Genomic DNA, 115,343 nt, shown 5'->3' on the forward strand with positions numbered 1-115,343 from the left:
TGTAGACATTCAGAAAATCGTACGTGATACTATCAGAGAGATTGGATATGACAGATCAGATTATGGTTTTGATGCCAATACCTGCGGTGTTATCGTAGCGTTAGACGAGCAGTCTTCTGATATCGCTATGGGTGTTAACAAAGCCCTTGAAGCGAAGGAAAAGACCATGTCCGAGGACGAGCTGGAAGCAATCGGTGCAGGTGATCAGGGTATGATGTTTGGTTATGCAAGCAATGAGACAGAAGAGTATCTGCCTTATCCTATTTCTTTAGCACATAAGCTTACCAGACAGTTGACAAAAGTACGTAAAGACGGAACTCTTTCTTATTTAAGACCCGACGGAAAATCTCAGGTAACCGTAGAATATAATGAAGCCGGCAAACCAGTGCATTTAAATGCGGTAGTTCTTTCTACTCAGCACGGTGCGGAAGTTACGCAGGAACAGATTCATGCAGATATCAAGAAATATGTATTTGATGAAGTTCTTCCAGCAGAACTGGTAGATGAGAATACAAAGTTCTTTATTAATCCCACCGGCAGATTTGTAATCGGCGGACCCAATGGTGACAGCGGTTTAACAGGCCGCAAGATCATTGTAGACACTTATGGCGGATATGCTCGTCACGGCGGTGGTGCTTTCTCTGGTAAGGATTGCACAAAGGTAGACCGTTCAGCTGCTTATGCAGCACGTTATGTAGCAAAGAATATCGTAGCTGCAGGTCTGGCTGAAAAATGTGAGATTCAGTTATCCTATGCAATCGGTGTGGCACAGCCTACCTCCATTATGGTTGATACTTTCGGAACAAGTTCCTTAAGTGCCGATGAGTTCGTTGAAATCATTCGTGAGAACTTTGATCTTCGTCCCGCAGGAATTATTAAGATGCTTGACTTAAGACGTCCTATCTACAAGCAGACTGCAGCTTACGGACATTTTGGAAGAAATGATCTTGATCTGCCTTGGGAGAAGACAGATAAAGCAGAGATATTAAGCAGCTATAAGAAATAAGGTTTTATTAAGTTGATATAAGTTGTACAATCAGAAGGTTTTCCATTTATGGCGAGCCTTCTTTTTTTATAAAATATTTAGAAAACTCATAGTTATTTTCAGTGTAGAAGCCGGAGGCTTATGGTATAATAACCTATAGAAGCATGGAAGATTCTGTGAATACAATTATGATTGAATCACCTGCTTTTTGCACAAGAAGAATAGGAGGTTCCTGAATTGAAATTAAAGAGCAGGCTGTTTACGGCCTTTCTTATTATAACTACGATACCTCTTTTGCTGGTTTGCTTGTCCATTAGTATTATAATCGGATATCAGAACAATGAGATTAAACAGGTCTATGATGTGAAAACAGATTCTATCACAGCCATATCAAACCCCGTACAGCTCTTAAGCAGACTTACAAAAGGTGTATACAATGAAATTGTTTTAATGGCAGCTAAGAATCCGGATAAATTTGAAGACAATGAATATGTGAACTATCTGGAGAAGGAACTTACCGGAAAGTATTCCTATCTTGTTATACGTAAGGAGGATACCTTTCTATACAGCGGAAATACAACAAAATTCGAAAAAATACAAAACAGTATTCCGAAATTTGGTAAGTATACCGGAACAGTGGAAGGCGGACTTTATGTGGACGGGCAATATCCTTTTCTCTTAAAGCAGCAGGATTTCCACTTTAGTGACGGTACCGAAGGAAGCGTCATAATCATTACGGAGCTGGATACTTTGATTCCTCAGATTAAGGCTTCCGCCATACAGCTTCTCCTTTCACTTATTTCAATTATAATATTAACAGCATCAGTGTTGATAATATGGATTTACCGAAGTGTTATAATACCAATTAATACACTTCATGCTGCAACCAATGCCATGAAGGAAGGCAATCTGGATTATTCCATCGAAGGTGATCCGGAGGATGAAATCGGAAGGCTCTGTGTGGACTTCGAGGAGATGAGAATACGTCTCAAAGAGCTGATAGATGTAAGGCTTCGTTATGAGCAGGAAATGAAAGAATTAATCAGTAATATTTCTCACGATCTGAGGACGCCTATAACTGCAATCAAAGGTTATGCGGAAGGGATTATGGACGGAGTTGCAGATACGAAGGAGAAGCAGGAGAAATATCTTAAGACAATTTACACAAAGGCTAACGATTTATCTGCCCTGGTAGATGAACTGTCTTTTTACTCTAAAATTGACTGTAATACCATGCCGTATACCTTCTCCTGTCTTAACCTTGGCGATTATTTTGAGGACTGCTTCGGTGAGATTAACCTGGATCTGGAGGTTAAGAATATAGAAGTGGAATATCATAATGATACGGATAAAGACACCAAGGTTAATGTAGATGCAGAGCAGCTGAAACGTGTGGTTAATAATATCGTTGGAAATTCCGTAAAATATATGAATCGAAAAAATGGACGTATCATGATACGAATTATGGAGGGCGGCAGTTTTAACCGACCGGAGGATGTGGTAATCTGCATCGAAGATAATGGTGTGGGGATTCCAAAGAAAGACCTTCCTTATGTATTTGAGCGGTTCTACAGGGCAGATGCCTCCAGAAATTCCACCAAAGGCGGAACCGGATTGGGACTTGCCATTGCCAAGAAAATCATAGAAGATCATATGGGGACTATATGGGCGGAAAGTGATGAAGAAAAAGGTACCGCCATATTTTTCTCCTTAAAGAAATGCAAGGAATGTCCAGAACAGGAACAGTCTATCAACGAAGGTTAACATTTAATTATATAAAATAAAGAATTTGGAATGGAGGATACTATGAGCAGAATATTAATTGTAGAAGATGAAATGGCAATTGCAGAGCTGGAGAAGGATTATCTGGAGCTCAGCGGTTTTGAGGTGGATATAGAAAACACAGGTGATCAGGGACTTGAAAGAGCACTGAATGAAGATTTTGATCTGATAATTCTGGATCTGATGCTTCCGGGACTTGATGGTTTTGAGATCTGTAAGTCTATCCGAAGTGCAAAAAATATACCTATCTTTATGGTATCAGCGAAAAAAGAGGATATCGATAAGATCAGGGGCTTAGGAATGGGCGCTGATGACTATATCACAAAACCCTTTAGTCCCAGCGAGCTGGTAGCCAGAGTAAAGGCGCACCTGGCACGTTATGAAAGACTAATCGGTGAAAGTGTCAGAGAAAATGAGATTATTGAAATCAGGGGAATTAAGATTGACAAGACGGCCAGACGAGTATACGTTAATAGTGAAGAGAAGAATTTTACCACAAAAGAGTTCGACCTTTTAACCTTTTTAGCGGAGAACCCCAATCGCGTATATACGAAAGAAGAGCTATTCCAGGAAATCTGGGATATGGACTCCATTGGTGATATTGCTACAGTTACGGTGCATATCAAGAAAATCAGAGAAAAGATTGAATTTAACACCTCAAAGCCACAGTATATTGAGACGATATGGGGTGTGGGTTACCGTTTTAAAGTGTAATTAGAACCGAAAATGGTATAAAAAATGAGCAATGGGACCGGCAGGTTTTAAACAGGTCCAAAGCCAAGCCACATTGAATTCCTCCAGTGTTAGGGGAATCTACACGATGTGTCTTTCAGAAAAAAGAATATATGTATCAGGAAGAGGGAGCGAGTATGGAGACCAGGATTGCTTTAGTTGGTATTATTGTAGAGAATCTTGAAAAGGTAGAGGAGGTAAATCATATTCTTCATGAATATGGGAAATTTATTGTGGGCAGAATGGGACTGCCGATTAAAGAACATGGTGTAAATATTATCAGCATTGTAGTAGAATCAGACAGCAATACGATTAATTCTCTGTCCGGCAAGCTCGGCATGTTGGAAGGAATCAGCGCTAAGACAGTATATTCAAAAACGGGAACCAATTAATAAAAGGCTTGGTACGACAGGCAGATTGAGGATGCATAGGTTATCCTCTTAGAATTAAAGTATGCCAGAGTGGGAATTTGAGTTAGTGTGGAAGAAGCTTAATATGAGATGCTGACACCAATAGATACTTCTGTATTATTTATCTATGGGAGTAGCTTTTACAAGTCTGAGGCAGGAGGGAATTCAATATGTATGATATCTTAAAAACAAGACGAAGCATCCGAAAGTTTACGGAAAAGAACTTGGAGGAAGCAGTATTAGAGGAAATATTAAAAGGGGCCTTAATGGCACCCTCTTCCCGAAGTATTAGGCCTTGGGAACTTGTAGTGGTAAGAGACAAGGATACCTTAAGTTCCCTAAGCCGCTGCAGAGGTGCGCAGTCAGCGCTTATCGGAGGAGCGGATACAGCTGTGGTGGTAACAGCTGATACTACACTTTCGGACGTATGGGTTGAGGATACCTCGATTCTGGCAGCTATCCTGCAGCTTGAAGCTCATGCAAAGGGGCTTGGTTCCTGTTGGGTACAAATAAGAAATCGCAGTAAAGAGGAAGGTGTTACGGCGGAGGACTATATAAAAGAGTTGCTTAAGATACCAGAAGGTTATGGAGTGGAGTGCATTATTGCACTTGGATACCCAGCGGAAGCAAGAGCTCCTCACGAGGAGGAAAAACTCCCTATGACTAAGATTAGAAGAGAGCAATTCTAGAGAATACTTTCTAAGCATAGGAATTATTCTCTAGAAACTTTATGAAATAAAGTTTGATTCCAATATATAAAACGGGTATAGGGAGACTTATGGTATCCATATACCCGTTAAGTCTTAGAGATTAGGATCAGATCTTTTCACAGCCTGCGGCATGTCCTAACCAGAGGGTATTCATTGGTGAATCAAATTCCGGGTCGTCTATAAAATCTTTTGAGATGTTGTTGATGTTAGTGATTCTGTTCATTGTACCTCTCTTTCAGCACTTTGGTTGTTATTGTGATATTATTTATTCTATCTTTATCATGGTTCTATGGACAATGGATAAAACATTTAAAATTATTTATTCTTATTTTGATGGTGTTCTTAACAGAGCCTTTACTTGCGTGACATACCGTGTTATAATGATAACCACAAATTTTTAAAAATGTTTGGTTAACGATTAGGAGGACACTATGCATATCACGATAACGGGAAATCTTGGAAGCGGAAAATCCACAATCTGCAAGATATTGGAGGACAAGTTCGGTTTTGAGATTTATTCCACAGGGAAGGTTCAAAGAGAACTGGCGAGACAGATGAACATGACGACCCTAGAGATGAACCAGTTAATGTGCAGTGACCATAAGTATGACAATATGATAGATGATGCAACTGCTGCAATATCCAGAGAGAACCCGGATAAGAACATTATTTTCGATTCCAGGCTGGCCTGGCACTTTGTGGGAAAATCTTTTAAGGTATTTCTGGCGGTAGATTTAAATATAGCGGCAGAGAGAGTTATGCATGATAATAGAGGGAAGGAAGAACAGTACGCTACTTTAGAGGAAGCAAAAGAGAAACTGTTTGAGAGAGCCCAGACAGAGAATCTGCGCTATAAAGACATTTATAATCTGGAATATTTTAATTATTCAAATTATAATCTGGTTATAGAGAGTACCTATTCTTCACCGGAGCTTATTGCTTCTGTAATAATGAAGGAAGCGAAAAATTATTATGCACTGATGGCAGATAACAACGGACAATGTGTTAATACTACAAGAATTCTGCTTTCACCTAAATCTCTTTATAAGGATAAGGTAACCAAGGAAGATTTAACCTCTTTGAAGGATAAGATCGCTGAATTTTCTAAATTAAAGGAAGTACCGGATATTAAAGTTAACGCAAGGAAAGAAAAAGGAGAGTATACATTACTTTCAAATGAAGATACTGTAAAAGCTGCCTTAGAAGCAGGTTTACCCTTTTTAATTACGGAGTTGGAATGTAATTAAAACCATTCTTTTGCAATTGATGCAATAATAACCTAACATACAAATTTAATTTCGGCAGATAATAAAACAAAGAATTCTTTGTTATATTATCTGCTTTTTTGTGTCTTAAATTATATCCTTACGGTCAAGGAAAGAAGGGAGGTTCTTATGGAAATTCTAAACAACAGCAAGGTGAAAATGTCCATTATAATCATACTTACAGTGTTTGGTGTTTATGTTGGACTTGAGTATGTGCTGCCTCTCTTTGCACCATTTATTCTGGCTTACCTGATAGCATCAGGACTTTTGCCCTTGGTAAAATTTTTAAACCGTAAAACCAGACTTCCTAAACTTCTTGGAGGCATTCTTTCCTTAAGCCTGTTTGGTGCACTTGCCGGTATGGGACTGTTCTATCTGTGTGATATATTAATTAAGCAGTTTGTTGCATTGCTTAAGAATTTTCCCATCTACTTAGCTATACTTTCCGGATATCTGGACGAGTTTTGCAGAGGATGTGATAAGTTTTTTGGAATCAAATTAGGGACTGTTCAGAACTTTATATATACTAATTTTGATGGAGTGCTACTGATTATAAAAAATAAAATCATGCCTGTCATAACTACCAGAAGCATTAATCTTCTTATTGGGATAGCAGGTTTTGTAGGAATTCTATTAATTATGATTGTGAGTATCCTGCTTTTAATCAAAGATGAGGATAAATATAAAAGCGGGATTAGAAATTCGGCTTATTACAATGAAATTCACCTGGTTACTTCAAAACTTTCTGGTATGGGAGTTGCATACCTAAAGACCCAGGGAATCATGATGATATTAATTTCCATCGTAAGTACTGCGGCTATGCTGCTCATTAGAAATAAATATGCACTGCTTGTAGGAATAGGAATAGGTGTAGTGGATGCTTTCCCGATCCTGGGCAGCGGGTTGGTTCTGATACCCTGGGCTGTTATCAGCTTATTTCAGCAGGATTTTTTAACTGCGGCAGTGCTGCTGACGGCTTATGTAAGTTGTCAGATCCTGAGGCAGACAGTGGAGCCTAAATTGCTGGGAAACAGTATTGGGATTAAACCTATATACACTATGATGGCCATGTATGCAGGACTCAAAATATTTGGCATTCCGGGCTTTATTCTTGGACCTGTAGGTTTGGTAATAATCATTACGGTAGTGAAGGAAGCACAGAACCGATTAAGTTAAAAAAGAAGTTGACAAAGGCTGTGAGGTGGCATAAAATCATAATACAAAGCAATGAAGAGGAATAGTATATAGCTGTTATCCTCCCAGAGAGAGAATAGATTGGTGTGAGATTCTCAGGATAACTTTATAGAACCTACCTTGGAGCACTGTATGAAAATACAGCGTAGAACCGGCGTTAGCGGTGTTAAAGTGAACTGTTTACAGTTAATTAGGGTGGTACCGCCGAGGTCTTTCGGTCCCTTGTGGAGGAAGGACTTTTTTTTATTGCTTTTTTGCAGAATAAAGATGTCTCCTCCTTATAAACGTCAGTTTATAAACAATTGTTCTGAAAGGAGAAATCGCTATGGCGAAAGAAAAGAAACTGGTAGAAGCAATAACCTCCATGGAAGAGGATTTTGCCCAGTGGTACACAGATGTTGTAAAGAAAGCAGAATTAATCGATTATTCCAGTGTAAGAGGATGTATGATTTTAAGACCCGGCGGCTATGCCATCTGGGAGAACATTCAGAAGGAACTGGACAGAAGATTTAAGGAAACAGGGGTAGAGAATGTTTATATGCCTATGTTCATACCCGAGAGTCTGCTGCAGAAAGAGAAGGATCATGTAGAGGGATTTGCCCCGGAGGTTGCCTGGGTTACACATGGAGGACTGGAACCTTTACAGGAAAGAATGTGCGTAAGACCTACTTCCGAGACACTGTTCTGTGATCATTACTCCAATATTATTCAGTCTTACAGGGATCTGCCAAAGGTATATAACCAGTGGTGTTCCGTTGTACGTTGGGAGAAAACCACAAGACCTTTCCTGCGTTCAGTAGAATTCCTGTGGCAGGAGGGACATACGGCTCATGCTACAGCAGAGGAAGCAGAGGAGAGGACCATACAGATGCTAAATCTCTATGCAGATTTCTGTGAAGAGGTTCTTGCCATTCCCATGGTCAGAGGAAAGAAAACAGATAAAGAGAAATTCGCAGGTGCAAAGGATACCTATACCATTGAAGCTTTAATGCATGATGGCAAGGCGCTTCAATCAGGAACCAGCCATAACTTCGGAGATGGATTTGCACATGCTTTTGATATTCAATATACCGACAAAGACAACAAGCTTCAGTATGTGCATCAGACCTCCTGGGGTATGACCACCAGACTGATTGGCGCGGTAATCATGGTTCATGGAGATAACAGCGGACTTGTTCTTCCGCCAAGGGTTGCACCTGTACAGGTAATGATTGTTCCCATTGCCCAGCATAAAGAGGGTGTACTCGAAAAAGCAGCTGAACTGAAAGAACGTCTTGGTGCTTTCCGCGTAAAGGTTGATGACACAGATAAGAGTCCCGGCTGGAAATTCAGTGAGCAGGAGATGAGAGGAATCCCTGTTCGTATTGAAATCGGACCGAAGGATATTGAAGAAAATCAGGCTGTAATCGTACGCCGTGATACCAGAGAAAAAATCGTTGTAACTCTTGATAACCTTGAGAATGAGGTTGAGAAGGTACTTGATGTAATCCAGAAAGAAATGCTTGAAAGAGCCAGAGAACACAGAGATGCACACACCTATCAGGCAACTGAGTTCGAAGACTTTAAAGAGGCAGTAGCCACAAAACCCGGTTTCATAAAGGCAATGTGGTGCGGAGATAAAGCTTGTGAGGATACAATTAAAGAAGAGACAGGTGCTACTTCCAGATGTATGCCTTTTAAACAGGAAGAAATAGCTGATACCTGTGTATGCTGCGGCAAGAAAGCAAAGTCACTGGTGTACTGGGGAAAAGCATATTAATAACTTTAAAGAAGGAGGCCAGGTTTATCCTGCCTCCTTCTTAATGGAACAGTCAAAACCTGAGGGGGTTGGCCTTTTCTGTTCCTTTATACAATCGAAAGTTTATAACGGTTTTATATCTTTCTTAAATTACACAAATTCTACACAAAATTATATGTTATAAAAATCATTCACTTAAAATAGCTGTAAACCGTTACGTCCTTTCGTTATTGCTGATCCTATTCTATTCCAAATACACGAATGCGGTCTTCCAAAGGAGTAAAAGCTTTTTCACCGGGTGCTGCTGTTGGTTTACCAAAAGGCATCTGAGCAATCAGCTTATAAGACTCCGGCACATTCCAGGTTTTTTTAACCTCTGCTTCTATTAGCTCACTGTAGTGCTGAAGAGAAGCACCGAGACCTTCATTTTCCAGGGCGGTCCACACGATTAATTGAAGCATTCCGCTTGATTGTTGTGCCCATACCGGGAAGTTATCTTTATAAAGAGAATACTCCTTCTGCAGATATTCAACGATACCATTGTCATCAAAGAATAAGACGGTACCATGGCCTGCCTTAAAGGATGCAATTTTTTCTTCGGTAGGTGCAAAGCTGTCTGCAGGAACTACCTTTCTTAATGCTTCCAATGCAATATCCCAAAGTTTATCATGTTCCTTACCAAATAATAATACAACCTTGCCGCTTTGTGAATTAAAGGCAGAGGGTGAATGCTTTACTGCATGCTCTACAAGTTCTTTTATTGTAGTGTCTGAAACAGGTGACTCTTTGCTAAAGGCGTATATGGTTCTTCTGTCTGCAATTGCTTCGTTAAAATTCTTCATGGTGGATCCTCCTGAAAACATAATATTTTTTTGATGTTCTTAATATACCCTGTATGTGCTTGCATTAGACGTATTCTGAATTGTTTTTCAGAAATAAGGGCTTTCATGTTAGTACTAGTTGATAGTACTAGTTAGTACGATTGTACGATTGCTGTAAATAGAGATGTACCTATGGTACACGTGTAAGTTTATTTAAGAGCTCACTCAGGTATCGCTTTTCTTCTTCTGTAAGTGCCTGAAATATTGCATTGATACTATCTAAGTGCCGGGGTAATAAATCCTCCATTAAGGCTTTCCCCTTTTCTGTTATCCGGATAAGTTTAACTCTCTTATCCTGTAGATCCGTACATTGCTGTACAAGTCCATCCTTGGCCAGATTGTCAATGACAACCGTCATATTGCCGCCGGTAGCAAGTATCTTTTCAATGATATCGCTGATCCTCAGATCACCGAGATGGAACAGAACTTCCAGAACTTCAAACTGAGAGGCTGTGAGTCCACTGCTCTTAATTACTGTAAGCTCCTGCTTGTGGATTGACTGACTGCATCTGCTTAATGCCCTCAGAGTGTGTATATTCAAATCTGTTTGTGAATTAATTTGTAATTTGTTTTCCATGGCTATAATATACTACTAACTAGTAATAATGTCAATAGGATAAAATTAAATTTTTTAAAATATAATTAAACAATATATTAACTAATCCTTATATAGTCTGAACCCTGCTTTTCCGTATTTTTTTAAGTAATAAGGCCAGGCTGTAAGGAAATATAACTGAATACCACGTTCTTAACGCCAAACAGCACATAATAGTTGATAAATCAAGTTAACCTGATTAAACTTAAGATGATAATTAAAATTAAAGGGGAGAGAATATGTCGAATCATTACAGGATTGCGGTATGCGACGATGAAATTTATTATCAGGAAGAACTTTGCAATCTATTGAAGGCTTATGAAAATGAAAGTGGAAATAAACTTGAATTAAGCAGATTCAGCAGGGGAGAGGATTTACTGAAAGATTATGAAAAGGCAGTTTACCATATTCTGATACTGGATGTGGAGATGGATGGCCTTTCCGGTCTTGAAACGGCTGCAAGCATAAGGAAAGCAGATGAGAATGTAATCATTATCTTTGCCACAAGTTTTGAAAATTATGCCTTGGGTGCATTTGAAGTCAATGCGCTGAATTATCTTGTGAAACCAGTGGATTATATAAAACTTAAGAAAGTCCTGGGTGTAGCTACGGCTTCCATAGATTTTATGAGAGATAAAATCAGTGCCAGAAAAAGATATCTGGAAGTAAAAATAAAGAACAACGAAGTCCATATAGAAATAGCCAAAATAAAATATATTGAAAAGAAACGCAATACCAGTATTATACACACTACAGATAATGAGTATGCCTGCTACGAGACGTTATCCCAAATATATGAGAGACTGGATGTTAATAGATTCTTTTATGTGCATCAGGGGTATATCGTTAATTTTGACAGGATTCTGGAGGTCGGCAAGAATATGGTAGTATTGGCAGACTATATGGAGGTGCCGGTCAGCAGAAAATATTATAAGGAGCTGAAGGAACGTTTTATGTCCCAAATATATGACAAATTAAACCAACAGGCAATTTAATAATTTGGTAGCAGAATTCGAATAGTAAATACCGAAGCATCAAAGCTGTAATGCATTTCTCCTCTGTGGGAATCGCAGATTTCGGTTATATTTTTAAGTCCTATTCCATGAAATTCTTTCTCCGCCTTGGAAGTAATCAGGTATCCGTTCTTTTCCCGGGGCTTATTAAGGTACGGGTTCTCACACTGTATTGCAAGGTAGGTATTAATCTGGGAAATGGATAAAGTAATGTATTTATTTGATATTTCATCCGTTTCCAGAGCCTCTATTGCATTATCCAGTATATTTCCTAATATAATTGTTATCTGGATGTCTGATAATCTGTATATTTTCTCAAAGGCAGCGGTATAGCTAAAGGGGATACCTTTTCTTTCGCATTCTGCTTTTTTGGATTGGAGTATGGCAGAAACCGTCGTGTTATTTGTGATGACCAGATCGCCAGCGGATTGAATCTGTGAAGTTATATGGTTAAGATAATTCAGAGCATTAGCATAATCCTTCTGTTCAAGACGTCCGGAAATAACACCCAGATGATTCTTAAAATCGTGTCTGAGTGATGACAGCTGCTTGGACTTTTCTGAGAGCTCATCATAATAATTCTGTGTAATCTCATACTTTTGCTGTTGTATCTGACGCCTTGCGGCATCCTGAAGAAAATCAATAATTTTCTCATAGATGGAAAGTATCATTATGATCATAAGGGTATTGATTAAAAAAATGATCATAATAATATTCTCCATGGTTTTCTTAGAGGCATCCAGGGTGTAGAGGAAGATAATAAAACAGCCCAAGACGAATATAATTAAGACCATGATAAAATATATACTTCTCTTGTAAGGGTTATTTATGGTTTGTCCTTTCAGCCGCCGTCTGTTTAAATAAAAACTAGAGATTATATAAATAACTGCATTTAATAAAATTCCCTTAAGGTATATATAGAACTGATTGCTCAACAGGGAAGTAGAGTTAGGTATGAAATCAATTAAATAGGACAGCAGGAAATATAAGGCTGCCAAAGTCCCATAATAAAACAGGAAAAATCTTAGGACATAAGCCAAACTGCTTCGCAAGGTGACTTTGTATAAAAAGAGTACATACAAATAATAACTTAATAAGAGCAGTAGGGTAAAAAAAATGACATTTTGTACCGCTGCGCCTAATATGATCTGAATTGGAATTAAATAAAACAGTCTCTTACCATGATGCTTGTCAGAATATTTATGTATTAATATATGATTGCTGAATATGTCCAAGATTAAAAAAGGAAGTAGGTTATTGACCAAGTCTATTATAAAGGTAAGTGTAAAGTCTCTCATCTTATTCCTCCCAGTAAAAGTATTGTTATTTAACCAAATAGCACGTCCAATCTACCAAATAGCACATCTATATTGTATATTTCTCCAAATAATGATAAATTCCTTACAAAGGAGGTCAGATAATATGGATAACACAAATCAAGCTTTAAACTCTATTAGCAATATGGAAGAATTAACCCAGGCAGAACTTGAGGAAGTAGATGGCGGATTATCAATATTTAATGATATTATAACAAAACTTTATGACAAATTCATAGGAATTGTAAAGCCATAATTAAAAAAGTATCCATCTGTTAAAAATCCTTTGTACAAATGAAAAAAAGCAGGTTCCATAGTATTCATAAAAGTAGAATAATATTTTAAGCCATAGCTGAATGAGGTATAAAAATGGTTGACAAATACTACTGTGTCAAACAACATGACATAACCGATTGCGGAGCAGCTTGTCTTGCAACTATCTCAAGACAATATGGATTTAAGACCTCCATATCAAAGATAAGAGAAGTTGCAGGAACAGACAGGCATGGAACCAATGCTTACGGCATGATAAAGGCAGCCGAACAACTAGGCTTTACGGCAAAAGGTGTAAAAGGAGACAGAAAATCATTTTTTTCTGAATATCCGCTACCTTGTATTGCACACGTGGTTGTTGATGGAGCTTTGCTCCACTATGTAGTAATACATAAAATCACTGCCAAACAAATAATTATAGCAGATCCAGGGAAAGGAATCATAAAGCTATCTCCCGACGAATTCCTCGGAGAAATACCGTTAGAGGGGAATGGGACAGGAAGTTCCTCCGCCTGCAGGTGGACAGGAATTCTTATCCTATTGGTACCGGGGGCCGCCTTTGAAAAAGGCGATGAGACGAAGGGGTTGTCTGAACGGTTCTTTTCTCTGCTTCTACCACAGAAACAATTACTGTTGCAGGTATTTACAGCCTCCCTGTTTATAACTGCAATTGGTATACTTGTTTCTTTTTATTTTAAGTTACTGATTGATGAAGTGCTTCCGCTGGGGTTGTTAAAAACACTTCATAGGCTGTCCTTAGGTGTAATCCTCCTGAACTTTTTTAAAGTAATTTTATCCGCTCTGCGATCCCATATGATGATGTATCTGAGTCAGAAACTGGACATAGCATTGCTGCTTGGTTATTACAGGCATGTGCTCAAATTGCCGATGAATTTTTTTGATAACAGAAAAGTTGGAGAGATTATCTCACGTTTTAACGACGCCTCAAAAGTCAGGGAAGCCATATCAGGGGCAGCACTGACCATAATGATAGACACGCTGATGGCAATAACCGGCGGTATTATTTTATTCCTGCAAAATGCCCAAATGTTTGGTGTAACTGCAGTTGTTGTAGTCTTATACTTCTTTATAGTATGGAGTTTTAATAAATGGTATAAGAAATTAAACCAGACCCAGATGGAAGACAGTGCACAGCTGACCTCCTACATGGTCGAATCCTTAAACGGTATACAGACAGTAAAAGCTTACAATGCTGAGAGTAAACTTGATCTTGAGACAGAGAGAAGATTTACAAAACTCCTTAAAAGTGTATTTAAACTCAGCTGGGTGAGTAATCTCCAAGGCTCCCTGGTAAGCTTTACCGAATTAACAGGCGGCATTGTCATTCTGTGGGTTGGGGCTTATAATGTAATAAAAGGAAATATCTCCCCCGGACAGTTAATTACTTATAACTTTCTGCTGGCATATTTCCTTGAACCGGTGAAGAACCTGATTAACCTTCAGCCGCAAATGCAGATGGCGGTCGTTGCAGCACAACGATTAGGTGAGGTACTTGACTTGGAATTTGAAAAAGGTGATATGGAAAATAACAAAAGGAATCTCCGGGACCTTAAGGGAGATATACAATTTAAGGATATTACCTTTCGATACGGAACCAGAAAACCGGTTCTGGAAGGAGTTAACATACATATAAAACAGGGTGAGAAGATAGCGCTGGTTGGCGGAAGCGGATCCGGTAAAACAACCCTTTCAAAATTACTATTAAATCTTTATAGCCCTGAGTCTGGAGAAATATTGATTAACGGTAATAATATAAAAGATATTCAGCTGGAAGCTCTACGTAATCGTATTGCTTATATACCTCAGGAAACTTTTCTTTTCAGTGGTAGTATAATGGATAATCTGATGCTGGGATTAGGAGGTATAACACCAGAAGAGGTTATGGAAGCAGCGAAAAAGGCACAGGCACATGATTTTATCAGTGAACTTCCTTTTCAGTATAATACAAGACTGGAGGAGAATGGCTCCAACCTTTCCGGCGGACAGAGGCAGAGGTTAGCGATTGCCAGGGCTATACTAAGAAAGCCGGATATCCTGATTCTGGACGAAGCTACCAGTAATCTGGATTCCATAACCGAATGGGCTATAGAAAATACCATTGAGGAATACAGTAAGGGTATGACGACAATTATTATTGCACATAGGTTAAGTACGATTAGAAGATGTGACCGTATTTATGTAATGGAGAAAGGAAAGATTATAGAATATGGAAATCATCAGACATTAATTGACAGAGAAGGACAATATGCAGTATTATGGAGACAGCAGGCCGGTTAGTGGCTGATATCTTAATATAGAATTATACATTATGCCTTTTTTGCTTAAAAGCTACACATTTGTGTAGCTTTAAGCTAGAAAAGGCATAAAACCTGTTACAACTTCTATATATACGGGGTAAAATATGTTATACTCTAATAACAGACATACAATTAAGTAGAAAGAGATGAATCAGAATGAGCAATAGAGACGAACAGAAATTTATACCTGCTTTTACCCCCACGGATACTTCTCTGGATAAGGCATGGATATTGGTGTTGGCGGGGAAAAGAATGCTGGTTAAGAAGACAGGGGAAAAAGTATCTATACCTGAAAAGATAGATTTAGATAAGCTTATCACCGAATATGAAGAAGCTGAATATCTTGGAAAATACGATAGTCATGAATGTTATTTTCTTGGTCTTACGGAAATGCCGGAGGATAATGGCGATCTGATATCCATTGATCTGATGGAATTAACAGAACGCTCGGGTGATCCTGAATTATTTATCCTGGCAGGAACCGCTAATCATATTTTACACTGGAACAGGATAAATCAATATTGTGGACGTTGTGGTAATAAGATGGTTAAGAAGGAAGGGGAGCGAGCCAGAACCTGCCCAATTTGCAAAAATATTGTTTACCCGAGAATATCACCCGCAGTTATTACTGCAATCTTTAAAGGGGATCAGATATTGCTGGCACATAACCGCAATTTTAGAGAAGGCAGATACAGTCTGATTGCAGGTTATGTTGAACCTGGCGAAACTCTTGAACAGACCGTAGAGCGGGAGATACAGGAAGAAGTGGGCATTAAGGTCAAAGATGTAAGGTATTTAAAAAGCCAGCCCTGGCCTTTTCCGGATGCTCTTATGACTGCTTTTACTGCGGAATATGAAAGCGGGGATATTACGGTGGATAATGAAGAAATTACCGATGCAGGCTGGTATAACGCTGATAATTTACCGGATATACCCTCTATGGATAGTGTAGCAGGTAAACTGATACGCTGGTATAGAGATCAACATAAGTAGTAAGTGTTTTATTGCTATAATTCTATATTATAAGGAGTGATGATATGGGATTTGTTGAAATGTTACACAAAATAAGAAATTGGAAGTATTTCCATTTAGTAACCGCTGGTGTATATATAGTATTTGGGTTGTTAAATCTGTGGTATGGTGGAGCTGTAAGATATATAATATCATTCAGTTTTTTTCTTGTAGCGGTTTTCTTCTTAATAAAAAAGCCTAACCATAAGTAGCACATATTATAGGAACACCAGCTAAAATTAAATATTCAGAAAGAGGTAAACATGAAGAAGACAGGTAATTATCTCACCATTACCTTCCCCTTTTTGCTGGCACTGGCCTTGCAAATTTTAGGTGCCTTTTGGGGAGTGATTATATATGGTGTTGTGATGGGAATTCAGATGTCAGCACAGGGTACGCTGGATATAAACAATATACAGGATATTGCCAATGGTGCGCTAAATCCCCAAATACTTTTGGGAATATCGGCAGCCATAGGAATTGTTGACATCGTCGTTTTTAGTATCTGGCTTAAGAAACAGAAGAAATCAGGGGATATTCTGGTCAAGGCTGATAAGCTCGATACAAAAGGAATCGTTCTGATTCTTATATTGGGTGTATGTATACAGATTTCCCTGTCTATTATACTTACAGTGATATCAAACCTCAGACCCGATTGGTTTGATGGCTACGGTGAATTAATAGATAGCCTTGGGATGGGGAATACCTTTATTTCCTTTCTTTATGTAGGGTTGGTAGCACCAATTGCGGAAGAGCTTATCTTCAGAGGAGTCACCTTTAATAAAGCAAGAAAATATATGCCCTTCCTGGCTGCAAACTTTGCTCAGGCGCTGCTGTTTGGCATATATCATATGAATCTGATACAAGGCTTATATGCTTTTGCAATGGGACTTAGTTTTGGACTGATTCGCCGGGCTTACTCACTGATCGGCGCAATTTTACTTCATATGACTGTTAATATTGCCGGTATGACGTTGGATTATATATTACCGGAGCAAATACTGAATAATCATATTGCAGTAAGTATCCTGTTTCTTCTTACCGGAGCAGCAGTAACTGCAATTCTTTTATATGCGGGTAAGCAGGTAAAAAACATCCAGGAGGAAGAGCCGGTATATCATATAATGGATTCCTATGATGATAATTAAACCTTAAAAAAAATTTGTTATCCTTCCTGACATCGGCTATAATAAAGAGAGAATGTCAGGAAGGATTTTTTTATGAAGATACAGCTGCCAAAAGATGTGGATTATATTATAAAGGAATTGCAGAAGAATGGTTATGAAGCCTATGCAGTAGGTGGATGTGTGAGGGATGTTATACTTGCCAGGGAGCCGGAGGACTGGGATATAACCACCTCTGCAAGCCCCATACAGGTCAAGGGGATTTTTAAGCGGACAATTGATACGGGTATCATACATGGAACGGTTACCGTTATGCTTGATAAGAACGGTTATGAGGTTACAACTTACCGTATCGACGGAGAATATGAAGATAACAGACATCCCAGGGAGGTTACTTATACACCTTATCTCTCAGAAGATCTTATGAGAAGGGATTTTACCATAAACGCCATGGCCTATAACGAAAACAGCGGCCTTGTCGATATATTTGATGGATTAAAAGACTTAGAGGAAAAGCGGATTCGCTGTGTAGGCAGTGCCGAGATGCGCTTTGATGAGGATGCCTTAAGAATACTCAGGGCAGTTCGCTTCTCTGCACAGCTAGGTTTTGAAATAGAGAGAGGAACTCTTAACGCTGCTAAGATAAAGGCAGAAAACCTTAAAAATATCAGTGCTGAACGCATAAGGACTGAGCTGAATAAATTACTGGCATCACCTAATCCGGACAGGCTCTTGATTGCCTGGGAACTGGGAATTACAGCAATAATTCTGCCGGAATTCAATACTCTTATGACAAAACCCCATAAGAAGCAGAAGGAATCTTATGGAGTCTTTTCCTTGCAAAGCATAAGGTACCTTAGAGAACAGGTACTGCCATTTGTCAAAGGAAAAGAGAAAGAGGCAAGTATTCTTTCCTGGGCCTTGCTGTTACAGGGACTTAAGCCGGAAGAGGGCAGGGAAGTACTTAGAAGACTTAAATTTGACAATGAAACCATTGACTATGTATACCGACTGTTAACCTGGTGTGATTATGAGTTCCTGCTTACACCCTGGGAAATGCGAAAGGCAGTAAATGCTATTGGCAAAGACTTAATGGACATGCTGTTCTCTGTTAAGGAAGCTTGTATTCTTACGGAAAAGGGTAGTATTTCCGGTGGGAAAGGGGAAGACTTAGAGAAAGCCAGAGAATTATATCATGAAATCCTTCGTAAAAAAGAATGTGTTGAACTAAAGGAATTGATGATTAATGGGAAGGATCTTATAGAACTTGGATTTAAACCAGGTAAAGCCATGGGACAGGTGCTCGGGGAATTATTGGTATCTGTTCTGAAGGAACCGGAGCTAAATACAAAAGAAAAATTAAGCCTGATGGCTCAAGAAATACATTTAAGAGAAGCGTAGAGTTATCAGAAGCTTTCAAACCTTCTTAGTAGTACGCATGGGGTTCATAAAGCTGATAAAAATATAACTCCTTCTTATTAATAACTCATAACAGAATAGTTTAAAGTTAAAGCTTTGGCTTCTCTTAAAATCGTTGAAGCAAAAGTAACAGGCCCTATAAAATATTCTTAGAATCCTTAGGATTCCTGTCATGAAAACCTGCGTTATATCATAGGATTAAAAGAGACACCTATGAAGCGGTGCAATAGTTTGAGTCAGGAGGCTTTCCTATGGAGGATAGAAATCTGGAAGTATTTAGACAATATAATATAAAGATTTATAACACATACAGAATCAGGGGGGCATTTATAGCAGAGACGGATAAGGGACTCAAGCTGTTGAAAAGCTTGGAAAGTTCTAAAAACAGGGTGGAATTTGAGTATACCCTGCTGGAGTATTTAAACGACTACCCTTATGTGGATTTATATATGCGCAATAATGCTGGTGAGATAATAACAGAGGACGGTGCAGGGAGCAAGTATATCTTAAAGAACTGGTTTCCTGGAGATGAATGTAATCTTAGGAATGAATCAGACATTGCAAATGGTGCCGCCAACTTAGCACTGCTCCATGGACTGCTCAGAGAAGTTCCTCTGAATGAGGAACAGATTGCAAAGAATACCGGACCGGACCTCCTGGAGCTATTTGATAAAAGAAACCGGGAGTTAAAGCGTGTCAGAAGTTATATCAGAGAAAAGAAAAAGAAAAATGAATTTGAAGTATGTTATATCAATTGTTATGATGAATTTTATGAACAGGCACAGGAAGCCACAAGGCTCCTTGTAGACAGCAATTACAGTAAGTTAATGGAGGAAGCGAAGGAACACCGTTATGTCTGCCATGGCAATTACACCTATCATAATGTTATCATGGTAAATACAGCACAGTATTCATCAGGTCTAAAACCCTCCCCTCGCAGAGATTTGATATCGGCTGCGGGGATCAAGAACAGGGCACGGGCAGAGATGGCCACGACTAACTTTGATAAATCCTGTATTGGGGTACAATGTACGGATTTGTATTTTTATATTCGCAAATGTCTTGAGAAAAATGACTGGGATATTGATATCGGAAGTATGATATTAAATACCTATACAGATATACTACCCCTTGACAGAGATGAGAGAAAGCTTCTATACATACTTCTCCTCTATCCTGAAAAGTTCTGGAAGATTACAAACTTTTATTATAATGGTAAAAAATCCTGGGTACCCCAGAGAAACATCCAGAAACTGATAGGAACCTGGGAACAGTTAGAAGGCAGAAAAAGATTTCTAGATTGCCTCCATGGTACCCTGAACTAAAGCACTAAGGCAAAACCGCGTGTAAGCCTTGAGTTTTGCTTTTCTATGTTTTATAATAAACGCAGAAGGACAAAAGTCCGCCAAACAGTATAGAGCCTAATTGAGAATCTGCGCTGCAGACGTACTGAAACATTCAGTACCTATTCAGTACATCCAATCCGTTAAATGATACTGAACGGGATATTGCAACAGTAGGAACTATATGAGAAGTATAAGTTTTTATAATAAGCCAAAGTTTTTTTAATTACCGCTTTCAAACATAAAAATGCTAAATAACAGCCTTTTTATCCCTGGAAGCGGTAAAACTAAATTATGCTTATTTTAATAAAATAGAAGCTTGACATATAAAGAGAAAGCAGACTGCCAAAGTCAGTGAGGAAATACATTGGAAGAGAAAAGGACATTGAAGCGAAAACAAAGAAATAATACCTTTTTATACCTGTTAATAGGAGGGTTTCTTCTCATATTAATCATAAGCCTGTCCTCTTTGCTGCCCAAAAGCCCTGTGGAAAGCAAAAACAATGGGAAGGATGGAAATACAGTACAGCAGACGGAGGATAAAAAGGTCGTAATTCCCGCCATTATAACCAGTAAAGATGTTAACAGTGGGAAATATACCTTAAGAGGCATTGGCGATGGACAAGACATCAACCTGATATTTACAGAGAGTTCCCTGAGTCTTGATAAATATGGTAAAAATGTTACGGCAGAGAAGTTGAAAGTCGGAGAAATGGTTGAGGCAACCTATCATAAGGAGACTACCGAAATCGTGAGCCTTCAGATCTGGGATAAGGCATGGAGATATCAGGGGATTTCCAACTGGGGATTAGATGGGGAAGAGGGAAGCATACGTATTGCAGACAAATACTATCAATATGCAGATTATCTGCTGATTACCAGAGGCGGAGAGGAACTGACCTTAGAGGAGCTTGACACTACCGATGAATTGCTGGCAGTGGGATATGAAAAAAAGATTTATTCTATTATCGTGACAAAAGGTCATGGAACCCTTAAATTTACTGATTATGAAGACTTTATTGGCGGTACGGCTTATATTGGAAAACGGGCGGTTCTGGCGGTAGAAGAAGACATGATTGTAACGGTAAGAGAAGGGGACTATGAGGTTACACTGGAAAAAGGAAGATTGACCGGTACCAAAACCGTACAGGTTCTGCCTGAGGAGGAGGTTGAGGTCAATATGGGAGAATTCAAGCTGCCACCTGTTCAGACAGCTATGGTGACTCTTCATGTATCTCCGGAAGGCGCAGATCTTTATGTAGACGGTAAAGAAGTCTCCTATACAGAAGCCATTGAATTAGAATATGGAAAACACAGCATAAAGGCAACCTTAGGAGGATATAAAGAATATAGCGGTATCATAGATGTACAGGAGGAAGAAAAGGAACTCTATATCAAGCTTGCGGCTGCCGACAATAAGAATGAAGAGAGTACAGCAGGCGAAGAGGAAGACGGTTCCAGCTCAGGCGGAGACAGCAGTGGTACAGATTCAGGGAATAACGGAACCGATACGGATACTGACAATACAAATAACAACAATAACACCAATAATTCCGGAAATACAGGCGGAACCACCAAGAAGTATGTATATATCCAAGCACCGGAAGGGGCGTCAGTATATGTAAATGGGGAGTTCAAAGGAATAGCTCCTGTAAGTTATCCGAAAACTACAGGACTGCAGTATATCACCCTTATTCAGTCGGGTTATAATACGAAGACCTATACGGTGGAAGTAAAAGATGATGACGAAGATGTTAAACTTAATTTTCCTGCAATGGAAGCATCCAATTAGAAGAAGTTAAAATTGATATGTACAGAGCGTTTCAAAACTAAAATTATAGTTTTGGAGCGCTTTTCCTTTTAAAGCACCACATTTAGGATTTACTGTTCATTATCAGTAATATATCTCACTTTTTGGCATAAAATACTGTAAGTAGATTCTATGAGGAGGCTTAGAGTAAAAGATTATTATTTTTTATTCCAATGCCTATATGGAGGGTAATGTGAAAGCAAGCAAACATCTCACTGCTGTCAGAAGATGTCTTGGCAGCAGAAGGTACCTATCCGGTCTGTTCATATTTATCATAGCGGGAGTTTCCCTGCTGTTTTCAGGCTGCAGTACACAGGATACAGGTGGTAAGAAGATTAAAGATCTTGAATTTACAGTGGTAGAGGATGCCGATGTACCGGAACCTTTAATGAAGATGATTAACGAAAAGAAAAAGGAGCCTTTCAGGTTATCCTATTCGGATGTGGAAAATCTGTACATAGTAGTGGGGTATGGTGAACAGCCTACCGGCGGCTACAGTATTACTGTAAACGAAGTGTATTTAACAGAGGATGCAATCGTTGTAGACACCAATCTGGTAGGACCGGGTGAAAATGAGCAGGTTACCAATGCACTTACATATCCATATGTAGTAATAAAGACAGAATTTGTTGATAAGACACCAAAATATAAATAATACGAAGAATAAAGGACTGTAACAAGCTGTATGAAATATGTCAGGCATGTACCCGCCATATAAAGCAAGCTTTCGTACAGTCTTTTCTTTATGTCCTTCACCCATAAAAACGAAATCAACTGGCGGTTGCATACAAAAAAGCAGTTTATGAAATATTTTTCTCCGGAAATCACACTACAACTATAGTATAAGTTGCATAAATAATTCTAAAAATAAATTTGCAATACATGCATTTTTTTGGAAAAAATGGGTATACTAGTTCGCATAAGTAAAAAAATGACAAGATATAGTGACTTTTAAAAGTATATTTTATTACTTTTTATATAAACAAGTAGGTAAAAAGTACTGAATTGTCAGAAAATTATTTGACATTTACCAGAAAATTTGGTATACTAAGATAGTTATGTGTTTACTTATGTTCCGAGTTATTGGTTTGTATAAAAACCCTTAATATAAAATGGCATACCCATAAGGAGGCTGTAATGATGATGAAACAAGCAGATGTAAGCAAAGTTCGCAGAGAAGTTATCAGTCACATAGGAAGCAGAGTCAGGATAAAAGCTAACAGGGGAAGAAATAAGATTGACATAACAGAAGGCATAATAACTGAAACTTATCCAAGCATTTTTCTGGTGAAGATTGAAGATGGATCAGCTGAAACTTTTAAAACATTATCTTTTAGCTATGCAGATGTATTAACGAAAGATGTACAGATGATGTTGTGCTAACTTGATATAGACAAGCTGGGAGGATGTTCCGGAGGTCATAGGACCCGGGACACCCTCCCTTTTTTTATTGGCTCTTTGTCAATAGTTGGGGTGGGATTCGTATGAATCCCGCTCCTTTCTTACGTTTAGAGCTGTTTCGATAGTTCATTCTACTGTATGCTGTTTTGGGCATGCAAAATAAGCCTCCATATCCCGACCATTTTTCCTATGATGTACAATGAAGTATCCGAGTACGGAACCGGTTAAAGTTTCGGATTCCATAAGAACTTCGTTTTAATACTTTAATCTTATTGTTAAATCCTTCTGTGACACCGTTTGTAATGCCATATTTGAAGGCATTTAAGATTTCTTTTCTCCAAGACTGGAACGTTTTTGCACATTTCTCGAATTCTTTAATACCGCATCCTCTTGCATTAGATATCCAATCATCGAATTCCTGCTGTTGCTTACGATAGGACTCCAGCTGGCTGATGTCATAAAACCATTCTTTCATCATGTGCGCCAACCGTAGGTCATCACTATACTGGAGCATCAGATCACAGGCTTGTTTGTTCTCGTCTTTCAGCTTTCTATAGCGGGTCAAAATCAGCTTCCGGCTTCGTTTATAGTATTTTCGAAGAGAAGTCGGCATGGATTTTTGGAGCCGTTTACGAACATTTTCGATAGCCCATGTGACCTGACGAATGAAATGATACTTGTCCACTATAATCTTTGCATTTGGAAAGAAGGTCCTGGCCAGCTCCACATAGGGAAGCCACATGTCACAGACAAAGAACTTTACTTTCAGCCTTTCCTTTCTTGTAATGTTTCTCCAGTAATCAGCCAGATGGCTCTGAGTGCGGTCTGGAAGAATATCCAGAATCCGGTGTTTTTTAGGATCAACGAGGATACACTGATATTTCCCAGTAGAGGCATTGCCTTTAAATTCATCAATAGAAACAGCCTCAGGAAGTTTATCTGGGGGTGCATAATGGATGGTATCCAAAAGTCTGCAGATTGTAGGGACGGAAACCCCGGTAAGGATTGAAACCTGCTTGAGAGAAAAAGTCTGCCGAAGGAGAGATATAACATAAAAAGCCAGTCTCCTTGTTCTGCGGTGATAGGTAGGAAGAAAAGAATAGTGTTCCAAAAATCGTTTTCCGCAGGAGGTACATAAATAACGTCGTTTTCTTAGAACCAGAATGACGGTTTTACCTTGGAAAGGAGTGTCATTAATTTCCTGGATTCGATAGTCATGAACTCTTTTTGTTTTACAGCCACAACAAGGACAGGTCTGCTCAGAAGGTTTAGTTTCAATGAAAACCTTTAAAAAAGAATCTGCCTGAATCACTTTTTTTACAAAAACATCTTTCAAGTCTAAGAATGCCTTGCTATAATTAGGGTACATCTATAAGAGGTCACCTCCGTTAACATTAAACTTTGGTCGGGATAATGCGTTTGGGAGGCTTCTTATAGATGTATTTTATTACAACTAAAAGAATGTTGGAAGTGTGCTTTTCAAGCACGCCCCAACATTCAGTATAGAACCTTTTTATTTTTTGACACAGTACCAATTCTTTATTCATAAATATTACTTCTTACGAATATTATATGGTATAAGACAAGGAGGGATATTTTTGTGGAACTGATAAAGAAAAATGTTCATATGAATAAATTAAAATGTCAAACCAGCCTTCAGCTTACCCTGGATGATGACTTTAATGTGCCGGATGTTAAGCCTGACATTTATAAAATTATTAAAGAACAGGGCACAGTAAAAATCAATGATGTTAAGATGTCAAATGGTAAGCTCATGGTTAACGGCTCACTGCATTTTAATGTCCTTTATCTCAGTGACGAAAACGCAAGACCCTTACATAATATGGCAGGAGAAGTTGCTTTTGACGAATTGATTCACTTAGAAGATGCCTGCGCCGGCGACGATGCAGTGGTTCACTGGGAACTGGAGGATATGACCACCGGGTTAATCAATTCCAGAAAACTAAGTGTTAAAGCCATTGTATGCCTGACAGTGCTGGTGGAAGATCTTTATGATGAAGCAACAGCAGTAGGAATCGAGAGTGACGGAGATATCCAGTTCAGGAACAAGAGTATTACCGTCACGGATATTGCCGTGGATAAGAGGGATACCTACAGGGTAAAAGACCAGATACATTTACCTTCTAATAAAGGGAATATATCAGAGATACTCTATAGCGAAGTTGAACTTCGTAACGTAGAGGTGAGATTACTGGAGGATAAGTTTACAGTAAAAGGGGAATTGATTGTTTTTATTATTTACGCAGGTGAAAGTGAAGACAATCCTGTTGAATATTATGAAACAGAAATACCTTTCTCTACCACTGTGGATTGCAACGGTTGTTCGGAGGATATGATAGATAATATTACCTTCACCATTTCAGGCATTAATTTGGAAGTAGTACCCGATGCTGACGGAGAAGAAAGAATCGTTGACGTAGAAGTCGTAATTGATATGGCTATCAAAATGTATGAGGAAGAGGAACTGGAGCTCTTAAGCGATGTTTACTCTCCTTATAAGGATCTGGTTCCGGTAATGAAGGAAGCCCATTATGAAAGTCTTCTGGTCAAAAATAACAGTAAAGTAAGAGTCAATGACAGAATCCGGTTAGCTCCCGGTCAACCGGAGATTCTGCAGATCTGTCATGCTTCCGGAGATATAAAGGTAGATGATATCGAAGTTACGGACAGCGGTCTTTTAGTAGGCGGCGTCATCGATATTCAGGTTCTGTATATCTGCCCGGATGATACCAAACCGCTGAATTCTATTAAAGGAGTCATCCCGTTTAACCAGACAGTGGAAGCCAGAGGAGTTGATACAGAAAGTATTTACCGCATAAAACCTTCCCTGGAGCAGTTAAGTGTTATGGTGCTTGACGGGGAGGAGATGGAGGTTAAGGCAGGGATAGGACTGAGTACCATTGTATTCAATGCTCTTACAGAGCCCATCATAGCGGATGTGCAGGAATATGATCTGGACTATGAAAAGCTGAAAGGTATGCCCAGTATGGTAGGCTATATTGTAAAGAATGAGGATACCTTGTGGAGTATTGCCAAGAAATATTACAGCACGGTGGATAAACTCAAAGAACTGAATGATTTAGAGGATGAGTATATAAAACCCGGCGATAAGCTGTTAATTACAAAGAGAGTAGATAAAATCCTGTAGTTTTCCTCTGTTCCCGGAAGCACTGTCAGGATCCGGGAAGTCGAAGAAAGAGCAGTAAGCTGTTAGTGATTTTAATTGCATTAGAATAAAAAAGTGTTCCATGGCTTTCCTGTAAAGGATAAAAGCCATGGAACTAGTTTGGTTTGCCTGTATGAGCAGGCTTATGTATGCAGGTAAGGTTACTTTGCAGATTCGGTGGAGGATGTTTTCCACTCATCCAGCTTCTTTAGAGTGGCATCCAGGGTTTTCTTACAGATTTCAGGAAGCTCACCGCCCCAGGCTTTGGTTGCCTGTTCATAACCTGTCTTCACAGCGTTTATCATACTTTCTGCTTTTGCCGGGTCACTGCCCGCCAGGGCTTTTGCAAAAGATACTAAACGATCAGAGGTTTGTTCAACCCCCCAATAACCATCTTCTGCGATGTCAGCTTTTGCCTGATTGGAGGTTGCTTCGTCTACGGTATATTCTCCGCTTCTTAAGAAATTCCACATAGCATCCGAATCAAAAGCTTTTCCCTGGGAGAGCATCATCTTCTCAACCAGGCTTCTTAATTGTGCTGTTCTTTTCTCTGCTTCTGCTTTAAGGGATTCTACCACAGCGGTATCGCTTTTAGCAGTGGTGTTTTCAGTAATCTCTGAGGATTTTTCATATACTGCAGCAGGTGCTGAGCTGCTTTTTTGTGACGTACCGGAAGTCTTTCCGGTGGTTTTTGCCGTCGGCGCATAAGCAGCCGCTGTAATTCCATTTACATTCATCTTCATACCTCCATGTATGGGCAATGCCAATAAGTCTACATTGACCATATCGGAGAAAGAGGGCTAAAACTTAAGACCTGGCTGGTAAAGACCGGTTAAATATACCTGTTTATAGGATTTCCCGGCTTTTAACTGATAAAAAGCCTTTTCCGCTTTTTCTCTGCTGTCGAATAACCCAAACACCGTAGGTCCGCTGCCACTCATCATAGATGCGATAGCTCCAAAGGCTGTAAGCTCATCCTTGATCTGACCGATTACAGGATATTCCTTAATGGTAACGGATTCCAGTACATTGCCAAAGTGACTGACGGCAGCTTTAAGATCCTTTCTTCTTATAGCGGTAAGGATAGCATCGATGTTCGGATGAGAGGTATCCTCCGCCAGCTTAAGGTGTTCATAAACATGTTTTGTCGATACATTGATTCCCGGTTTGACAATCAGTACCTGACAGGAAGGAAAAGGAGAGACAGGAGTCAATATTTCACCGATGCCCTCGGAAAGAGCTGTTCCGCGTAAGAGGCAATAAGGAACATCTGCGCCTAACTGCAAGCCTAACTTTGACAGCTCCTCCTTTGACAGATTCAAATGAAACAGGCGGTTTAATCCGTAAAGAACAGCAGCGGCGTCACTGCTTCCTCCAGCCAGACCTGCTGCTACAGGGATTTTCTTATCTAATATAATATGAACACCCTGGGTAATACCATAATTTTTTTTGATTAAAGCAGCGGCTTTGTATACCAGGTTGTTTTCATCTGTTGGCAGGTAAGGAAGATTCGTCTTAACGGTTATGGAGGTATTGTTGGTCCGTAATATGGATACTTTGTCATACAGGCCGATGGTCTGCATGATCATGCGAACTTCATGATAACCGTCCTCCCTTTTTCGCACCACATCCAGGCCAAGATTTATTTTTGCATATGCTTTCAGCTTGATGGAATTCATGGATACTCCTCTGTAAGTTAATGTCTTTATTATAATCTTAGAGAAAGCGTTATGCAAGTTTTACTCTAATCAGACAAATAATCTTTTATTATTTCAAAAAGCTTGAACTTCACCCGGATATCTGCTTTTTTTGAAGAAAAGACGGCATCGTATTCGTCTTCTGTCAATACATGCTTTAATTGTTCTTTGGATTCTTTGGGTACCACGCTGTAGGTGGCATCCACAAAACAGAGAGGCGGAAACATGATACACCACCAGTTCTGTCCTTTTGCCTCACCGATTTCAACACGCAGAGCCTCGTACTGCCCTGGTGGCAGAGTAAGATCTCCATAAATCTTAATAGGAAAGTAACCGGTTTCTAAAGAGGCTGTAACCGTATACTGATATCCATTCTCCTGTATGATATCTTCTGACAGAGCCTCCAGCTCCGCAAGGTTCTCTTCAATAACAAGCCTTGCCTCATTAACATCCGTCAGGCTGGACAGCTTGGGTCTTAAGGCTTCTGTCAGGGCAGATTTGACTTTCAGCTTAAGAGCCTGGTCTTGTGTGGAATCGCTGTTGGCTATCACATGGAAACGAATAATCTGGGAAGCAATATCCTTTTGCATGGCAGCTTTGCTCTCATAAGAATCTGCATGTATAACTTTGATGGAATATATGAGACAGAGTAAGCAAAGCGATAGGCAGGCGCTTAATTTAAGGAGCAGCTTTCGGTCAATGGATTGGAATTTCTTATGTAAGGATCCTCTATTTTCTGAAGTTTTTTTCCGATGCAGAAATTGATAAATATGGATTTTTATTTTTAACAATATTCCGAACCTCCCTTTAAATAGTTTGAATTATTTTTAGTATGTACGTATAATCCAAATTTAAACAAAAGAGGTAAAAAGAATAAAATCCTTGCGATTTGTAAAAAGAAAGAGTAAAATAAAAAAAGCTATATGTATAGAATAGAAATATCAGGCGCAAAGTTTAGCCTGGTAATATTTGCACATACAGCGGTAAAAATTCAAAGAAAACAACAATCATAAAATAGAATTTTAAGGATAAGATATAGACATATAGGCATCGAAAGCAAACATCAGGATATTAAAGGAAGGATATCAGTATGAGTAAAAAAACAGTTGCAGTCTTGTTTGGCGGGCAGTCTACTGAGCATGAAGTTTCTTGCGTTTCCGCTACTACCGTAATTAAACATATCAATGCGGATTTATACCGTATTCTCATTATAGGAATTACCAAAGAGGGAAAATGGCTCAAAGTAAACAATGCGGACGAAATTACTTCAGGCACCTGGCTTAAAAATACAGAAGCCGCAGTTCTGTTACCAGATGCTTCACTTAAGTCCGTGTTAATCTTAAACGGTGACAAGGCAGAAAAGATAAAAGTGGATGTGGTATTTCCTGTTCTTCACGGATTATGCGGAGAAGATGGTACCATTCAGGGACTCTTAGAACTGGCTAAGATACCTTATGTTGGGTGCGGAGTTTTAGCTTCGTCCGTTTCCATGGATAAATTATATACAAAGATCATTGTAGATACGCTGGGTATCAGACAGGCAAAATATGTGGCTGTTACAAGGAAAGACCTAAGCAGCATGGAGGATACCGTTAAGAGAATTGAAGCAGTGATACCTTATCCTGTTTTCATAAAGCCCTCTAACTCAGGTTCTTCCAGAGGTATCTCCAAGGCAGAATCCAGAGAAGAACTGATGTCAGGATTAAAGCTTGCAGCAGAGCATGACAGAAAGATCCTGGTAGAGGAGACCATCAATGGACGTGAAATTGAATGTGCCGTACTTGGAGGCAATGAATCCAGGGCTTCCGGTGTAGGTGAAATCGTAGCAGCAGCACAGTTCTACGATTATGATGCCAAATACAACAATGCAGAATCTAAGACAATTATCTCTCCTGAACTGCCCGCGGGCGCAGCTGATACAATTCGGGACTATGCTATTAAGATTTTTAAAGCAGTGGACGGACATGGTTTATCCAGAGTGGATTTCTTCGTCGATAGAATTACCGGAGAAGTAATCTTTAATGAGATCAATACCATGCCAGGTTTTACATCCATCAGCATGTATCCCATGCTATGGGAGGCTAAAGGAATCGGAAAGCCCCAGTTGATAGAAAAATTATTGCAGCTTGCCTTTGCCAGAGCAGCAGAAGCAGGAGGAGAGAGCGATGTCTTGTAATGCACCTATCGGTGTTTTTGATTCCGGAATCGGGGGATTAACGGTAGCCAGGGAAATCATGAGACAGATACCAGGAGAAACGATAATCTACTTTGGAGATACTGCCAGGGTTCCATACGGAAGTAAATCACAAAAGACTATTATTACTTACTCAAGACAAATCATAAAGTTCCTACAGACCAAAGACGTAAAGGCTATTGTTATCGCCTGTAACACCGCCAGTGCACTTGCACTTGAGGTGGTTGCCAGAGAGGTCTCAATACCTGTAATCGGAGTGGTAAAGCCTGGTGCGAAGGTGGCTTCTGAAGCCACAAAGAATGGAAATATCGGCGTAATTGGTACAGAAGGTACCATCAACAGCGGAATATATAACACATATATAAAAGAATTGAACCCGGATGTAAGGGTATATGGAAAGGCTTGTCCTCTCTTTGTTCCTCTGGTGGAAGAAGGCTGGCTTACAGACCCTTTAACCGTGGAGGTGGCCAAAAGATATATCAGCAGTCTCCTCGGACTGAATATAGACACTTTGGTATTAGGGTGTACTCACTATCCGCTTATACGTAACATAATCGGATCTATCGTAGGAAATGACGTTACATTGGTTAATCCTGCTTATGAAACCGCCATAGAGTTGAAACAGGTACTGCTGCAGGCGGGAATAGAGAACAACGGACCTGCCTGTGAGCATAAATTCTATGTAAGTGACGGCGCGGATAAATTCAAAAGGTTTGCCAATACCATACTTCCCTGTGATGTAGTTGAAACGGAAGATGTGAATATTGAAAGCTTTGCGGATGCTCTGACAACATATTTATAGCCTGAAAGCAAGGCGTGATAGGGAGGATTGCATGAAGAAAGATGTATTGGTTTCCATATCCGGACTTCAATACGAGGTAGACAGGGACGAGCCCATTGAAGTAATATCCGTGGGTCAGTACTATAACAAAAACGATAAACATTACATCTGTTATGATGAAGTGATAGAGGGCACCGATGGAGTGACCAGCTGTACGGTTAAGGTAGGAAACGAGCAGATCGATATTATAAAAAGAGGTGCCAGTAACGTTCATATGATATTTGAAGTAGGCAGGAAGAATACCACTTTCTACAACACTCCTTATGGCGATCTGCAAATAGGAATTCATACCGGCAGGATACAGGTGGCAGAGGAAGCGGACAAATTAACGTTAGAGATAAATTATGGACTGGATATAAACTATTCCTTTATCGGTGACTGTCAGATACAGATGAAGATAACCTCAAGAAAATAAACAGAGTACTTGTTCCTCATGCCAGTGCAGGTATTAAGGAAAGGCATTCATGACGGAACAGGTTCATAGTCACATGAAAAGTATACCTTGAATTGTGAGCTAAGGCCCAGTAAAAGTGGTAATGAACAAGAAACGAAAAACAGCCGTTATACCTTACTATAAAGGTATTCGGCTGTTTGATTTTAAGCTTTATTATTCTTTGTGATTTTGCCTTTGATTCTTGCGAAAAGTTTTTGCTTTTCTGGTTTTACATCAAGATTTGCACGTAAGCCTTTTACATCCATAATGTAAATACCGTTCATTACGGCTTTTACTTCTTTTTTAACAGGGATAAGATCAAAGATCTTATCGTCGCACATTAAATTCATAATCTTTGGTCCAATTTTTGCTTTTACAATGGGGACCTTAGAACGGCGCAGATATTTCGGTGTCTGATCGATTACTATCTTTGGCAGATCGGCCTCCGTTAACTTCATTCGCTTTTTATCTATTACTAAAATAGAAACTGACTGTGCGCCGGCTTTCATCTGAGCCTGACTTTCCTCAGATCTTTTCTGAAGCTTTCTTCCATAAATGGACAGACCGATAAGAGCACCAAGAACAACAACCAGAACTACTATCAATACAATAATACCGGGACTCAACTTTCTACCTCCTTCCCCAGAATTTGCAATGGATTTATTTTATCATTAATTTTTCAAAAGTTCAAGTAATTAAACTGTTTGACCGGCATTTTTCTGAAGCATGTCACGGATAATATTCTGAACATGGGAACCCAGGAATTTACGCTCTTCTTTGCTTAAGGAACCTGGCTCTACGGGTTTTCCGTATTCTATGATAACTTTTGCTCTTCTTATCCAGGGAAGATGATTTTCAAAAATATTGTCCGTATTGGATATTGCGACGGGAATGATGGGACAGCCTGATTTTTCTGCAATTTTTAAGCTGCCTTCCTTAAAGGGGAGCATTTCATCGCCATGATTTCTGGTTCCTTCGGGAGAGATAAATACGGAATAGCCATTTTTAACCAGCTCTACGCCTGTTAGGATCATTTTTAGCCCTTCCCTTAGGTCATCCCTGTCTAAGAAGAGACAGTTAAGATATTTCATCCAGATTTTGAGGATTGGCACTTTCCCGATTTCTTTTTTGGCAACATAACCGGTGAGAGTTGGCACCGTTGCATAACCCAGTACAATATCAAAATAACTGCGGTGGTTGGATACATATAATACAGCCTGGTCTTTTGGCACATTTTCCAGACCCCTTATCTCATACTTTGTACCGCTGATAAAAAGAATCACACGAAATGCCCAGGATACGATGCGCTGGGAGGATTCCACTTTCTTTCTGGGATTGATCTTGCCGAGGATGATTTCATACAGAAATAAAAGCAGGCTGACGGTAAAAAATATAAGTAAGAATAATAAAACGAATAAGGTTCTCATAACCCCTCCTGTTATAATTTCATTACTGGTATTATAACATATTTTTTATTTTTATGCGCATCTTTTATGAGAACTTACAAAATCCTTAAGTATTATTAAAAATCCTGCTATTTCTTGTACTCTGGAAATAATGTGATATAATGAAAACGTACGGGGAATTTTGAGTTTACAACAGATTCCCTGCCAGAGCAACCTGTTCACGAGCACTATTATGATTCGGGTTCAGGACTAACAGTTTATCTAACAGTTTATACAGACAAAATAAGTGCACCAGGATAATAGAGTGAAAAGAAAAGCACTTTCCTTCCTGCCGATGTTTCTGCCTTGAACATATCGGTGTGGGAGGGAAATGTGTTTCATAATGTTTGGATTATCCAGAAAGAAGGAATAATGGGAAAAGAGAACCTTACCCTGCTTACTGACTTTTATGAGCTGACCATGATGCAGGGGTACTACAAGAACGGAGCCAACGAAACAGTTATATTTGATGTATTCTACCGAAACAATCCCTCCGGCAGCGGATATGCAGTTTGTGCCGGACTGGAGCAGGTTATTGATTATATTAATAACATCTGTTTTACCGACGAAGATATCGTATATTTAAGAAGCCTTAATATGTTTGGGGAGGATTTCCTGGAGTATCTGAGAGGTTTTCGTTTTACCGGAGATATCTATGCTGTTGAAGAAGGTACCGTAGTATTCCCAATGGAACCTTTGCTTAAGATAATTGCACCAATAATGGAGGCTCAATTAATTGAGACTGCCATACTAAACATTGTAAACCATCAAAGCCTTATAGCTACCAAGGCTTCCAGGGTCTGTTATGCTGCCAAGGGTGAACCCGTGATGGAATTCGGCTTAAGAAGAGCCCAGGGACCTGATGCGGGAGTCTATGGAGCAAGAGCCGCAGTAATCGGCGGATGTGTCGGCACCAGTAATGTACTGACGGCCAGGATGTTCGATGTGCCTGCTCTTGGAACCCATGCCCATAGCTGGATTATGAGCTTTGAGGATGAAATATCTGCTTTTCGTGAATATGCCAAGCTTTATCCGCAGAACACAACACTTCTGGTAGATACCTATGATACCTTGAGATCAGGAATGCCAAATGCCATACAGGTCTTTAAGGAATTAAGGGAAGCCGGTATTATGCCTGAGAAGTACGGCATCCGCTTAGACAGCGGTGACTTAGCTTATCTGTCCAAAAAGGCCAGAAAGATGTTAAATGAGGAAGGCTTTCAGGATGCTGTTATTGTTGCCTCCAGTGATTTGGATGAATACCTGATTGATTCCCTTAAGACCCAGGGAGCTGCCATTAATTCCTGGGGTGTAGGTACTAACCTGATTACCTCAAAGGATTGTCCTGCTTTCGGCGGTGTGTATAAACTTGCTGCCATTAAGAAGGGGGATAAATTTATACCAAAGATTAAATTGTCGGAAAATCAATGGAAGATAACAAATCCCGGCAATAAAACCATATATCGAGTTTATGACAAAGAAAACGGTAAGATCAAAGCAGATTTAATTGCCATGGCTGATGAAGTTTACAAAGAAGAATATCCATTAAAGCTTTTTGATCCAATGGCTACCTGGAAAAAGACATATCTAAAAGGTGGCAGTTATACTTTAAGAGAGCTGCTGGTACCGGTATTTAAAGATGGAAAATGTGTATATGAATCACCAAGTGTTATGGACATCAGGGCTTACTGCCAGAAGGAGCTTAATACTCTATGGGACGAGACCAGAAGACTAATTAATCCTCATGAAGTTTACATCGATTTATCCAATGATTTATACCAGTTAAAGCATTCGCTTTTAGACAGTATCAATATAACAGGCAATAATTAAGGAGTCTAAATCTCCTTTAGGAAGTACAGTACGGAGAGAGTATGCAAAACAGAAGGAAAAAAGCCAGAAGAATGAAATTAATAAGAAGAATTTTACTTGTGGGACTGCCAATGGTTGTAGTTGGCAGCATGGGTTATTTTTCCTTAAAACAATTATTAGGTGCCAGTGAATCCACTGCCTCCAGCCAGTTTTATAACAACCCGTCCTATCAGGAGGAGGCTTCTGAGGACGAAGATCATAATAACAGTGTACCAGGGGAGGAAGCATCCGTGGATACAGGCGATTTTGAAGAGGAAATCACAAACAACGATAATGTAACACTGGATACGACACCAGAGAGTATAACGGTTATAGTAAATAAGGAGCTCAGGTTACCGTCTGATTATATTCCCTCAGATCTTTCAGTACCTGATGTGGACTTTTCCATAACCTATTATGACGAGAAGAAGCTTATGAGGAAAGAGGCCGGAGAGGCTTTAAAGAAGCTCTTTGACGGCGCAGAGGACAAGGGTTATATCCTTTGCGGGGTATCTGCCTACCGCTCTTATGACAGGCAATACCAGATCTTTACCAATAACGTTAAGACCCAGGGGATGGATCATACCACCAAATACTCTGCCATACCAGGTTACAGTGAGCACCAGACCGGACTTGCAATAGATATTTCAACCAAGTCTGTAAACTACAGACTGGATGCCTCCTTTGGAGAGACTCCGGAATATGAATGGCTAAAGGCAAATGCCCATCTTTATGGCTTTATCATACGTTATCCCGATGATAAGACTGCCATGACCGGTTATTCCTTTGAACCCTGGCATATACGTTATGTGGGAAAAGCTTTGGCGAAATACCTTTACGAGAAAAATATGTGTCTGGAGGAGTATTACAAATTTACGCCAAGTGAAGATTACAGTCAGGCTATAAGTTATGATAATTTGGAGGAATACGGTATTAACCCGGATGATGTGAAGGTTCCTACCAGAATCCCTACCAAGAAGCCGACACCGACTCCTACTCAGACACCGACACCAACAGAGGAGCCCACAGATACACCGGAACCGACACCAACACCTACCAAGAAGCCGGCGAAACCAACAAAGGAACCGACCCAGACGCCGGAACCGACGGAGGAAGTGACGGTAACACCGGAGATTACGCCCACTGATACTGTAACGGTGACACCTACGGGAGAAGTAATAACACCTACCCAGGAACCCGGCACAGAGGATGGAACAGAAATAATACCCTGATTTTACATAGAAAAGGGATGAAATGAAGTATATTAATAGAATAGGACTGTTTCCTGCTGTGACAAACAGGAAACAGTCCTGTTTGTATTTGCTGCTATAGGGAGAACAGTTAGAGAGTATAACGGCCACCCTTTCTTTACTTAGGGTAGGTGCTGATAAAAAAGGAATTGACAATTAAAAACTTTTATACTATCATTATAAATTAGATAAATTATATAAATACTCAAAAACTGTGACGGAGAGAGTAGAAGTCAGGCAAACGTTAAAGCGAGCCGGGGAGAGTGTAAGCCCGGTACCAGTAGCGGATTTTCGAAAATCACTCCCAAGTTGCAAGCTGAAGACCTTTCAGGTTCGTAAGCTGAGCCGGTATCTGCCGTTATACAGATAGCATATCATGTTCCTTTTCTGGAAATGCTTTAAGAGGAAACGTATGTAAATAGGTGGTATAATGAAGCCCAAATGCTCTCATCCTGTTTATGGATGAGGGCTTTTTATATAGCAGGAAATAATATCCTGGTTAACGGATACGATTTCCTGATGCATATAAGATTTGCGGGCGGTTTCAAAGGAAATCTTCATGAGTGTAAAATGATAGGTTATATGTCTGTTATACAGGCGTTAGATAAGTAAGGAGGATATCACATGTATGATAAGGTGTCTACGAATCTGAACTTTGTAGAGCGTGAAAAAGAAGTACTGAAATTCTGGAAAAATGAAAAAGTATTTGAAAAGACCATTGAAGAAAGAAAAAACGGAAAGCCCTATACCTTTTATGACGGACCGCCCACTGCCAATGGAAAACCCCACATCGGCCACGTGCTGACCAGGGTTATTAAGGATATCATACCCAGATACCGTACCATGAAAGGCTACAATGTACTAAGGAAAGCCGGCTGGGATACCCATGGTCTTCCAGTGGAGTTAGAGGTTGAGAAGAAACTGGGTCTTGACGGGAAAGAGCAGATAGAAGAATATGGTCTGGATCCCTTTATTCACGAATGCAAGGAAAGTGTATGGAAATACAAAGGAATGTGGGAGGATTTCTCTGAGACCGTTGGTTACTGGGTTGACATGGAGGAGCCCTATGTTACCTATGACAATAATTTTATTGAGTCTGAATGGTGGGCATTAAAACAGATCTGGGAGAAAGGCCTGTTATACAAAGGCTTTAAAATCGTACCTTACTGCCCAAGATGTGGAACTCCTCTCTCCAGTAACGAAGTGGCAATGGGTTACAAAGATGTAAAAGAGAAATCCGCTATCGCTAAGTTCAAGGTGAAAGGAACAGAAAATGAATATATCCTTGCCTGGACCACCACCCCCTGGACCCTGCCCTCAAACGTTGCGCTCTGCGTAAATCCTGTTGAGACTTACGTAAAAGCCGCAGTTCAGATAAACGCCAAAGGTGATATTATCAAAGAGGACAGTGAAGATAAGACTTCTGTAAGAACAGAGAAATATATCCTTGCGGAAGCCCTGCTTTCTGTAATTGACGGAAAATATACCATTGAAGAAACCTATGTAGGAACAGACCTTGAATATAAAGAGTATGAACCTTTATTCGATTATGTGGAGCCGGATAAGAAAGCCTATTTCGTTACCTGTGATACTTATGTTACTTTATCAGACGGTACCGGTGTCGTTCATATCGCACCTGCTTTCGGTGAAGACGATGCCAATGTAGGTCGCAGATATGATCTGCCTTTTGTACAGTTAGTTGACGGTAAAGGTGAGATGAAACCTGAGGTTACAGACTTTGCAGGGGTTTTCTGCAAAAATGCAGATGAGGGAATCATCAAACTCTTAGCCTCTAAAAACCTTTTATTCAAGACTTTAAAATTTGAGCACAGCTACCCTCACTGCTGGCGTTGTGATACACCTCTTATCTATTATGCAAGAGATTCCTGGTTTATCAAGATGACGGAGGTAAAAGATCAGTTAGTAGCCAATAACAACACAATAAACTGGATGCCTGAGAGTATCGGACAGGGAAGATTCGGCGATTGGATCAAGAATGTTCAGGACTGGGGAATCAGCCGTGACCGTTATTGGGGTACACCTCTTAATATCTGGGAGTGCGAAGACGGACACCGTCATGCTATCGGAAGTATTGAAGAGCTGAAATCCATGTCAGATAACTGCCCGGATAATATCGAGCTTCACAGACCATTTATTGATGCCGTAACCATTAAGTGTCCGGAGTGCGGAAAAGAAATGAAACGTGTGAAACCCGTTATCGACTGCTGGTTCGATTCAGGTGCCATGCCTTTTGCCCAATGGCATTATCCTTTTGAGAATAAGGAGATGTTTGATAAGAACTTCCCCGCAGACTTTATCAGTGAGGCGGTGGATCAGACCAGAGGCTGGTTCTATTCCCTCCTTGCCATTTCAACACTTATATTTGAAAAATCTCCTTATAAGAATGTAATTGTTTTAGGACATGTACAGGATGAGAACGGTCAGAAGATGTCTAAGTCCAAGGGAAATGCAGTGGATCCTTTTGATACGCTTTCAGAACATGGAGCAGATGCAGTACGCTGGTATTTCTATATCAACAGTGCCTTATGGCTGCCTAACCGTTTCCATAGCAGTGCGGTTACGGAGGGGCAGAGAAAATTCATGGGAACCTTCTGGAATACCTATGCTTTCTTTGTTCTGTATGCTAATATCGATGAATTTGATGCAACGAAATATACCCTGGATTACGATAAGCTCTCTGTTATGGACAAATGGCTCTTATCCAAATTAAACACTTTGGTTAAGACCGTTGACAATCATCTGGAGAACTACCGTATAACAGAGGCGGCAAGACTCTTAGACAGTTTCGTGGATGAGATGAGCAACTGGTATGTAAGAAGAAGCAGAGAACGCTTCTGGGCTAAGGGAATGGAGCAGGATAAGATCAATGCTTACATGACGCTGTATACCACACTGGTTACTCTGGCGAAGGTATCTGCTCCTTTCATTCCCTATATGACAGAAGATATCTACCGCAACCTGGTAGTTAAGCTTGACGAATCTGCACCAGAGAGCATTCACCTTTGTGAATTCCCGGGCTTTGTGGAGGAGTATATAGACAAAGACCTTGAAAAGAACATGGAAGCAGTTCTTGATATTGTAGTTCTTGGTCGTGCCTGCCGTAACACTGCAAATATCAAAAACAGACAGCCCATTGGTACCATGTATGTAAAAGCTGACTATACGCTTACACCTTTCTATCTGGAAATCATAGAAGAAGAGTTAAATGTAAAACAGGTCGTATTTACCGGGGATGTTAGGAACTTCACTTCCTATAGCTTTAAACCTCAGCTAAAGACTTTAGGACCGAAATTCGGTAAGCAGATTGGTGCAATCAGAACCCTGCTGTCTGGATTGAATGGCAATGCAGCAATGGATGAACTAAATGCTACCGGAAAACTTAAGATTACCTTGGAAGGTGCAGAGGCAGTACTTGAGAAAGAAGATCTTCTCATTGAGGCAGCACAGACCGAAGGATTTGTATCGGATTCCGATAAAGGGATAACAGTAGTGCTGGAAACAAGCCTTTCACCTGAACTTATTGAGGAAGGTTTCGTAAGGGAAATCATCAGTAAGATCCAGACTATGAGAAAAGATGCCGGTTTTGAAGTGATGGATCACATTGAAGTATACCAGGAAGGGAATGACGTTATTAAGGGAATCTTCGAAAGAAATATCGAAGAAATCAAAGCGGAAGTCCTTGCAAAAGAAATTATTCTGGGTGAAGTAAAAGGCTTTACCAAAGAATGGAGTATCAACGGAGAGAATGTGGTGCTTGGAGTTGTCAAAAAGTAAACATTTCAACCATTGAGATAATGCATCCGGAAAAATAAATCAATACATTAGAAAAGGACGGCTGGAAATAATCGATTCCAGCCATCCTTTTCTTACTTTGCGTATGCTTTACTCATATGTCTCATTTGTTGTTTCAGTTTCAGCAGAAGCGCTTTCTTTGTGCTCTTCAGCCATTCTCAGGAAGCCCTGATAATCCTTATTGAACATTTTCATAAGTTCATCAGAATATCCTGCAATCACAGAAAGTTTCTCCGCTAAGGTCTGTATAACGGAGGTTGCTTCGTCTTCTTTCTTAAAATTAATGGTTGCAGGTGTCTTGCTATTCTTAAAATACATAACCACCTGATAGGATTTGCCTGTGGTGATAAAATAATACTTATGTTTGGTTACTTTTAAGTGGGCCCAAATCATATCCTTTGTAGAGGAAAGAGTCAGAGCCGTATTATTTTTACCAAGTACATATTCAGGTGTAATAAGGCCTGCGTATGCATATGACTTTTCATCACTCTTATAGAGATATGTACCTTTTACAATGGATTGCTCCAGCGCATGTTCTATGGATTCTGCATCTCCCATTTTATTGAGTGACTTATAGAATTTAGAGGATTTGTAATTATTCTTAACCAGTATATTACGAATCAATATTCCAAGTGATACCAGGAACAAGATTGTGATTCCACCAAAGATCATTTGATCGTTCGTGCGGCCACTATCTGTTATTGTAATACAGATTTCAGGAACATAATCTTTTACAAAAGAAGCCTCTTCACCAAAAGATTCACTTATGGTATTGATAAGCTCATCATAAGCATCCTTATGATAGTCATCGGTGTCACTGAAATCAGCATTCTCAAGGCCCTCAAGCAAAGCTACCGTATTAACGGAACTTAATTCTTCATCGGTCATATCCAGGTACTCTTTTGGGAGCAGTGCAAGGATATAGCCGTCATCATAAGCGATCATACCATACACCTGATCCAGCTTCTCTTCACCGGTCTTAACACCATTTACAGTGTTATAGGTGTAAATTGCATAATCCAGAAAATAAATATCTGCATCCTTTAATTGAATGTATGCTTTTTTATCTTCATATAACTTCTGTATACTTTCAACGTTTGTTCCGGTTTCCAGAGTGGTAAATAAGGTACTGATCTTATCCTTAAAGCTGAAAAACCCGAAGGCAAATATAGCAATACAAGCTATAATAATTACAAGGGTATTTACCCCACTTTTTTTAATGACCTTCTTTAGATAATTTTCTTCCATGGTTAACCCATCCTTCCTTTTATTCTGACTAAAGCTGACTATACGCCCCTCCAGTATAACACATATATTCCTATTAAGTCCCGTGTTTTTTCTAGTAAAATATTACTACCCATTGAGCAGGCGGTTTCCGCAGATAAGAAAAAATGTGTTTTGTGTTAGATATGAAACAATCAAATAAAGCAATTTAAGTATTTAAGAAAATAATATGGTTACAATACATACAGATTAATTTATTGGAAATTTCTATAAAAGTTTTCCCTTGTGTACATGGTAATGCATAATATATAATGTGAATATCTAATCCGGCTGAACTTACATTTATTCTTATGGAACTCCTTCTTTGTGGGAGATTGACAATTGGTCAAAATATGTAATTTCAGCTGAACTTATATATTCACGAGTTGATACAATACGAAGGAGAAAGGGTCCATTCCCGGTTTCACCAGTAAAACAGGTGTAACAGATAGGAGGCAATATGCAGGAATTTGATAAAAAAGAGTTTCAGAAAAATGTGGAGGAATATATCGGTGTTTTCTTCCGAAAGCCCATTAAAGATGCCACCAGGCAGCAGATTTATCAGGGTGTTGCCTATACTGTCAAGAATATGATAATAGATGACTGGCTGGAAGCGCACAAGGCTTATGAGGAGCAGGATTTAAAGACTGTTTATTATCTTTCCATGGAATTCCTGGTGGGAAGAGCATTGGGAAATATGATAACAAATTTGAAAGCGGATTCTGTCATCCGAGAGGCGCTTGAGGAGATGGAGTGTGACCTGGAGACCATTGAAGAGGAAGAGCCTGATGCTGCTCTTGGAAATGGTGGTCTTGGAAGACTGGCAGCTTGTTTTTTGGACTCTTTATCCACACTTGGTTATCCCGCTTATGGCTGCGGTATTCGTTATAAATACGGAATGTTTGAGCAAAAGATAGAAAATGGCTATCAGGTAGAAGTACCGGATAACTGGCTTAAGAATGGTAACCCCTTTGAAATAAAGAGAAGTGAATATGCTACTACGGTAAAGTTCGGTGGTTATGTCAGGATGATACGGGATGAGTACGGAAATGATCGATTTATCCAGGAGAATTACCAGTCTGTAAGAGCTATTCCTTATGATATGCCCATACTGGGGTATGGAAATCATGTGGTGAATACGCTGCGTATCTGGGATGCAGAGGCCATTGATACCTTTAATCTGGATTCCTTTGATAAAGGAGACTACCAAAAGGCAGTAGAGCAGCAGAATCTGGCAAGAACCATATGTGAAGTCCTCTACCCCAATGACAATCACATTGCCGGAAAGGAACTGCGTCTGAAACAGCAGTATTTCTTTGTATCAGCCAGCATCCAGAGAGCAGTCAGCAAGTATATGGAAAGACATGAGAATATCAGAGAGCTTTCTGAAAAGGTAACCTTTCAGCTGAATGATACCCACCCTACGGTTACTGTAGCGGAACTCATGAGAATCCTTTTGGATGATTATTACTTGAGCTGGGAGGAGGCCTGGGATATTACCACCAGGACCTGTGCCTATACCAATCATACCATTATGTCAGAGGCTTTGGAGAAATGGCCTATTGAGCTGTTTAAGAGACTGCTTCCAAGAATCTATCAGATAGTAGAGGAGATTAATCGCAGATTCCTGCTGGTAGTGCTGGAGAAATACCCTTCAGAAGCTAAGAAGATTGAAAAAATGGCCATTTTATACGATGGCCAGGTAAGAATGGCAAATCTTGCAATAGTAGGAAGCTTTTCTGTTAACGGAGTTGCTAAGCTTCATACGGAGATTCTTAAGAATCAGGAATTGAAGGATTTTTATGAACTCTATCCCTGGAAATTCAATAACAAAACCAATGGAATTACCCAGAGAAGATTCCTGCTTCACGGAAATCCACTACTGGCTTCCTGGGTAACCGGTAAAATTGGCGATGGCTGGATTACTGATCTGGCGCAAATGGATAAACTTACGGCACTGGCGGCAGACCCCCTATGCCAGAAAGAGTTCATGGAGATAAAACACCGCAACAAGATAAGGCTGGCGGCTTATATAAAAGAGCATAACGGTATAACCGTAAATCCTGATTCCATCTTTGATGTACAGGTGAAAAGGCTTCACGAATACAAGAGACAGCTCCTTAATATCCTTCATGTCATGTACCTTTATAATAAGCTTAAGGAGAATCCTGATATGGAATTCTACCCAAGAACCTTTATCTTTGGTGCAAAGGCATCGGCAGGGTATGAAAGAGCAAAAGCTATCATAAAGCTTATTAATAATGTTGCTGAAGTAATTAACAAAGACGAAACAATCGAAGATAAGATAAAAGTCGTATTTCTCGAGAACTATCGTGTGTCCAATGCAGAGATAATTTTTTCGGCAGCAGATGTTTCAGAGCAGATATCAACTGCCAGCAAGGAAGCTTCCGGTACTGGCAATATGAAGTTTATGTTAAATGGTGCGCTGACTCTTGGGACCCTTGATGGTGCAAATGTGGAGATCGTAGAGGAAGTAGGCGAAGAGAATGTATTTCTCTTCGGGCTTCATTCCGGTGAGGTTATTGAATATGAGCAGCACGGCGGCTATAACCCAAGAGAAGTATATAATACTGACAGGGAATTAAAGAGAACGGTGGATCAGCTGGTAGACGGCACCTACAGTGAAACGGATAAGGCTTTATTTTCTTCTTTGTATGAATCACTTCTGGCAGGTAAAGGCGGAGAACCGGCAGACAGATACTTTATCCTAAAGGATTTCAGATCATACGAAGAAGCCCAGCAGAAAGTGGAGGAAGCATACAGAAACAGAGAAGGCTGGGCAAAGGCGGCTATCTTAAATACTGCAAAAAGCGGTAAATTCTCTTCTGACCGAACCATAGAAGAATATGTTAGAGATATATGGCACCTTACAAAGGTAAGGAAATAAAACTTTCAGTTAAATTATGTTATAACTGCATTTTAGAGCATGAATAAAATAATCATTTCTGGTGAAAATATATCTAGAGGTGATGATAATGAAAAAACATAGCTTAGCTGAATTTCTAAAGAGCAAAAGCTTTTATGTGTTATTGGGTATCGGTGCATTAGCTATCATTGCTATAACCGTAGTCACTCTGAATCAGCCTTCAAGCAACAAGGAAGAGAAGTATCTTGCTGATTTGAATGAGCCTAACGAAGTAGCTGATAATGATGTTAAACCTACAGAAACCCCTAACACAACCCCTTCGGACTCTACCAAAAACGAGACTGGTAGTACGAACGACGGGAAAGATGTAGCAGCAGTTCCTACAGAACCCGGCGGAAACGATGGTTATTTAGAGAATGACCCCGTTGACGACCCTAACTATGCGAATGCCGTAGCAGAAAAAAATGAAACGGATAAAGCAAATCAGACCGCAGATGCCAAAAAAGATACTGAGAAGGAAGCAGCTGTAACGGAAGAGACCAAACAGGTTATGACTCTGGAGACCTTATACTTTGATGTGGAAAAAGGTCTGTCATGGCCCATTAACGGGGATGTGCTGTTAAAATACAGCCCCGACCAAGTAATTTATTTTAAGACCTTAGAGCAATTCCGTACGAATCCTGCACTTATTATCGATGCCAAAATAGGCGCAGAGGTAAACAGTGCAGCTACTGGAATTATCACTTCGATCAAGAAGGTTGATGAAACTGGTGTTACCGTAACGGTTAATATCGGCAGCGGTTACAGTCTGATATACGGACAGATGGAAAAAGACAGTCTGAAATTTAAGGTTGGCGATGTGGTAAACAAGGGTGATGTACTTGGTACAGTTGCAAAGCCTACCATGTATTACTCTGTTGAAGGAAGTAACCTCTATTTCATGGTGGAAAAGGATAACGATACCGTGGATCCCCTCACTTTATTAAAGAAATAACAATTCCAACTTAAGATAACGTATAAAAAGGCTGTTCTTTCAAGGGAGTTCAGCCTTTTTTCCTGCCATCAGGAAATGAACGGGACAGGAACCAATAGCGCTCTTTGGAATATAATGATATTATAAAAAATAGCTGATGGCAGGTTACAGCTGACAGGATAATTTGAATCAGTGCTGAAAATTTGCTGATTAGAAAAATCTGGTGCTTTTCTGAATAAAGGAAAAAGAGGTATACATATCTAAAAAATTCGCAGCTGAAACTTCTTACACTTTATTTGACCTCATTGAAAAGCACTATATTTTTGGCTGCTTGACATAGATATGCAAAAAGGTGGGCGAGCGAAAGAAATTTTGCCGCCCATTTTTTGAATTGCTTGATTTTTACTAACCTTGAGTATACAATTAAAAATAGATTTTATACGGCAGGGACGACCATGAGCGAAATGAAAATTCTAAGTAAAATAAATAAAGTGATCCATATTTATACCGGAACAGTGAAAAGAATAGCAAGAAACATACACTATCTTGTGGTTGGACAAGGTTTAATCATGGGTTTTGCATACTTTCTACTGTTTCCCTTTGTCAGTAAGATATTTGGCTTAGCTCTTAAACTAACCGGCTATAGTTATATCACAGCAGGCAATATTGGAAAATTTCTTATGCACCCCATTACCATAGGTACAAATTTGGTACTGTTTTTTGTAATCGGACTCTTTCTGACCTTTGATATAATCTTTCTTATCATATTCTTTTCCGCCACGGAAAGAGAGCAGAAGCTTAATCCCGTTATGGTAGTAAAGCTTACCATATACCGTTGGTTTTATTGTCTTAAAATAGGAAAAGGTACAGTTATCTTAACCTCCTGGATACTGTCTGTGTTAAGCTGCGTACCATTTATCCTGTTTTCCATGTGGCGGTTTCGAATATTTCAGTATTATATTGAAGAAGCACCGGAAAGATTTCTTATTGTCGGTTTTGGAATTGCAGTCGTGGTTTTGCTGATTTATCTTTATTTTTGGGGACCATACTATTTTCATAGCCTATTGGCAAAAAAGAACGGACTTCTTACTGTGACCAGAAAAGATGTATCGTATAGAGAAAGAAGGAAAGCATTACTTTATATTATTGGCTGGAATATTCTGCTGACTGGTTTTCTTTTTATCATCTATGCCTTTACCATGCTGATTACAACTCTGCTGGTATCAGGGTTTGCCGATAAGGTACAGGCAACAGCTACTTTTATAGAAGTATATGACAGCATGAGTGTATACCTGGCCCTCATTATGTTCGTTATCAGTATAACGGTTAATATGGCACTTACAACCTATCTTTATCATCGCCACAGAAAGTTAAAAATCAACGGCCAGGCAGAAGCAGAGGAATTTTTTAAGCCAGCCTATCCATATAAAAAAATCGTATATTTTCTGCTTGTAACATTGTTTTGTATTAATTTCTATTATTTTTACCAGGTTGTCCGTAATGGTTCAGCGCTGGACTACATGAATCTTGAAGCTATACAGGTAACTTCCCACAGAGGTTATTCTCATTCTGTTCCGGAAAATACCCTGATTGCCATTGATAAAGCTATAGAAGAGCAGGCTGATTATGTTGAGGTGGATGTCAGAGTTACCGAAGACGGAGAGCTGGTGCTAATGCATGATGCCAGCTTAAAACGAACCACCGGGTTGAATAAATATGTATGGAACACCACTTATGAGGAAATCAGCCAGCTGGATGCAGGAAGCTGGTTTTCCAGTGATTTTGCAGGTACCACTGTTCCTACTGTGCGGGAGCTTTTCGAATTAAGCAAAGGTAAGGTATTGTTAAATCTGGATTTAAAATACCGCAATGATAAGGAAGAGCTTGCAGAAAAAGTAGTAGAATTAATCAAAGAGTATGATATGCAGCTGCAATGTATTATTACCTCCACCAGTCTTCGCTGTCTGAAGCAGGTTAAGGAGGCAGAGGGAGAAATCAGAACCGGATATATTACCTATGGACTTTATCCGAGCCTGTATAATAATACCGCAGTGGACTTCTTTAGTATGAAAGCAAATCTTGTTACAAAAAATATTGTAAATGAAGCACATAAAAGAGGTAAGAAGATTCATGTCTGGACGGTGAATTCCAGAAAAGAAATAGAACGGCTGCAAAGACTTGGAGTGGATAATATCATTACGGATAACCCTTCCTATGCAAAACAGATTCTTCACAATGATGAATCGGATAAGTTTCTGGCAACACTTTTAAAGATAATAAAAGATTAGTTTTATGCCATACTTACTATTGACTGTTAGTGGATAACATAATATGATAGGACTAGTAGTATTCCTATGATCAGATGCACGAAAAGAAAGCACAGCAGGCTGTTATTCTAATTGAATTCGGGGCACAGGGTAACCTGTTTTTTCTGGAAACACAGAGAAAGGCTTTGAAAATTAAGGATAGGAATCAGGATAAGAACGGGCTTAGGAGGACATTGTATGAGCGAAGAAACAAAGGCACTTGCAGGTAAGCTTTTTAATGAGGTGTGGGCTTTGATGGATAAAGAGGCAAGATCGGAAGACGAGAATTATCTCATGGTGCATACAGCACATGCTTCTCTCTATCACTGGATACAGGCTGGAACTCCTCACAACGTCTATGTGGGTGAATGGCAGCTGTCCAGAGTATATGCACTTCTTGGCAATTTTGATTCTTGTATCTATCACGGGAAGAGAGCGTTGCAGCTTTGTGAGCGCAATAACTTTCAGGGCTTTGCTTTAGCATATGCCTATGAGGCTTTAACCAGGGCATATCTTGTGAAAGGAAATAAAAGTGAATGTACGAAGTATCTGGAGCTGGCCTTACGAGAGACCGATAAAGTGCAGGAAAAAGAGAGCAAGGAGCTGCTGACGAAAGATTTAGATGAGCTGCAGCATAAGATCATGATACAATTCATGAACTAGAAATTGCATTTGAAGGTTCACTGCCAGATCGCTCAGTAATTGAGTTTTGGTATGTTATAAAGATGAGAATATTAAATATACAGGGTATGCACCAGCTTGTTTCAACAGGAGAAGAGCCGGCAGCAGCCCTTTTTGTATATTCTTAAGGAGTATAAAGATAAAGCAACAGGGCAGCTGGGGAGGTTTTAATTGGTTTATGAATTAATGGTATCTCCATATAATCTCCATAAGCTTTATTTAGAATAGAGGAAGAATGTTCATGTAGGATATAGAACAGGAGGAAGAACATGGAGAGTACGACAATTCACGGAGTACTTATGGTAGAAGGTCTGAAAGAGGAAGACGGTGCCAAACGTATTGAAAAATCTCTTAAGAAACATAAGGGAGTCATACAAGCCAAGGCATTATTAGACAGCTCCAATGTCTATCTTACTTATAAGGTGGAAGAAGTATCCCTTGAGGAACTAGCCGGTGTAGTAGAAGCGCTGGGTTTTCAGGTTATGAACAAGCCAGCGGGAAAAAGGGCGGTTCAGACGACGCAGGCAGGCAACAGCAGTAGTGGTGACAGCAACCGGGTAACGGTAGTGCTTGCCATTGAAGGCATGTCCTGCGGTGCCTGCGAAATGAAAATCGAAGACAGACTGAACGAATTAGAGGGAATAGAAAAAGCTAAAGTTAGCTATAAAAATGCCAATGCCCTGATTACCTATCAGCCAAAAAAAATTAGTCAGAAAACCATTGAAGCAGAAATTGAGAAGTTGGATTATCATATCGGCACAAAAGAAAACAAGAAGGCAAGGGAGGATAAAACCAGCATAAGCCAGCTGTTGGGTATTGGTATCATTCTTCTTGCAGTCTTCATGCTTCAAAAAAATACAGGCTTATTTCAGCTGGTACCTCAGATAAATCAGAATATGGGATATGGTCTGCTATTCTTAATCGGTATCATAACTTCTCTCCATTGCGTTGCTATGTGCGGAGGTATTAACCTGTCCCAATGTGTGAATTATGGCGGAGGAGAAAGCTCTGGAACCGGCCTGACGAAATTTAAGCCGGGTATTTTATATAACGGGGGAAGGGTAGTATCCTATACTCTCATTGGAGGTATTGTAGGTGCTTTAGGTTCTGTCATAAGCCTGTCCGGCTCTGCCAGAGGATTAGTTGCAGTAGTTGCCGGAGTCTTTATGGTAATAATGGGACTAAATATGCTAAATATCTTTCCTGCCTTGAAAAAAATTGTTCCCAGGATGCCAAAGGTATTCCGCAGAAAATTAGCGGTTTCCGGTAAAAGCAGAGGGCCGTTTTATATCGGACTCTTGAATGGTCTAATGCCCTGCGGTCCTTTACAGTCCATGCAGCTGTATGCTCTGGGTACGGGAAGTTTTTTTGGAGGAGCCTTATCCATGTTCTTATTCAGCCTGGGAACGGTACCTCTGATGTTTGGCTTTGGTGCCGTTGCAGGTATCTTAAACAGTAAATACACAAAGAAAATGATGAAGGTCAGCGCGGCTCTGGTAATGGCATTAGGAGTTATTATGTTAAACAGGGGGCTGAGCTTATCAGGAATCGATCTGGTCCGTGCATCCGGCACACAGGAGGCAGGTAACACAGCAAAGGTAGAGGCAGAGGTGCAGTCCGTCACGACCAAATTACAGCCAGGTGGTTACGAACCCATTGTAGTGCAGAAAGGTATTCCTGTTAAATGGACCATACAGGCAGAAAAAAAGGATATTAACGGTTGTAATGAGACGATTATCATACCTGCCTATAACATAGAAGTGACCCTTACAGAAGGAGATAACCTGGTAGAGTTTACCCCGGATAAGAGTGGGACAGTAGCTTATTCCTGCTGGATGGGAATGATTCGTTCAAGCATAAGAGTAGTTGATGACATAAAAGATAAGACAGCTGTTACAGCGGCAGATGATACTGCCGGCCAGGATACAGCTTCAGGAGACAGTGACAATGGAGCGGGAGGCAGCAGTGGTTCAACAAGCAGCGGGCTAATCGGGAATAACACCTCCGGAGCCTTAAGCGGCTGTTGTCAGGCACCGCCGGAGGGCTTTGAAGATGGAAAGATTCCTACGGATGATATCGCCGTTGCCAAGGTTGAAGATAATAAACAGGAAGTAACGGTAACAGTAGATAATAACGGCTACTCCCCGGCAGTAGTTGTATTACAAAGAGGCGTAGAAGCCAAGATAAAGTTTGACGGAAAAGAGCTGAACGGCTGTAATTATCTGGTGGTATTTCCTGAATATCAGGGACAGCTGGATCTCACACAGCAGACGGAGACCCCCTGGCTAACCATTACAGAGGATTTTACCTTCCAATGCAGTATGAGTATGCTTCATGGTTACGTGAAGGTGGTAGATGATATAAATAACATAAACCTGGATGAAATCAGAAATGAAATTGATAACTACACACCCAGCGATTCTTCTCTTGGCGGCTGCTGCGGCCCAACGGAGTAACTACGTTTTGAAGCCATTTACATTACACGGATACTGCGTTGCCGTATACAGGCATAGCATACCTGATACTGAGACCGCAAATCCCCATTCCTCCGCCTTTGCCTCAGCGTAAATATCAGGCACTGTTATTAATCAATATCTATGCAATACAGTACTAATCGTTATCCAGGCGAATTCTAATGAAGAGAGGCTAAAAACATCTAGTTCTTTTATGCTCATATAAAACTAAGAATAATGTGGCAGTCTCATAATTCATAAAAGTAAGGAATACACAAAATAAGCGAATATATATACACAAAAAACCGGAAAACTCCTGAAATAAGTGCAGAGTTTTCCGGTTTTTTATTATTGCAAGGCAGTATAAAAGTAGTTATTATAGAATACTTAAAAAATGAAACCCAAAATATATTATTAAATAAAGTACCTACTATCAAATATAAAGCCGCTAGTAAAACACTATTAAATAAAATATTACTATTAAATATAAAGCTACTAAGTAAAATATCATTAAGTAAAGCTATTATATAAAATACATAAAAATACCTAAAATACCATTATAAAGCTACTATTCAACTAACTACTAAAAAAATAATTAAAGATCAAATGTCTTATTAATTCAGGCGAAGAGCGTAAAGCAGAAAGAATGAATGCGCCTATGGAAAGGTATTAGAAGTCCTTTTCTCTGAAATTTTTGTGCTATATTATCAAACAGATTGTCTGAGCGAAGCGAGTTATCTGTTTGATAATATGCCAAGCACAAAAAATTCAGAGAATTAGGACTTCTTATACCTTGGAATTGAAGCATGAGTTCTTACTGCTTTACGCTCTTCGCCGTCATATTGCCAAAACCCTAACCTAACCTCATTTCCACCCCTTTAACTCCTCATCAGTAGACAGCACATAATGCAGTCCCCCCACATGCTGTTGAACCCCTTTGCTGTAATCAATCCCACTGCTACCATAATCATAAGCAAGGGCAACTCTGCTTTTTTCCATTTTGGGATTGGCATGTGGTATCGCCGATAACAAGGACTTGGTATAAGGATGAATCGGATTTGAGAAAATCTCCTCTTTTGTACCGGTTTCCACCATATGACCTAAATGCAATACCCCGATACGGTCTGAGATATACTTAACCATGGATAGGTCATGAGCAATAAACAGATAAGCAGTACCGGTCTGCTGCTGTATATCCTTCATCAGGTTGATTACCTGTGCCTGAATAGAAACATCCAAAGCACTGATGGCTTCGTCTGCTATAATCAGATCCGGATTCATAATCAAGGCTCTGGCAATACCAATACGCTGTCTCTGCCCCCCGGAGAACTGATGGGGGTAACGGTTGGCATGTTCTCTGGACAGACCCACCATATCAAGAATGTGATAAACCTTTTCTTTTCTTTCTTCCAGAGAATGATACATGCGATGAATATCCAACCCCTGGGCTATAATATCAATTACTTTTTTGCGAGGGTTCAGGCAGGCCATAGGGTCTTGAAAAATCATTTGCATCTTCGTTCTTAAGTGTGTGGTTTCTTTGGCAGAGAGTTTACCGGAAATATTCACTCCATTAAACAATACTTCACCTGCCGTTGGTTCATAAAGGCGAATAATGGAGCGCCCGATAGTGGATTTTCCGCTTCCGGACTCACCTACCAGTCCATAGGTCTCACCGGGATTGAGAACAAAGGAAACACCATCCACAGCCTTTACGGTAAATTTGCGGTTGATCCTGAAATGTTGCTTTAGGTCTTTAACGACCAGTAAAGGTTCGGACATTCTAATTCGCCTCCTTTCGCATAGAGTCTATTCTCTGGCGTAATTCCTGAGGCATCTCTAGTTTGGGTGCCTTCTCATGGAGCAGCCAGGTTGAAGCATAATGTGTGTCGCTGACACGAAACATGGGAGGTTCTTTCCTGAAATCAATGTTAAGGGCATAGATATTTCTTGGGGCAAAGGAATCACCTTCAATCTTGTGAAGCAGGTTGGGAGGGCTTCCTGGTATGGTATAGAGCTTGTCGTCCTCACAGTCAAGATCCGGCATGGCAGACAACAGACCCCAGGTATAAGGGTGACGTGGATCATAAAAGATTTCATCCACGGTACCTTTCTCTACGATTTTACCGGCATACATGACAGCTACATAATCAGCCACCTTTGCTACTACACCTAAGTCGTGGGTAATATAAATAACAGAAATACCAGTCTTTTTCTGAATGTCCTTAATCAGTTCCAGTATCTTGGACTGAATGGTGACATCCAGAGCAGTAGTAGGTTCATCACAGATCAGTAATTCAGGATCACAGGAGAGAGCTATGGCAATTACAACTCTTTGGCGCATACCGCCGGAAAGCTGATGGGGATAATTCTTCATGCGCTTTTCGGGATTTGTGATGCCTACCAGTTCCAGGAGGGAGACCGCCTTTTTATAAGCTTCTTTTTTAGATGTCTTATAATGGTATATCATTCCTTCCATAATCTGTGCACCAATGGTCATGGTGGGATTTAACGAAGTCATGGGGTCCTGAAACACCATGGAGATACGTTTGCCGTTGATACGTCTGCGCATTTCTTTTTTGGAGAATTTTAGCAAATCTTCCTGTACTGCTTCTTTCGCCCTATAGTATTTGAATTCGATGCTTCCGCTATCAATCCGTCCGTTGTTGCTTAAAATACCCATAATTGCTTTTACAGTAACGGATTTACCACTGCCGCTTTCACCAACAATGGCGAGAGTCTCCCCTTTATACAGGGAGAGTTTCATGCCCCTGATAACATTGACTTCACCGGCAGAAGTTTTAAAGGTAATAGATAGATCCTTAATGGACAGGACCTTTTCTCTTTTTTCGTTTTCCATCTCCTTACACCTCCTTCATCTTCGGATCAAAGGCATCTCTCAAACCGTCTGCCATAAGATTAAAGCTTAACATAATGATTCCAAGAACGATTACCGGGAAGACAATCATGTAGGGATGAGTGGTAAAGGATTTAAAGGCATCACTGATAAGCGTTCCAAGGGAGGCCAAAGGCTGTGGCACACCAAGTCCTATAAATGCCAGGAAAGCTTCTGTAAATATGGCATTGGGAATGGAGAACATGGACATAACAATCAGCTGACCAAAGATATTGGGGAGTATTTCCTTAAAGATAATAAAGAAATCTCTGGCTCCCAGAGTCTTGGAGGCTAAGATAAATTCCTGTTCCTTGAGCTTTAACACCTGAGCTCTTGCTATCTTACTCATACCAATCCAGCCTGTAATGGCAAGTGCCAGAGTTATTGTTAACAGGCCTGGTCTGAATACCAGAATCAGCAGGGTTACGATTACAAGGGTAGGGATACCGTTAAGTATCTCTGAAAAACGCTGCAGGAACATATCCACCTTACCGCCAAAGTATCCGGAGATAAGACCATATACCATACCAAAGCACATGTCCACTAACACGGCTACCAAAGCAATATAAAGGGAGATTCGTGTCCCCACCCAGGTTCTTGTAAAAATATCGCGGCCAAGCACATCAGTTCCAAACCAGTAATAGACCTTTTCAAGTCCGGTAACGGTGGCACCATCTGCTGCTATGTATTTGTTCTGTTTTACAGTACCGGCAGAAGTATGCATATTCTCAGAGCCGTCCAGTATACCGATTTTCTCAAGCCCCTGTATTCTGGGTGCCAGATTCTGATGGGTGATATTCTGGTCGGAGTAGGTGCGTCCGCTGATAACCGGTCCGGTAACAGCCATTAAAATTACGAATAAGATTCCGATAAGGCCTGCTACGGCTCCTTTGTTCTTCACAAATCGGTTTAAAATATCCTGCCAATAGGACTGGCTGGCGTAGGTTTCGTCTACTCTTGAGATTTTCTCGCTGCCAAAGAGTTCGAAATCATCGGGTAAAAATTCTGTATCTATTTTGGTATTATTCATTGCTACCTCCCTTAGCCAGTCTGATTCTGGGATCAATTATTCCATAGAGAATATCCACTACAAGCATTATGCCAATATACATTAAACTATAGATAAAGGTAAGTGCCACAACGACATTGTAGTCATTGGATTGTATGGCGGATACAAGAAGGCTTCCGATACCTGGAATTGAAAAAAGCTTTTCTATAACCAAGCTTCCGGTCATAAGACCCACTACCAGAGGGGCTAATACTGTTATGATAGGAATGAGTCCGTTTCGAAGGGCATGTTTAAAGATCAGTCTGAAACTGTTAATACCCTTGCTCTCAGCTAACAGCATATAATCAGAACCAAGGACCTCCAGCATTTCGGTTCTGGTGAATCTGGCAACGGTGGCAATGGTAAACATGCAAAGGGAAATCGTTGGCAGTACGGAGGATTTAAACGGCATTTCCGCCTGATACAAAAGAGGGAACCATTTTAAACGAAAGCCCAGGCTGTATATTAAAGCCATTGCAAATACGTAAGAAGGAAGACTTACACCAAGTACAGAGATAACCGTAGTAATGGTATCAAAGATGGTGTTGTGTTTTATGGCAGCAATTAGGCCGAGCACCAAACCCACAGCCGTACCGATAAGTATTGCCTGACCGCCCAGTCTTAAGGAAATGGGAAGTCTGGTCTCTAGAAGGGAGGTTATGGGGGTGTTTTTTGAAATAGTATAGGATACTCCGAAATCGCCGGAAAGCATTGCTTTGATATAATTTATAAAGCGAACCAGCATCGGCTTATCCAGACCGTATTTTTTATTTAGCATTGTCTTTTGTGCGGCATTTAATTTCTCGTCATTAAAAGGTGAACCGGGCATAAATTCGAGCATTAAGAACAATATCAGTAATATAACCAATAAAGTAACAACGGATATGGCAACCCTTTTTATTATATATTTTTTCACGATACCTACTCTCCTTAGCATATAGAATGCATAAATGACGCTGCCACGGGTGATATAACACACCTGACAGCGCCATATAAATATATGGAGTTCAATTAGTAATTCAAAGTAGTCCGATTTACCATACTGCTTCCTGCATTTTCAAGAAATGCAATTACAGCTTATAGAACAGTCCTTATTTCTTGGTGGTGTTTTTGAAAACACGGTTAATGCCTACGGAGTGGAACTCAATACCTTCAACACCACTCTTATATAATACGGCATCACCTTTCTGATAGATAGGGAAGATTACGGCATCATCCATAACAATGCCTTCGGCTTTTTTAAGTGCTTCCCATCTTGCAGTGGGGTCTAAGGCAAGCTCGCCTTTCTTGGCAGAATCAATAATGGAATCGTATTCGGTATTGGACCAGAAACCATAGTTGTTCGGGCTTCCGGTAATCCACATGTCAAGGTAGGTCATAGGATCGGAATAGTCAGGACCCCAGCGTGTAAGGCCAAGCTCAAAATCACCGGACTGCATTCTTTCCACACGGTTTTTCTTAGGCATTGTCTCGATGGTAACAGTGATACCGGGTAAAGTCGTCTGAATTTCCTGCTGGATAAACTGTGCTACATTTTGTGCGGATTCCGTATCTTCAACTACCATGGAATATTTGTATTCACTTACACCAAGTTCCGCTTTTGCAGCTTCCCAGTATTCCAGAGCTTTTACTTTGTCTGTTGTAGGGTAGGTGCCGGCGGTTTCGCGGAAATCCTTGCCGTCAGGACCTGTAGCAAGAAGGGTTGGAACAGCGAAATCAGCTACAATGGAACCATCCTTTAAGATGTTGTTCACAATTGCTGCTTTGTCATAGGCTAAAGATAATGCCTTACGAAGATTTAGGTTCTCAAGTCCTGCAACCTTCTGGTTGGGAGAGATATACCATAAATATCCGGCCATAATGCTGTGGAATTCAGGGTCAGCCTGGAACTGTTCCACCTGTTCACCGGAAAGTGTCACAACGTCCAGGTCACCGTTCTGATAGGATAATACAGCTGTTTGGGAATCTTTGATAACCTGATACTGGATTCCGTCTAAGGATACTTTGTCGGCATCCCAGTAATCAGGGTTCTTAACTAAGGTAATTGTTGTCGCAGCAGGCTCATAAGCGGTAAGCTTAAAGGCACCGTTGCTTAATATCGTATCAGGAGAAGTGGCATAGCTGTCACCTGCCTGCGTAAAAAATTCTTCGTTAACAGGTAAGAAGGAAGGGAAAGCAAGTAAAGATTCGAAGAAAGGAACCGGGACATCCAGCTGAACCTCCAGGGTCTTATCATCTTTTGCGGTCACACCCAGCTCTTCAATACCCTTTTCTCCTGCGATAATAGCAGAAGCATTTTTGATATTTGCAATTTCAGCAATGAAAGAATATTCACTTGCTACGGTAGGATCTACCAGTCTTCTCCAGGAGAATACAAAGTCTTTGGCAGTAACGGGTGTACCGTTGGACCATTTCGCATCTTTTAAGGTGAAGGTATATGTAAGGCCATCATCGCTTTTCTGTACGCCTTCTGCAATGGCCAGCACCGGAAGTCCGGAAGCATCAATGGTGTAGAGCCCCTCTGTCACATCCGCCAATACTTCAAAGGATGTACCGTCTGTTGCAATCTGGGGATCCAGGGAAGCAACCTCTACATCAAATTGTACATTTAATACATTACCGCCGGCAGCTGTATCTGTGCCGGTCTCGCCTGTTCCCTCTGTTGCAGCAGGCGTGTCTGTTGCGGCACTGTCTGATCCCGTATTGGTATTCTTGCCGCCGCAGGCAGCTAAGGATAATACCAGAATAACGGAGAAGAGTAATGCCATTAATCTTTTTGCTTTTTTCACAAATGTTCCTCCTTTTATGAGAGACAAAAAAAGCCGCAAAAAGGAAGAATCCCTTTGCGACTTCATCGTCTCATCGTTATTATAGAACTAATTATATTACAAGAAGTATATTTGTCAACAACTTTGTAAAAAGTGGTAAATTGTATATATGTACTTAAAAAAGTACGATTAATGTCTGATACAATAAAAAACAATTATTAGCAGTAAATAGGCTTATTTGCTAAAATTGTTTTTAAGTATACATACATAATGAATATTTATAATGAGTAACAGGAAATAAATTTATTTTAATATTCAGAAAAACATCCCATTTATTTTGTTAGAAAGCTCATTTAATACGAGACATTTCTTGTCTTATTTGAATGTGCTTCCTTAAATAAGACAAATATTATAGTTCAAAAGACAGAGATAATAGTAGTTACATATTCCAGGTAGAAAAAGGCTGTAAGATTTACATACCACACGTATACGAACTCTTCTGAGGAGATAGTATATATTAACAGGAAAAAATATCTATCTGCCATCTTATTCGGTATCAGAGAATTCGGTCTGTGGGTAAGATAATCCTACAGCTTTTTTATTAACCATATAGGTTGAGGGGTATACTTATTCCACATTTAGAAGGTCTGCCTGTATGGTGCTGATTTATTGGAAATCAGCCAGTATCTTTCCGTTTAAATCGGCTACATACCATTTTATGCTGATTACTTTTCCACGCCATCCATAATCAGGATCATTGTAATCAGTGCACTCAACAGGAATCAGCAAATATTTGCCTAAGGCAGTGATTCCGGCAGAGTAGTCAAACTTGCTGTCGGGAGTATAAGCTATTTTGATGAAATCAGTTACCAGATTCTTATTATTTGTTCCTGATGTAAAACGAGATAACGTTATATATTTCTTTTCATCCAGTTTTATCCGGTAGCTATATTTGTTTACAATTGTGACAGTACCAGGATAATTAATGTTAGAGGATGTTAATTTGTTCGTGTTTACGTTATAAGTGTAATACACAGAATAATTACCCAGCTCATCAAAATAGATCTTATCAGTGCTATAGGTCAGAAAATCGGTAGTCATATTATCATGGATAATACTGGTGGTCTTTTCTGTATTGCTATATTTTACAAGGGTTCCGTACCAGAAGTTGCCGCTGCCCTGGTAGGTTCCAAACTGGTAATAGAGGTTTCCTTTAATTGATATAATGTCAGAGATAATAGGGGATTGATCGCTAACCTGCTCCGCTTTAAGGGAAGAGAGTACCGTGGGTTTGGTATTGCCGCTTTTTAAGGACAACAGCTGAATCTTTGATGTTGCCTCTTTGTATTGTCCAAAATAAAGGGTTGTGCCTATGCTTTTTATAAAGTCAAAACTGCTGTTACCGGTGTATAGCAGGACAGACTTCTTATCGGCATGTGATTTCATATAAAGCAGTTTTTTGGTATCTTTTTCTACAAGGTAGTAAATACCCTTCTTATCTGCATACAATACGGTCCCCTTGCTTACAGTCTGCTGGTTCTCCCCCTTTACAGAGATGGAATAGGTAGTATATTCTATACTGTCTGTCTCATTGCTGGTATAGTAAAGAACATTATTATAAACTACCATGGAACGGAAACCGTTGTCGGAGGAGACGATTTTGTTCTTATCTCCGGTAACAGGATTGAAACGATAGATATCGTAGCTGTAGCTGTCTTTGGAGTCTTGCAGGGTTTGGATATAGTAGATATAACCATTGTCCTCCAGCATGGTAAGATAACTATAAACGATACCAGTTGTTCCGGGTTCCGCCTGTACAGTACCGGTGTTAAACACTGCTGTCAATAGCAGCAGGGAAAGCATAAAGCATATTATTCTTCTGAGCTTCATTGATTTCATAGACTTATCTCTTTTCTTTACATTTTTGGTTGGCTTGCCGCTACAGCTCTTGGAATTAGGATTAGATAATCGGATACATTCCCAATGAACCAAGCAGATGCTTTCAGTTATAAGTTTCTTCTGTCTAAATTATACTCCTTACATGCTACTTATACAACAAGAGGAGATGTAAACATTAAGCTTCTTTTTAGAGACGAATGAGAGTAGCGGTATAAAAAGACGTAGAGAATGATAACAGGGAGGATTCAAAGAATCCTCCCTGTTATCATCTGTTGTCAGTAACTATTATTTTACGTCGTTAACGGATCTCTTTACATAGGTGGTATGAAGTACTTCATGAGCCTTATGGCTGCCGGGTTTACCAAAATACTCTGCATAAAGCTGCTTGATTGCAGGGTTTGTATGAGACTTGCGATAAGGCATGGAGCTGTCCAGGTCATATAATACCTTGGCACGAAGTGCTCTGATATCATTAAAGTTACGGATATTAGCCGGTACCTGAGGCATTCCGCCGCCGTTTACACAACCACCGGGGCATCCCATAATCTCTATGAAGTGATATTCTGCTTCGCCGTTCTTTACTTTTGTAAGAAGCTCTTTGGCATTGGTTAAGCCGGAGGCAACTGCCACCTTAACATCCATACCGGCAACATTATAGGTTGCTTCTTTAATGCCTGTTACACCTCTTACTTCTTTGAAATCAAGGCTCTGTAATTCTTCACCGGTTAATTCCTCTACTGCGGTACGAAGAGCTGCCTCCATAACACCGCCGGTAGCACCAAAGATTACGCCGGCACCGGAAGACATCCCAAGAGGAGAATCAAATTCTTCATCGGGAAGAGAAAGGAAATTGATGCCGGAGCGATTGATCATTCTGGCAAGCTCTCTTACAGTCAGAGCAATATCCACATCCGCTACACCGGAAGCATCCTGATCTTCTCTACCAATCTCAAATTTCTTTGCGGTACAGGGCATGATGCTGACCATAACGATATCTTTGGGATCAATGCCCATCTTCTCTGCATAATAGGTCTTAGCGGTAGCACCGAACATCTGCTGAGGGGACTTGCAGCTGGAGAGATTCTCTGTCATATCAGGGAAATAATGCTCACAGTATTTAACCCAGCCCGGAGAGCAGGAAGTGATTAAAGGCAGAACTCCGCCGTTTTGTACGCGGTCAAGGAATTCATGGGCTTCTTCCATTATGGTTAAATCAGCAGCAAAGTCTGTATCGAATACTTTGGCAAAGCCAAGTCTTCTAAGAGCAGAAACCATCTTTCCTTCTACGTTGGTACCGATGGGAAGACCGAATTCTTCGCCAAGTCCCGCACGAACGGAAGGAGCTGTCTGAACAATTACATGTTTGCTGGAGTCAGCAATCGCTGCAAATACTTCATCGGTATAATCCTTCTCGGACAGGGCACCGGTAGGACATACAGCGATACACTGACCACAGGACACACAACTGGTGTCGCCTAAGCCCATATCAAAAGGGGAGGCAATATTGGTCTTAAAACCACGGTCATTGGCACCGATTACACCTACGCTTTGTACCTTGTCACACACCGCGGAACAGCGTCTGCAGAGGATACATTTGTTATTGTCGCGGTACATATGTGCAGCGGAGTAATCTATCTCATACTCTATATTTTCGCCGTCATAATGGCCTTCTTTCTCAACTTTTAAATCCTTGCTTAATTTCTGAAGCTCGCAATCACCGCTTCTTACGCAGGATAAACATTTTCTGTCATGAGTGGAAAGGATTAATTCCAGTGTCTTTCTTCTGGAGTTTAATACTCTTGGAGTGTTGGTCCACACTTCCATCCCTTCATTTACGGGATAAACGCAGGATGCAACAAGGCTTCTGGCTCCTTTTACTTCCACGACGCAGATACGGCAGGCTCCGATTTCATTTATTTCCTTTAAGTAGCAAAGGGTAGGAATTTCAATATGTGCCAGCTTTGCTGCTTCTAAAATAGTGGAGCCCATAGGTACAGCCATTTCTGTACCGTTTAACTTTATATTAACGGTTTCCATCTTTTTCCTCCATTCTTGCACATGCATTTTGTGCATCTGTATTTGTGCCGAGGATTTCACAGGCACAAATTTGTGGTTGAAAATGCATTTCTTTCAACCTAAACCTCCTCCTATAATCTTATGAACAGGTTTACTGTTTGGATATAGCACCAAAACGGCATTTTTCCATACATGCGCCGCATTTGATACACTTGCTCTGGTGGATTAAATGAATTTCCTTTACCTTACCTTCAATTGCTCCATTCGGGCATACTCTTGCACATAAAGTACAGCCCTTGCACTTATCAGCATCGATAACATAGGAAAGGAGTGCTTTACATACACCGGAAGGACATTTTTTATCCACAACATGAGAAATATATTCATCCTTGAAGTATTTAAGGGTGGAAAGGACAGGGTTTGGTGCCGTCTGGCCCAGACCGCAAAGGGAATTATCCTTAATGTGATAGCAGAGTTCCTCCAGGGTATCCAGGTCTTCCAGGGTTCCCTGGCCCTTTGTGATTTTCTCTAAAATTTCATAAAGACGTTTGGTACCAATACGGCAGGGAGTACATTTACCACAGGATTCCTCAACGGTAAACTCTAAGAAGAATTTGGCAATGTCAACCATACAATTGTCTTCATCCATAACGATAAGACCGCCGGAGCCCATCATGGAACCGATATTTATAAGGTTATCATAATCAATGGGAATGTCATAGTGCTCGATCGGAATACATCCACCGGAAGGACCGCCGGTTTGTGCTGCCTTGAATTTCTTGCCATTGGGGATACCGCCGCCGATTTCTTCTACAACTTCTCTTAAGGTTGTACCCATAGGGATTTCCACAAGACCAGTGTTTTTAATCTTACCGCCAAGAGCGAATACCTTGGTGCCCTTGGATTTCTCAGTACCCATATCGGCAAACCACTTGGGTCCGTTTAATATGATCTGAGGTATATTTGCATAGGTTTCTACGTTATTTAATATTGTAGGTTTACCAAATAAACCTTTCTGTGCAGGGAAAGGAGGTCTGGGACGAGGTTCACCTCTGTTACCTTCGATGGAGGTCATAAGAGCGGTTTCCTCACCACAAACAAAAGCGCCGGCACCAAGTCTTAAGCCAATATCAAAGTTAAAGCCGGTTCCAAAGATATCCTCACCGAGCATTCCGTATTCTCTTGCCTGTTTAAGAGCAATTTCAAGACGGTCTACTGCAATGGGATATTCTGCACGAACATAGATATAGCCCTGTGTCGCACCGATAGCATAACCTGCAATAGCCATTGCCTCAAATACTACGTGGGGGTCACCTTCTAGAACGGAACGGTCCATAAAGGCACCCGGGTCACCTTCATCAGCATTACAGCAGACATATTTCTGGTCTGCATCATTGCCTTTGGCAAGCTTCCATTTTAAGCCTGTAGGGAAACCGCCGCCGCCTCTGCCGCGAAGACCGCTGTCTAAGAGGGTTTGTATAACATCATCGGGAGTATACTCGGTAAGTACCTTACCAAGAGCAGAATATCCGCCATTTCCGATGTATTCTTCAATATTCTCAGGATTGATGACACCGCAGTTACGAAGTGCGATACGATGCTGCTTCTTATAGAAGTCGGTTTCATTTAAGGATTTAATGCCATCGTCAGTAACTGTTTCTGTATATAAAAGACGGGTAACGGGTCTTCCTTTTAATAAATGCTCGGTTACGATTTCCGAAATATCCTCTTCTTTTACCATGGAATAGAAGCAGGCATCGGGATAAACAATCATAATGGGTCCCAGCGCACAAAGTCCGTGACAACCGGTCTGAACCACGGAAACTTCCTTCTCCAGACCGTTTTTCTCTATTTCAGACTGCAGGGTTTCGATAATCTTAACACTTCCGGAGGAAGTACATCCGGTACCGCCGCATACTAATACGTGTGAACGAAACATGTCTTATATCCTCCCTTCAGAGCTGATGGTGTATTTGTCAACGACTTTACCGCCTAAAAGGTGCTGTTCAAGAACCTCCAGTGCTTTCTCCGGTGTCATCTTTACATAGGTTACTTTTTCTTTACCGGGTGCAAATACTTCTACAATAGGTTCATATTGGCACAGTCCTATACAACCGGTCTGTACAACAGCTATATTTGTAAGGTTTTTTTCCTGAACGGCATTGGAAAGAGCAGTGAGAACCGGTCTTGCACCACTGGCAATACCGCAGGTCGCCATACCTACCACTACTCTGGTCTGGCTGGCAGTTTCGGAACGCAGACCGATCTGGCCTTGCATTTTTTCTCTGATAGCCTGTAACTCTTCAAGAGTTTTCATAAGATATCCTCCTTATTTATATTGAGAACTGTATAAATCCAATGTTTGAGACTTTGTTAAAAAGTTATCAAACTTGGATGCGTATATCTTTTAGTATCTATATCGAAACGGATGTATTAAAATGCTGCTAAAAGTAAATACCTTCATTTGCTTCTTCATGATTCTCCATAAGAAAATTTTTTAAGAATACTGTTACCTCAGGATTGTTTAGAGGAACATTGTGAAGTAGGGAGCGCATTTCTCTGGTATCCAGTACAAAACTCTTATCGTCCACGCGGTAGGTATAGACAAAGTCTATAGACGGGTGGAAGGTAATCAGACTGTAAAGGGTACTGTTCATATCGCCAAGAGGCATTCGGTCAATGTGGGTTAGCTGAAAGGAAGCATAAACTTTCGTTCCTTTACCAGGCTCTGATTCCATATGAAAATCTCCTCCGCAGCTTAAGGCTGCCTGTTTGAAGAAGGGAATTCCCAGGCCTACTTTTCTGGTAGTCCTTGTTGTATAGAAGGGATCCTGTGCTTTGACTGCTTCTTCCTCTGTCATACCGCAGCCGTTATCCTTTATCTCAACCTGTAAAAGGTTTAAGGACTGAGCTATCTGTACGGTTATTTCAATGAGAGTGGCATGAGCACTTACCGAATTCTGTGCAATATCTAATATGTTTAACGAGATTTCAGTCATCATGGATTGAATTACTCATATTTTGTAAGTATATCCTTAACATCGTCTACCGTAAGTCTGCCGTATACATCATCATTTACTGTAAGTACGGGAGCAAGACCGCAGGCACCGATACAGCGACAGGCATCTAAGGAGAATTTGCCGTCAGGTGTACATTCCCCACCCTCTATATGAAGCAGCTCGGCTAACTTGTTGAAAATATCACCGGAGCCCTTAACATAACAGGCAGTACCTAAACATACGGAAATTTTGTATTTTCCTTTGGGATTTAAAGAAAACTGGGAATAGAAAGTAGCTACACCATATATTTTTTCAAGCGGGATATCCATCTCGTTTGATATAATGGTCTGAACTTCTATAGGAAGATAGCCGTAAATACTCTGTGCTTCCTGCAGAATGGGCATTAGGGCACCTTTGTCATCTTTATACTTATTAATGACTTTGAGAAGCTCCGCTTCCTGCTCTTTTGAGCCGGCGAACGGGACTGTTTTTTTCTGGGAACTCATTCTTTAACCTCCTTGATTTTGTGGCTGTTTGTACGTTACCTGTCGAAATATTTCAAAATTTTTATTCGACAAACAACATCAGTATAACATGTTATTGATAAAAAATCCACAGATATATTAAAATTAACAATTGTAACAAATGGAAAACAGAGAATATTAAGCTATTAATGCAAAAATGATAGAAGTTGAAAAAAAACACCGTCAATGTTATACTGTGTGTAAATTTATAGACTATTGAATTGTATAAATTGTACATACAAATGAAAGAGTTCTAAAAAGAAAACCGAAAAAAGTGTTAGAATTAACAAACAATAAACAGCTCGAATTTTACGATTCATTTGGGCAGTTTCACAAGTAAAAGGAATGGAGTCAGAGAGAAATGTTTTTTATTTCACAATAGGATTATTTAAGGGTATCTGTAATTAAAAACACAGGCTATGAGAAAGGTTTGGTTTATTATGACAATTCATGATGTAATGGATATACTTGGTGCCAGGCTCGTCTGGGGAGAGAAATATCTGGAACGAGAGGTTCATACTGCCTGCGGTGCAGATATGATGAGTGATGTCCTGGCCTTCGTAAAGGATCAGTCCGTGCTGCTTACAGGTCTTTGTAATTCACAGGTTATAAGGACTGCCGAGATGATGGATATTATCTGTATCGTCTTTGTGCGGGGCAAGGTACCGGACGAGATGATGACAGAACTGGCAATGGAAAGCCATATTGTGCTGCTTGCTACAGATAAGCAGATGTTTCCTGCCTGCGGTATGCTCTATGAAAGAGGATTAAGGGGAGGTGCTGCTCATTGAGTAAGAATATACAGCTTAACTATCAGGTATCAGCTGAGGACTTTACAAGAGCAGGAGAAGCCTCCAGTGATGTGAAATCCAAGTTAAAGCAGATGGGGGTAAATCCTGAGATTATTAGAAAAGTCGCTATAGCCATGTATGAAGGGGAGATAAATATGGTTATTCATGCACAGGGTGGAGCAATTCAGGTGACGTTATCCCCGGAGGAAGTACATATGGTGTTAAAGGATAAGGGGCCAGGTATACCGGATATCGAGCTTGCCATGCAGGCAGGTTACTCTACAGCCCCCGATAAGGTAAGATCTCTGGGGTTTGGTGCCGGTATGGGACTGCCCAATATGAAGAAGTATTCTGACGTGATGAATATCGAGACAGAACTTGGAATAGGTACTACGGTAACAATGACGGTTAAAATACAGTAATAGGTAATGGGGTGTTTCAGTTTAAACTGTCTGTTTGAGCAGTATCCCTGGCAAGCCGGGGGTATATATGGGGGTTCGTATGGATAAATTTTTTACTGCTGTTCGTCTGCAGGAGGACTTGTGCAAGGGATGCATTAACTGTATCAAAAGGTGTCCGACTCAGGCTATCCGGGTTCGAAAGGGAAAGGCTGTTATTACAAAGGAATTCTGTATTGACTGCGGGGAGTGCATAAGAATCTGCCCTCATCATGCAAAGCTGGCGGTATATGATCCCTTGAGTATATTAGAAGATTATGAGTATACCGTGGCTTTACCAGCACCTGCACTATACGGTCAGTTCAATAATCTGGAGGATGTTAATATTGTATTGACGGCACTCAAAAAATTTGGCTTTCATGACGTATATGAGGTCAGTGGGGCTGCTGAGCTGGTATCGGAATTATCCAGAAAGTACCTGGAGGAACAGGAACAAAAGATGCCCTTTATCAGTACCGCCTGTCCTTCTGTGGTGCGTTTGATCCGGGTGCGTTTCCCAGGATTGCTGGAACATCTGCTGCCCATAAAGGCGCCAGTTGACCTGGCAGCGGCACTGGCAAGGGAAAAAGCGGTAAAGGAAACCGGGCTTCCGGCAGAGAAGATAGGAATTATCTTTATCAGCCCCTGTCCGGCAAAGGTCAGTGCGGTCAAGAACCCTCTGGGATACAGTAAGAGTGAGGTGGACGGGGTAATTGCCATAAAAGATATCTATCCAAGGCTTATTAGCCTTATGAAAGAAGTGGAGGAGAAGCAGCAGATCGAAAATCTTGCCATATCTGGTAAAATCGGCATCAGCTGGGGCGGAACAGGCGGAGAAGCCGGAGGACTTCTTACGGATAATTACCTGGCAGCAGATGGAATTGAGAATGTTATCAGAGTACTGGAGGATCTGGAGGATCAGAAAATTTCCTCTCTTGAATTTATAGAATTAAATGCCTGTAACGGTGGCTGCGTGGGAGGTGTGCTTACCGTTGAGAATCCCTTTGTGGCAAAGGTAAAATTAATCCGGCTGCGAAAATATATGCCGGTTGCCTGTAATCATCTGGATGGCAGTGAGGTAAAGCACTGGGAGTGGAATCGTGAAGTTAACTATGAACCGGTATTTAAATTAAGCGAAGACCTGCAGGAGAGCATTACTATGCTTGCGAAGGTAGAAGAGCTTTGCGAGAAATTCCCTGGTCTTGACTGTGGTTCCTGTGGGGCACCTACCTGCAAGGCACTGGCAGAGGATGTGGTTAGAGGTGTTGCCGGAGAGCAGGATTGTATTCACATTTTAAGGCAGTATATTCACAGGCTGTCTGACGAAATCAGCAAGTTTGATAACTGATACTGCAGGATAATGCTTCATATCATATTGTGCAGGAGTGTTGATAAACATGAAACACATTCTATAGATGTAACAAGAAAGAGTGGTGTAAATGCAAAAAGAAATTGACGAAATCATAAAACCTTATAAAAAAAATTATATCCGTGAAATGAGAAAAAGCATAGGACATAACCCTGTAATGGTTCCCGCCTGCGGCGTTATCATCGAGAACAAGGAAGGTCAGATTTTACTGCAGCAGCGAAGTGATAACGGTAAATGGGGATTGCCGGGCGGTGGGATGGAGATGGGAGAGACCTTTCTTGAAACCGCCAGACGGGAGGTATATGAAGAGGTAGGAATTATAGTGGAGAATCTGGAGCTCTTTGGCATATATTCCGGCGATGACAGGTATATTGTATATCCTAATCAGGATATCTGCTGGGTGACAAGTACCATATTTAAAACCACTGAGTACAAGGGTGAAATCCTGCAGGAAACAGAAGAAACGTTAGGTCACAGATTTTTTAGCGGAGATAACCTGCCAGAGAATATAAATAATTATGACCGCAAGTGTATTGAAGACTGGAAGAGAAATAATTCCGGGATTATTATTAATTAGAAAAGAAAGGAAAAGGTAACATCATGACAGTAGGAGAGATTCTTCATAAGGAGATATTCGAAATAATTAATCCTGGCAATGACCTTGAGAGAGAGCTTAAAGGTGTATATTGCTGTGATCTCTTAAGTGTAGCTATGGGAAAAGCTTTTTCAGGGGCGGTCTGGATTACGGTAATGGCCAATGTAAATACCCTGGCAGTTGCGTCTTTGACAGAGGTTGCCTGTATTGTTCTGGCAGAGGGGATAATGCCCGATGAACAGACAGCTCTAAAAGCTAAGGAACAGGGAATAACTCTCCTGGCGGTTAATAAGCCTGTATTTGAGACCTCTCTGCTGGTTCATGAACTGATTCATGTATAAGGTCTCTTATGATCTGCATATTCATTCCTGCTTATCCCCCTGCGGTGATGAAGATATGACACCTGGAAATATAGTTGGAATGGCTGCCATAAAAGAACTGAATGTCATAGCTCTTACAGATCATAACAGCAGCAGAAACTGCCCTCCTTTTCTAAAACATGCGGAGTGTTTTGGAATTATTGCTATTCCGGGAATGGAGCTCTGTACCAGAGAAGAAGTACATGTTCTATGTCTTTTTGAGGAGCTGCAGGGAGCATTGGAGTTTGACACCTTTGTATATGAAAAGCTTTTTAAGGTTCACAACAATGAAGAAATATTTGGAAGGCAATTGTTGATCAATGAAAGGGATGAAGTCTCCGGAAAAGAAGAATATCTGCTCGTCAATGCAGCAGATATCGGATTTGATGAGGTTTATGAACTTGTGAAAACCTATGAGGGGATAATGATACCGGCCCATATTGATAAGAGCTCCAATAGTCTCTTATCAAATCTTGGATTTATCCCGCCTGATTCCCGGTTTACCTGCGCAGAAGCTACCTGTAAAGAGGCCGTAAGTATAAGTGGCTTAAGTCCTGCAAAAGCAGCTGGTTTCTCCAAAGAGGAGGAAGCAATGGCAGAATTAAAAAGGAAGAATCCTTATTTGCAGAATTGCCGGATCATTAATAATTCCGATGCTCATTATCTGGAGCACATTCATGAGCCGGTTCATTTCCTTCAAATTGAGGAAATGAACAGAAAAGGAATATTAAAGGCTCTGGTTAACCCTTAATTATTTCGTATGCATGGAGAATTCCAGTTCCTTATATGAATCAAGATTCTCATGAATGTCACGATTGTCTGCTTTATGGAACAATTTGTCACGGTTTACAGTTGCAGCTCTTCCAGTCAGGACACTTCCGGGGCCGTTCTGACAGCCGCCTTCACATACCATACCCTCAAGGAAATCCTCCGGTAACTTACCTGCTTTTAACAGGGTCAGGGCTTTCTTACATTCAGCAGCACCGTTGCATTGCTTTACCGTGATGTCGGTATTTTCCTGTTTCTCTTTTAAAGACTGTAATACAGAAGCGGTAACGCCGCCTGCTATACAGAATTTCTTTCCATAGATACTTCCCTGCTGAAGGGTATCGGCGGCTGCCTCAGGCTTCACTTCTTTTGCACGGAACATGGCATAAAGTTCATCTAAGGTAAGGGCGTAATCTGCACCTTGCAGCGCTACCGTATCAAGTACTTCGCCTTTTTTGGCAATGCAGGGCCCAATAAATACACAGACAGCATCGGGGTAAAGAGCCTTAATAAGTCTTGCAGTAGCAGTCATGGGGGATACAGTGGTGGACATATTTTCTACCAGCTGAGGGTAATGTCTGCGTATCATCTTAACAAAGGCAGGACAGCAGGAGGTAGTCATCTTCTTACCCTCCTTGTAGCCTTCTGCCCATTCTTCACTTTCACTGGCAGCCACAAAATCTGCACCTAAGGCTACTTCATACAGACCGGCAAAACCTAGACCTTTAATGGCTTCCACCATGGAAGAGAAGGTGATATCTGCTCCGAACTGACCTTCCCAGGCTGGTGCCAGCATGGCATAAACAGGACGGGGGGACTGAAGCAACAGATCGATTACGTCTGTCATAAAGGAGCGGTCTGAAATTGCGCCAAAGGGACAGTTCTTGATACAGGAACCGCAGTCAATGCAGCGTTCTTCGTTAATTACGACGATATTATTCTCATCCATTGTAATGGCATCAACCGGACAGCTCTTCTTACAGGGACGCATCAGATCTGCAATGGCATTATAGGGACAGGCCTGAGAACATTTGGTACATTCCTTGCATTTGGCAGGGTCGATATAAGCTCTGTCACGGAGCATGGAGATGGCTCCAAAATTACAGGCAGCCTGACAGCGTTTGCCCACACATTTCTGACAGTTATCTGTTACTACAAAGCGTGTAATAGGACATCCTTCACAGGCTGAATTGATGACCTGAACGATATTCTTATTATCTTTTCCGGCAGAGGGGGATTTTCCTTCGGCAAGACGAATTCTCTGACGGATGATTTCCCTTTCTTTATAGATACAGCAGCGAAAATTAGCCTGAGGGCCAGGGATCAGTTCAAAAGGAAGGGCATCCTTTTTCTCATCCAGCTCGCCTTCAAAACTAAGTTTTGCTACCTGGTACAGGACTTCTTGTTTAATGGCATCAATGTTGTTATCATTACCTAACATAAGACTACTCCTTTTTGAAGTTGGGGTTTGAATAACCGGTAATTGTGATGTTTGGTTATTCGGTTGTGTACGTTTAGAGGTTTCCCGCATTAATAATATTGTATATTGACCTCTTTTCCCAGATTGTTGACCGCTTCTTTCAACTGTTCCACCAGATGCAGGCGGATACTTAAATCAAAGGGGAGGGAAGGATTCTGATGGGCCTCATTCATAGCCTTTCCTACAAAGAGGTTGAGTATTGTGCAGTCCTCGATAATGTATTTGGCGACCAGAGAGCCGCCGTTCTCCTTATCCAGCTCATCAAAGAAGGCTTCACTGATATCACCTTCCCCGTATTGCTTAATCAGAGCCAAAGCTCTGGACAGGGTTAGGACCCCTTCGGTTACCAGATGAATTCCCTCCATGTTGGCGATGGGAGGAAGTGCGGGATCGGTATAGTCCAAAGAGGTGATAAGAGGGCGTTTTAAGATGCGGGAGGCAATATTGGCACTGGTGCCTCCGCAGATGATCTTCTTTCCCTGACTGCCCATAAATTCACGGATTAAATGTCCGTCATTGCCGGGACTGGAAGGCGGACCGGTAAAAAGGTCTACCACTTTTGCACCGGTTATACGTAAAACCGCTACAGTGGTATCATCACCAGGCAGTTGCAGATACAGATCGTCACAGGCTTTGATAAGGGTACCTGCAAGTCTGGAAGCGGAAAGGGTTTCTCTGGCAGACAGAAGGGCAAAGTCCGCGACATTCTGCCAGTTCCAACCGAAATTAAGCAGATTTCCGACACCTGCGTGGATTACGCCATCGCTCATAAGAATAAAGCAATCATTGATGGAAGCGGTAAAACGGCATTCCCTGATTATCTTATTCTCCAGAACACGTTCCGTAAAGGGGAGAGGGAAAAGCTTATTGTCCCTTATCATGATGCAGGAGGGGTTATCAAATTCAGCCAGATAGACCTGACCGTTATGAAATACCTGCAATATACTGAAGGTGGAATAAGCCACCTGCCGGACCTGACAGACCGGCAGGGTTTTTGCTATGGTTTCTATGCAGTCATCAATGGAAGCGCCATTAAGAAACATGGTTCCCAGTATCTTTGAGGTCAGCGTGGCCAGGATATTAGCTTTTACGCCGCTTCCCATGCCATCTGCCAGAATCAGGATATTGGAATCCACTGTCTTTAACAGCTCTACCTTATCACCACATAGTTCTTCTTTAATTTTATTTAAGCTTTTATAAGCTGCATCAATACTAACGTTCATATTTTACCACCCTTTCTGAAAAGCACAAGCATTCTTGTCTAAAGTGGCTGTAAAGTTTTGTTTTTTAAAGTGAACAGCCGGATATTATACAAACCAGCCCGCTAATTATGTGCCCCGGTTATTTTTATTAGGAGACTCCATGCCGTCATAAAGGATGGTATCACGAAGTTTTGTTAAGGTTACTTTGGTTTCAGCCGTGGTCTCACCTAAGAGCCCAGCAATCTGCTGAGCAACTAACATCTGCTTGTCAATTACTTTCTGTGCCATTTCTATGGTATCCATCTTAACCTTGTAAGCCAGCTGGTTCTTTTCTTCTTCCAGGGTGATATCCTGAAGAATGCCAAGAACACCTTTGGGTTTTTCGATGTATACAATATTTTGTATAACCGTTATGCCCGGGTCCTGCAGGGTTACTTTTTTGCCAAAGACAGAGGTTCTGGTCTTGATTACTTCTTCAAATTCAGCAGTTTCCAGCAATTCATATAGATACATCTCAAGGGCTTTTGCTCTGGTAATGCGAAAGCTTCTTTCTGCCGCGCTGTTAAACTCCACGATACGCATATCAGGGTCTGCTATGATCAGGATGTTTGGAGTAGTATCCAGTACGATATTTGCCATGGACTGAGCTTTCTCGTGCATATAGGGAATACACATGGTAAGTTCCGCTTTTCCCTGATATACTGCAATTGCCTTCTCCCTGCAATTACGGTAACCACAGGCACCGCAGTTTAACTCATCTTCTTTTGTGGACTTTCCTATCTTTTTCAGGATTTCTGAAATCTCAGGATCTGTTGGCATGGGATCTTTCGGAGAACGGTCGCAGAATTTCCGGTGAAAGGATATTTCTCCGGCACGTTCATAGAAGTCCTTATCTTTTTGGGGTTCCTTTGGAATGGCTTCTTCCATATCAAGCTTTACCTTAAAGCGTGAAATGGATTCCCGGTTCAGGGCAGAGCCTTTGATACAGCCTCCGCTACAGATATCAGCCTCGATAAAAGACCCGCTTACCTCATCCCGTTCCATGCTCTCAAACAAATCGATGCAGTTCTTCATCCCATGAACATAAAACTTCCGGTATTTATTCGGAGTGTCTGCGGTTGCAACTACGGAGGAGAGGACTCCGCTGCTGATGGGATAGAGACGGTTGACCTTGGGGTCCGGATTATCAAAAGGAGAATCCGGCAGAGTATCCAGCTGAAGCTTCTCCTCATAAAGCCATTGCTCAAACTCGGTAAAATTTATGACCGCATCGATGTAACCATTGGTTCTTGGGTCACCGACTGCTTCTCTCTTCTTTGCGATACACGGACCTAAAAAGACCACCTTGACATCGGTTCCAAGCTGGTGTCTGATTAACTTACCGTGGGCTACCATTGGGGAGTCCACCGGAGCCATATATTTTGTTAAGGAAGGATAATAAATCTCTATAAGGTCATTAACACTAGGGCAGCAGGTAGTTATGATATTGTTCATACTGCCGTCATTCAGCAGCTTCTCATATTCTGCCGTAACGAAAGCGGCACCTTCTGCTGTCTCCCGGACGGAGGTAAAGCCCAACTTTAACAGGGCTGTCACTACCTGCCCCGGGGTTTTATATTTCAGCACGCCAAGATAGGCAGGTGCAAGTGATACCACGGTGGGTATTCCTTCCTTCAGATATCCCTTGACCTTGTCAAGATCACTGATAAGGAATTTGGCATTCTGGGGACAGGCTTCCAGGCAATGTCCGCAGAGAATGCACTTGTCATTCATTATTTGTGCCTGTTCCTGCTTAACGGTTATTGCCTTTACTTCACAGGTTCTTACACATTTATAACAGTTTCTGCACTTTGCTTCCTTAAAACTGATGACATTCATGCTTTAGGCCCCCTAAAACCTCCTGTGTGAAAAATTCCTTGGTATTGCTGGGGGTCAGAGAGAAGGATTTGTCATCCACCTTTACACAGACACCCTTTACACATTCTCCCATGCAGAATGAGCCGGTAAGCTGTACCTGATCTTCTACACCGTGTTCTTTGATAAGTGCTTCCAATGTATGTACAATTTCTCTTGATCCTTTTAAATGACATGAACTACCAATACATATTGTAACCACCATAATAACAACCTCCTTGTAGAGAGGACAATCAGCGTGTTGCTGGATTGTCTGAAATTTAACAATGTATAGAAGTATTCTAGCACTTTATGGGGGGACTGTCAAAGGATAAATTGGGGGTGGTGGGGAACCGGGAGGACTGTTTAAAGGGGCGAGGATTTGTCCTGGTCTCCCACGGTTTATTCGGGCAAGGAACCTATTCCACTAGAAGCTGCTGTAAATGCTTGGGACAAGTCCGGAAAAGCCAAACTCGCGGAGAGACCTGCTGTGGGGCAGGTGGTTTTCTGCCGCTCAGACAGTGGCTTTTCCGGACTTCGGCGCATTTACAGCAGCTTAAGTGTCATTAGGTCCCTTCCCGAGATAAACCTTAGGGAGACCAGGACAAATCCTCTTGTTCTTTGGTGGCAGAAGGTATGGTGTAATACTTGTGGCCAAAGATTTTAAGGCGGATGGATTGATAGAGCTAAATTGTTTTATGGTTGGAGCATTGTTTATGTAAATGTTGCAAGGGTTTATATAAAAGAGGTATAGGTGCTCTATTATAGGAAGAACCTATATAAAATAAGGAAATTGTTTTATTGTTTTATTGGTTTTTGCTAAATGGTGGCTGTTATTTTTAGCTGCAATTACAGCTCTCTTTATAATTAAGCGTTACAAGAAATTTACCAGTTGATTTTACGATGGTAAATTGTAATAATTGTGGTATAATATCCTTATATTTTAAAAGAACAAAGGAGCCCGTATAATGGAACTTATAACAATCCGGGAACTGTACCGGGAAAAAGAGAAGTTTATCGGAAAGGAAATCACTGTAGGCGGCTGGGTCAGGAGTATAAGAGATTCTAAGGCCTTTGGCTTTATCGTGCTTCATGACGGTACCTATTTTGAGACCCTTCAGATTGTATACCATGATACTATGGAGAATTTCGGAGATATTTCCAAGCTTAGTGTTGGATCAGCTCTGATTATTAAAGGTGAGCTGGTAGCTACGCCGGAGGCGAAGCAGCCTTTTGAGATTCAGGCTACTGCCATTGAGATTGAAGGTGCTTCTACTGCGGATTATCCTCTTCAGAAGAAAAGACACAGTCTGGAATTCCTTCGTTCCATTTCTCATTTAAGACCCAGAACCAATACTTTTCAGGCAGTTTTCAGAGTGCGTTCCCTGATTGCCTATGCTATTCATAAATATTTTCAGGACAGGGATTTTGTCTATGTGCACACGCCCTTAATTACCGGCAGTGACGCGGAAGGTGCCGGCGAGATGTTTAAGGTTACTACACTGGATCTTGAGAAAGTACCTCTTACGCCAGAAGGTAAAATTGATTACAAAGAGGATTTCTTTGGAAAAGAGACCAATCTTACAGTAAGCGGTCAGTTAAACGGTGAGACCTATGCCATGGCTTTTCGTAATATCTATACCTTCGGGCCTACTTTCCGTGCTGAAAATTCCAACACCACCCGTCATGCTGCTGAGTTCTGGATGATTGAGCCGGAAATTGCTTTTGCTGATTTAAAGGATGATATGGCGCTGGCAGAAGGTATGATTAAATATGTTATCCGCTATGTTATCGAGAATGCACCGGAAGAGATGAAGTTCTTCAATGATTTTGTGGACAAGGGCTTACTGGACAGGCTTACCCATGTTATGAATGCTGAGTTCGGACATGTGACTTATACAGAAGCCATTGAGCTGCTGGAGAAGAACAACGACAAATTCGAGTACAAGGTTAGCTGGGGTAGTGATCTTCAGACAGAGCATGAGCGTTATCTGACGGAGGAGATCTTTAAGAAACCTGTATTCGTTACAGATTATCCGAAGGATATCAAGGCTTTTTATATGAAGCTTAATGATGATAATAAGACAGTTGCTGCGATGGACTTATTGGTTCCAGGCATCGGAGAGATTATCGGAGGAAGCCAGAGAGAAGACAATTATGACAAACTGGTTGCCAGAATGGACGAACTGGGACTTAAGCAAGAGGATTATGATTTCTACCTGGACTTAAGGAAATACGGTTCAGCGAGACATGCAGGCTTCGGGCTTGGTTTCGAGCGTTGTGTAATGTATCTGACTGGTATGGGAAATATCAGAGACGTTATCCCGTTCCCTCGTACGGTTAACAACTGCGAATTATAATTATAATAATAAGGAGCCTCAACTTATGGCTGTTATCAGGTCATAAGTTGAGGCTCCTTTTCTGCCGGGGAAATGACATACATATCCCTTAACATTCTTTAATTTAATACCTATAGTGATACAGTAATTAGCAGAAAGTATCAGACCTTTGTAGTACTATACGCAGAGGAAAGATTGAATGTTTTCCGGTATATGTATTAATACCGGTTCTTACTCCTCTTAAAGTATCCGTTTTCCGGAAAAATCACATTTTTGTATAAGTTCAACAGGAACAGGAGGCCAAGTCCCAAGATGCCGCAGGATATAACTTCACCTATTCCCACAGTTGCCATCATAACAGGTATTGGCAGAGTCAGTCCATAAGCAAAGCGCAGTACCCATGGGATAATAAGGGTGTTTGAGATAATGGGAGGCAGGGGAACCAGGTATTTGTTGCGTCTTAACAGGTAAGAGCCTGTGGCGCCGATTAAAGTGGCCAGAGTTCCGAAGGTGATATCGAGAATGTCGGCACCCCCTAAGAAATTACCTAAAAGGCAGCCAATAGCTACACCTGGTATGGCTGCAGGTGTAAAATAAGGGAGTATGGTCAGTGCTTCCGCTATTCTTATCTGAATATTGGAAAAGCTGATAGGCTTAAACACAAAGACCAGTACCACATAGATGGCGGCAATAAGCGCAGCCTGTGTGATGAATTGGGTTTTGTTTCTCATATGAAATTCTCCTTTAGTTTTGTTTTACGTGTGGAAGGTCTCGAACACACGGTTTATGAAACATAAGAGAGTGTGCTTTTGCTCCTCTTATGTTTTGCCCATAAAGACCTTGTTTTTAGGGCAGTTGTGACTGTTTTAGTATAGCATGAAAATAAGGGTTGTCAAGCACAGGGGAGAATTTCAATTCAAGTTGTGCTTTTGTTAAATTACTATATTGATTTGCCGGAGGAAAACTACACCTGATAAGGATTGTATTTGCTGCGGATAAGCTTGCTATTTGCCTCAGTTTTTGATAACTTATAAAATAAAGGAGGTGATGATATTAATCCATGGGAAAAGATTCCTTTGTCTATTTATGAAAGCCATATGAAGCTTGATACGGTATATCAACTGCAATGTATGAACGATATCATGAGAGAACAGATTCAGACCTATGATATTGCATCTCTTGCTATTCTTGGGGTAGCAGGAGGAAACGGATTAGAGCACGTGAACCTGAATAAACATCACAAGATTTATGGAATCGATATCAATACAGAGTATCTTAACAGCTGTAAAAGCAGGTATTATGATATGAGGGATAAACTGACGCTCTTAAGCAGGGATTTACTGGACCTGGCGATCGATTTACCGAAAGCGGAACTGGTTATTGCTAATTTATTCTTAGAATATATAGGATTAGATAGATTCATCTTTCAGTTGAAAAAGATGTCACCTGAATATGTATCGGTAGTAATTCAGGTAAATGACGGGGAGGGATTTGTATCTGAATCACCTTATCATAATGCCTTTGATTGTCTTGCATCGGTATATCATGAAATCAACAGTAAAGCTTTAACGGATGCTATGAACGAGATTGATTTTGCACTAATTCTTGACGTCGAAACAGAATTACCCAACAAGAAAAAATTGAAAAGACAGGATTATAAGAAGCAAAATAAAGCTGATGCATAATAAACATGCATCAGCTTTATTTTTTATTTATAGGAAAAGAATTGATTGACATAATATGTAAAAAGAAGATATAATGTTTCTATAATTTGACAATTTGCCATGCTAACGTGTTAAATCAATGTAGTTAAAAAAACAAAAATAAGGGGGACATAACAATGAAAAAAACAACAAGAAATCAATCCAGTAACAAAGTAGGAGTAGGTGGAACCATTGGTTCTGTAGTAGTAAACGCAAGTATTGGAGGAACCATCGGTTCTGTAAAAACAAAAAAATAAATTACTGCATGTCATTATTATCTGCAAGGCGGTTAAGCCCTGAAACGCTGGTCTGTCGTAAGAACTGACAGGTCAAATATAGTTACTTAAAATCTGTTAGCATATGGCCATTTGTTAAATTTTTTGCAGGCTAGTGGGGTTTTTGACTTCATTAACCTGCAATACAAACTAATAAATAATGAGGGAGTACTTGTATGTATCAGAAAAGCAGATATCTTGAGGTGAATAAAAGAGACAGGGATTATCTTGTCTACCATAGGTTATTTGGAAATCTATCAAAGCTTAATGAGAAGGCATATCAAATTCTGGAAAATATATCTGAACAGAATTTGGATAAAGCTGATTTTAAGGATATTAAGAATAAGTTTATTGATAATTATTTTATAGTGGAAGAGAAGGAAGAGGACGAAATATTAAAGGAGGAAATAGCTAACAGAAAGTTAGCCGACGACGGCAGGCTGTTAGTAGGCTTGCAGCTTGTAGTATCTAATTTCTGTAACTTTCATTGTACATACTGTTTTTTAAATGAAGAACACAAACTAAGGGACAACAGTGAAGCAAACCGTCCTTCCGATATGAACTTTGAGGTTGCCAGACAGGCAATTGAGAATATGCTCGAGAATATCAGAAAGAATGGAAATAATTTATTGTCTATCGAATTCTTTGGTGGGGAACCCTTGATGAACTGGAAATTAATCAGGCAGGTGTTTGATGTTTATGGTTCTGGTGAGGAGCTGGGAGTTGAGATATCGTATACCATTACAACCAACGGTTCACTCATTACCGAAGAAATGGCAGAGTATTTTCATAAATTAAAAGTATCTCTTATTATCAGCTATGATTCTCCAAACAGCAGGGAACGTATTAGTAAAAATGGTCTGTTGTTAGATGATATCATGGTTCCGGTATTAAAAATGCTGAAAGCAAAAAAGGTAACGGTAAGCTTTAATTCCGTTATATCAAAATGGACTATCAGTAATTATGATTATAAAGGATTGGTTGATTTCGCTGCTGAACATGGAATTCGTTATTTGGGGCTGATTCTTGATCTGGATGGTGATTTTATAGGAAAAGGCTTTCAGGAAGAGGATATTATTAAACTTTTACTGGATGCCTATGATTATGGAATCCAGAAGGAAATCCAAATAACTGGATACTGGGCAAAAATGTATAGCCAGATTAAAAATGAAGAAGGGACTTTTTTTGAAAAAGGCTACAAGGCATGTCCAGCAACAGGCAGTAAGGTCAGTGTTGAGCCATCCGGAGATATATTTGCCTGTAAATGCTGCCCTAGTAAGATGGGGAGTATTGATCGGCTTACCGATGTATTAAAAGGAGAGAAATACAGAGATTATTTAAATAAAGTCTACAAGAACGGAAATGATTGCAACGGCTGTGAAATACAATCCTTCTGCTCCGGTGTTTGCGTTGGAGCTTTGGAGAAAAAGGGAAGCATGTATGGTAATAACAAGAGTCTGTGCAATGTTTACAAAGCCATAACCAAAGAACTTATCTTAAGAACCGATGACAATGATTTTTCTGATATTATCGAAGTCTGATACAGGAGTTAACCTATGAAGCAGATACAATTATCGAAGTATGTAACGTTTATGGAACGACCAAAGGATATCATAGCCTATCATAGTCAGATTGGGGAGGTCTGTTCCATTGATCCGGCTATCTATGGAATATTGTCCTATTTCTATAAACCTGTTGTTTATAAAGAGTATATGGATATAAAAGAGAATCTGGAGACTGGGATTCCGTTAGAAGAGGTAAAAGAGATTATTGATGAGTTTGCAGAAAAAGGTTTTCTGATCCATGATGGCGTAGATAAGGATTATGTTACGCTGCATACGCAAGAGCGGTTACAAGGCTTGCTGACAGGAGGTCAGATAAAAACCATTCAACTTATTGTCAGCAACAATTGCAATTTTAAATGTAAATATTGTTTTGAACACTCTATCTATAGTTCAGAAGAAAGAAAAGTGTCACAAAATGAAAGCAGTAATAAGGTTATGAGCTGTAAGGATGCCATCGAATATATCAAGCTGGTCCTGCTGCAGGTTAAAAAAGCAGGAAACCGAGACTTACATATACAGTTTTTTGGTGGGGAACCCTTAACCAATAAGGATACCATAAAGGCTGTTCTGGACTACTACGGAGACGGTAGCAAGTATGGTGTAGACTTGTCCTACAGTATTGTGACAAATGGTTCCTTAATCGACTCTGATATAGCAGAATATTTTAACAGATACGGAGTGGCAGTAGTTGTCAGCTTTGACAGTCCAAATAAATCGAATAGGAATATGCTTTCCGGAAAAGACAGCCGCAACCAGATATATAATGCCCTGGAGATTCTTAAAAGTACGAATAATTATGTGGCATTTAATTCTGTTCTGTCAGAGTGCACCTATGAATATTTTGATACCTCTATTATTGACTGTGCATTAGAGTACGGGGTCAGGGAGGTTGGGGTGGTTCTGGATCTTTCACCGGAATTTTATAATAGACCTGTAGCAGAGATTGCGGATAAATTAATTGACCTCTACCGATACGGGAAGAGTAAAAATGTTCCGGTATCCGGTTATTGGATGAGTACCTATCGCAGCATGTTTGAACATTTAGATTTGGCTAAGGGGTTTAAGACCTGTTCCGGTACTGGAAGTCAGCTTAGTATTGAACCAAATGGAAGTATTTTCGCTTGTAAAGGATCTTCCAGATATTATGGAAATATCTATGAACTTAATAAATTGCTTGAGAGTAATACCTACCGGCTTTATGCAGAGAGAAGCTTAAGAAATTCACACAGGTGCAATACCTGTAAACTGGAGGGATTTTGTTCCGGTTTCTGTCTTGGTCCATTGGAGCAGCAGTACAGTGATATTAATTATCTGGTGGAGAACTATTGTGAACTTATGAAAACTGTGATAGAGCGTTTATTATTAGAAGAGGGTGAAATCGATACGTATGAGCTATCATTATAAAGTGGAAAGCAATAAAAAAGCAGTTGTGAGCTTCAATCGTAACTTCTGGATTTTGTTTTGGGGTAAGATTGTATCTCAATTGGGGGAAGGCATTTTTAATATTGCCCTGCCCTGGTACATTTTAAATGCAACAGCATCTGCAACAGCGATGAGTACTTATTATATTATTGGAAATATAACCTGTGGGTTGGTATTGTTTTTATTTGGAAAGATGATAGACAGATGGAAAAAGGAAAAAATAATGTATGCAACAGATTATATACGAGGGATCTATATATTGTTCCTTCTATTTATGGTTATAGTCGATTTACCCTACAAATTCCTCTGGATTTATCTTGGTGCTGTGATTACTTATATCTGTGCGGGATTATTCAATCCGGCTTCCATGAGTATCTTACCTTCCATACTGGAGGAGGAAAAATTAACAAAGGCCAATTCCCTGCTGGCTGTTGTAGATAATACCATAGCCATTCTGGGCCTCGCAGTTGGAGTTGCGGTATACGAGGCGTTGGGAATTCACTTGGTCTTCCTTATAACCGGCGTTGCATATATCATATCAGCCATTACGGAAATGTTCATTCACCCGTCAAGGATGGTTAAATTAGAAAAAGTACTGCAAAAATCAGGAACCCGGGCAGGTATACAATATCTGCTTCAGAATAAAAAGATTTTATTTATCATAGTTTTTGCATTGGTCTGGAACTATATTTATATATCCATTTATTCCATTTATATCCCTTATATGTTTAATGTTGTATTCAAGACAACTTTAGCAGCGGTTGCTGTCATACAAATAGCCATGTCGCTTGGACTGTTACTAGGAGCAGCTCTGGCATTAAAGTTTAATATCAAAGAAAAATTATACAGTAATCTTACGAAGGTTGTTATTATACAATTTCCTGTTTTTTCACTGCTGCCTCTTATTGTTCTTCTGCATGGGACTGTTCTTCCATCTTCCTTTTTTTTAGTGGGGTTCTTTGCTGCTTTATTTTTTATATTAGGAATAACAGTTGCAATGGTTAATGTAAACATAAGTGTAATATTACAGACAGAAACAAAAAGTGAATTTTTGGGAAGAATATATTCACTGAAATCGTTGGGTTCCATGATTTCCATGTCGGCAGGATTGTTTTTAGGAGGAATTATTATTGAAAATATGCCGGTTGTAATAGCCTTTTTGATTAATTCTATCCTGTTTGCCGGTCTTACAGCATTTATGATAAATGAATTCTTAAGAAAACCTGAAGAAATAGAGCAACAAGATAATATAAACTTACAAAAAGCAAAAATCTGAATAGGATACAGGCTGCTGCCAACAGTGAAAGTATATAAACTGTCAGGCAGCAGTTTTTTACCTTCTTTACTAATTTCATATAAATCTTTCCTCATAAATAAAACTATACCTTTTCAACCAGCAGGATTCCAAGTATAATTGAAAGAAATAAAATTTGTCGATCAGCGATGAAATAGAAGGTGGGAGATATTTGCGGCGGCCTCAAATGTGGGTGTTGACTTTAATACTTGGAATCAGCATTCTTATAGCAATTTATTATAAAATGAACCATACAGACGTTTTTGTGGTAAAGGGAACCGTTGATGCAGAAGAATCAATGCCTAGCGGCAGAAAGATCCTTCCACTAAACGGAGAGTGGGAATTCTACTGGGGGCAGCTTCTGGAACCGGAGGACTTTAAAAAGGAAGTGAGGGTTCACTCTTATATGATGGTTCCAGGGAGTTGGAGAAAGGATATCGATGGGAAGAAATATCCGGATTATGGGTATGCTACCTATCGCATTACCCTGACAAAGGTGAATCCTGGGGTGATTTACGGCTTGAAAAAGCAGAGTATTCGAATTGCCAGTAAAATATATGTCAATGGGAAGCTGCTGATACAAAACGGTTCTGTATCAGATTCTGTACGTGGCGAAAATATGGGCAATATGCCCGAAGCAGTGTATTTTCAGTCAGATGAGGATAAAATTGAGATTATTATACAGGTATCAAGCCATAAGATTTTTGGTGGGGGTATCGCGGAAGCCATATATTTTGGTGAGCAGCAGGAAATTACCTCTTTTGGTGCCAGGAATATTGTGCGGGATATGCTGCCAATTGCCTTTAGCTTTGGGGTGGCAGCCGTGTACCTGATCATTGTATTGGTGAGCCCGGGTTATTATAAAAAGGAAAAGGCGAGTGTATTTTTCCCAATGGGAGCGGCTTCTCTGGCCTTAATCAATGGAACGCTGGGAGAACGTATCATAAAATATATTCTACCCGGAATATCGGCTGAAGGCCTGTTGAATCTGGAGTCCGTTTTGATTAGTATGGGTATCCTTTCTATTGTAATGGCGGTTTATCATCTGGATAGGAAGTTTATTTCCACCCAGTACAGAAACATCGTAATTCTGATACAAGGTCTGTTTGCTATCCTTTATGTGGTTTTGCCTGCGGAAACCCCTGGAATCCGGACAGTGTTTATCATTATTGACCTGCTTATCATAATTGCCGTTGAGTTCCGGGTATTGTATCTTTTTATGAAAAGGACTGAGCTTAGAATTAGCGGAATAGAGCATGGACTTCTCCTTCTGGTATTGTATTTTATTGATGTATATTGCATTGACCAGCTGGTTTTCACAAAAGGGCTGATTGGAAATGATATGATGTCACTGACAGCAAGCGTCCTGTATATAACTGTCTGGGTGTTCCTGCTTACCTATAGGTATCATGTTATGTATAAAAAGAATGAGGAGCTGACAGTGGCATTGCTGGAAAGCAATTATAACATGGAGAGAGTAACAAATCATGCGGAACGTAGCGAAATCGCATTTTTACAGGCTCAGATAAAACCACATTTTCTGTTTAATTCCCTAAACAGTATTCTTAGCCTGTGTTATAGCAATCCCGAGAAAGCCTCTGAACTTCTCTGGCATCTGGCGGAATTTTTAAAAAGTGCTTTTAACATTGATATGACATCGGAATTTATCCGGGTAGAAAGCGAGCTTGAAAGTATCCGTTCCTATGTATTTATAGAAAAAACACGGTTTGGGAAAAGGCTTAAGGTGGAGATGGAGATTGAAGAAGCTCTCAAACACCAAAGGATAGTACCCTTACTGATTCAACCCCTGGTAGAAAATGCGATCCGCCATGGAGCCCTGAAAAGAGAAGAGGGTGGAAATGTCAGATTATCAATTCAAAAGGAGGAGGGCTTTGGGGTTGTTACCGTCTACGACAATGGTCCCGGTTTTTCTCCAAACAGCCTGGCAACGCTTTCCGGGAAAGCAGGGGATACAGAAACTGAACGGAAAGGCGTCGGTATTGGGAATATCAAAAAGCGGTTAATGCATTACTATGGGGAGGAGTTGCACATAGAAGAGCAGGAAGAAGGGGTTAAAGTATGGTTTCGGTTTCATCTGGAAGAGGAGGACGGACATGTTAAAGGCAGTAATTGTAGATGATGAGATTCTGGTGCTTGATTATTTGAGGGATATTCTGCTTGGGCTTAAGGTAGAGGTTGTGGGAGAGTTCACCAGTGCCAGGAAGGCTCTTGAACGTCTGCCGGAGTTAAGGCCGGATATTATATTTCTTGATATTGAAATGCCGGGAATCAATGGCATAGAGCTTGCCGCAGAAATAGCGGGACGTCTTGACTCTGCCAATATTGTTTTTGTAACGGCCTATGATAAATATGCGGTGGAAGCCTTTAAGCTGAATGCGCTGCATTATATCCTGAAGCCTGCAAGCAGGGAGGATATAACCCAGGCTTTGGCAAGAGTAAGAAAGACGGAGTTGCCGGTAGCTCCTTTGTATAAGAAACTATATGTCCGTCTTTTTGGAAAGGTTGCCATACAGGACGAGGAAGGCAATTCTTTATTAAAGTGGCCTACCCAGAAGACGGAGGAAATGTTTGCTCTATTGATGCTCTATGGAAAGCAGGGTATTGATAAATGGAGTCTGATTGAGAAGCTTTGGCCCTTATCGGAAAAGATCAGAGTAGAAAATACAATGTATACCACCATTTACCGTATGAAGAAAGCCTTACAGGAGGCGGGAATCAAGAATGTACTTTATAACAGGCTGGGAAAGTATTTCTTTGCTATGGAAGGGGTCTGGTGTGATGTCTTTCAACTTGAAAGCCTTTATGAGACCTTTCAGAAAGAAATGGGACAGGAAGACTTTATAAGCGAACAACTATTTTTTGTTTACCAGGGGGAATTGTTTGGAAGTAAAGACTACCTGTGGGGAGAACTGCAAAAGTATGCATACCAGAATATGTTTGATAAGCTGTGTGCCGGGCTGGCAAATGAATATGAGTCAAAAGGTAATAGAGATAAGGCAGAGGAAATTTATATAAACCAGCAGTTAAGATGTGAGGTGTAGAAAAAATTCCTTTGTACATAAACCAAGCCTCAGACATGGAAGAAGATCTTCTGTGCCTGGGGCTTTTATATTGCGGCCAATTTATATAACTTACATATTGAGTTAAATACATTCGCATTTCCTGAAGTAATAGGTCGATTCTTGTGAGAATTTTGTGAAAATAGGTTGTTATAATCATATCAACGCTAAGTTTAGGCGGATTGACAGTAATAAAAGGAGGAATATATGAGAAGAAAAATAAAAAGCTGGAATAAGAGGCTTTTATGTATTACCTTATCTTTGCTGATTCTGTATACCGGATTACCGCAGTATACAGCTTTGGCAGCTGAGAATTATGAGGTAACGACCATTGCAGGAATTCAATCTCCCGGCTTCGGAGGGGATGAAGGACCGGCAAATTTAGCCAGCCTCAACGCACCGAATGGAGTAGCTATAGATAACCAGGGCAATCTGTATATTGCAGATACGCTTAACAGCAGAGTACGCAAAGTGTCTGCAGAGGGTATAATTACAACAGTAGCAGGTAATGGAAACCCTGGTTATGCAGGAGATGGCGGTAGTGCAAAAGCGGCTGAACTAAATGACCCAAGGGGAATCGTATTGGACAGTCAGGGAAATCTATACATAGCAGATAGTAAGAATTATGTAGTCCGTAAAGTGACAGCAGATGGTGTTATCAGTACAATAGCCGGAATAGCCGGAAGCTTCGGCCACTCAGGAGATGGCGGACCTGCTGTTGAAGCCATGCTAAAGCAGCCTTTTGGAGTTGCAGTGGACAGTCAGGATAACCTATACATAGCTGATATACAGGACCAGGTAATCCGAAAGGTAACAACAGATGGAATCATTAGTACAGTGGCAGGACAGTCTGGGGTTGTGGGCTATTCAGGAGACGGAGGGGCTGCTATTGACGCACAGTTCCATAATCCTACGGGAGTAGCGTTAGACAATCAGAATAACCTTTACATAGCTGATATGGATAATAATGTAGTCCGTAAAGTAACAGAAGACGGAGTAATAAATACCATAGCAGGACAGTTTGGCACAAATGGATATGGCGGCGATGAGGGACCGGCCACCAAAGCCCTCTTAAGAGGTCCTGCAGATGTGGCACTAGATAATTACGGGAACTTATATATCATAGAATATTTTAATAATGTACTTCGTAAAGTAACACCGGAGGGAATCATCAGCACGGTAGTAGGGAACTTCCCGGTATTAAATGCCGAATTTAATTATCCTTTTGGTCTGGCGATCGATAACAATGGTGTATTTTATGTGGCCGACACAGCAAACAGTAAAATTAAGAAAATAAATACGGTTACTTACGCAGCAGCTTTGTCGCAGGAAGGGGAGTACGTTTTCCCAAAGCTTCTGTGGGGTTATAATACAGGGGAAATAGAAAGCAAGACCATAACTGTGACCAATACTGGATCAGGAACTCTAAAGAACCTGAAAATAACGATAAGCGGCAGTGGCGCAGGTAGCTTTGAGCTTGGAAGACTTACAAGAACTACGTTAGACAATACAAATACAACGGCTGTTTTTACGGTGCAGGCGAGAGAATGGCTGGCTCTGGGAACCCATACGGCCACTATAACAGTGTCGGCAGATAAGATGCAGGACATAAGCTTTACTGTAACGCAGACAATAGAAGAGGAAATAACAGATGCCCAAACCCCTCAGATTATCAGACAGCCTCAGGAGGTCACAGTTGAGGAAGGCAAAGATGTAAACTTTGAGGTAGCAGCAACAGTAGAAAAAGGAAATCTGAGCTACCAATGGTATAGAAATACAACGAATAGCAATACCGGAGGAACTATCATAAGCGGAGCAGTCCAGAGCAGCTACAGGGCACCAGCGGATGAACTGAAAGATTCCTGGTATTACTGTGTGATAACCAATCTGGATACGGAAGCTACTGGAAGTAAAACCGCCAGCGTAACCAGTAATGCAGCCAAAGCAGTAACCCAGTCTGTCACCAACGCGGAAACACCCGGAATCTTAAAACATCCCAAGGATGTAACGGTACAAAAAGGGGAAGAAGCCATTTTAGAGGTAACAGCGGCGGTAAGCAGCGGAAGTCTTACTTACCAATGGTACAGTAACGCGGAGGACAGTACGGAGGGCGGAACACCCATAGAGGGAGCAGTACAGGACAGCTATGGGGCACCGACGGACACAGAAGGGAAAAAGTGGTATTACTGTGTAGTAACCAATACGGATCCCGGTGTTAATGGTAATAAGACAGCGGCAGTGACAACAAGCACCGCTTCTGTAACTGTAATATCAAAGACAGAGTCTGCGGAATATACCGTAACAGTAATTGGCGGAAGCGGCGGAGGAAGCTATCCCGAAAATTCCGATGTATCCATCACTGCTAACCCGGCACCTGCAGGTAAGGTATTTTATAGATGGACCTCCAGCAGGAATATAGCCTTTCAAAACCCAGAAGCAGAAAGTACAGTATTTACAATGCCGGCAGGAGAAGTAACAATTACGGCAGAGTACCGGAACACACCAACAGTTACTCCTGCCTTACCTTCCACCCCCGATGAAGACGGGGACATTGGAAATCAGGATAAAACGGAGGAAAAGACCATAAAAGTGGTTGAAGCTCCGAAAGGTATCCCTAATACCGCCATCATCTCAGTAGAAGAGGTTGGTAAAGCCTTTGATAAATCAGTGGAAGTCCGGTTAAAAGAGGATTCTGCTGCGGAAAGAGAAGTAAGAAAAGCCCTGGAAACAGATACAATCGGATTGAATATGGAAACAATGCAGATATTCCCCTTAGACATAAGCTTATACATCAAGGGAACCAATACGAAGGTACAGCCGGCACAAGGCACTTCTGTGCGAATTACCTGCCCCATTCCAACGTCGCTGCTCCCGGAAAAGGAGAAGCTACTGGTAGTGACGGTGACAAACGAAAAGCTTCAGGTTCTACCGGCGGAGCTGACAGTGAAGGAAGGGGTAAGCTGCCTACAATTTGAAGCAGCACATTTTTCTCCGTATGCCTTTGTAGTCGACAGTGATGGCAGGCTGGCAGAAGGAGCACAGATAATAACTGATATCACTGTTACAGAAGGAACTCTCACAGAGATCAGACCTGAGAACCTGCCAGCAGGTGCAGAGGTGAAATATCACGTATCCACTCCAACCTTTATCAGCATTGATCAGGAAGGGAAGCTGTTTGCAAAGAAGGCTGGAAGTGCATATTATATGACAGCAGTAACCTATGGCGGTAATACGAAAGTTTATACGGTTAAGGTTAAGGTAATGAAAGCCCAGGGAGCTACCAAAGTTGGATTTATCAGGTATTCTGCAGAGACCTTTGCATACAAGGACATAAATTACAGAATTACCAGCAAAGCCTCCGGTACGGGGGCAGGAGAGGTTGCCATTGCGAATAACCAGATGAATAGCAAACTTCCCGGTAAAGTGGTAATACCTGAAACGATTGACTGGAAAGGAAAGAAATACAAGGTTACCTCCATCGATGAAAGTGCCTTTTACGGCAGATCAAATATAACCTCGGTTACCATACCGGCTAATATAAAAGTAATCTCTCCCACTGCATTTACCTCCTGCAACCGCTTAAAGGAGTTTAAGGTGGACAGAGAAAACAAACAGTATTCCGCAAAAGGCGCTATGCTCTTAAACAAACAGGGAACTGTGCTGCTGGCCTATCCTTCTGCTTCCGGCACGATAGTCATCGACAGGAAGATAACGGAAATAGGAAGCTACGCTTTTAGTGTATGCAAAGAGTTAAAAGCAGTTGTAATACCAGAGACGGTAAAAAGTATCGGAGGATGTGCATTTGCTCACTCCTCCAAACTGGAAAAGGTGGTATTCCAAAGCAGCCAGGTACCGGAAATGACCTATTACTCTGTCTTTGAAAAAGTGAAGGATACCTGTGTTTTCCAGGTGCCTGCTTCTTCAGGAGAGTTATATGTCCAGGCAATGCAGGAGCTTTGGCTGCCAAAGGACATAGTAATCAAGCAAAAATAAAACCTTTAAGCCTTGATTAATTTAAGCATTTTAAGGGGCTTTTGCAAAATAGATGAGTAATCTATGGCGCAAGAGCTCTTTTTTCTTAAAAATAAAGGCAGGTTCCCGAAAGAGCCTGCCTTTATGGTATAATTAAGTATGCGAATAAATAATTACACTAATAAGAATTATACATTGAATTCTAATGTATATCAATTAAAACTTCCATTAGAATTATATGGATTTGTATCGGAAGATGATTCAGTCAGATTGCTAAGCCAATTATTGGAGGAATTAGATTACACGAAGTTGTATCAGGCTTACTCTACCAAAGGTAGAAATCCAGCAGTTGACCCAAAGACCATGTTCAAGATACTACAATCAAATTTTAAGGTTTCTAAGATAGCTTTCCTTGCATAGAAAAGACTTTTTGCTCTGCTATATTTTGGATAAGGGAAACCTGTTACTTTATAGTTTTGTATACCTCCTGCTCCCCCTTTGACACAATCAATTACCGCTCCTTCTTCCATTTTCTTAATTTGGTTTTCGAGCGATTCAATCTTTCTCCTAGTGTCTTTAACCTCCTCTCTGAGTTCAGCGTATTGTATTAATATATCTTTTGTTAATTTTGTAGTCACTAAAAACCCTCCTATATGTCTAAATGTCATCTATGTATCCTTTTTTGTCTTCTTTTTGGATAATACGCAATTTTACCAATTATATGTACTTCTTTGGATGGATTATTATTGTATATTCTGGTTCATAAACCCCTGCTACCCAGTCTTTTTTTGTGTAAAATCACGATTTCATAGTAACTTATGTATATGCGCGATATCCCCATAACACATTTTGTTAATATTTGCCATTAACTGCTTGTCTATTTTGTTAGTTTTTATTCTTGCTAATTTTTGTTATTTCGACTATTATTAACTTACAAATATAGGAAATGGGGTTAATATTATGAAAAAATATTTAAAAAATTTATTGCTTTCTTTAATGTGTATTGTGGTGATAACTACTCTAATACCAGCTTCTCAAATTGCTAAGGCTGCAACAAGATATACTGCCGTAGATTCAAATAATGTCTCTTGGACATATACCTTATATGCAGGTAATGCAACAGATGTACGATTAGCTAGCAATGTTAGTGGCCAATTAAACGTACCGTATTTCTTAGATGGATATCTTGTAACATCTGCTTCTGGATATAAATCCGGTAATAACGTGTATACATTTCTAATGAATTATGGAGCAAACGTAACATCTGTAGTTTTTCCATTCACATTGCTTGAGATAGGAGACTATGCATTATATAACAGAGACAAAATAACTTCTGTTTATATTCCTGAAGGAGTAACCAAAATTGGCTACATGGCATTTTATAGCATGGGTGCTCTTAAATCTATTGATCTACCAAGCACATTAACTACCCTTGGTTATTCAGCACTTGGTAATAGTTCTTTAACTACATTAAAAATTCCAGGAAATATAACATCTTGGGGAGATTATTATAACAAATATTCTACTTCTGATGTATATTTACAAAGGCTATGTATCAGTTCAGCTTCACTTACAACTGTAGAAATAGAGCCAGGTATAACTGTTATTCCACAAGCTATGTTTTATAATTGTAAAGCATTAAAAAGTATTTCAATTCCATATAGTGTAACAAGTATTGAAGACAATGCATTTAATAATTGTACCTATTTAAGCCAAATAATTATTCCATCTAGTGTAACTAATATAGGTAAATTAGCATTTAACTTATGTGATGGAATGGGTAAGATTTTTATTTTGAACCCAGATGCTACCATCTATGATAGCAAACAGACTATTAGTACAGCTTCTATTATTTATGGATACAGCGGTTCAACAGCAGAATCATATGCATTAAAGTATAATAGGACTTTTATTCCTCTTGGCTAATACCAACATCAAAACATCAAATTTATTTAATAAAATAAGTCTTGTGATTTGCTCAATTTAGAGTAATTTACATGGCTTATTTTTTATAAAGTCACACTAAAATTAAATTCGTCAACCACTTAATTCACGGTCTATACTCACATCCATAACAAGCATTTCTATAATCTAATATAAAATACATATTCTAACTTATAGAAAACCAGTACATTAGAATTTTTCTTTGCTTAGCTCTCTTAAGCATCTGTAAGCTACTTCTCGTTTGGTGCATCTGCTTTGAATTCACAGTTTAGCGTATTTTCAGCTATGTATTGTGGATTTGTGGACTTCCTTGTACATCCATTATTAGAGTACTTAATCGTCGATTTGATATCTCGGTTGCGACAGATGCGTAATACACGTTTATCATTTACTTTTGTGTCATGATATCGTTCAAGATCATCTCTGATTCTGCGGTATCCTTTGTCTGGAGATTCCCTATGAATCTTTTCCATGATATCTGCAATACGCTTGTTTTCTGTCTCACTTTTAGGAATTCCCCTGTGTAACCATTTATAGTATGCAGCTCTGGAAATTCCACCAAATTTGCACAATGCACTGATTGAATAATTGTGTTCTTCCTTTTCCTCTTTGATTGCCTGATATATGTATCGGACCAGGCTTAGCCCCGCATCCTCTCTATTTCCTCGAGTTTTTTTAAGAATGATGACTCCATTTCAGCTCGTTCATTTTCAGCTCTTAAAATCTTGTTTTCAGCACGGAGACGTTCTAATTCCGTCATTTGGTCTTCAAGTTTTCTTTTTCCACGATTATCCTTTAAAGCTTCAACTCCGTCTAATTCATATTTAACGGTATAATTACGTGCTTGTTGATAGGATACCTGATATTTCTTGGCTGTTTCCGTATAATTATGTTCATGCGCTATACAATACTGTACGATTTCGACACGATCATCAAATGTTGTTTTTCGTCCTTTGGCCTTAATGGAATATCCTCCTGTTCCAGAAGCTCTTAGCTCCTCATGACCATTATACTTCATAACCCAACATCTAACAGTTTCTGGATTAGCTATCTTGTATTTTATTGCGAGATCTCGATAAGAACCTTTTCCACTCAAGTAGGCATCAACAACGTTCTTTTTGAATGTAGAGGAGTATGATGCATTATGTCCTGTTCGAATAAATGCATTGGGACCGAATGATTCATATTTTGCAAGCCATTTCCGAAATGGTGTATGTTATGCCATATTTTGCTGCAATTATTTCAATACTCCCTTTGCCAGCTAAATATTCCTGTACGGCTTGAAGTTTCTCTGATGGTGATATCTTTTTTCTAGACATGAAAAATGCTCCCTTCTAAGCATCAAGTGATTTTATTATTTCACTTGTCTACCTAGAAGGCAATGTCATTTAGTTAAGCAGCATTTCATCAGAAAAACATTTTATAATAGAAATAAAAAACGGTAGATGCTATCATATGCGGCTACCGTTTTACTTTTTAAGAAACACAAATGCAGGTGCCAAGTGTCTTGCACCTGTTATGGCTACTTTATGGGAATTTCTAAAAATTAAGATACTCTGTAAGCAAAACTTATTGCACTTTTCGGTTTCTTCTTTCTCTCAAACGTTCGATTAGATCGAATTGGTGAAACAGTCTTTATTAACATTTCTAATAGTGTCTTGCTTGAGAGCTTTTCCTTAAAAAACGCATAGCATAGTGTGATTGTTTTTGAAAAGTTAGTTCTTTTATTCTGTACAATTGGTTGATCATATACGATGGAAGCAGAAAAATTTCAATTCCGTGCATGGCAAATCAGTTAAAGGAGGTTTACAGTAATAATATCTATTCAGAGGACTTAGCTTGGTTGGCAAAAGAGATTGAACCCATTAGAGAGGATACAATTGCAATTAGTAAAAAAAAATATACAGCCTCGTATTTTGGGAAAGAAGATCTAACCGGATTTAAAGATTACGCATCCCGTGAATTTTGGCGCTTGGAAAATGCTTATAATGACTTCAAGGACAACAGCAAAACTGGCAATGTACTACCTTATAATAACTATCCGATGCAAATAGAAACAGGGCAGGTTTTCGTCATCGATTATACAAAGACAGATGGTTCTGTTATAAGAGGTTATTACCGCTCTGATGGATATGTTTGGAACGGTGCACTTTCAACAGAAGAGTTTGCAGGGGAGTGAAATGCTCCTGAATAGCAAGGCTACCGTCCGACTTCTTTCAGACGGTAGCTGCTATAACTATAATTCATAAATCTAAATAATTGAAATTATCTTTAAAATCTTTATTTTCTTGTCATTATCACAGTCTTTTAACGCTCTTAGAATTTCGTTATCCAATGCAAAAGATGAGTTTTCATATTGATCTGATAAAAGGTAATCGATACTTGTATGAAGTGCGTTTGCAATCGCTAATAGAACATTAAGAGATACTTTGGTATGATTGTTTTCGATATTAGAGATATGAGAAACATTACAACCGACATAAGAGGCAACATTTTCTTGCGTCAGATTTTTTCTTATACGGATTTCTTTTATGCGTAAGCCTAATATCTCATAATTTATATTGTTATCATTATTACCAGTCAACTTAATCACCTCAGGAATTTGTCTATATGTATATATTTTTATTCTAATTGTAAACTTTGTGGTTCTATGCTAGAATAACCTGTACAAGTATAAAGTATACAAATAGACAAAAATGAGAAATTAGGAGAATAAAGCAATGAAAAATATTGTAAAGGGACTTTATATGAATTTACCGTCGTAATTACCACTTGACTGCGCCCTTAGGGAATGGATTACTATTAAGAAAAGGAGGAGGTTATGCGATACACAATCGGACAGTTTGCAGGCCTGCATCTGGTTTCAAAGAAAACCTTGCGATACTATAAGGAAATCGGGCTTCTTGAACCGGAGGGCATAGATTCTCTCAATGGTTATGCTTATTATGGAAAAAACCAGAGTGAACGTATGAAACAGATACAGTATTTAAGAAGATTGAGATTCTCACTGGAGGAGATATATATTCTTTTAGAGTCGGAATTGGAGCAATGGAAAGAGATTGTCGAAGCCAGACTTACAGCAGTCAGATCAGAGGAAATACTTCTTCGTGATATCAAACAGGAGCTTCTGGCCCTGCAGGGGCGTATCAGGGAAAATAAAGCTGTCTATCATTCAGACAGAATATCCGGAATAGCTACGGAATACATAACGGATACCTTCCTGCTGGAGAAGCCGGTGTGCTTTATAGGACGGGCAGCACGGGTACCTTATAATCAAGATGAGAAGAAGCAGAAGATAATTGAAAGTCTTATCCGTGATTTTTACAGCAATGATGAACCGGATATGATACCGGGACATTCCTCGCCGGAAACAAGTCTTGGTATTGTGTGTGAATGCGAGAAGGATATGAGTATGGGAACTTATATGATGGGAATGCAGGTAAACTGCCTGAAGGAAATACCGGAAGGTATGCGCAGTTTTCTTCTTCCGCCAGGTTTGTATGCCCGTGTCAGATTCAGTGCAGAGGATAGAGAGACTCTGACAGGTATGGTATTGGACAAAGCTTATGAGCATCTGTATAGCAAGTGGTTGCCGGAATCTTCGTTTACCATGGAAGAGATGCTGGCAGTTGAAGTTTACAGAGTAGACAGAATGGAAGCCCCTGCCAGCCCGGAGATGGAGCTCTGGCAGCTTCTGAAGGAGAAATAAAGGTCTTTATGATGAGAATGAAGAGAGGTAATGCAGAGGATGGAACAGATTTTAAGTGAGCGTTTAGTCTATTGCCCCATTAAGCTAGAGGATCTGGATACCTATGTGAAATTCAGGAATGAGAAATCCTACAGGCAATGGTTTTATTTTCAAGAACCCCTGAACAAGGAAACTGCCAGGAAAGCTATTGAACTTATGCATAATCAAAGCGGTTATGCAGTAAATATACTGCAGGAACCTTTTGATATAGGGCTTTATCTGAAAGAGAACAAAGAATTTATAGGAACGGTTTCTCTAAGTAAATTTCATGGACCGCAGGAGGAGCTGGATTACGTAGAAGTTGGCTATGGAATTGGTGAAGCCTATCAAAATAAGGGATATGCTACTGAGGCTGCAAAAGCTGCCGTTAACTGGGGTTTGAAAAGCTTAGCCGAACTTGGAGCAGAGCCGGTCATTCATGGAAATGTGGAACATGAAAACTTTCCGTCCCGCAGAGTGCTTGAAAAGACAGGCTTTCAGTTGATTCGGACAGAGAAATATCTAAGTATCTACGAATTAAATAAGATAAGTAGATAAAATTTAAATATGATTAGTATCTACAATCATTATCCTATACTTTTATCCGTGTGGGATAATTTTTGTTGTTCCTCTTTATAGGCGCGGATGTTAAATAAATGAAAGAGAGAATTTTACAATCAGATTACAATGAGTGCTGCGTAATCCCATGACTGGAACCAGCTACTAAGACTAGATCCAAAGCATACTTGACTTTACATTATACAATGGTATAATATTAACATAATATTAATATTACACTAAAGTCTTTACCGGAAAGGGGTAACAAGTTTGATTGGAAAGTTAAAAAGATTAGGAGATGCGGAATTAGAAATTATGATGGTTCTATGGGGCAGTGCTCAGCCAATTACTTCAAATTACATTCTGGAACAACTCAAAGGAAAGCGTCAATGGGGTTTATCGACCTTAATGACTTCCCTTACAAGACTATCGGAGAAAGAGTTTGTTTACTGTGACAGAACGACCCGTACCAATTTATATTCTGCTCTGGTGACGGAAGACCAATATAAAACACAGGAAAGCAAATCTTTCCTGGAAAAGCTCTATGGAAATTCACTTCAAAATCTGGTAACAAATTTGTACAGCAATAAAATAATCGATCAGGAAGATTTAAAAGAGCTGCAAGAGCATCTGAAACTGTTGGAAAAGGAGTATAAAGCATGATCAAACAAATATTTCTGGCAATACTGGAGGTTTCCATCGTTACAGGAATAGTGATTCTTATACTCAAACTGCTGTCATTACTGATAAACAATCATTATGCTGTCAAATGGAAAAGGCTGATATGGCTGTTGGTGGCTGTCAGACTACTCATACCAGTGAATTTTACTCCGGTCAGTGCACCGGTTCAATTCGATCTTCTAAGCTCATACAGTACAAATAATAGGACTGATAATACGGCGAAAGTAAATACAGCTGCGGTTGAAATGGCTGTTACAAAAAGCATTGGGGAAGCTGAATATGATACAGTAAAACAGGCTGACCGGCCGGCTGCCTATGAAAACAAAACGATGGCTAAGCCGGTCCCTTGGTTAAATATTGCTGCCTCTGTTTGGGGAGCAGGCGTTATTTTATTTATACTATATTATCTGATTGGTTATCTGTATTACAGCAGGCAGATTATACGCTGGCGGCGGCCGGTAAATGAACAGAGAATACATAATATACTTACTAATCTTTCCGGGCAGTTGTTCCTGAACAAACAGCCGGAGGTTTATGTTTGCGATAAAACAGGAAGTCCATTTCTGATAGGGTTTACGCATCCATTTCTGGTAATTCCGGCAGAAGACTTCAATGATAGGGAGCTGACCTTTATATTGAAGCATGAGCTGACACATCACAAGCAAAAAGATAATTGGTATAAATTATTTCTGCTTTTTGTAAATGCAATTCATTGGTTCAATCCCGTGGTCTACCTTCTGCGTCATGAAGCCTGCGTTGACCTGGAGCTGGCATGTGATGAAGAGGTAATCAAAGGGATGTGCTTTGAAGACCGAATAAACTATGGTGAAACAATACTCTCCTGTATTAAACGACAAAAAATACCCAACTTAGCTATGACCACAGGATTTAACGAGTCTGCAAAAAGCCTTAAAATACGGCTGGCAAATATTCTAAGCAGGAGAAAAAAGAGAAACGGCCTGTTGCTGGTAATGCTACTCCTTATTATGTTTGTTATTCCGGGTGCGCTGTTTTCAATTAAAACAGATAGTCAGACACAGAAGGATAGGGAGGGGCTTACCTGGTATGGAGCAGTCAACCTCATTACAAAAGATACAGAGTTACCCGATGAACTCTTAGAAAGCAGAGAAGAATGGAATGAATTTATTGAGAGCGACAGAACAATTGCATTAGTAGCAAGTATTCCTAAGGATGATATCTATGTTTATGGTCTGAAAGAAAAGGGTACGGAAGAGGGAGCGTATTCCTTGCACGGGATATGCGTGAAACAAGGAAAGGAAATTCAGGTATTAGATATTGATTGGGGTGTTTATGAGGAATTGCCCAAGATCAGCTATCAGGATTATAATGGTGATGGAAGCAAAGATTTAGCAATGATTTCAAGAAGTGTAAGCGGAACGAATATATCCTTGAATGATTTATATATGCTTATAAAAAGTAAGGAGGGGGGATGGACATATCAGTCCTTTGACTCTTTTGACTGGTCAGATAAAATTAATAAGCGAATGGAATATCAGATAAAGGATAATATATTAACGATAACCATTGATGGAAAAGATACCGGATATAGAATAGATATGAAACCGCTTGAAGAAGATTGGGGAGAAAAATTAACCTCGGTTTTCTTTGGAAGTTATGGAGAATTTATTTTTGATAATGGAAAGATATATTTGAAGTTACTTCCAACAGCCGGAGTGGGCGATTGGGCGACCCCTCAGATTATTACAGAAACTTACATTCGGATGGAGGTGACATATAACGGCAAATTTGATTTAATAAATGGATTTGCTTCAACGCAGAATGAACAAGTGAAATGAACTTTTCTGATTTGTTTTGCCATTCTCAGGTGATTATAATTCAATTACCATAGAGGATATATTCTTATTTAGTGCCTTAATAATAAATACAACAGGAGAAGAGAAATGAACAGAATAAACATAATTTGTCTGGGTGTCAAAGATATGGAGGCATCCGTTAAGTTTTACCGCGATGGACTTGGATTTGCTACGGAGGTTACGGAAAACAATCCCCCTATCGTATTTTTTAATTCCTATGGAACGAAACTGGAATTATTTCCGATTCAGGAACTTGCAAAAGATATCGATGAAATAAATCCTCCGGCAATTCGAGAGGGCTTCTCAGGAATCACACTGGCATATAATGTGGACAGTAAAGCAAAGGTGGAGGAAGTGATTGAACTGGCAAGAAAAGCAGGCGGTAAGATTGTAAAAGAACCTCAGGAGGTTTTTTGGGGTGGCTATCATGCATACTTTGCAGACCCGGACGGATATTATTGGGAGGTTGCCTATGGACCCGACTTTCAATATGATGAGCATGAGATGCTGATTTTATAAGTATAAATGGTTAGAAAATAAGAACAAAAAGATTAGAACAGTACACAAAAGTATTACAGGCTTAATATCTGACTATCATAATCACTCTTTGATAGCATAGGGTAATGCAAGTATATAAAGGCTGTTTCCTGGAGGGAAGAAAACAAAGAATCTGAAATTGGTTTTCTCCTTCCTTGAAACAGCCTTTTATATGGAATTTATTGCAAGGATCGTAGAGAGAATAAGTAGTTATTAAACGGCATTATTCTACGGATTTCAAGGACTCAGCCATATTAATACGGTCAATTTTCCGAACAAGTATAAGGTTAACGAATAAGGTTAACCCCATAGTTACCAGGAAGGCATACAGATAACTCACGGGTAAGATCTGCACATTAAAGGACACAGCCTCAATCTTAATCTGATCCATTACGAAGCGATGGAGCAGGATGCCTGCCGGAAGTCCAAACAAGGTGCTGATAAGAGTGATGACGATATTTTCCCGAAAGACATAGCTGTAGGTTTCTTTTGGATAAAAGCCCAGAACTTTAATGGTTGCAATTTCACGGTTCCGCTCTGTTATATTGATATTACTCAGGTTATACATGACTACGAAGGAAAGGGCACAGGCACAGGCAATTACCAGCCACACAATGTAATTCAGACTGTTCATCATATTTGTAACCTGGTTTCTGGTATCGGCAGTAATCACGATGCCTGAGGCACCATAATCTTTCATGAGTCTGGCAGATATGGTGTAAATATCCTTGGAATCTGTAGTGGCATAAGCTGTCTTATAAGCTGGTTTTTTTCCAAAGACCTGCTCATGTGTGGCCCCGCTCATGAACATATAGTTAAAGGCATAGTTCTTAAAGATACCTCCAATTACAACCGTATAGGCTTCTGTGTTATTAAGGTTGATGGTCATGGAATCACCAATCTTAAGATTTTCGGTTTCTGCCAGGCGGTCATTAATGGCTACATAACCTTCCTTCGGAAAAGGAACAGCCTTTCCGTTAAGGTGCAGCCCGATCACCTTTGTAATATCCGGGTCATCGCTTGCTATGACATTTATCTTCTGATTACCGCCTTTGCCTGTGACTTCATAGGTATCTGAAGATAGAAAGACACATTCGGACAAGAGAGCGGAGGTATTCTCCTGAAAGTCTGCCATGTCCTCTTCTGTCTGTGCCTCTGAAAAGGCTATGGTATAATCATAGAGCATAATGGTATCAAACTGATCGTCCGCTATATTGCTGACAGAATCATTTAAACCTAAACCTGCCAGCAGCAGTGCGGTACAGCCGCCAGTCCCAAGTATCATCATAAACAGGCGTTTCTTATAACGTAAGATGTTGCGGATGGATACCTTATGGAGGAAGCTGATAGCCTTCCATAATACAGGAATCCGTTCCAGAAAGATTCGTTTTCCAACCTTGGGAGACTTGGGTCTCATTAATTCTGCCGGCATCTGTGACAGCTCTGTCCTGCAGGCAGCATAGGTTGCGCCAACGGAACAAAGAAGGGAAACAAATAAGGTCAGCAGTGCTAAACTGCCACTGAAGATATATTTAATCTCCGCGAAATCATATAGCATTTTATAAGCCTGCCAGATGGCATAAGGAAATAATCTGGTGCCTGTAAAATAGCCAAGAATACAACCAAGCACTGCAGCGCTTCCGGAATAGGTAACATATTTTAAAGCGATGGAACGATTGGTATAGCCCAAGGCTTTCAGTGTTCCTATCTGGGTACGCTGTTCATCCACCATTCTGGTCATGGTGGTGCTGCATACCAGAGCTGCTACAAGAAAGAAAAAGATGGGGAAAATCTTTGCGATGCCTTCAACAACGGAGGAGTCATTCTCAAAACTTGCATACCCGATATTTTTTGTTCTGTCCAATACATAGGTGGCGGGCTTATCCAGCGAGGCCAGCTCCTCTTTTGCAGCGTTTATTTTATCCAGGGCTTCCTTGAGTTTTTCCTCACTTTCCGTCAGAGTATTTTCCGTATCTTCTTTGGCTTCCTGATATTTTTCAAGTCCCTCCCGATATTCTTTTTTTGCTTTGGTAAGAGCGGATTTTCCATCTGTTATCTGCTCTTTGAAGGTCTCAAGGGTTAGTTTTGCCGCATCCAACTGTGCTTTGGCTGAGGTAAGCTGCTTCATAGCTGTTTTAAATTCCTTTTCTGCGGCCTTTCCTGCGGCATCCAGTGTGCTTTGAGCGGCATCCAGCTCTTTCAGGGAATTCGTTAAGGTCTGATACTGGGTAATTACACCGGAAGCTTCTATTTGCTCCAGTCCGGCTGAGACCTGTTTTAGCTGTGCGGTATAGGTCTGGTATTCGGTGCTGTCAGGATCTGAAAGCTGTGAGAGAGCGGCTTTTAAGCTACTTTCTGATGCTTTTAAGGTATCGTATTGGCCGGGGACACCGCTTTTTTCAATCTCTTCTATACCATTAGTTACTTTTGAACGGCTGGTGGTAATTTCCTGCTGCTTATCTTCCAGTTCTTTTAAAGAATCGGATTTTTTGGTATCATACTCTTTCTTAGAGATGTTATAATCAGAGAGAGCGGAGTTATATTCCTTTTCTTTTTCTGCTAAGGAGGCCTCGCTGTCTTCCAGTTTCTTTTCATTAGCGGTTATCTCGGTTTTGGCTTTCTCTAACTTCTTTTTGGAAGCACTTAATTTATTTTCTGCTTCTTTCTTTCCGTCCAGGTATTCTGCATAAGAGGAATCGTATTCCCTTTGGGCATCTGCGATAGACTCCCTGGCTTCCTTTGTAATATTACCGTAACGCAGATCTGCACGGTCTTTGACAGCAGTCTTTAAGGGCTGTTCCATAGCGGATACAGCAGCCTCATATTCTTTACTGAAGATCTGGCCTTGATTATCAAGAAGGGTAACAAAGATCTCACTATAATAATCAACCTGAAAGCCGCCTTCCGGAAGGTAGAGAAAGGCATTAATGGAACCACCGGCAAGCTTAGTGGTGCCCCGGTCACTGCGATACATATAGTTTACGGAATTGCATAAGCCGACAATGGTATAATTCTGATAGGCAAAGCTGTCCCGCACCTCTTCTTCGTTTTTGTCAGATATATTAATTGTTTTTCCGAGATCTTCTTCGGTAAAATAACCGGCATCCGCAATACACTCATTATCAGCCTCAGGGAGTCTGCCTTTTAACAGCTTTATTTGATTCAGATTGTCTGTAATGGAGTGAGCTTTAAAGATTACATCCTCCGTATCATGAAAAGCTGTGATAAAATCCGCATTAATTGCACCCTGGGCTGTGCTTACACCTTCAAGACCGCTGATGTACTCTACATCTTTTGCGGTAAAACCCAAAGTGGAGAGTAACCGGTAATCATACATTTTGGTGGCTTTGATAAAAGCATCACCTGTCTGCAGCATTGCCTGCTTGGTTATCTTAAGGCCGGAGAAGAATCCCACGCCTAGAGCTACAATGACAAGAAGCGCAAGATAACGGCCCAGGGTATGCCGTATTTCCCGGCGGTTGTTTTTGTTCCACGCAGAATTTCTTATTACCATTCAATCTCCTCCACCGGTATAACCTTCTCATTTTTTCGCACCGAAGAGACGGTTCCGTTTTTTACATGGATTACCCGGTCAGCCATTGCCGTCAGTGCTGAATTATGGGTGATGATGATAACCGTCATCCCGCTTTTCCGGCTCTGATCCTGTAGTAATTTTAGTATTTGCTTACCGGTATTGTAATCAAGAGCTCCGGTAGGTTCGTCACATAATAATAATTTTGGATTCTTAGCCAGTGCCCGGGCTATGGAAACACGCTGCTGTTCACCGCCTGATAACTGGGAGGGGAAATTATAGAGCCGTTCTGAAAGGCCTACATTTCCTAGGATCTCCGCCGCCGGAATCGGATCTTTTATCATCTGAGATGCAATCTCAACATTTTCAAGAGCCGTCAGGTTTGGTATGAGATTATAGAACTGGAATACAAAACCAATATCTTCTCTGCGGTAACCTACAAGGCTTTTTTTATTCAGGGCTGATATCTCTGTATTGCCAAGATACACCTTGCCGGTAGTCAGAGTATCCATTCCGCCTAAAATATTTAAGAGTGTGGTCTTGCCAGCACCTGACTGCCCTACAATTACACAGATCTCACCCTTGTCTACTTCAAAAGTGGTATCATGCAGAGCGTTAACATTAACATCACCTGAATGATAGGTCTTACCGACATTTTCAAATCGTACAAAAGAATTCATGCTACCTCCTAAGCTGGGTTAATTACAAGCTCACAGTAAAATCAAAGGAATGATATAGTATCCTGTATAACTTGACAAGTGTTGAAAAATAAACTAGAATTCAGCATAATATAATAAGCGCAGGAAATCAATAAACAGAATAAGACAGGATGTGTATTTTTCAACACAAATGCAGAATCTATTCAAATTATGAGGTAAAACTTCTATGAATAAAAGTGGTGATAACAATCGTAGTGTCCGCAATACCAAGAAAAAATTATTAAACGGGCTGTTAAGCCTTATGCGTCAGAAGGCAATTTCTAACATAACGGTTCGTGAGCTGACAGAGCTTGTGGATGTCAACCGGGGAACCTTTTATTTTCATTATACAGATATTTACGATATGATCAGTCAGGTACAGGAAGACTTCTTTCAGAAGTTCAATGAAATTATCGATCAGATGATGAATCATCCGCCGGCAAAGGGAGAACCCCCGAAGGTGCTGGTAAGGATTTATTCCATCTGTGCGGAAAACAAAGAGTTCTGTGAAATTATGCTGGGGCCAAATGGAGATGCTGCTTTTGTGGACCGTATCAAAAATATTGTTGATGAGAGAATCTCTGATTTATGGAAAAGCGTCGGTGCCCATATGACAGAAGAGGAATATGACTATTTTAATGCCTTTATCATCAATGGTTATATCGGCTTTCTTCAAAAGTGGCTGAAAACTGACTGTAAGCAATCGCCGGAGGAAATGGCTGCATTTGCGGCCAACGTGATTATCCCGACGATAAAGAGCTCTATTGAATTAAATGGCCTAATGAAGACTTATAATCATTTAAATTGAGCGACATATGGTAGGAGTGTCTGTATAAATTGAATATACGAAAAGTATCCCTTGCGGCAATATCTTACTATTAGGTAGACTCTTAAGTAGCTTGCTAAAGTGTAAGGAAGCAACCTCGAAATATAGAAAGAGAATGGCATGGGAGAGAGCCAATGGGAGAAGCAGATAAGAGAAATAAGCTGGATGAAATTCCATTTACCTTTGAGGTATCTAAGGATAAGAAGGTTTTTATATTCTGGTATGGTAAAAGGGTTACTATACTGAAAGAAAAAGACAGCAACAGATTCCTGGAACGAATCCGTAATGCGAATCAGAAGGAAGCGCAGCTGATAATGGCAAAAGTAACAGGTAATTTTAAGCGAGGAAATGAAAAAAACAAATAATTGTTATGGAGGGTCTGAAGGGCTTCCTAGGATTACTGTACTGTTATAAACAGCATGTCTGTTTATGCACCGCAGGTGGCAATGAGAGTAATACATGAATAATGAGTGTGTCATTATCCCGTATTATCCTTAAGGTTACTGTAACGGTTCATAAATAAGGGCATGCTTTTTTATTTGGAGGATACACTGCTTTATCGTGTAATTTCAGAAGGAGTAACAGCATATTTGTTTGATGGGAAAAGCAGGAAGGGAGTGAAAGTTCATTTGACAGATTTGGTAAATATAGTTTATTATTCAAAACAGAACTTATGTTTTGGTGGAATGGCAGAGGGCAGATACGATTGAGCAAAAAGGCAATAGGCGGAGAGGGAAGCTTACGTCTTGAAGGAAAAAATATAAAATGTTTCAAACATATTTCAAATGTAAAAAGTTATATCTGTGAAAGTATTTACTAGGGGGTGGAGATTTGTTAAGCAGTGAGGAGATGGATAATCTTATGGTACGGATTTCCAAAAGGGAAATGGCAGCACTTGAGGAATTTTATGAAGTCATGAGTAAAGCCGTATACGGATTAGCCTATGTCATTACAAAATCACCTTATGATGCAGAGGATATAATGCAGAATACCTTTATCAGAGTCTGGGATAAGGCACATCGTTACCGCAGCGGAACGAATGCGAAAGCCTGGGTAATGAAGATAGCCAGAAACCTTGCTCTTACAAAAAGAGAGGAAGGCAAGAGATTTGTAGAACTGGATGAAGAGCTGCCATCAGAGGATATGTACCGAAAGATGCTGCAGTTCCAGGAATTAAATTCTTTGCTGTCTATACTAAAAAAAGAGGAGAAGGAGATAGTGGTTCTCTATTCTGTTGGTTTTTCTCATAAGGAGATTGCTGAGATTCTAAAGAGACCTTATGCAACGGTTCGATGGAAGTACAGCAACGCAATCAGTAAACTGTCTCAAAAGGAGCAAAGCTTTGAATATGCAAAAAGCATATGCAGAAAGGGAGAGTAATTATGAAAGAACCTGAAATACTTTCACAAATAGATAATATCCTGGAGGAGGTAACTCCAAGAAATATAACTGCCCTGAAGGAGAAGCTGAAAACGGGGAAACACAAACAGAAAAAGAAGTTAAGGTTAAGTTTTGCAGCTGCCTGCCTCGTGCTGCTTTTAATTAGCGGAGCTACTGTTACGGCCAATCAGCTTACGGGGACGAACTTCTTTTACCAGTTTTATCTGGACAGAAGAAGAGAAATCCCCAGGAGTCAGGTATATTTAGGGCCAGAGCAGTATAAAGAAATTTCCTCCCGCAGTGTTGGAAAGACAGCAGATTCGGATGAGCTGAAGATTGAGGTAATGGGAGCTGTAGCAACGGGTAATGTTGCTTCTGTTATGTTGCGATTTACCGTAAAAAATGCAGAGAATGTATTGAAGGAGAAAGGTATCTACACGGAAGGAAGATTTGGCTTTCAAGACGAAAGTGGAGGCACTTTATTCCAGGAGGCCCAAGGTGGCAGTATTGGCTATCAATATCTTCCTCTGAAAGGAAATAGTGGGGAGTTACAGTTTGAGATTATCTATACCGTTATAGGAAAGGAGAAAATTGCTGGAAAGCAACATAGCATAGAACTGGCGGGGCTTCAGTATTATACCCAGGAAAAAATAAAAGGTGTCTATAAGAAAAAGTGGAAAATAGACATAGATTTTGACAAAGAGGTGGATTATACCAGGACAATCCTTTTAAATCAGGAAGTTTTACTGGGAAAAAAATATGTGACACTGACTAAGATAGAATTAACACCTTACTCCTGCATCTTTTCCTTTGAGAAAAGAACCACAAAAGCATCGGATCTTGACATTGTAATGGAGGAGCTTGAGAAAAAGAGTGATAAAGCTGTTATATATTTTCCGGAAGCCAGTATAGATAAAAAAGCTTTTTCCTATTCTGTAGGAGGAGGCAGGGCAGATGATTTCGGTAATTTAGAGCCTGATGTAATCTATTGCAAAGCCTCTCTCTTTTTTAAAGAACCTATTATGGTCGATAACGTGAAGAACATTAAATTTAATGGGAAGCGATATTATTTGAAGTAAAGGAACTTATATTGTAATTTGAAAGTCCTATATTCCAATAGCAAGGAAAATACATTATAATACCCCTTGGAGAATGGAATCCATATCAATAAAATACAAAGGAGTTTGCATAATGTATAATCACCATAAGATTGCGATTGAAACTATAACAAATAAATTAAAACAACGAAAAGAGGTATTAGGTATAATTATTGGAGGATCTGTGGCTCATGGCTTTGCCGGAGAGAATTCCGACATCGATCTAATGCTTGTACTGTCTGAAGAGGACTATAAGAAAGCCCTGGAGGAGGAGAACTTTAATTATTATGAAACCGAAGCGACACCTTATGAAGGCGGTTACGTTGATGGAAAGTGCACCTCTGTGGAGTTTATAAAGAAAACGGCTGCTATGGGCAGTGAACCTGCAAAGTTTGCTTTTAAAGATGCTTTCGTATCCTACTCAGAGATAGAGGGGCTGGAACAGCTTGTAGCAGAAGCCTCAAGGTATCCGGTGGAAAGAAAATTAGAAAACATGGAGAAATTCTATGCACAGTTTGAAGCCTGGAGATGGTATTTCTACGAAGGAGTGAAAAGAAACAACGAATATCTGATTACAACAGCAATATCCAATTATGTATTGTTTGCCGGAAGATTAGTACTGACCTACAATGAGACACTGTATCCTTACCATAAATGGTTTTTCAGAGTACTTGAAGGTGTGGAGAGGAAACCTGAGAACCTCCTAGAGTATATGAATAAGGCAATTACTGAGAAGTCAAAAGAGGCTGTGGAACAGTTGTTTCAATGTATTGTAAATTTTCATACCTGGACCTCTACTACAAAGGAATGGCCCGTCAGATTTATGCAGGACAGTGAGCTTAACTGGTTGACAGGGAATGTACCGGTAGCAGATATATAAATTGTCAAGCCAACCTTTAGCCATAGCAAGTATACATTATTTGTACAAAAAATGAAAAGCGGACAGATACAGCCCTGATATAAGATATAACTGAAAGGAAGAGGAAAATGGATGTGATGGAGCAGACACAACAGGTTATAGATATGGTGGAAAGTGATATCTTTCAGACTGACTTTAGCAGAGCCGCTAAGTTTATCGGTATCCCTCTTGGTGTGTATCAACGGATTTTCAGTTATATCTGCGGAATATCAATGACAGAATATGTTCGCAGAAGAAAATTAACAGAATCAGCCAGAATGCTCCTGGATGAGAAGGTAAACGTAACAGAAGCAGCTTTCCTCTGTGGTTATGAGAATACTGCCTCTTATACAAGAGCCTTTAAAGAGCAGTTTATGGTGCCGCCTGTTCAGCTGACCACGGAAGGCTACAAGGAGAAAGCCTTCCTGCCTCTTTCCTTTACGGACAAGGATACTTATTATGTTAAGAAAGGAAGAAGGATTATGGCTGAGTTGGTAAAAATCGAGTACGAAAAAACGGAGGATCTGCTGCTGATTGGTATCAGCAACAAAGAGCACGTAGTAACTGGAAACAAAGCGCTTTGGGATATATTCTGGAGTCAGCATTATGATGATAAACTGACAGCTCTTATGGAGCACCAGGTTGGCATGGAGGATTGCATGGGACTTGGGTATTCGGCAGACTTTACTTCAGAAGAAGGTCTTGGTGACACCTATATGGTAGGTAAGTTCTTTCAGTTGGGTACGCCTGTTCCGGAAGGGATGACCGGGAGGGTAATCAAAGGAAGAACCATTGCAAAAGCGCAGATAGGTGCGGCAAATTTCGAAGATATTCTTAACAATGCGTATCTGTTGATGTCAGATATGGTACTTAAGAACGGTTATGCATTGGATTATGAGGATTTCTACTGGATTGAATTCTATACTGTAAGCAGGTTTTGCACACCTCTGGAAACTGGAAAGGGTCAGATAATCTGTGATTGGATAATGCCTTGTATTAAGAAATAATAGAAAGAAGGGGTTGAAAAACAGCTGAATTTTTAGTTGTTTTACAAACCCCTTCTTTTTATTGTTTTCGGTTATTTCGAATTGATAATCTTATCTTACTATTTACTTCATAGCTTTTATTTCTTTCCAATCGTCCTCCAGAATTGCCATCAGAATGTCATCGGCGTATTTTTCACCGTCCCAAATGGCGTCTCTCAAAACACCTTCCCGTTTAAAACCAGCTTTCAAATAAGCCTTTTCAGCACGTGGGTTAAAAGAAAATACATCCAGCTCCAATCGGTGAAGCTTTAGCTGTTCAAATGCAAAGTCTCGGGTCATTTGAGTTGCCCAGGAACCAATTCCTTTTCCGCATATTTCGCTGTGAAAAATTCCAATACGGAAATTGGCGCTTCTTAAAGTCCAGTCAATTTCATTAATTACGCTTTCTCCAATAATGCGACCTTTAGGGTCTATAATCAGAAAATCATAGCGGTCGTCGGCCTCCATACATTGCAGGAAAAAGCTGAAGACTTCATCATGGGAAAAAACAGCCTTGCATCCGGTTAGTCGTGCGACTTCTGGGTCTAAGGGATTATAGTTCTGTTGATAATAGTTTTCCGCATCTTCTTTATTTGCAAGTCTAAGGACAAAATTGTCTTTCTCCCAGGTCTTTTCAATTTTTTTCATTAGGGTTTCCTCCATTATGTCTCGTCATAGAATTATCTCACTTTTTGTGATGACTTTATTATAACATTTTGCTTCATATGAAGTAAACCAGGTCTATATGGGAAATATCCATAGGAAAATACCCTATAAGCAGGGTTAAATCTATTATATCAGGAAATATCCATTTCTTCTCGAATGCGCAAGGCCTCTTTATATTTTCTGTGATACTTGTAGTAGCGGATTAGAAATAATCCGTAAAATCTGCGAAAACCAAAGCCAAAGGGTTGGTTCACATTTGCATATAGCTCCTCCAATAGTTCTAAATATTCAGGATTATCCAGGTAATCGGGCAGATTTAACATTTCTGCAAATGTGACCATTTTTTTACACAGATGATAATTATCAGAATCCTCAGAGAGAGCCTGCAGTGCCTCAGAAGCACGGTCTAAGTATAGATTTGTTTTTTCTGAGTCGCCTATATGGAGAAACAGAAGCGCTTTTTTTTGATTGAGCATGACGTTATGATACGGCTCTTCCTCCAATTCTCCGGCTTGAAGCAAATAATATTCAGCCTCCTGATATTGTTCACAGCTAAGATAAGCTGTACCAAGGTTATAATAAGCATAGTTCTTTACCGGTATACGATAGCCGCGGGTCAGAGCGACTGAGCGTTTATAGTATTTTTCTGCAATGGAAAAATCGCGACCGTTACAATAACAGGAGCCTAAAAGAAAGCTGGCTCCAATTAAAACCGCAGGATTTCCCTCTTCTGATGCATATAAATAAGCGGTTTCCGCTCTTTGGATACAGTCATTATAATGGCCAAGGTGATACAGGGTATTTGCCAATTGATAATATATGACACTATTATTACCGTAATGAGCAGCTTCCAGTAAAAGTTTTACAGCTTTCTCTGAATGTCCTATTATTGCTGCTGCGCCTAAAAAGTACCGCATTATTTGCACATCTTCCATATAAGGTAGGAAACGGCTCAAGTAAGTTTGCTCTTTCCCGGCCTGCTCCTGATCTTCTGCTGACAAATGGGAAAACAATAAACATAGGTGATAATCCAGGTGAAATTCACTGTGTTCCAATTCCTCTCCATGCCTGAAAAAGTAATTTGTTTCTTCTTCTGCTGACTCCTCTGAATCCAGGAGAAAAAAGAAACGATTGAAATGCTCACGGGCTTCTGCCAGCAGAGTTCGATCACCTGTATATCTGATGCCAAGGGCAGAAAACAGACTAGTAATAATGTCTGAACTGGCATCGGCCTGTCCCTGTTCAATTTTACTTAAATAAGAGGGAGCACAGATCCCCTTGCAAAGTCTTTCCTGAGAGATGTTCAGCTCCAGTCTTTTTTGACGTATTAAAAACCCGATATAATTTTTCATATTCCTCCTTATATGAGTACTCAATTTCTAAAATGCCATAGGAATTCTTCTCACTTTGCTTAAAAGTATAATTAGTGTTATCGTCATCTGTCAATTAATTTGGGTGATGAGCTTGACCGTAAAGGGACTCAGAATTGAATCTCTATTATGGAGAAAAGCAGGCAATCAGCAATATCAATATGGATATTGAGAAAAATGAAATTACGGCATTAATCGGGCCTTCCGGCTGCGGTAAGACGACTTTCCTAAAGACCCTGAACCGAATGAATGATATTATTCCGGCATGCAGAATAACCGGGGAGGTAATATTTGATAATATTAACATATATGACAGCAAGATAGACCCTATGTTAATCCGTAAGAAGATCGGGATGGTATTCCAAAAGCCAAATCCTTTTCCCTTAAGTATCTATGACAACGTAGCATATGCACCGAAATACTATGGTAAGAAAAAACGTGAAATCGATGAGATTGTAGAAAACAGCTTAAAGGGTGCAGCACTTTGGGAGGAAGTAAAGGACCGTTTGAAAAAGAGTGCCCTCTCCCTCTCCGGTGGACAGCAGCAGAGATTATGCATTGCCAGAACCATTGCCCTGAATCCTGAGGTAATCTTAATGGATGAAGCCACCAGCTCCCTGGACCCCATATCCACTTATAAGATCGAGGATCTGATTGTGGAGCTAAAAAAGACCTATACCGTCGTTATAATTACTCACAATATGCAGCAGGCTTCCCGTATTGCTGATAAAACCGCTTTCTTCCTTTTTGGTGAGCTGGTGGAATACGATACCACGGAGATTATCTTTACGAATCCGAAGCATGAAAAGACAGCGGAATATGTCAGTGGTCATTTTGGCTGACGTGAAAGGAGAGGAAAGTGGGAGTAATATTGCAACGGTTTAATCTGATGGGAGTTTCAAATGAAATAATAGAATATAGCAATGCATAGCCAGCCGGTAAATGAATATTTAACATGAAAGAAGTAATGCTAGGTTAAGTATAGGTTAAGGAAGAAGTAACAAAGAAATAATCTATGTGAAGAAGATAATTAAAGGATATAAACTCCCTTATAATTATCTTCTTTTATTATGTATTCATTTTAAACCAACAGGTAGCTTTAGAATAACGAATGATTAGTAATGCTGTAATTTTTCATTGACTTTTAGGTCTATAAGATATAGACTAACCGTAATGGTCTATTCATTATAGACCGAGAAGGAGAAGTTTATGGCATATATTATGACTGAGAGTGAATACAAATTTGCAGAAATTATATGGAGCAGGGAGCCGTTAGCTTCCGGGGAGTTAGTAAGACTGTGTCAGGAAGCATGGAGCTGGAAGAAGTCAACAACGTATACAGTACTAAAAAAACTATGTGTAAAAGGTATCTTAAAGAACGAAGGCGCCATTGTAACGGCTATCGTGTCCAGGGAAGAGTACCTGCAATTAAAAAGCGAGGAGTTTCTGGGAGATAATTACGACGGTTCGCTGCCGAAATTTCTGACAGCTTTTATCAGCCGTAAGAAGCTTAGCGGGAAGCAAATGGAGGAATTAAGGGAAATTATAGATAGTTATAAGGAGGATAAATAGTGGAGAAATTGTTTTTTGCAATATTAAATATGAGCCTGCTCTCCTGCTATGTTATTCTGTTCGTGTTAGGGATAAGGCTTTTACTTGGAAAATCACCGAAAGTGTTTTCCTATTGCTTATGGGGTGTAGTATTTCTAAAGCTGATATGTCCTGTAACCCTGGAAAGTATGATAAGCCTTATACCGAAACAGGTAAACACCCAGCGGGTAGAAAGCTATCTGATACTACCTGGCCCAGAGGATATCAGAACCCAGGAGTATGGGTTTTCAGAAGAACCCGTTAAAGGAACAGCAGTTGCACCTGCAAACACCGCATATAAGGCCCAAAGATATTCAATAACTGATTACCTTATCCTTCTTTGGCTGACAGGTATAGGGGGAATCGTATTCTTTCAGATCAAGTCCTACCTGGCATTTCGTAAGAGATTAGCTGGTGCTGTATGGATAAGAGATAACCTGTATAAAATACCTGCTGTGAATACAGCATTTGTTATGGGTTTTAGAAAGCCTGGGATTTACCTGCCGGAAGGACTAGGGGAAGCAGAGGAGCAATATATTATTGAACATGAACGAGTGCATATCAGGAGAAAAGATTACCTGATAAAAGTTCTGGCTTTTACTATCTGCTGTGTCCATTGGTTTAATCCACTGGTTTGGCTTTCTTTTGTCCTTATGAACAGGGATATGGAGATGTCCTGCGACGAAGCTGTGGTTAAGAAACTGGGAACAGGTATCAAAAAGCAGTACTCATACTCATTGCTGTCCATTTCAACAGGCAGAGATTCCTTAAGCGGAGTTCCTTTGGGGTTTGGGGAGAACAGCGTTAAGGGAAGAATAAAGAATATCTTAAAGTATAAAAAACCTGCTGGATGGCTCATATCACTTTCGCTGGCGATAGTAGCAGTCGTATGCATAGGGTTATTTCTCAGCCCTGGAGCGAAAGGGGATGTAAGAGCGGAGGACAGTCAGCCGGAACCCCTTAAGGATTATCTGTTAACGGAAAGTCCTGTTGTCCTCTATAACAAAAGTGAGAACGACGAGATTGGCGCTCTTTTTGGCAAGGCACATGATTATTACCTGAAAGACCACTATAAAGGAGAGGATTATGATGGGGACGGGGTTAAAGATACAGCCCTTATAGAAAAGAAGGGCAGTTCAAATACCATTACGGTAAGCTTTGGTAACCAGGAGGTCCTGACAGTAGAGGGCTTGGAGCCAGGAAGAGAAGAATTTAAGATTGCCGGAGCGGACCTGAACAAAGATGGGGAGAATGAAATAATTCTTATAAGCGATACAGGTACAAATGGAGGAGACGGAATCTATGGACTGCGGGTGTATGAGAAACAGGGTCAGGTATACCAGCCTGTTGCGTTACCAGCGGAATATGATGTCTATGCGGGGTTTCCTTACTACCTGAACTGGGATGGAAATTCAGCTGCTATACTGAATCACAATAAAAGTACCGTCCTAGAGGTCCATAAGGATATCCTGGAAGCCCATTATGCCAGAACGGGCCAAAGGGAGGAGTGGAACAAAATACAGGGAAAAGCAGCGGAGCCTGTGGCAGCTGACGGAATATGTGATTTTGCTATACAAATGAAAGAGGAAAAGGTAAAATTAATAATAAAGCAATACCTTACTGGTCCTACAGGTGTCCATGCGGACTGTATTGGATATGTATTAACAGAACTGGAATTAAAAAGTGATAATACCTGGAGCCAGACTGCTGTCTACTTTCTTCCCTCAGATTAGCATATAATTCGGGTGTTTCATTTAGTCAGGTATTTGCTATGCCTGTAAATTGTGAGAAGAAATAGAATAAGGATAATTGAAAGGGGGAGCTTATTATGAATCATCTTGGAACAAAGACAATAGAAACAGAGCGCCTGATTCTACGGGCTTTTCGTACAGAGGATGCAGAATATATGTATCGAAACTGGGCCAGTGATGAAGAAGTGACCAGATATCTTACCTGGCCGGTACACCCAAATGTAGAAGGCACCAAAGCGCTTCTTGGCATTTGGGAGGAGAAAGCCATAGAAAAGGATAATTATCACTGGTGTATGGTACTGAAAGAAATACAGGAACCAATTGGAAGTATAGGCGTGGTCCATATGAATGAACAGATTTCTGCGGCTGAAATAGGTTACTGCTGTGGAAGGGCTTTCTGGGGTAAAAATATTATGACAGAAGCATTGTCAGCCGTAAGGGATTATCTCTTTGAGGAGGTGGGATTTAACCGCCTGGAAGCAAGACATGACACGAAAAATCCTGCCTCCGGTAAAGTCATGGAAAAATGCGGCCTGCGATTTGAAGGAATCAAACGCCAGGGAGATAAGAATAATACCGGTATTTGTGACATTGCCCATTATGCTATGCTAAGAGAGGATCGATAAACTACAATGCTATTGCAAGCAAGTTTAACACCAGCCAGATGAGAAAAATACACAATACAAAAGCAAAGAAACCGCAGATATTCTTAATGGAATGGATGTCTGCGGTTTGCTTCGCCTGCAAAGCCAGAAGCATATCCTCACAATCAAGTTCTGTATCCTCCCATTCATAAACACTTCCATTTTCGTGGTAGATTGTTTGGGGATCTTTTTGTACAGCTTCTTCTTCTGTTATTTTCTTAGAATCATATACTTCCAGATCAGTTAGTAGAAATTTTAATTCTCGTTTCGTCATTACACAAATCACCATTCCTTCCTTAACATGCCATAAGTTTATGCAGGTAATATACCGGGCATGAATTTTCCATGACAAAGTCTCAATAATAATCACATTTTCCTGTATTATACAAAAGAACTTAAAAACACACTGAAATCCGCACTTATCGATAGAGATTTAAATATACTATTATGTCGGAATATATAACCGTAAACAAAAGCTATGGGTTAATTGACTTACCTTGTTTTAAGTTAATATGAAAAAGTATACAGACCAATGAATATATTAAGTATAATAAAAGGTCTATCTCAAATCAATATAATAAGGAGGGCAAATATGAAAATAGCAGTTGATGCAGGACATGGCTACGACACTGCCGGTAAACGCACACCTCCCGTGCCAACAGATGTGGATTTTGACAAAGATGGAAAAGCCGATGTAAAAAAAGGCGAAAGCATCAGGGAGCATGTGGCGGCTGTCGGCGTTGCCTACCTTCTGGTGCAGGAGCTCAAACGCTGCGGGTTTACCACAGTGATGACCGGATTCAATGATAATAATCCAAAAAATGATGCCGATACCTCTCTCACAGAAAGGCAGACTGCCATCAGGAATGCAAAGTGTGATTACTCTGTAAGCATACATTATAATGCATACGGTGATGGTAAGACCTTTAATGCGGCAGAAGGAGTAGAAGTATATATTCATAGCAGTTACAGCGGTAAATCAGAAAAGCTTGCGAAGGCAGTGTTAAAATATTTGGCACAAGGAACCTCTCAGGTAAACAGAGGGATTAAGAAGTCAGCCCTTGCCATGTGTAACTGTAATACCCTTGGAACCAAAGGAGCAATTCTTACCGAGTTGTGTTTCATGACCAATGAAAGGGAAGCTTTGCAGATGATGGGAAACAGTGCCTTCTGGAAAGAGTCCGCCCAGGAAATATGTAAAGGCATCTGTGAATATACCGGTGTTAAATATGTTTCTGAGGTATATATACCAAAAAAGACAATTAAGAAAAACTCCTCTGTAAAGGATATCAAGTGGCT

At 40.3% G+C, this 115,343-nt stretch carries 99 protein-coding genes, 1 pseudogene and 1 other annotated feature (2 of these 101 running past the window's edge); of the genes and pseudogenes, 64 read left to right on the forward strand and 36 right to left on the reverse strand.

The annotated features are described in order from the left end of the window. The 8 genes from metK to proS form a co-directional block, all read left to right on the forward strand. A protein-coding gene (gene metK, locus R2R35_RS12675; RefSeq protein ID WP_317730180.1) for a methionine adenosyltransferase crosses the window boundary here: on the forward strand, nucleotides 1-1,006 show its 3' portion. 185 nt of this gene lie to the left of the window's left edge; only the last 1,006 of its 1,191 coding nucleotides appear in the window; its start codon lies off the left edge, out of view; it ends in the stop codon at nucleotides 1,004-1,006. 216 nt (nucleotides 1,007-1,222) lie between these two features. Beyond that, a complete protein-coding gene (locus R2R35_RS12680) occupies nucleotides 1,223-2,749 on the forward strand; it encodes a sensor histidine kinase (protein WP_317730181.1) in 1,527 nt (508 codons plus the stop codon). Between the two features lie 42 nt (nucleotides 2,750-2,791). Next, complete coding sequence (locus R2R35_RS12685; protein WP_317730182.1) at nucleotides 2,792-3,481, forward strand: response regulator transcription factor; 690 nt, start codon at nucleotides 2,792-2,794, stop codon at nucleotides 3,479-3,481. Between the two features lie 155 nt (nucleotides 3,482-3,636). Further along, nucleotides 3,637-3,891, forward strand: a complete 255-nt coding sequence (locus tag R2R35_RS12690) for a TM1266 family iron-only hydrogenase system putative regulator (RefSeq protein ID WP_317730183.1) — start codon at nucleotides 3,637-3,639, stop codon at nucleotides 3,889-3,891. Between the two features lie 188 nt (nucleotides 3,892-4,079). After that, nucleotides 4,080-4,598, forward strand: coding sequence for a nitroreductase family protein (locus R2R35_RS12695; protein WP_317730184.1), 519 nt, complete (start codon nucleotides 4,080-4,082; stop codon nucleotides 4,596-4,598). Nucleotides 4,599-5,050: 452 nt separating this feature from the next. Next, a complete protein-coding gene (locus R2R35_RS12700; protein ID WP_317730185.1) occupies nucleotides 5,051-5,866 on the forward strand; it encodes a cytidylate kinase family protein in 816 nt (271 codons plus the stop codon). Between the two features lie 147 nt (nucleotides 5,867-6,013). Continuing rightward, the gene (locus tag R2R35_RS12705; protein ID WP_317730186.1) at nucleotides 6,014-7,060 is read left to right on the forward strand and encodes an AI-2E family transporter; all 1,047 of its coding nucleotides are present in this window, start codon (nucleotides 6,014-6,016) and stop codon (nucleotides 7,058-7,060) included. A gap of 42 nt (nucleotides 7,061-7,102) precedes the next feature. Beyond that, nucleotides 7,103-7,304 (forward strand) — a binding site (T-box leader). Nucleotides 7,305-7,403: 99 nt separating this feature from the next. Next, nucleotides 7,404-8,837, forward strand: a complete 1,434-nt coding sequence (proS, locus tag R2R35_RS12710) for a proline--tRNA ligase (RefSeq protein ID WP_317730187.1) — start codon at nucleotides 7,404-7,406, stop codon at nucleotides 8,835-8,837. Between the two features lie 218 nt (nucleotides 8,838-9,055). Here the strand turns inward: proS and R2R35_RS12715 are convergent, their stop codons facing one another. Further along, nucleotides 9,056-9,658 (reverse strand): nitroreductase family protein, encoded by a 603-nt coding sequence (locus R2R35_RS12715; RefSeq protein WP_317730188.1) that lies wholly within the window; start codon nucleotides 9,656-9,658, stop codon nucleotides 9,056-9,058. Nucleotides 9,659-9,827: 169 nt separating this feature from the next. Next, complete coding sequence (locus tag R2R35_RS12720) at nucleotides 9,828-10,274, reverse strand: MarR family winged helix-turn-helix transcriptional regulator (protein WP_317730189.1); 447 nt, start codon at nucleotides 10,272-10,274, stop codon at nucleotides 9,828-9,830. Nucleotides 10,275-10,531: 257 nt separating this feature from the next. Between R2R35_RS12720 and R2R35_RS12725 the strand changes: the two genes are divergently transcribed. Continuing rightward, on the forward strand, nucleotides 10,532-11,287 hold the full coding sequence (locus tag R2R35_RS12725; protein WP_317730190.1) for a LytR/AlgR family response regulator transcription factor: 756 nt from the start codon (nucleotides 10,532-10,534) through the stop codon (nucleotides 11,285-11,287). On the opposite strand, the gene R2R35_RS12730 is transcribed toward R2R35_RS12725, so the two are convergent. After that, the gene (locus R2R35_RS12730) at nucleotides 11,284-12,012 is read right to left on the reverse strand and encodes a sensor histidine kinase (RefSeq protein WP_317730191.1); all 729 of its coding nucleotides are present in this window, start codon (nucleotides 12,010-12,012) and stop codon (nucleotides 11,284-11,286) included. The two genes, R2R35_RS12725 and R2R35_RS12730, sit on opposite strands and share 4 nt — an antisense overlap. A 715-nt stretch (nucleotides 12,013-12,727) precedes the next feature. Between R2R35_RS12730 and R2R35_RS12735 the strand changes: the two genes are divergently transcribed. The 9 genes from R2R35_RS12735 to R2R35_RS12775 all read left to right on the forward strand — a co-directional run bounded on the left by R2R35_RS12735 (nucleotide 12,728) and on the right by R2R35_RS12775 (nucleotide 23,302). Continuing rightward, the gene (locus R2R35_RS12735) at nucleotides 12,728-12,877 is read left to right on the forward strand and encodes a hypothetical protein (RefSeq protein ID WP_317730192.1); all 150 of its coding nucleotides are present in this window, start codon (nucleotides 12,728-12,730) and stop codon (nucleotides 12,875-12,877) included. Between the two features lie 113 nt (nucleotides 12,878-12,990). Continuing rightward, nucleotides 12,991-15,192 carry a peptidase domain-containing ABC transporter gene (locus tag R2R35_RS12740; RefSeq protein WP_317730193.1) on the forward strand — a complete coding sequence of 734 codons (2,202 nt, stop codon included), beginning with the start codon at nucleotides 12,991-12,993 and terminating at the stop codon, nucleotides 15,190-15,192. A gap of 176 nt (nucleotides 15,193-15,368) precedes the next feature. After that, entirely contained in the window at nucleotides 15,369-16,205 is an 837-nt protein-coding gene (nudC, locus tag R2R35_RS12745; RefSeq protein WP_317730194.1) for an NAD(+) diphosphatase, read from the forward strand. Nucleotides 16,206-16,486: 281 nt separating this feature from the next. Then, nucleotides 16,487-17,371, forward strand: a complete 885-nt coding sequence (locus tag R2R35_RS12750; protein ID WP_317730195.1) for a CPBP family intramembrane glutamic endopeptidase — start codon at nucleotides 16,487-16,489, stop codon at nucleotides 17,369-17,371. A gap of 72 nt (nucleotides 17,372-17,443) precedes the next feature. After that, entirely contained in the window at nucleotides 17,444-18,748 is a 1,305-nt protein-coding gene (locus R2R35_RS12755; protein WP_317730196.1) for a CCA tRNA nucleotidyltransferase, read from the forward strand. Nucleotides 18,749-19,017: 269 nt separating this feature from the next. After that, a complete protein-coding gene (locus R2R35_RS12760; RefSeq protein ID WP_317730197.1) occupies nucleotides 19,018-20,091 on the forward strand; it encodes a hypothetical protein in 1,074 nt (357 codons plus the stop codon). Between the two features lie 385 nt (nucleotides 20,092-20,476). Continuing rightward, nucleotides 20,477-21,901: a PEGA domain-containing protein gene (locus R2R35_RS12765; protein ID WP_317730198.1), complete on the forward strand. Its 1,425-nt coding sequence runs from the start codon at nucleotides 20,477-20,479 to the stop codon at nucleotides 21,899-21,901. A 211-nt stretch (nucleotides 21,902-22,112) separates the two neighbouring features. Beyond that, nucleotides 22,113-22,574: a protease complex subunit PrcB family protein gene (locus R2R35_RS12770; protein ID WP_242860606.1), complete on the forward strand. Its 462-nt coding sequence runs from the start codon at nucleotides 22,113-22,115 to the stop codon at nucleotides 22,572-22,574. Between the two features lie 482 nt (nucleotides 22,575-23,056). After that, nucleotides 23,057-23,302 carry a Veg family protein gene (locus R2R35_RS12775; RefSeq protein WP_242860605.1) on the forward strand — a complete coding sequence of 82 codons (246 nt, stop codon included), beginning with the start codon at nucleotides 23,057-23,059 and terminating at the stop codon, nucleotides 23,300-23,302. Nucleotides 23,303-23,507: 205 nt separating this feature from the next. On the opposite strand, the gene R2R35_RS12780 is transcribed toward R2R35_RS12775, so the two are convergent. Next, nucleotides 23,508-24,689 (reverse strand): ISL3 family transposase, encoded by a 1,182-nt coding sequence (locus tag R2R35_RS12780; protein ID WP_317730199.1) that lies wholly within the window; start codon nucleotides 24,687-24,689, stop codon nucleotides 23,508-23,510. 231 nt (nucleotides 24,690-24,920) lie between these two features. Between R2R35_RS12780 and R2R35_RS12785 the strand changes: the two genes are divergently transcribed. Beyond that, nucleotides 24,921-26,489 carry a DUF3794 and LysM peptidoglycan-binding domain-containing protein gene (locus tag R2R35_RS12785; protein ID WP_317730200.1) on the forward strand — a complete coding sequence of 523 codons (1,569 nt, stop codon included), beginning with the start codon at nucleotides 24,921-24,923 and terminating at the stop codon, nucleotides 26,487-26,489. A gap of 179 nt (nucleotides 26,490-26,668) precedes the next feature. Here the strand turns inward: R2R35_RS12785 and R2R35_RS12790 are convergent, their stop codons facing one another. The 3 genes from R2R35_RS12790 to spoIIR form a co-directional block, all read right to left on the reverse strand. Further along, nucleotides 26,669-27,244, reverse strand: coding sequence for a hypothetical protein (locus R2R35_RS12790; RefSeq protein WP_317730201.1), 576 nt, complete (start codon nucleotides 27,242-27,244; stop codon nucleotides 26,669-26,671). 63 nt (nucleotides 27,245-27,307) lie between these two features. Next, entirely contained in the window at nucleotides 27,308-28,186 is an 879-nt protein-coding gene (gene ispE / locus R2R35_RS12795; RefSeq protein ID WP_317730202.1) for a 4-(cytidine 5'-diphospho)-2-C-methyl-D-erythritol kinase, read from the reverse strand. 65 nt (nucleotides 28,187-28,251) lie between these two features. Next, nucleotides 28,252-28,995, reverse strand: coding sequence for a stage II sporulation protein R (gene spoIIR, locus R2R35_RS12800; RefSeq protein WP_317730203.1), 744 nt, complete (start codon nucleotides 28,993-28,995; stop codon nucleotides 28,252-28,254). A gap of 299 nt (nucleotides 28,996-29,294) precedes the next feature. On the opposite strand from spoIIR, the gene R2R35_RS12805 reads away from it, so the two are divergent. Genes R2R35_RS12805 through R2R35_RS12815 form a run of 3 tightly spaced genes read left to right on the forward strand, consistent with a single transcriptional unit; the run spans nucleotide 29,295 to nucleotide 31,654 of the window. Next, on the forward strand, nucleotides 29,295-30,380 hold the full coding sequence (locus R2R35_RS12805) for a D-alanine--D-alanine ligase family protein (RefSeq protein WP_317730204.1): 1,086 nt from the start codon (nucleotides 29,295-29,297) through the stop codon (nucleotides 30,378-30,380). After that, on the forward strand, nucleotides 30,370-31,200 hold the full coding sequence (murI, locus tag R2R35_RS12810; RefSeq protein ID WP_317730205.1) for a glutamate racemase: 831 nt from the start codon (nucleotides 30,370-30,372) through the stop codon (nucleotides 31,198-31,200). The genes R2R35_RS12805 and murI overlap by 11 nt, the downstream gene beginning before the upstream one ends. Nucleotides 31,201-31,231: 31 nt before the next feature. Next, nucleotides 31,232-31,654 carry a DUF1934 domain-containing protein gene (locus R2R35_RS12815; protein ID WP_317730206.1) on the forward strand — a complete coding sequence of 141 codons (423 nt, stop codon included), beginning with the start codon at nucleotides 31,232-31,234 and terminating at the stop codon, nucleotides 31,652-31,654. A gap of 182 nt (nucleotides 31,655-31,836) precedes the next feature. Here the strand turns inward: R2R35_RS12815 and R2R35_RS12820 are convergent, their stop codons facing one another. Then, complete coding sequence (locus R2R35_RS12820; RefSeq protein WP_317730207.1) at nucleotides 31,837-32,298, reverse strand: hypothetical protein; 462 nt, start codon at nucleotides 32,296-32,298, stop codon at nucleotides 31,837-31,839. A gap of 69 nt (nucleotides 32,299-32,367) precedes the next feature. Continuing rightward, complete coding sequence (locus R2R35_RS12825) at nucleotides 32,368-33,099, reverse strand: lysophospholipid acyltransferase family protein (protein ID WP_317730208.1); 732 nt, start codon at nucleotides 33,097-33,099, stop codon at nucleotides 32,368-32,370. 390 nt (nucleotides 33,100-33,489) lie between these two features. On the opposite strand from R2R35_RS12825, the gene R2R35_RS12830 reads away from it, so the two are divergent. From R2R35_RS12830 to ileS, 3 genes are all read left to right on the forward strand, one after another. Then, the gene (locus tag R2R35_RS12830) at nucleotides 33,490-34,947 is read left to right on the forward strand and encodes a nicotinate phosphoribosyltransferase (RefSeq protein WP_317734792.1); all 1,458 of its coding nucleotides are present in this window, start codon (nucleotides 33,490-33,492) and stop codon (nucleotides 34,945-34,947) included. Nucleotides 34,948-34,988: 41 nt separating this feature from the next. Beyond that, the gene (locus R2R35_RS12835) at nucleotides 34,989-36,197 is read left to right on the forward strand and encodes a M15 family metallopeptidase (RefSeq protein WP_317730209.1); all 1,209 of its coding nucleotides are present in this window, start codon (nucleotides 34,989-34,991) and stop codon (nucleotides 36,195-36,197) included. A gap of 642 nt (nucleotides 36,198-36,839) precedes the next feature. Then, the gene (ileS, locus tag R2R35_RS12840; protein WP_317730210.1) at nucleotides 36,840-40,010 is read left to right on the forward strand and encodes an isoleucine--tRNA ligase; all 3,171 of its coding nucleotides are present in this window, start codon (nucleotides 36,840-36,842) and stop codon (nucleotides 40,008-40,010) included. A 108-nt stretch (nucleotides 40,011-40,118) separates the two neighbouring features. Here the strand turns inward: ileS and R2R35_RS12845 are convergent, their stop codons facing one another. After that, nucleotides 40,119-41,276, reverse strand: coding sequence for a DUF6709 family protein (locus R2R35_RS12845; protein WP_317730211.1), 1,158 nt, complete (start codon nucleotides 41,274-41,276; stop codon nucleotides 40,119-40,121). A gap of 475 nt (nucleotides 41,277-41,751) precedes the next feature. On the opposite strand from R2R35_RS12845, the gene R2R35_RS12850 reads away from it, so the two are divergent. The 5 genes from R2R35_RS12850 to R2R35_RS12870 all read left to right on the forward strand — a co-directional run bounded on the left by R2R35_RS12850 (nucleotide 41,752) and on the right by R2R35_RS12870 (nucleotide 50,594). Beyond that, on the forward strand, nucleotides 41,752-44,199 hold the full coding sequence (locus R2R35_RS12850) for a glycogen/starch/alpha-glucan phosphorylase (protein WP_317730212.1): 2,448 nt from the start codon (nucleotides 41,752-41,754) through the stop codon (nucleotides 44,197-44,199). A gap of 88 nt (nucleotides 44,200-44,287) precedes the next feature. After that, a complete protein-coding gene (locus tag R2R35_RS12855; RefSeq protein WP_317730213.1) occupies nucleotides 44,288-45,172 on the forward strand; it encodes a peptidoglycan DD-metalloendopeptidase family protein in 885 nt (294 codons plus the stop codon). A gap of 434 nt (nucleotides 45,173-45,606) precedes the next feature. Beyond that, complete coding sequence (locus R2R35_RS12860; RefSeq protein WP_317730214.1) at nucleotides 45,607-47,439, forward strand: glycerophosphodiester phosphodiesterase family protein; 1,833 nt, start codon at nucleotides 45,607-45,609, stop codon at nucleotides 47,437-47,439. A gap of 216 nt (nucleotides 47,440-47,655) precedes the next feature. Continuing rightward, nucleotides 47,656-48,120 (forward strand): hypothetical protein, encoded by a 465-nt coding sequence (locus R2R35_RS12865; RefSeq protein WP_317730216.1) that lies wholly within the window; start codon nucleotides 47,656-47,658, stop codon nucleotides 48,118-48,120. 287 nt (nucleotides 48,121-48,407) lie between these two features. After that, entirely contained in the window at nucleotides 48,408-50,594 is a 2,187-nt protein-coding gene (locus R2R35_RS12870; RefSeq protein WP_317730217.1) for an urease accessory protein UreH domain-containing protein, read from the forward strand. An 861-nt stretch (nucleotides 50,595-51,455) separates the two neighbouring features. On the opposite strand, the gene R2R35_RS12875 is transcribed toward R2R35_RS12870, so the two are convergent. From R2R35_RS12875 to R2R35_RS12925, 11 genes are all read right to left on the reverse strand, one after another. Further along, nucleotides 51,456-52,373 carry an ABC transporter ATP-binding protein gene (locus tag R2R35_RS12875; protein ID WP_317730218.1) on the reverse strand — a complete coding sequence of 306 codons (918 nt, stop codon included), beginning with the start codon at nucleotides 52,371-52,373 and terminating at the stop codon, nucleotides 51,456-51,458. Between the two features lies 1 nt (nucleotide 52,374). Next, nucleotides 52,375-53,451, reverse strand: a complete 1,077-nt coding sequence (locus R2R35_RS12880) for an ABC transporter ATP-binding protein (RefSeq protein WP_317730219.1) — start codon at nucleotides 53,449-53,451, stop codon at nucleotides 52,375-52,377. Nucleotides 53,452-53,455: 4 nt separating this feature from the next. Then, complete coding sequence (locus R2R35_RS12885) at nucleotides 53,456-54,517, reverse strand: ABC transporter permease (RefSeq protein ID WP_317730220.1); 1,062 nt, start codon at nucleotides 54,515-54,517, stop codon at nucleotides 53,456-53,458. After that, nucleotides 54,510-55,451, reverse strand: a complete 942-nt coding sequence (locus tag R2R35_RS12890) for an ABC transporter permease (protein WP_317730221.1) — start codon at nucleotides 55,449-55,451, stop codon at nucleotides 54,510-54,512. The genes R2R35_RS12885 and R2R35_RS12890 overlap by 8 nt, the downstream gene beginning before the upstream one ends. Nucleotides 55,452-55,626: 175 nt before the next feature. Next, a complete protein-coding gene (locus R2R35_RS12895; RefSeq protein WP_317730222.1) occupies nucleotides 55,627-57,324 on the reverse strand; it encodes a peptide ABC transporter substrate-binding protein in 1,698 nt (565 codons plus the stop codon). Between the two features lie 645 nt (nucleotides 57,325-57,969). Beyond that, nucleotides 57,970-59,202 carry a DUF5050 domain-containing protein gene (locus tag R2R35_RS12900; protein WP_317730223.1) on the reverse strand — a complete coding sequence of 411 codons (1,233 nt, stop codon included), beginning with the start codon at nucleotides 59,200-59,202 and terminating at the stop codon, nucleotides 57,970-57,972. A 285-nt stretch (nucleotides 59,203-59,487) separates the two neighbouring features. After that, a complete protein-coding gene (locus R2R35_RS12905) occupies nucleotides 59,488-61,239 on the reverse strand; it encodes an NADH-dependent [FeFe] hydrogenase, group A6 (protein WP_317730224.1) in 1,752 nt (583 codons plus the stop codon). 130 nt (nucleotides 61,240-61,369) lie between these two features. Further along, a complete protein-coding gene (locus tag R2R35_RS12910) occupies nucleotides 61,370-63,157 on the reverse strand; it encodes an NADH-quinone oxidoreductase subunit NuoF (protein WP_317730225.1) in 1,788 nt (595 codons plus the stop codon). 3 nt (nucleotides 63,158-63,160) lie between these two features. Continuing rightward, on the reverse strand, nucleotides 63,161-63,535 hold the full coding sequence (locus tag R2R35_RS12915; protein WP_317730226.1) for a (2Fe-2S) ferredoxin domain-containing protein: 375 nt from the start codon (nucleotides 63,533-63,535) through the stop codon (nucleotides 63,161-63,163). A gap of 127 nt (nucleotides 63,536-63,662) precedes the next feature. Continuing rightward, nucleotides 63,663-64,220, reverse strand: a complete 558-nt coding sequence (locus R2R35_RS12920) for an ATP-binding protein (protein WP_317730227.1) — start codon at nucleotides 64,218-64,220, stop codon at nucleotides 63,663-63,665. A gap of 8 nt (nucleotides 64,221-64,228) precedes the next feature. After that, the gene (locus R2R35_RS12925) at nucleotides 64,229-64,723 is read right to left on the reverse strand and encodes an NADH-quinone oxidoreductase subunit NuoE family protein (protein ID WP_317730228.1); all 495 of its coding nucleotides are present in this window, start codon (nucleotides 64,721-64,723) and stop codon (nucleotides 64,229-64,231) included. Nucleotides 64,724-65,181: 458 nt separating this feature from the next. On the opposite strand from R2R35_RS12925, the gene R2R35_RS12930 reads away from it, so the two are divergent. The 6 genes from R2R35_RS12930 to R2R35_RS12955 all read left to right on the forward strand — a co-directional run bounded on the left by R2R35_RS12930 (nucleotide 65,182) and on the right by R2R35_RS12955 (nucleotide 69,043). Next, nucleotides 65,182-65,532: a DRTGG domain-containing protein gene (locus R2R35_RS12930; protein WP_317730229.1), complete on the forward strand. Its 351-nt coding sequence runs from the start codon at nucleotides 65,182-65,184 to the stop codon at nucleotides 65,530-65,532. Then, nucleotides 65,529-65,954 carry an ATP-binding protein gene (locus tag R2R35_RS12935; protein WP_317730230.1) on the forward strand — a complete coding sequence of 142 codons (426 nt, stop codon included), beginning with the start codon at nucleotides 65,529-65,531 and terminating at the stop codon, nucleotides 65,952-65,954. The genes R2R35_RS12930 and R2R35_RS12935 overlap by 4 nt, the downstream gene beginning before the upstream one ends. A 79-nt stretch (nucleotides 65,955-66,033) precedes the next feature. Continuing rightward, nucleotides 66,034-67,317 (forward strand): [Fe-Fe] hydrogenase large subunit C-terminal domain-containing protein, encoded by a 1,284-nt coding sequence (locus R2R35_RS12940; protein ID WP_317730231.1) that lies wholly within the window; start codon nucleotides 66,034-66,036, stop codon nucleotides 67,315-67,317. A gap of 91 nt (nucleotides 67,318-67,408) precedes the next feature. Further along, nucleotides 67,409-67,915 carry an NUDIX hydrolase gene (locus tag R2R35_RS12945; protein WP_317730232.1) on the forward strand — a complete coding sequence of 169 codons (507 nt, stop codon included), beginning with the start codon at nucleotides 67,409-67,411 and terminating at the stop codon, nucleotides 67,913-67,915. A 23-nt stretch (nucleotides 67,916-67,938) separates the two neighbouring features. Next, nucleotides 67,939-68,274, forward strand: coding sequence for a hypothetical protein (locus R2R35_RS12950; RefSeq protein WP_317730233.1), 336 nt, complete (start codon nucleotides 67,939-67,941; stop codon nucleotides 68,272-68,274). After that, the gene (locus R2R35_RS12955) at nucleotides 68,267-69,043 is read left to right on the forward strand and encodes a PHP domain-containing protein (RefSeq protein ID WP_317730234.1); all 777 of its coding nucleotides are present in this window, start codon (nucleotides 68,267-68,269) and stop codon (nucleotides 69,041-69,043) included. Before R2R35_RS12950 ends, R2R35_RS12955 begins: the two co-directional genes overlap by 8 nt. Here the strand turns inward: R2R35_RS12955 and R2R35_RS12960 are convergent, their stop codons facing one another. The 4 genes from R2R35_RS12960 to R2R35_RS12975 form a co-directional block, all read right to left on the reverse strand. Next, nucleotides 69,044-70,501, reverse strand: coding sequence for a 4Fe-4S dicluster domain-containing protein (locus tag R2R35_RS12960; protein ID WP_317730235.1), 1,458 nt, complete (start codon nucleotides 70,499-70,501; stop codon nucleotides 69,044-69,046). An 89-nt stretch (nucleotides 70,502-70,590) separates the two neighbouring features. Then, a complete protein-coding gene (locus tag R2R35_RS12965) occupies nucleotides 70,591-71,763 on the reverse strand; it encodes a SpoIIE family protein phosphatase (RefSeq protein WP_317730236.1) in 1,173 nt (390 codons plus the stop codon). Between the two features lie 105 nt (nucleotides 71,764-71,868). Then, nucleotides 71,869-73,620 carry a [Fe-Fe] hydrogenase large subunit C-terminal domain-containing protein gene (locus tag R2R35_RS12970; RefSeq protein ID WP_317730237.1) on the reverse strand — a complete coding sequence of 584 codons (1,752 nt, stop codon included), beginning with the start codon at nucleotides 73,618-73,620 and terminating at the stop codon, nucleotides 71,869-71,871. Further along, entirely contained in the window at nucleotides 73,601-73,861 is a 261-nt protein-coding gene (locus tag R2R35_RS12975; protein ID WP_317730238.1) for a (2Fe-2S) ferredoxin domain-containing protein, read from the reverse strand. Before R2R35_RS12975 ends, R2R35_RS12970 begins: the two co-directional genes overlap by 20 nt. A gap of 742 nt (nucleotides 73,862-74,603) precedes the next feature. Here R2R35_RS12975 and asnS point away from each other — a divergent pair. After that, complete coding sequence (gene asnS / locus R2R35_RS12980; protein ID WP_317730239.1) at nucleotides 74,604-75,995, forward strand: asparagine--tRNA ligase; 1,392 nt, start codon at nucleotides 74,604-74,606, stop codon at nucleotides 75,993-75,995. 197 nt (nucleotides 75,996-76,192) lie between these two features. Here asnS and R2R35_RS12985 read toward each other — a convergent pair whose 3' ends face one another. Continuing rightward, nucleotides 76,193-76,705 carry a QueT transporter family protein gene (locus R2R35_RS12985; protein WP_317730240.1) on the reverse strand — a complete coding sequence of 171 codons (513 nt, stop codon included), beginning with the start codon at nucleotides 76,703-76,705 and terminating at the stop codon, nucleotides 76,193-76,195. A 345-nt stretch (nucleotides 76,706-77,050) separates the two neighbouring features. On the opposite strand from R2R35_RS12985, the gene R2R35_RS12990 reads away from it, so the two are divergent. The 9 genes and pseudogenes from R2R35_RS12990 to R2R35_RS24725 form a co-directional block, all read left to right on the forward strand. After that, nucleotides 77,051-77,659 (forward strand): class I SAM-dependent methyltransferase, encoded by a 609-nt coding sequence (locus R2R35_RS12990; RefSeq protein WP_317730241.1) that lies wholly within the window; start codon nucleotides 77,051-77,053, stop codon nucleotides 77,657-77,659. 155 nt (nucleotides 77,660-77,814) lie between these two features. After that, complete coding sequence (locus R2R35_RS24720) at nucleotides 77,815-77,934, forward strand: RiPP peptide (protein ID WP_420742003.1); 120 nt, start codon at nucleotides 77,815-77,817, stop codon at nucleotides 77,932-77,934. Between the two features lie 194 nt (nucleotides 77,935-78,128). After that, nucleotides 78,129-79,493 (forward strand): radical SAM/SPASM domain-containing protein, encoded by a 1,365-nt coding sequence (locus R2R35_RS12995; protein WP_317730242.1) that lies wholly within the window; start codon nucleotides 78,129-78,131, stop codon nucleotides 79,491-79,493. Nucleotides 79,494-79,508: 15 nt separating this feature from the next. Beyond that, complete coding sequence (locus R2R35_RS13000) at nucleotides 79,509-80,921, forward strand: radical SAM/SPASM domain-containing protein (RefSeq protein ID WP_317730243.1); 1,413 nt, start codon at nucleotides 79,509-79,511, stop codon at nucleotides 80,919-80,921. Beyond that, nucleotides 80,905-82,215 carry an MFS transporter gene (locus tag R2R35_RS13005; RefSeq protein ID WP_317730244.1) on the forward strand — a complete coding sequence of 437 codons (1,311 nt, stop codon included), beginning with the start codon at nucleotides 80,905-80,907 and terminating at the stop codon, nucleotides 82,213-82,215. Before R2R35_RS13000 ends, R2R35_RS13005 begins: the two co-directional genes overlap by 17 nt. Nucleotides 82,216-82,420: 205 nt before the next feature. Beyond that, nucleotides 82,421-84,373, forward strand: coding sequence for a sensor histidine kinase (locus R2R35_RS13010; protein WP_317730246.1), 1,953 nt, complete (start codon nucleotides 82,421-82,423; stop codon nucleotides 84,371-84,373). Next, entirely contained in the window at nucleotides 84,348-85,295 is a 948-nt protein-coding gene (locus tag R2R35_RS13015; protein ID WP_317730247.1) for a response regulator, read from the forward strand. Before R2R35_RS13010 ends, R2R35_RS13015 begins: the two co-directional genes overlap by 26 nt. 225 nt (nucleotides 85,296-85,520) lie before the next feature. Next, nucleotides 85,521-89,306, forward strand: coding sequence for an NHL domain-containing protein (locus tag R2R35_RS13020; RefSeq protein ID WP_317730249.1), 3,786 nt, complete (start codon nucleotides 85,521-85,523; stop codon nucleotides 89,304-89,306). 138 nt (nucleotides 89,307-89,444) lie between these two features. Then, nucleotides 89,445-89,663, forward strand: a pseudogene (locus tag R2R35_RS24725) (IS5/IS1182 family transposase); the annotation flags it as partial. On the opposite strand, the gene R2R35_RS13025 reads toward R2R35_RS24725, so the two are convergent. Further along, nucleotides 89,606-89,923 carry a hypothetical protein gene (locus R2R35_RS13025; RefSeq protein ID WP_317730250.1) on the reverse strand — a complete coding sequence of 106 codons (318 nt, stop codon included), beginning with the start codon at nucleotides 89,921-89,923 and terminating at the stop codon, nucleotides 89,606-89,608. The pseudogene R2R35_RS24725 and the gene R2R35_RS13025 overlap by 58 nt on opposite strands. A 322-nt stretch (nucleotides 89,924-90,245) precedes the next feature. On the opposite strand from R2R35_RS13025, the gene R2R35_RS13030 reads away from it, so the two are divergent. After that, the gene (locus tag R2R35_RS13030) at nucleotides 90,246-91,211 is read left to right on the forward strand and encodes a leucine-rich repeat domain-containing protein (protein ID WP_317730251.1); all 966 of its coding nucleotides are present in this window, start codon (nucleotides 90,246-90,248) and stop codon (nucleotides 91,209-91,211) included. 248 nt (nucleotides 91,212-91,459) lie between these two features. Here R2R35_RS13030 and R2R35_RS13035 read toward each other — a convergent pair whose 3' ends face one another. The 3 genes from R2R35_RS13035 to R2R35_RS13045 form a co-directional block, all read right to left on the reverse strand. Further along, nucleotides 91,460-91,702, reverse strand: a complete 243-nt coding sequence (locus tag R2R35_RS13035) for a transposase (RefSeq protein WP_317730252.1) — start codon at nucleotides 91,700-91,702, stop codon at nucleotides 91,460-91,462. A gap of 167 nt (nucleotides 91,703-91,869) precedes the next feature. Next, nucleotides 91,870-92,325, reverse strand: coding sequence for a helix-turn-helix domain-containing protein (locus tag R2R35_RS13040; RefSeq protein ID WP_317730253.1), 456 nt, complete (start codon nucleotides 92,323-92,325; stop codon nucleotides 91,870-91,872). Between the two features lie 85 nt (nucleotides 92,326-92,410). Continuing rightward, entirely contained in the window at nucleotides 92,411-92,548 is a 138-nt protein-coding gene (locus R2R35_RS13045; RefSeq protein WP_317730254.1) for a transposase, read from the reverse strand. Nucleotides 92,549-93,072: 524 nt separating this feature from the next. Here R2R35_RS13045 and R2R35_RS13050 point away from each other — a divergent pair. After that, nucleotides 93,073-93,408, forward strand: a complete 336-nt coding sequence (locus tag R2R35_RS13050; protein WP_317730256.1) for a hypothetical protein — start codon at nucleotides 93,073-93,075, stop codon at nucleotides 93,406-93,408. Between the two features lie 72 nt (nucleotides 93,409-93,480). Here the strand turns inward: R2R35_RS13050 and R2R35_RS13055 are convergent, their stop codons facing one another. Beyond that, nucleotides 93,481-93,813 (reverse strand): helix-turn-helix domain-containing protein, encoded by a 333-nt coding sequence (locus tag R2R35_RS13055; protein ID WP_033164052.1) that lies wholly within the window; start codon nucleotides 93,811-93,813, stop codon nucleotides 93,481-93,483. Between the two features lie 237 nt (nucleotides 93,814-94,050). Here R2R35_RS13055 and R2R35_RS13060 point away from each other — a divergent pair, with 237 nt between their 5' ends. From R2R35_RS13060 to R2R35_RS13080, 5 genes are all read left to right on the forward strand, one after another. Next, on the forward strand, nucleotides 94,051-94,938 hold the full coding sequence (locus tag R2R35_RS13060; RefSeq protein ID WP_317730257.1) for a MerR family transcriptional regulator: 888 nt from the start codon (nucleotides 94,051-94,053) through the stop codon (nucleotides 94,936-94,938). 39 nt (nucleotides 94,939-94,977) lie between these two features. Next, nucleotides 94,978-95,514, forward strand: coding sequence for a GNAT family N-acetyltransferase (locus tag R2R35_RS13065; protein ID WP_317730258.1), 537 nt, complete (start codon nucleotides 94,978-94,980; stop codon nucleotides 95,512-95,514). A 270-nt stretch (nucleotides 95,515-95,784) separates the two neighbouring features. Continuing rightward, nucleotides 95,785-96,177, forward strand: coding sequence for a BlaI/MecI/CopY family transcriptional regulator (locus R2R35_RS13070; RefSeq protein WP_317730259.1), 393 nt, complete (start codon nucleotides 95,785-95,787; stop codon nucleotides 96,175-96,177). Next, nucleotides 96,174-98,012 (forward strand): M56 family metallopeptidase, encoded by a 1,839-nt coding sequence (locus R2R35_RS13075; protein ID WP_317730260.1) that lies wholly within the window; start codon nucleotides 96,174-96,176, stop codon nucleotides 98,010-98,012. Before R2R35_RS13070 ends, R2R35_RS13075 begins: the two co-directional genes overlap by 4 nt. 105 nt (nucleotides 98,013-98,117) lie before the next feature. Next, entirely contained in the window at nucleotides 98,118-98,549 is a 432-nt protein-coding gene (locus R2R35_RS13080) for a VOC family protein (RefSeq protein WP_317730261.1), read from the forward strand. A gap of 241 nt (nucleotides 98,550-98,790) precedes the next feature. Here R2R35_RS13080 and R2R35_RS13085 read toward each other — a convergent pair whose 3' ends face one another. Both R2R35_RS13085 and R2R35_RS13090 read right to left on the reverse strand, forming a co-directional pair. After that, the gene (locus R2R35_RS13085) at nucleotides 98,791-102,081 is read right to left on the reverse strand and encodes an ABC transporter permease (protein ID WP_317730262.1); all 3,291 of its coding nucleotides are present in this window, start codon (nucleotides 102,079-102,081) and stop codon (nucleotides 98,791-98,793) included. After that, a complete protein-coding gene (locus tag R2R35_RS13090) occupies nucleotides 102,075-102,779 on the reverse strand; it encodes an ABC transporter ATP-binding protein (RefSeq protein WP_317730263.1) in 705 nt (234 codons plus the stop codon). Before R2R35_RS13090 ends, R2R35_RS13085 begins: the two co-directional genes overlap by 7 nt. Nucleotides 102,780-102,984: 205 nt before the next feature. Here R2R35_RS13090 and R2R35_RS13095 point away from each other — a divergent pair, with 205 nt between their 5' ends. From R2R35_RS13095 to R2R35_RS13120, 6 genes are all read left to right on the forward strand, one after another. Next, entirely contained in the window at nucleotides 102,985-103,605 is a 621-nt protein-coding gene (locus tag R2R35_RS13095; protein ID WP_317730264.1) for a TetR/AcrR family transcriptional regulator, read from the forward strand. A 152-nt stretch (nucleotides 103,606-103,757) separates the two neighbouring features. Continuing rightward, nucleotides 103,758-103,988: a hypothetical protein gene (locus R2R35_RS13100; protein ID WP_317730265.1), complete on the forward strand. Its 231-nt coding sequence runs from the start codon at nucleotides 103,758-103,760 to the stop codon at nucleotides 103,986-103,988. Nucleotides 103,989-104,454: 466 nt separating this feature from the next. Then, nucleotides 104,455-105,003: an RNA polymerase sigma factor gene (locus R2R35_RS13105; RefSeq protein ID WP_317730266.1), complete on the forward strand. Its 549-nt coding sequence runs from the start codon at nucleotides 104,455-104,457 to the stop codon at nucleotides 105,001-105,003. 2 nt (nucleotides 105,004-105,005) lie between these two features. Beyond that, nucleotides 105,006-106,082 carry a hypothetical protein gene (locus R2R35_RS13110; RefSeq protein ID WP_317730268.1) on the forward strand — a complete coding sequence of 359 codons (1,077 nt, stop codon included), beginning with the start codon at nucleotides 105,006-105,008 and terminating at the stop codon, nucleotides 106,080-106,082. Between the two features lie 112 nt (nucleotides 106,083-106,194). Further along, nucleotides 106,195-106,980, forward strand: coding sequence for a nucleotidyltransferase domain-containing protein (locus tag R2R35_RS13115; RefSeq protein WP_317730269.1), 786 nt, complete (start codon nucleotides 106,195-106,197; stop codon nucleotides 106,978-106,980). A gap of 107 nt (nucleotides 106,981-107,087) precedes the next feature. Further along, nucleotides 107,088-108,005 carry an AraC family transcriptional regulator gene (locus R2R35_RS13120; protein WP_317730270.1) on the forward strand — a complete coding sequence of 306 codons (918 nt, stop codon included), beginning with the start codon at nucleotides 107,088-107,090 and terminating at the stop codon, nucleotides 108,003-108,005. Nucleotides 108,006-108,107: 102 nt separating this feature from the next. On the opposite strand, the gene R2R35_RS13125 is transcribed toward R2R35_RS13120, so the two are convergent. Beyond that, complete coding sequence (locus R2R35_RS13125) at nucleotides 108,108-108,671, reverse strand: GNAT family N-acetyltransferase (protein ID WP_317730271.1); 564 nt, start codon at nucleotides 108,669-108,671, stop codon at nucleotides 108,108-108,110. Nucleotides 108,672-108,820: 149 nt separating this feature from the next. Next, the gene (locus R2R35_RS13130) at nucleotides 108,821-110,041 is read right to left on the reverse strand and encodes a helix-turn-helix domain-containing protein (RefSeq protein ID WP_317730272.1); all 1,221 of its coding nucleotides are present in this window, start codon (nucleotides 110,039-110,041) and stop codon (nucleotides 108,821-108,823) included. Nucleotides 110,042-110,175: 134 nt separating this feature from the next. Between R2R35_RS13130 and pstB the strand changes: the two genes are divergently transcribed. From pstB to R2R35_RS13150, 4 genes are all read left to right on the forward strand, one after another. Further along, nucleotides 110,176-110,901: a phosphate ABC transporter ATP-binding protein PstB gene (gene pstB, locus R2R35_RS13135; RefSeq protein WP_317730274.1), complete on the forward strand. Its 726-nt coding sequence runs from the start codon at nucleotides 110,176-110,178 to the stop codon at nucleotides 110,899-110,901. A gap of 367 nt (nucleotides 110,902-111,268) precedes the next feature. Next, nucleotides 111,269-111,631 carry a BlaI/MecI/CopY family transcriptional regulator gene (locus R2R35_RS13140; protein WP_317730275.1) on the forward strand — a complete coding sequence of 121 codons (363 nt, stop codon included), beginning with the start codon at nucleotides 111,269-111,271 and terminating at the stop codon, nucleotides 111,629-111,631. Further along, the gene (locus tag R2R35_RS13145) at nucleotides 111,631-113,382 is read left to right on the forward strand and encodes a M56 family metallopeptidase (protein ID WP_317730276.1); all 1,752 of its coding nucleotides are present in this window, start codon (nucleotides 111,631-111,633) and stop codon (nucleotides 113,380-113,382) included. Before R2R35_RS13140 ends, R2R35_RS13145 begins: the two co-directional genes overlap by 1 nt. Before the next feature lie 95 nt (nucleotides 113,383-113,477). Further along, nucleotides 113,478-114,026 carry a GNAT family N-acetyltransferase gene (locus R2R35_RS13150; RefSeq protein WP_317730277.1) on the forward strand — a complete coding sequence of 183 codons (549 nt, stop codon included), beginning with the start codon at nucleotides 113,478-113,480 and terminating at the stop codon, nucleotides 114,024-114,026. Between the two features lies 1 nt (nucleotide 114,027). On the opposite strand, the gene R2R35_RS13155 is transcribed toward R2R35_RS13150, so the two are convergent. After that, a complete protein-coding gene (locus R2R35_RS13155) occupies nucleotides 114,028-114,318 on the reverse strand; it encodes a hypothetical protein (RefSeq protein ID WP_317730278.1) in 291 nt (96 codons plus the stop codon). Between the two features lie 318 nt (nucleotides 114,319-114,636). Between R2R35_RS13155 and R2R35_RS13160 the strand changes: the two genes are divergently transcribed. Then, nucleotides 114,637-115,343, forward strand: the 5' portion of a protein-coding gene (locus R2R35_RS13160) for an N-acetylmuramoyl-L-alanine amidase (RefSeq protein WP_317730279.1). 196 nt of this gene lie beyond the right edge of the window; the window shows 707 of its 903 coding nt (coding positions 1-707); it begins with the start codon at nucleotides 114,637-114,639; the stop codon falls past the right edge of the window.

It is taken from the genome of Anaerocolumna sp. AGMB13020, from assembly GCF_033100115.1.
In the GTDB taxonomy this organism is placed as follows: domain Bacteria; phylum Bacillota; class Clostridia; order Lachnospirales; family Lachnospiraceae; genus Anaerocolumna.

What these genes read in the sequence shown, in the direction of transcription:
- R2R35_RS12685 (WP_317730182.1), top strand. Translation starts at nt 2,792, where the DNA reads ATGAGCAGAATATTAATTGTAGAAGATGAAATGGCAATTGCAGAGCTG.
- R2R35_RS12690 (WP_317730183.1), top strand. Translation starts at nt 3,637, where the DNA reads ATGGAGACCAGGATTGCTTTAGTTGGTATTATTGTAGAGAATCTTGAA.
- R2R35_RS12695 (WP_317730184.1), top strand. Translation starts at nt 4,080, where the DNA reads ATGTATGATATCTTAAAAACAAGACGAAGCATCCGAAAGTTTACGGAA.
- R2R35_RS12700 (WP_317730185.1), top strand. Translation starts at nt 5,051, where the DNA reads ATGCATATCACGATAACGGGAAATCTTGGAAGCGGAAAATCCACAATC.
- R2R35_RS12705 (WP_317730186.1), top strand. Translation starts at nt 6,014, where the DNA reads ATGGAAATTCTAAACAACAGCAAGGTGAAAATGTCCATTATAATCATA.
- proS (WP_317730187.1), top strand. Translation starts at nt 7,404, where the DNA reads ATGGCGAAAGAAAAGAAACTGGTAGAAGCAATAACCTCCATGGAAGAG.
- R2R35_RS12715 (WP_317730188.1), bottom strand. Translation starts at nt 9,658, where the DNA reads ATGAAGAATTTTAACGAAGCAATTGCAGACAGAAGAACCATATACGCC.
- R2R35_RS12720 (WP_317730189.1), bottom strand. Translation starts at nt 10,274, where the DNA reads ATGGAAAACAAATTACAAATTAATTCACAAACAGATTTGAATATACAC.
- R2R35_RS12725 (WP_317730190.1), top strand. Translation starts at nt 10,532, where the DNA reads ATGTCGAATCATTACAGGATTGCGGTATGCGACGATGAAATTTATTAT.
- R2R35_RS12730 (WP_317730191.1), bottom strand. Translation starts at nt 12,012, where the DNA reads ATGATCATTTTTTTAATCAATACCCTTATGATCATAATGATACTTTCC.
- R2R35_RS12735 (WP_317730192.1), top strand. Translation starts at nt 12,728, where the DNA reads ATGGATAACACAAATCAAGCTTTAAACTCTATTAGCAATATGGAAGAA.
- R2R35_RS12740 (WP_317730193.1), top strand. Translation starts at nt 12,991, where the DNA reads ATGGTTGACAAATACTACTGTGTCAAACAACATGACATAACCGATTGC.
- nudC (WP_317730194.1), top strand. Translation starts at nt 15,369, where the DNA reads ATGAGCAATAGAGACGAACAGAAATTTATACCTGCTTTTACCCCCACG.
- R2R35_RS12750 (WP_317730195.1), top strand. Translation starts at nt 16,487, where the DNA reads ATGAAGAAGACAGGTAATTATCTCACCATTACCTTCCCCTTTTTGCTG.
- R2R35_RS12755 (WP_317730196.1), top strand. Translation starts at nt 17,444, where the DNA reads ATGAAGATACAGCTGCCAAAAGATGTGGATTATATTATAAAGGAATTG.
- R2R35_RS12760 (WP_317730197.1), top strand. Translation starts at nt 19,018, where the DNA reads ATGGAGGATAGAAATCTGGAAGTATTTAGACAATATAATATAAAGATT.
- R2R35_RS12775 (WP_242860605.1), top strand. Translation starts at nt 23,057, where the DNA reads ATGATGATGAAACAAGCAGATGTAAGCAAAGTTCGCAGAGAAGTTATC.
- R2R35_RS12780 (WP_317730199.1), bottom strand. Translation starts at nt 24,689, where the DNA reads ATGTACCCTAATTATAGCAAGGCATTCTTAGACTTGAAAGATGTTTTT.
- R2R35_RS12790 (WP_317730201.1), bottom strand. Translation starts at nt 27,244, where the DNA reads ATGAATGTAAATGGAATTACAGCGGCTGCTTATGCGCCGACGGCAAAA.
- ispE (WP_317730202.1), bottom strand. Translation starts at nt 28,186, where the DNA reads ATGAATTCCATCAAGCTGAAAGCATATGCAAAAATAAATCTTGGCCTG.
- R2R35_RS12805 (WP_317730204.1), top strand. Translation starts at nt 29,295, where the DNA reads ATGAGTAAAAAAACAGTTGCAGTCTTGTTTGGCGGGCAGTCTACTGAG.
- murI (WP_317730205.1), top strand. Translation starts at nt 30,370, where the DNA reads ATGTCTTGTAATGCACCTATCGGTGTTTTTGATTCCGGAATCGGGGGA.
- R2R35_RS12815 (WP_317730206.1), top strand. Translation starts at nt 31,232, where the DNA reads ATGAAGAAAGATGTATTGGTTTCCATATCCGGACTTCAATACGAGGTA.
- R2R35_RS12825 (WP_317730208.1), bottom strand. Translation starts at nt 33,099, where the DNA reads ATGAGAACCTTATTCGTTTTATTATTCTTACTTATATTTTTTACCGTC.
- R2R35_RS12830 (WP_317734792.1), top strand. Translation starts at nt 33,490, where the DNA reads ATGGGAAAAGAGAACCTTACCCTGCTTACTGACTTTTATGAGCTGACC.
- R2R35_RS12835 (WP_317730209.1), top strand. Translation starts at nt 34,989, where the DNA reads ATGCAAAACAGAAGGAAAAAAGCCAGAAGAATGAAATTAATAAGAAGA.
- ileS (WP_317730210.1), top strand. Translation starts at nt 36,840, where the DNA reads ATGTATGATAAGGTGTCTACGAATCTGAACTTTGTAGAGCGTGAAAAA.
- R2R35_RS12845 (WP_317730211.1), bottom strand. Translation starts at nt 41,276, where the DNA reads ATGGAAGAAAATTATCTAAAGAAGGTCATTAAAAAAAGTGGGGTAAAT.
- R2R35_RS12850 (WP_317730212.1), top strand. Translation starts at nt 41,752, where the DNA reads ATGCAGGAATTTGATAAAAAAGAGTTTCAGAAAAATGTGGAGGAATAT.
- R2R35_RS12855 (WP_317730213.1), top strand. Translation starts at nt 44,288, where the DNA reads ATGAAAAAACATAGCTTAGCTGAATTTCTAAAGAGCAAAAGCTTTTAT.
- R2R35_RS12860 (WP_317730214.1), top strand. Translation starts at nt 45,607, where the DNA reads ATGAGCGAAATGAAAATTCTAAGTAAAATAAATAAAGTGATCCATATT.
- R2R35_RS12865 (WP_317730216.1), top strand. Translation starts at nt 47,656, where the DNA reads ATGAGCGAAGAAACAAAGGCACTTGCAGGTAAGCTTTTTAATGAGGTG.
- R2R35_RS12870 (WP_317730217.1), top strand. Translation starts at nt 48,408, where the DNA reads ATGGAGAGTACGACAATTCACGGAGTACTTATGGTAGAAGGTCTGAAA.
- R2R35_RS12875 (WP_317730218.1), bottom strand. Translation starts at nt 52,373, where the DNA reads ATGTCCGAACCTTTACTGGTCGTTAAAGACCTAAAGCAACATTTCAGG.
- R2R35_RS12880 (WP_317730219.1), bottom strand. Translation starts at nt 53,451, where the DNA reads ATGGAAAACGAAAAAAGAGAAAAGGTCCTGTCCATTAAGGATCTATCT.
- R2R35_RS12885 (WP_317730220.1), bottom strand. Translation starts at nt 54,517, where the DNA reads ATGAATAATACCAAAATAGATACAGAATTTTTACCCGATGATTTCGAA.
- R2R35_RS12900 (WP_317730223.1), bottom strand. Translation starts at nt 59,202, where the DNA reads ATGAAATCAATGAAGCTCAGAAGAATAATATGCTTTATGCTTTCCCTG.
- R2R35_RS12905 (WP_317730224.1), bottom strand. Translation starts at nt 61,239, where the DNA reads ATGGAAACCGTTAATATAAAGTTAAACGGTACAGAAATGGCTGTACCT.
- R2R35_RS12910 (WP_317730225.1), bottom strand. Translation starts at nt 63,157, where the DNA reads ATGTTTCGTTCACACGTATTAGTATGCGGCGGTACCGGATGTACTTCC.
- R2R35_RS12915 (WP_317730226.1), bottom strand. Translation starts at nt 63,535, where the DNA reads ATGAAAACTCTTGAAGAGTTACAGGCTATCAGAGAAAAAATGCAAGGC.
- R2R35_RS12920 (WP_317730227.1), bottom strand. Translation starts at nt 64,220, where the DNA reads ATGATGACTGAAATCTCGTTAAACATATTAGATATTGCACAGAATTCG.
- R2R35_RS12925 (WP_317730228.1), bottom strand. Translation starts at nt 64,723, where the DNA reads ATGAGTTCCCAGAAAAAAACAGTCCCGTTCGCCGGCTCAAAAGAGCAG.
- R2R35_RS12930 (WP_317730229.1), top strand. Translation starts at nt 65,182, where the DNA reads ATGACAATTCATGATGTAATGGATATACTTGGTGCCAGGCTCGTCTGG.
- R2R35_RS12940 (WP_317730231.1), top strand. Translation starts at nt 66,034, where the DNA reads ATGGATAAATTTTTTACTGCTGTTCGTCTGCAGGAGGACTTGTGCAAG.
- R2R35_RS12945 (WP_317730232.1), top strand. Translation starts at nt 67,409, where the DNA reads ATGCAAAAAGAAATTGACGAAATCATAAAACCTTATAAAAAAAATTAT.
- R2R35_RS12950 (WP_317730233.1), top strand. Translation starts at nt 67,939, where the DNA reads ATGACAGTAGGAGAGATTCTTCATAAGGAGATATTCGAAATAATTAAT.
- R2R35_RS12955 (WP_317730234.1), top strand. Translation starts at nt 68,267, where the DNA reads ATGTATAAGGTCTCTTATGATCTGCATATTCATTCCTGCTTATCCCCC.
- R2R35_RS12960 (WP_317730235.1), bottom strand. Translation starts at nt 70,501, where the DNA reads ATGTTAGGTAATGATAACAACATTGATGCCATTAAACAAGAAGTCCTG.
- R2R35_RS12965 (WP_317730236.1), bottom strand. Translation starts at nt 71,763, where the DNA reads ATGAACGTTAGTATTGATGCAGCTTATAAAAGCTTAAATAAAATTAAA.
- R2R35_RS12970 (WP_317730237.1), bottom strand. Translation starts at nt 73,620, where the DNA reads ATGAATGTCATCAGTTTTAAGGAAGCAAAGTGCAGAAACTGTTATAAA.
- R2R35_RS12975 (WP_317730238.1), bottom strand. Translation starts at nt 73,861, where the DNA reads ATGGTGGTTACAATATGTATTGGTAGTTCATGTCATTTAAAAGGATCA.
- asnS (WP_317730239.1), top strand. Translation starts at nt 74,604, where the DNA reads ATGGAACTTATAACAATCCGGGAACTGTACCGGGAAAAAGAGAAGTTT.
- R2R35_RS12985 (WP_317730240.1), bottom strand. Translation starts at nt 76,705, where the DNA reads ATGAGAAACAAAACCCAATTCATCACACAGGCTGCGCTTATTGCCGCC.
- R2R35_RS24720 (WP_420742003.1), top strand. Translation starts at nt 77,815, where the DNA reads ATGAAAAAAACAACAAGAAATCAATCCAGTAACAAAGTAGGAGTAGGT.
- R2R35_RS12995 (WP_317730242.1), top strand. Translation starts at nt 78,129, where the DNA reads ATGTATCAGAAAAGCAGATATCTTGAGGTGAATAAAAGAGACAGGGAT.
- R2R35_RS13000 (WP_317730243.1), top strand. Translation starts at nt 79,509, where the DNA reads ATGAAGCAGATACAATTATCGAAGTATGTAACGTTTATGGAACGACCA.
- R2R35_RS13005 (WP_317730244.1), top strand. Translation starts at nt 80,905, where the DNA reads ATGAGCTATCATTATAAAGTGGAAAGCAATAAAAAAGCAGTTGTGAGC.
- R2R35_RS13010 (WP_317730246.1), top strand. Translation starts at nt 82,421, where the DNA reads ATGTGGGTGTTGACTTTAATACTTGGAATCAGCATTCTTATAGCAATT.
- R2R35_RS13015 (WP_317730247.1), top strand. Translation starts at nt 84,348, where the DNA reads ATGTTAAAGGCAGTAATTGTAGATGATGAGATTCTGGTGCTTGATTAT.
- R2R35_RS13020 (WP_317730249.1), top strand. Translation starts at nt 85,521, where the DNA reads ATGAGAAGAAAAATAAAAAGCTGGAATAAGAGGCTTTTATGTATTACC.
- R2R35_RS13030 (WP_317730251.1), top strand. Translation starts at nt 90,246, where the DNA reads ATGAAAAAATATTTAAAAAATTTATTGCTTTCTTTAATGTGTATTGTG.
- R2R35_RS13035 (WP_317730252.1), bottom strand. Translation starts at nt 91,702, where the DNA reads ATGGAAAAGATTCATAGGGAATCTCCAGACAAAGGATACCGCAGAATC.
- R2R35_RS13045 (WP_317730254.1), bottom strand. Translation starts at nt 92,548, where the DNA reads ATGTCTAGAAAAAAGATATCACCATCAGAGAAACTTCAAGCCGTACAG.
- R2R35_RS13060 (WP_317730257.1), top strand. Translation starts at nt 94,051, where the DNA reads ATGCGATACACAATCGGACAGTTTGCAGGCCTGCATCTGGTTTCAAAG.
- R2R35_RS13065 (WP_317730258.1), top strand. Translation starts at nt 94,978, where the DNA reads ATGGAACAGATTTTAAGTGAGCGTTTAGTCTATTGCCCCATTAAGCTA.
- R2R35_RS13075 (WP_317730260.1), top strand. Translation starts at nt 96,174, where the DNA reads ATGATCAAACAAATATTTCTGGCAATACTGGAGGTTTCCATCGTTACA.
- R2R35_RS13080 (WP_317730261.1), top strand. Translation starts at nt 98,118, where the DNA reads ATGAACAGAATAAACATAATTTGTCTGGGTGTCAAAGATATGGAGGCA.
- R2R35_RS13085 (WP_317730262.1), bottom strand. Translation starts at nt 102,081, where the DNA reads ATGGTAATAAGAAATTCTGCGTGGAACAAAAACAACCGCCGGGAAATA.
- R2R35_RS13090 (WP_317730263.1), bottom strand. Translation starts at nt 102,779, where the DNA reads ATGAATTCTTTTGTACGATTTGAAAATGTCGGTAAGACCTATCATTCA.
- R2R35_RS13095 (WP_317730264.1), top strand. Translation starts at nt 102,985, where the DNA reads ATGAATAAAAGTGGTGATAACAATCGTAGTGTCCGCAATACCAAGAAA.
- R2R35_RS13100 (WP_317730265.1), top strand. Translation starts at nt 103,758, where the DNA reads ATGGGAGAAGCAGATAAGAGAAATAAGCTGGATGAAATTCCATTTACC.
- R2R35_RS13110 (WP_317730268.1), top strand. Translation starts at nt 105,006, where the DNA reads ATGAAAGAACCTGAAATACTTTCACAAATAGATAATATCCTGGAGGAG.
- R2R35_RS13115 (WP_317730269.1), top strand. Translation starts at nt 106,195, where the DNA reads ATGTATAATCACCATAAGATTGCGATTGAAACTATAACAAATAAATTA.
- R2R35_RS13120 (WP_317730270.1), top strand. Translation starts at nt 107,088, where the DNA reads ATGGATGTGATGGAGCAGACACAACAGGTTATAGATATGGTGGAAAGT.
- R2R35_RS13125 (WP_317730271.1), bottom strand. Translation starts at nt 108,671, where the DNA reads ATGAAAAAAATTGAAAAGACCTGGGAGAAAGACAATTTTGTCCTTAGA.
- R2R35_RS13130 (WP_317730272.1), bottom strand. Translation starts at nt 110,041, where the DNA reads ATGAAAAATTATATCGGGTTTTTAATACGTCAAAAAAGACTGGAGCTG.
- R2R35_RS13140 (WP_317730275.1), top strand. Translation starts at nt 111,269, where the DNA reads ATGGCATATATTATGACTGAGAGTGAATACAAATTTGCAGAAATTATA.
- R2R35_RS13150 (WP_317730277.1), top strand. Translation starts at nt 113,478, where the DNA reads ATGAATCATCTTGGAACAAAGACAATAGAAACAGAGCGCCTGATTCTA.
- R2R35_RS13155 (WP_317730278.1), bottom strand. Translation starts at nt 114,318, where the DNA reads ATGACGAAACGAGAATTAAAATTTCTACTAACTGATCTGGAAGTATAT.